Source organism: Streptomyces sp. NPDC014623, assembly GCF_043088245.1.
In the GTDB taxonomy this organism is placed as follows: Bacteria; Actinomycetota; Actinomycetes; order Streptomycetales; family Streptomycetaceae; genus Streptomyces.
In genome coordinates this window covers 113,584-228,926 of the sequence record NZ_JBIBZU010000008.1, presented here as the reverse complement: position 1 = coordinate 228,926, position 115,343 = coordinate 113,584, and the positions used below count along the sequence as shown (strand labels likewise).

The 115,343-nt window shown below is 71.5% G+C and carries 93 protein-coding genes, 6 pseudogenes and 1 riboswitch (2 of these 100 only partly in view); of the genes and pseudogenes, 58 read left to right on the top strand and 41 right to left on the bottom strand.

Annotated features, from left to right (window positions below; genetic code table 11):
• On the top strand, nt 1-3,309 hold the 3' portion of the coding sequence (locus ACF1FZ_RS15860) for a LamG-like jellyroll fold domain-containing protein (protein WP_391773962.1). 18 nt of this gene lie to the left of the window's left edge; the window shows 3,309 of its 3,327 coding nt (coding positions 19-3,327); its start codon lies beyond the left edge, outside the window; its stop codon occupies nt 3,307-3,309.
• A gap of 114 nt (nt 3,310-3,423) precedes the next feature.
• Here the strand turns inward: ACF1FZ_RS15860 and ACF1FZ_RS15855 are convergent, their stop codons facing one another.
• On the bottom strand, nt 3,424-4,443 hold the full coding sequence (locus tag ACF1FZ_RS15855; protein ID WP_391773961.1) for a LacI family DNA-binding transcriptional regulator: 1,020 nt from the start codon (nt 4,441-4,443) through the stop codon (nt 3,424-3,426).
• A gap of 213 nt (nt 4,444-4,656) precedes the next feature.
• Between ACF1FZ_RS15855 and ACF1FZ_RS15850 the strand changes: the two genes are divergently transcribed.
• The gene (locus ACF1FZ_RS15850; RefSeq protein WP_391773960.1) at nt 4,657-5,487 is read left to right on the top strand and encodes a phytanoyl-CoA dioxygenase family protein; all 831 of its coding nucleotides are present in this window, start codon (nt 4,657-4,659) and stop codon (nt 5,485-5,487) included.
• 144 nt (nt 5,488-5,631) lie between these two features.
• Here the strand turns inward: ACF1FZ_RS15850 and ACF1FZ_RS15845 are convergent.
• A pseudogene (locus tag ACF1FZ_RS15845) lies at nt 5,632-5,860 on the bottom strand (AbfB domain-containing protein); the annotation flags it as partial.
• 934 nt (nt 5,861-6,794) lie between these two features.
• Here ACF1FZ_RS15845 and ACF1FZ_RS15840 point away from each other — a divergent pair.
• The 17 genes and pseudogenes from ACF1FZ_RS15840 to ACF1FZ_RS15760 all read left to right on the top strand — a co-directional run bounded on the left by ACF1FZ_RS15840 (nt 6,795) and on the right by ACF1FZ_RS15760 (nt 25,023).
• Nucleotides 6,795-7,880 (top strand): ABC transporter substrate-binding protein, encoded by a 1,086-nt coding sequence (locus ACF1FZ_RS15840; RefSeq protein ID WP_391773959.1) that lies wholly within the window; start codon nt 6,795-6,797, stop codon nt 7,878-7,880.
• A gap of 99 nt (nt 7,881-7,979) precedes the next feature.
• On the top strand, nt 7,980-9,584 hold the full coding sequence (locus ACF1FZ_RS15835) for a sugar ABC transporter ATP-binding protein (protein WP_391773958.1): 1,605 nt from the start codon (nt 7,980-7,982) through the stop codon (nt 9,582-9,584).
• A complete protein-coding gene (locus ACF1FZ_RS15830; protein WP_391773957.1) occupies nt 9,581-10,579 on the top strand; it encodes an ABC transporter permease in 999 nt (332 codons plus the stop codon). The genes ACF1FZ_RS15835 and ACF1FZ_RS15830 overlap by 4 nt, the downstream gene beginning before the upstream one ends.
• Nucleotides 10,576-11,619 carry an ABC transporter permease gene (locus ACF1FZ_RS15825; protein ID WP_391773956.1) on the top strand — a complete coding sequence of 348 codons (1,044 nt, stop codon included), beginning with the start codon at nt 10,576-10,578 and terminating at the stop codon, nt 11,617-11,619. Before ACF1FZ_RS15830 ends, ACF1FZ_RS15825 begins: the two co-directional genes overlap by 4 nt.
• A 60-nt stretch (nt 11,620-11,679) precedes the next feature.
• On the top strand, nt 11,680-12,717 hold the full coding sequence (locus ACF1FZ_RS15820; RefSeq protein WP_391773955.1) for a LacI family DNA-binding transcriptional regulator: 1,038 nt from the start codon (nt 11,680-11,682) through the stop codon (nt 12,715-12,717).
• Nucleotides 12,717-13,781 (top strand): aldose epimerase family protein, encoded by a 1,065-nt coding sequence (locus tag ACF1FZ_RS15815; RefSeq protein WP_391773954.1) that lies wholly within the window; start codon nt 12,717-12,719, stop codon nt 13,779-13,781. The genes ACF1FZ_RS15820 and ACF1FZ_RS15815 overlap by 1 nt, the downstream gene beginning before the upstream one ends.
• Nucleotides 13,782-13,921: 140 nt before the next feature.
• Nucleotides 13,922-14,212, top strand: a pseudogene (locus ACF1FZ_RS15810) (GTP-binding protein); the annotation flags it as partial.
• Between the two features lie 377 nt (nt 14,213-14,589).
• Nucleotides 14,590-15,771, top strand: coding sequence for a S8 family serine peptidase (locus ACF1FZ_RS15805; RefSeq protein ID WP_391773953.1), 1,182 nt, complete (start codon nt 14,590-14,592; stop codon nt 15,769-15,771).
• A 365-nt stretch (nt 15,772-16,136) separates the two neighbouring features.
• The gene (locus ACF1FZ_RS15800; protein ID WP_391773952.1) at nt 16,137-16,454 is read left to right on the top strand and encodes a cupin; all 318 of its coding nucleotides are present in this window, start codon (nt 16,137-16,139) and stop codon (nt 16,452-16,454) included.
• 109 nt (nt 16,455-16,563) lie between these two features.
• Nucleotides 16,564-17,472: a YihY/virulence factor BrkB family protein gene (locus ACF1FZ_RS15795; RefSeq protein WP_391773951.1), complete on the top strand. Its 909-nt coding sequence runs from the start codon at nt 16,564-16,566 to the stop codon at nt 17,470-17,472.
• A 47-nt stretch (nt 17,473-17,519) separates the two neighbouring features.
• Nucleotides 17,520-18,221 (top strand): GNAT family N-acetyltransferase, encoded by a 702-nt coding sequence (locus ACF1FZ_RS15790; RefSeq protein ID WP_391773950.1) that lies wholly within the window; start codon nt 17,520-17,522, stop codon nt 18,219-18,221.
• Nucleotides 18,218-19,099 (top strand): ABC transporter substrate-binding protein, encoded by an 882-nt coding sequence (locus ACF1FZ_RS15785; protein ID WP_391773949.1) that lies wholly within the window; start codon nt 18,218-18,220, stop codon nt 19,097-19,099. Before ACF1FZ_RS15790 ends, ACF1FZ_RS15785 begins: the two co-directional genes overlap by 4 nt.
• A gap of 611 nt (nt 19,100-19,710) precedes the next feature.
• Nucleotides 19,711-21,561: an acyl-CoA dehydrogenase gene (locus ACF1FZ_RS15780; protein ID WP_391773948.1), complete on the top strand. Its 1,851-nt coding sequence runs from the start codon at nt 19,711-19,713 to the stop codon at nt 21,559-21,561.
• A complete protein-coding gene (locus ACF1FZ_RS15775; protein ID WP_391773947.1) occupies nt 21,558-21,728 on the top strand; it encodes a hypothetical protein in 171 nt (56 codons plus the stop codon). Before ACF1FZ_RS15780 ends, ACF1FZ_RS15775 begins: the two co-directional genes overlap by 4 nt.
• 79 nt (nt 21,729-21,807) lie before the next feature.
• A riboswitch (cobalamin riboswitch) is annotated at nt 21,808-21,995 on the top strand.
• Nucleotides 21,996-22,025: 30 nt separating this feature from the next.
• Complete coding sequence (locus ACF1FZ_RS15770) at nt 22,026-23,099, top strand: ABC transporter substrate-binding protein (RefSeq protein WP_391773946.1); 1,074 nt, start codon at nt 22,026-22,028, stop codon at nt 23,097-23,099.
• Nucleotides 23,096-24,181, top strand: coding sequence for a FecCD family ABC transporter permease (locus ACF1FZ_RS15765; RefSeq protein ID WP_391773945.1), 1,086 nt, complete (start codon nt 23,096-23,098; stop codon nt 24,179-24,181). Before ACF1FZ_RS15770 ends, ACF1FZ_RS15765 begins: the two co-directional genes overlap by 4 nt.
• Entirely contained in the window at nt 24,178-25,023 is an 846-nt protein-coding gene (locus tag ACF1FZ_RS15760) for an ABC transporter ATP-binding protein (RefSeq protein ID WP_391773944.1), read from the top strand. Before ACF1FZ_RS15765 ends, ACF1FZ_RS15760 begins: the two co-directional genes overlap by 4 nt.
• A gap of 57 nt (nt 25,024-25,080) precedes the next feature.
• Here the strand turns inward: ACF1FZ_RS15760 and ACF1FZ_RS15755 are convergent, their stop codons facing one another.
• Nucleotides 25,081-26,073 (bottom strand): PRC and DUF2382 domain-containing protein, encoded by a 993-nt coding sequence (locus tag ACF1FZ_RS15755; RefSeq protein ID WP_391773943.1) that lies wholly within the window; start codon nt 26,071-26,073, stop codon nt 25,081-25,083.
• Between the two features lie 242 nt (nt 26,074-26,315).
• Between ACF1FZ_RS15755 and ACF1FZ_RS15750 the strand changes: the two genes are divergently transcribed.
• Nucleotides 26,316-27,035 carry an adenosylcobinamide amidohydrolase gene (locus tag ACF1FZ_RS15750; RefSeq protein ID WP_391773942.1) on the top strand — a complete coding sequence of 240 codons (720 nt, stop codon included), beginning with the start codon at nt 26,316-26,318 and terminating at the stop codon, nt 27,033-27,035.
• Nucleotides 27,036-27,083: 48 nt separating this feature from the next.
• The gene (locus ACF1FZ_RS15745; RefSeq protein ID WP_391773941.1) at nt 27,084-27,980 is read left to right on the top strand and encodes an NAD(P)-dependent oxidoreductase; all 897 of its coding nucleotides are present in this window, start codon (nt 27,084-27,086) and stop codon (nt 27,978-27,980) included.
• A 4-nt stretch (nt 27,981-27,984) separates the two neighbouring features.
• On the opposite strand, the gene ACF1FZ_RS15740 is transcribed toward ACF1FZ_RS15745, so the two are convergent.
• The 4 genes from ACF1FZ_RS15740 to ACF1FZ_RS15725 form a co-directional block, all read right to left on the bottom strand.
• On the bottom strand, nt 27,985-29,244 hold the full coding sequence (locus ACF1FZ_RS15740) for a sulfite oxidase (RefSeq protein WP_391773940.1): 1,260 nt from the start codon (nt 29,242-29,244) through the stop codon (nt 27,985-27,987).
• A gap of 27 nt (nt 29,245-29,271) precedes the next feature.
• Nucleotides 29,272-30,447: a homoserine O-acetyltransferase gene (locus ACF1FZ_RS15735; RefSeq protein WP_391774028.1), complete on the bottom strand. Its 1,176-nt coding sequence runs from the start codon at nt 30,445-30,447 to the stop codon at nt 29,272-29,274.
• Nucleotides 30,444-31,805 carry a bifunctional o-acetylhomoserine/o-acetylserine sulfhydrylase gene (locus ACF1FZ_RS15730; protein ID WP_391773939.1) on the bottom strand — a complete coding sequence of 454 codons (1,362 nt, stop codon included), beginning with the start codon at nt 31,803-31,805 and terminating at the stop codon, nt 30,444-30,446. Before ACF1FZ_RS15730 ends, ACF1FZ_RS15735 begins: the two co-directional genes overlap by 4 nt.
• A 198-nt stretch (nt 31,806-32,003) precedes the next feature.
• Nucleotides 32,004-32,876, bottom strand: coding sequence for a SigB/SigF/SigG family RNA polymerase sigma factor (locus tag ACF1FZ_RS15725; RefSeq protein WP_391773938.1), 873 nt, complete (start codon nt 32,874-32,876; stop codon nt 32,004-32,006).
• A gap of 1,438 nt (nt 32,877-34,314) precedes the next feature.
• On the opposite strand from ACF1FZ_RS15725, the gene ACF1FZ_RS15720 reads away from it, so the two are divergent.
• Both ACF1FZ_RS15720 and ACF1FZ_RS15715 read left to right on the top strand, forming a co-directional pair.
• Nucleotides 34,315-35,529 (top strand): PP2C family protein-serine/threonine phosphatase, encoded by a 1,215-nt coding sequence (locus ACF1FZ_RS15720; RefSeq protein ID WP_391773937.1) that lies wholly within the window; start codon nt 34,315-34,317, stop codon nt 35,527-35,529.
• Nucleotides 35,530-35,673: 144 nt separating this feature from the next.
• Nucleotides 35,674-35,982, top strand: a pseudogene (locus tag ACF1FZ_RS15715) (ATP-binding cassette domain-containing protein); the annotation flags it as partial.
• Here ACF1FZ_RS15715 and ACF1FZ_RS15710 read toward each other — a convergent pair.
• Nucleotides 35,946-36,452 carry an NUDIX domain-containing protein gene (locus ACF1FZ_RS15710; RefSeq protein ID WP_391773936.1) on the bottom strand — a complete coding sequence of 169 codons (507 nt, stop codon included), beginning with the start codon at nt 36,450-36,452 and terminating at the stop codon, nt 35,946-35,948. The pseudogene ACF1FZ_RS15715 and the gene ACF1FZ_RS15710 sit on opposite strands and share 37 nt — an antisense overlap.
• A 289-nt stretch (nt 36,453-36,741) precedes the next feature.
• Between ACF1FZ_RS15710 and ACF1FZ_RS15705 the strand changes: the two genes are divergently transcribed.
• The 3 genes from ACF1FZ_RS15705 (at nt 36,742) to ACF1FZ_RS15695 (ending at nt 40,863) form a co-directional block, all read left to right on the top strand.
• Complete coding sequence (locus ACF1FZ_RS15705; protein ID WP_391774027.1) at nt 36,742-40,170, top strand: phosphodiester glycosidase family protein; 3,429 nt, start codon at nt 36,742-36,744, stop codon at nt 40,168-40,170.
• 217 nt (nt 40,171-40,387) lie between these two features.
• Entirely contained in the window at nt 40,388-40,561 is a 174-nt protein-coding gene (locus ACF1FZ_RS15700) for a hypothetical protein (protein ID WP_391773935.1), read from the top strand.
• Nucleotides 40,558-40,863, top strand: a complete 306-nt coding sequence (locus tag ACF1FZ_RS15695) for a cellulose binding domain-containing protein (protein WP_391773934.1) — start codon at nt 40,558-40,560, stop codon at nt 40,861-40,863. Before ACF1FZ_RS15700 ends, ACF1FZ_RS15695 begins: the two co-directional genes overlap by 4 nt.
• Before the next feature lie 48 nt (nt 40,864-40,911).
• Here the strand turns inward: ACF1FZ_RS15695 and ACF1FZ_RS15690 are convergent, their stop codons facing one another.
• The 5 genes from ACF1FZ_RS15690 to ACF1FZ_RS15670 form a co-directional block, all read right to left on the bottom strand.
• Nucleotides 40,912-41,322: a PTS-dependent dihydroxyacetone kinase phosphotransferase subunit DhaM gene (locus ACF1FZ_RS15690; RefSeq protein WP_391773933.1), complete on the bottom strand. Its 411-nt coding sequence runs from the start codon at nt 41,320-41,322 to the stop codon at nt 40,912-40,914.
• Entirely contained in the window at nt 41,319-41,936 is a 618-nt protein-coding gene (dhaL, locus tag ACF1FZ_RS15685; RefSeq protein WP_391773932.1) for a dihydroxyacetone kinase subunit DhaL, read from the bottom strand. The genes ACF1FZ_RS15690 and dhaL overlap by 4 nt, the downstream gene beginning before the upstream one ends.
• Nucleotides 41,937-41,972: 36 nt before the next feature.
• Entirely contained in the window at nt 41,973-42,965 is a 993-nt protein-coding gene (gene dhaK / locus ACF1FZ_RS15680; RefSeq protein ID WP_391773931.1) for a dihydroxyacetone kinase subunit DhaK, read from the bottom strand.
• Between the two features lie 185 nt (nt 42,966-43,150).
• On the bottom strand, nt 43,151-44,338 hold the full coding sequence (locus tag ACF1FZ_RS15675) for a glycoside hydrolase family 26 protein (RefSeq protein WP_391773930.1): 1,188 nt from the start codon (nt 44,336-44,338) through the stop codon (nt 43,151-43,153).
• A gap of 109 nt (nt 44,339-44,447) precedes the next feature.
• Nucleotides 44,448-45,737, bottom strand: a complete 1,290-nt coding sequence (locus ACF1FZ_RS15670) for a cytochrome P450 (RefSeq protein WP_391773929.1) — start codon at nt 45,735-45,737, stop codon at nt 44,448-44,450.
• A gap of 191 nt (nt 45,738-45,928) precedes the next feature.
• On the opposite strand from ACF1FZ_RS15670, the gene ACF1FZ_RS15665 reads away from it, so the two are divergent.
• A complete protein-coding gene (locus tag ACF1FZ_RS15665) occupies nt 45,929-46,402 on the top strand; it encodes a tyrosinase family oxidase copper chaperone (protein WP_391773928.1) in 474 nt (157 codons plus the stop codon).
• Nucleotides 46,403-46,422: 20 nt separating this feature from the next.
• Nucleotides 46,423-47,283, top strand: coding sequence for a tyrosinase family protein (locus ACF1FZ_RS15660; protein WP_391773927.1), 861 nt, complete (start codon nt 46,423-46,425; stop codon nt 47,281-47,283).
• A gap of 88 nt (nt 47,284-47,371) precedes the next feature.
• Here the strand turns inward: ACF1FZ_RS15660 and ACF1FZ_RS15655 are convergent, their stop codons facing one another.
• The 9 genes from ACF1FZ_RS15655 to ACF1FZ_RS15615 form a co-directional block, all read right to left on the bottom strand.
• Nucleotides 47,372-47,653 carry a chaplin gene (locus tag ACF1FZ_RS15655; RefSeq protein ID WP_391773926.1) on the bottom strand — a complete coding sequence of 94 codons (282 nt, stop codon included), beginning with the start codon at nt 47,651-47,653 and terminating at the stop codon, nt 47,372-47,374.
• Nucleotides 47,654-47,762: 109 nt separating this feature from the next.
• Nucleotides 47,763-48,929, bottom strand: coding sequence for a GNAT family N-acetyltransferase (locus tag ACF1FZ_RS15650; protein WP_391773925.1), 1,167 nt, complete (start codon nt 48,927-48,929; stop codon nt 47,763-47,765).
• Complete coding sequence (locus tag ACF1FZ_RS15645; RefSeq protein ID WP_391773924.1) at nt 48,926-49,594, bottom strand: lipopolysaccharide biosynthesis protein; 669 nt, start codon at nt 49,592-49,594, stop codon at nt 48,926-48,928. The genes ACF1FZ_RS15650 and ACF1FZ_RS15645 overlap by 4 nt, the downstream gene beginning before the upstream one ends.
• Nucleotides 49,591-50,742, bottom strand: coding sequence for a glycosyltransferase (locus tag ACF1FZ_RS15640; protein ID WP_391773923.1), 1,152 nt, complete (start codon nt 50,740-50,742; stop codon nt 49,591-49,593). The genes ACF1FZ_RS15645 and ACF1FZ_RS15640 overlap by 4 nt, the downstream gene beginning before the upstream one ends.
• Nucleotides 50,739-51,512, bottom strand: a complete 774-nt coding sequence (locus tag ACF1FZ_RS15635) for a polysaccharide deacetylase family protein (RefSeq protein ID WP_391773922.1) — start codon at nt 51,510-51,512, stop codon at nt 50,739-50,741. Before ACF1FZ_RS15635 ends, ACF1FZ_RS15640 begins: the two co-directional genes overlap by 4 nt.
• Complete coding sequence (locus ACF1FZ_RS15630; RefSeq protein ID WP_391773921.1) at nt 51,502-53,103, bottom strand: lipid II flippase MurJ; 1,602 nt, start codon at nt 53,101-53,103, stop codon at nt 51,502-51,504. The genes ACF1FZ_RS15635 and ACF1FZ_RS15630 overlap by 11 nt, the downstream gene beginning before the upstream one ends.
• Nucleotides 53,100-54,464: an O-antigen ligase family protein gene (locus tag ACF1FZ_RS15625; RefSeq protein ID WP_391773920.1), complete on the bottom strand. Its 1,365-nt coding sequence runs from the start codon at nt 54,462-54,464 to the stop codon at nt 53,100-53,102. Before ACF1FZ_RS15625 ends, ACF1FZ_RS15630 begins: the two co-directional genes overlap by 4 nt.
• Nucleotides 54,465-54,467: 3 nt before the next feature.
• Complete coding sequence (locus ACF1FZ_RS15620; RefSeq protein ID WP_391773919.1) at nt 54,468-55,946, bottom strand: exopolysaccharide biosynthesis polyprenyl glycosylphosphotransferase; 1,479 nt, start codon at nt 55,944-55,946, stop codon at nt 54,468-54,470.
• Nucleotides 55,943-57,118 (bottom strand): glycosyltransferase family 4 protein, encoded by a 1,176-nt coding sequence (locus ACF1FZ_RS15615; RefSeq protein ID WP_391773918.1) that lies wholly within the window; start codon nt 57,116-57,118, stop codon nt 55,943-55,945. Before ACF1FZ_RS15615 ends, ACF1FZ_RS15620 begins: the two co-directional genes overlap by 4 nt.
• A gap of 575 nt (nt 57,119-57,693) precedes the next feature.
• Between ACF1FZ_RS15615 and pgm the strand changes: the two genes are divergently transcribed.
• Nucleotides 57,694-59,340, top strand: a complete 1,647-nt coding sequence (gene pgm, locus ACF1FZ_RS15610; RefSeq protein WP_391773917.1) for a phosphoglucomutase (alpha-D-glucose-1,6-bisphosphate-dependent) — start codon at nt 57,694-57,696, stop codon at nt 59,338-59,340.
• Nucleotides 59,341-59,470: 130 nt separating this feature from the next.
• On the opposite strand, the gene meaB is transcribed toward pgm, so the two are convergent.
• From meaB to ACF1FZ_RS15585, 5 genes and pseudogenes are all read right to left on the bottom strand, one after another.
• Nucleotides 59,471-60,466: a methylmalonyl Co-A mutase-associated GTPase MeaB gene (gene meaB / locus ACF1FZ_RS15605; protein WP_391774026.1), complete on the bottom strand. Its 996-nt coding sequence runs from the start codon at nt 60,464-60,466 to the stop codon at nt 59,471-59,473.
• 10 nt (nt 60,467-60,476) lie between these two features.
• Nucleotides 60,477-62,729: a methylmalonyl-CoA mutase gene (gene scpA / locus ACF1FZ_RS15600; protein WP_391773916.1), complete on the bottom strand. Its 2,253-nt coding sequence runs from the start codon at nt 62,727-62,729 to the stop codon at nt 60,477-60,479.
• Entirely contained in the window at nt 62,729-64,585 is a 1,857-nt protein-coding gene (gene mutA / locus ACF1FZ_RS15595) for a methylmalonyl-CoA mutase small subunit (protein ID WP_391773915.1), read from the bottom strand. The genes scpA and mutA overlap by 1 nt, the downstream gene beginning before the upstream one ends.
• A gap of 164 nt (nt 64,586-64,749) precedes the next feature.
• Nucleotides 64,750-67,140 (bottom strand): ATP-binding cassette domain-containing protein, encoded by a 2,391-nt coding sequence (locus ACF1FZ_RS15590; protein ID WP_391773914.1) that lies wholly within the window; start codon nt 67,138-67,140, stop codon nt 64,750-64,752.
• A gap of 113 nt (nt 67,141-67,253) precedes the next feature.
• Nucleotides 67,254-67,662 (bottom strand): annotated as a pseudogene (locus tag ACF1FZ_RS15585) (VOC family protein).
• Between the two features lie 357 nt (nt 67,663-68,019).
• On the opposite strand from ACF1FZ_RS15585, the gene ACF1FZ_RS15580 reads away from it, so the two are divergent.
• Nucleotides 68,020-68,514: a DUF6325 family protein gene (locus tag ACF1FZ_RS15580; RefSeq protein ID WP_391773913.1), complete on the top strand. Its 495-nt coding sequence runs from the start codon at nt 68,020-68,022 to the stop codon at nt 68,512-68,514.
• A 107-nt stretch (nt 68,515-68,621) separates the two neighbouring features.
• Nucleotides 68,622-69,416 carry a tyrosine-protein phosphatase gene (locus tag ACF1FZ_RS15575; RefSeq protein ID WP_391773912.1) on the top strand — a complete coding sequence of 265 codons (795 nt, stop codon included), beginning with the start codon at nt 68,622-68,624 and terminating at the stop codon, nt 69,414-69,416.
• Nucleotides 69,417-69,492: 76 nt separating this feature from the next.
• Here the strand turns inward: ACF1FZ_RS15575 and ACF1FZ_RS15570 are convergent, their stop codons facing one another.
• Both ACF1FZ_RS15570 and ACF1FZ_RS15565 read right to left on the bottom strand, forming a co-directional pair.
• A complete protein-coding gene (locus ACF1FZ_RS15570) occupies nt 69,493-70,035 on the bottom strand; it encodes a hypothetical protein (protein WP_391773911.1) in 543 nt (180 codons plus the stop codon).
• Nucleotides 70,032-70,607 (bottom strand): hypothetical protein, encoded by a 576-nt coding sequence (locus ACF1FZ_RS15565; RefSeq protein WP_391773910.1) that lies wholly within the window; start codon nt 70,605-70,607, stop codon nt 70,032-70,034. The genes ACF1FZ_RS15570 and ACF1FZ_RS15565 overlap by 4 nt, the downstream gene beginning before the upstream one ends.
• Before the next feature lie 231 nt (nt 70,608-70,838).
• On the opposite strand from ACF1FZ_RS15565, the gene ACF1FZ_RS15560 reads away from it, so the two are divergent.
• Both ACF1FZ_RS15560 and ACF1FZ_RS15555 read left to right on the top strand, forming a co-directional pair.
• Nucleotides 70,839-71,288 (top strand): DUF1992 domain-containing protein, encoded by a 450-nt coding sequence (locus ACF1FZ_RS15560; protein ID WP_391773909.1) that lies wholly within the window; start codon nt 70,839-70,841, stop codon nt 71,286-71,288.
• Entirely contained in the window at nt 71,285-71,767 is a 483-nt protein-coding gene (locus ACF1FZ_RS15555) for a GNAT family N-acetyltransferase (protein ID WP_391773908.1), read from the top strand. The genes ACF1FZ_RS15560 and ACF1FZ_RS15555 overlap by 4 nt, the downstream gene beginning before the upstream one ends.
• Before the next feature lie 66 nt (nt 71,768-71,833).
• On the opposite strand, the gene ACF1FZ_RS15550 is transcribed toward ACF1FZ_RS15555, so the two are convergent.
• Complete coding sequence (locus ACF1FZ_RS15550) at nt 71,834-72,220, bottom strand: VOC family protein (protein WP_391773907.1); 387 nt, start codon at nt 72,218-72,220, stop codon at nt 71,834-71,836.
• A gap of 256 nt (nt 72,221-72,476) precedes the next feature.
• Between ACF1FZ_RS15550 and ACF1FZ_RS15545 the strand changes: the two genes are divergently transcribed.
• A complete protein-coding gene (locus tag ACF1FZ_RS15545; protein ID WP_391773906.1) occupies nt 72,477-73,058 on the top strand; it encodes a DUF6328 family protein in 582 nt (193 codons plus the stop codon).
• Between the two features lie 30 nt (nt 73,059-73,088).
• On the opposite strand, the gene ACF1FZ_RS15540 is transcribed toward ACF1FZ_RS15545, so the two are convergent.
• The 3 genes from ACF1FZ_RS15540 to ACF1FZ_RS15530 form a co-directional block, all read right to left on the bottom strand.
• Complete coding sequence (locus ACF1FZ_RS15540; RefSeq protein ID WP_391773905.1) at nt 73,089-73,916, bottom strand: VOC family protein; 828 nt, start codon at nt 73,914-73,916, stop codon at nt 73,089-73,091.
• 104 nt (nt 73,917-74,020) lie between these two features.
• Complete coding sequence (locus ACF1FZ_RS15535; RefSeq protein WP_391773904.1) at nt 74,021-74,935, bottom strand: cation diffusion facilitator family transporter; 915 nt, start codon at nt 74,933-74,935, stop codon at nt 74,021-74,023.
• A 133-nt stretch (nt 74,936-75,068) separates the two neighbouring features.
• Nucleotides 75,069-75,404 carry a DUF6479 family protein gene (locus ACF1FZ_RS15530; RefSeq protein WP_391773903.1) on the bottom strand — a complete coding sequence of 112 codons (336 nt, stop codon included), beginning with the start codon at nt 75,402-75,404 and terminating at the stop codon, nt 75,069-75,071.
• 88 nt (nt 75,405-75,492) lie between these two features.
• On the opposite strand from ACF1FZ_RS15530, the gene ACF1FZ_RS15525 reads away from it, so the two are divergent.
• From ACF1FZ_RS15525 to ACF1FZ_RS15475, 11 genes are all read left to right on the top strand, one after another.
• Nucleotides 75,493-76,458: an LLM class F420-dependent oxidoreductase gene (locus tag ACF1FZ_RS15525; RefSeq protein ID WP_391773902.1), complete on the top strand. Its 966-nt coding sequence runs from the start codon at nt 75,493-75,495 to the stop codon at nt 76,456-76,458.
• A 160-nt stretch (nt 76,459-76,618) separates the two neighbouring features.
• Nucleotides 76,619-79,891, top strand: a complete 3,273-nt coding sequence (gene fdh, locus ACF1FZ_RS15520) for a formate dehydrogenase (protein ID WP_391773901.1) — start codon at nt 76,619-76,621, stop codon at nt 79,889-79,891.
• Nucleotides 79,888-80,796, top strand: a complete 909-nt coding sequence (locus ACF1FZ_RS15515) for a 4Fe-4S dicluster domain-containing protein (protein ID WP_391773900.1) — start codon at nt 79,888-79,890, stop codon at nt 80,794-80,796. The genes fdh and ACF1FZ_RS15515 overlap by 4 nt, the downstream gene beginning before the upstream one ends.
• Complete coding sequence (nrfD, locus tag ACF1FZ_RS15510; RefSeq protein ID WP_391773899.1) at nt 80,793-81,725, top strand: NrfD/PsrC family molybdoenzyme membrane anchor subunit; 933 nt, start codon at nt 80,793-80,795, stop codon at nt 81,723-81,725. The genes ACF1FZ_RS15515 and nrfD overlap by 4 nt, the downstream gene beginning before the upstream one ends.
• Nucleotides 81,726-81,796: 71 nt before the next feature.
• Nucleotides 81,797-82,132, top strand: coding sequence for a hypothetical protein (locus ACF1FZ_RS15505; protein WP_391774025.1), 336 nt, complete (start codon nt 81,797-81,799; stop codon nt 82,130-82,132).
• Between the two features lie 41 nt (nt 82,133-82,173).
• Complete coding sequence (locus ACF1FZ_RS15500; RefSeq protein ID WP_391773898.1) at nt 82,174-82,749, top strand: 2Fe-2S iron-sulfur cluster-binding protein; 576 nt, start codon at nt 82,174-82,176, stop codon at nt 82,747-82,749.
• Nucleotides 82,746-83,741: an FAD binding domain-containing protein gene (locus ACF1FZ_RS15495; RefSeq protein ID WP_391773897.1), complete on the top strand. Its 996-nt coding sequence runs from the start codon at nt 82,746-82,748 to the stop codon at nt 83,739-83,741. The genes ACF1FZ_RS15500 and ACF1FZ_RS15495 overlap by 4 nt, the downstream gene beginning before the upstream one ends.
• 42 nt (nt 83,742-83,783) lie before the next feature.
• On the top strand, nt 83,784-85,880 hold the full coding sequence (locus ACF1FZ_RS15490; protein WP_391773896.1) for a xanthine dehydrogenase family protein molybdopterin-binding subunit: 2,097 nt from the start codon (nt 83,784-83,786) through the stop codon (nt 85,878-85,880).
• A 152-nt stretch (nt 85,881-86,032) separates the two neighbouring features.
• On the top strand, nt 86,033-86,494 hold the full coding sequence (locus ACF1FZ_RS15485; RefSeq protein ID WP_391773895.1) for an ATP-binding protein: 462 nt from the start codon (nt 86,033-86,035) through the stop codon (nt 86,492-86,494).
• Between the two features lie 151 nt (nt 86,495-86,645).
• Entirely contained in the window at nt 86,646-88,052 is a 1,407-nt protein-coding gene (locus ACF1FZ_RS15480) for an NADP-dependent succinic semialdehyde dehydrogenase (protein WP_391773894.1), read from the top strand.
• A 22-nt stretch (nt 88,053-88,074) separates the two neighbouring features.
• Entirely contained in the window at nt 88,075-90,462 is a 2,388-nt protein-coding gene (locus tag ACF1FZ_RS15475) for a phosphoketolase (protein WP_391773893.1), read from the top strand.
• Nucleotides 90,463-90,574: 112 nt separating this feature from the next.
• Here ACF1FZ_RS15475 and ACF1FZ_RS15470 read toward each other — a convergent pair whose 3' ends face one another.
• Complete coding sequence (locus tag ACF1FZ_RS15470) at nt 90,575-91,690, bottom strand: chemotaxis protein (RefSeq protein ID WP_391773892.1); 1,116 nt, start codon at nt 91,688-91,690, stop codon at nt 90,575-90,577.
• A gap of 522 nt (nt 91,691-92,212) precedes the next feature.
• A complete protein-coding gene (locus tag ACF1FZ_RS15465) occupies nt 92,213-93,022 on the bottom strand; it encodes an endonuclease I family protein (RefSeq protein ID WP_391773891.1) in 810 nt (269 codons plus the stop codon).
• A 213-nt stretch (nt 93,023-93,235) separates the two neighbouring features.
• Here ACF1FZ_RS15465 and ACF1FZ_RS15460 point away from each other — a divergent pair, with 213 nt between their 5' ends.
• The 3 genes from ACF1FZ_RS15460 to ACF1FZ_RS15450 all read left to right on the top strand — a co-directional run bounded on the left by ACF1FZ_RS15460 (nt 93,236) and on the right by ACF1FZ_RS15450 (nt 97,230).
• Nucleotides 93,236-93,448 carry a hypothetical protein gene (locus ACF1FZ_RS15460; protein ID WP_391773890.1) on the top strand — a complete coding sequence of 71 codons (213 nt, stop codon included), beginning with the start codon at nt 93,236-93,238 and terminating at the stop codon, nt 93,446-93,448.
• 71 nt (nt 93,449-93,519) lie between these two features.
• Nucleotides 93,520-94,677: a methyltransferase gene (locus tag ACF1FZ_RS15455; RefSeq protein WP_391773889.1), complete on the top strand. Its 1,158-nt coding sequence runs from the start codon at nt 93,520-93,522 to the stop codon at nt 94,675-94,677.
• Nucleotides 94,678-94,992: 315 nt separating this feature from the next.
• Nucleotides 94,993-97,230 carry a tetratricopeptide repeat protein gene (locus ACF1FZ_RS15450; RefSeq protein ID WP_391773888.1) on the top strand — a complete coding sequence of 746 codons (2,238 nt, stop codon included), beginning with the start codon at nt 94,993-94,995 and terminating at the stop codon, nt 97,228-97,230.
• 34 nt (nt 97,231-97,264) lie between these two features.
• Here the strand turns inward: ACF1FZ_RS15450 and ACF1FZ_RS15445 are convergent, their stop codons facing one another.
• A complete protein-coding gene (locus tag ACF1FZ_RS15445; RefSeq protein ID WP_391773887.1) occupies nt 97,265-97,891 on the bottom strand; it encodes a DinB family protein in 627 nt (208 codons plus the stop codon).
• Nucleotides 97,892-98,043: 152 nt separating this feature from the next.
• Here ACF1FZ_RS15445 and ACF1FZ_RS15440 point away from each other — a divergent pair, with 152 nt between their 5' ends.
• The gene (locus tag ACF1FZ_RS15440) at nt 98,044-99,618 is read left to right on the top strand and encodes a phytoene desaturase family protein (protein ID WP_391773886.1); all 1,575 of its coding nucleotides are present in this window, start codon (nt 98,044-98,046) and stop codon (nt 99,616-99,618) included.
• Between the two features lie 62 nt (nt 99,619-99,680).
• Here the strand turns inward: ACF1FZ_RS15440 and ACF1FZ_RS15435 are convergent.
• Nucleotides 99,681-100,324: pseudogene (locus ACF1FZ_RS15435) on the bottom strand (endo-1,4-beta-xylanase); the annotation flags it as partial.
• A 249-nt stretch (nt 100,325-100,573) separates the two neighbouring features.
• Complete coding sequence (locus ACF1FZ_RS15430; RefSeq protein ID WP_391773885.1) at nt 100,574-102,442, bottom strand: serine hydrolase; 1,869 nt, start codon at nt 102,440-102,442, stop codon at nt 100,574-100,576.
• 445 nt (nt 102,443-102,887) lie between these two features.
• Here ACF1FZ_RS15430 and ACF1FZ_RS15425 point away from each other — a divergent pair, with 445 nt between their 5' ends.
• Complete coding sequence (locus ACF1FZ_RS15425) at nt 102,888-104,399, top strand: acyl-CoA synthetase (protein WP_391773884.1); 1,512 nt, start codon at nt 102,888-102,890, stop codon at nt 104,397-104,399.
• 222 nt (nt 104,400-104,621) lie between these two features.
• Here the strand turns inward: ACF1FZ_RS15425 and paaK are convergent, their stop codons facing one another.
• Entirely contained in the window at nt 104,622-105,911 is a 1,290-nt protein-coding gene (paaK, locus tag ACF1FZ_RS15420) for a phenylacetate--CoA ligase PaaK (protein WP_391773883.1), read from the bottom strand.
• A 627-nt stretch (nt 105,912-106,538) separates the two neighbouring features.
• Here paaK and ACF1FZ_RS15415 point away from each other — a divergent pair.
• Nucleotides 106,539-108,003 (top strand): annotated as a pseudogene (locus tag ACF1FZ_RS15415) (alpha/beta fold hydrolase).
• Nucleotides 108,004-108,030: 27 nt separating this feature from the next.
• Here ACF1FZ_RS15415 and ACF1FZ_RS15410 read toward each other — a convergent pair.
• Nucleotides 108,031-109,665, bottom strand: coding sequence for an FAD-dependent oxidoreductase (locus tag ACF1FZ_RS15410; RefSeq protein ID WP_391773882.1), 1,635 nt, complete (start codon nt 109,663-109,665; stop codon nt 108,031-108,033).
• Between the two features lie 273 nt (nt 109,666-109,938).
• On the opposite strand from ACF1FZ_RS15410, the gene ACF1FZ_RS15405 reads away from it, so the two are divergent.
• The 7 genes from ACF1FZ_RS15405 (at nt 109,939) to ACF1FZ_RS15375 (ending at nt 115,193) form a co-directional block, all read left to right on the top strand.
• Nucleotides 109,939-111,057, top strand: a complete 1,119-nt coding sequence (locus tag ACF1FZ_RS15405) for a TcmI family type II polyketide cyclase (protein ID WP_391773881.1) — start codon at nt 109,939-109,941, stop codon at nt 111,055-111,057.
• A gap of 63 nt (nt 111,058-111,120) precedes the next feature.
• Complete coding sequence (locus ACF1FZ_RS15400) at nt 111,121-111,564, top strand: cupin domain-containing protein (RefSeq protein WP_391773880.1); 444 nt, start codon at nt 111,121-111,123, stop codon at nt 111,562-111,564.
• Nucleotides 111,561-112,832, top strand: a complete 1,272-nt coding sequence (locus ACF1FZ_RS15395) for a beta-ketoacyl-[acyl-carrier-protein] synthase family protein (RefSeq protein ID WP_391773879.1) — start codon at nt 111,561-111,563, stop codon at nt 112,830-112,832. Before ACF1FZ_RS15400 ends, ACF1FZ_RS15395 begins: the two co-directional genes overlap by 4 nt.
• A complete protein-coding gene (locus ACF1FZ_RS15390; protein ID WP_391773878.1) occupies nt 112,829-114,088 on the top strand; it encodes a ketosynthase chain-length factor in 1,260 nt (419 codons plus the stop codon). Before ACF1FZ_RS15395 ends, ACF1FZ_RS15390 begins: the two co-directional genes overlap by 4 nt.
• Before the next feature lie 14 nt (nt 114,089-114,102).
• Entirely contained in the window at nt 114,103-114,360 is a 258-nt protein-coding gene (locus tag ACF1FZ_RS15385; RefSeq protein WP_391773877.1) for an acyl carrier protein, read from the top strand.
• 1 nt (nt 114,361) lies between these two features.
• A complete protein-coding gene (locus ACF1FZ_RS15380) occupies nt 114,362-114,841 on the top strand; it encodes an SRPBCC family protein (RefSeq protein WP_391773876.1) in 480 nt (159 codons plus the stop codon).
• Between the two features lie 19 nt (nt 114,842-114,860).
• Nucleotides 114,861-115,193, top strand: coding sequence for a TcmI family type II polyketide cyclase (locus tag ACF1FZ_RS15375; RefSeq protein ID WP_391773875.1), 333 nt, complete (start codon nt 114,861-114,863; stop codon nt 115,191-115,193).
• Between the two features lie 74 nt (nt 115,194-115,267).
• Here the strand turns inward: ACF1FZ_RS15375 and ACF1FZ_RS15370 are convergent, their stop codons facing one another.
• Nucleotides 115,268-115,343 carry the 3' end of a methyltransferase gene (locus tag ACF1FZ_RS15370; RefSeq protein WP_391773874.1) on the bottom strand. 1,010 nt of this gene lie beyond the right edge of the window, so 76 of the gene's 1,086 nt are visible here — the last part of the coding sequence; the start codon falls outside the window, past its right edge — the gene reads right to left on this strand; it ends in the stop codon at nt 115,268-115,270.

The window sequence follows — 115,343 nt, the reverse complement described above, 5'->3', positions numbered from 1 at the left end:
CACTCCGGCTCCTTCGACGAGGACGACGCCTTGATACGAGAACTAGCCCGCCCCCGCACTCTTTTCAGAACACTCGCCTGTACGGCGGCACTGCTACTGCCCGTGGGGGCCACCCTGGTCCCGGCCGCCGCCGCAGCACCCGTCGAGGGTGCCGCCGTCTCCTCGGGGCTCACGGCGGAGAACCCCTCCACCGAGGTGCACGGCCTCAAGGGAGAGTACTTCGCCATGTCCGCCCCGGGCGCCCGCGACTTCGCGGAGCTCGGTGCCGTCGCACTCGACCCGGACATCAACTTCCCCGGGCTGACCGGTGCCTTCGAATCCGCCACGGGGAAGACCGAGCACACCACCGCTCGCTGGACGGGGCAGATCGAGGCACCGGAGGACGGCGACTACACCTTCGCCGCCATCGGCGACAACGGCTTCCGGCTCTTCATCGACGACAAGCCCGTCATCGACCACTGGGAGCCGGACTGGGACAAGGAGCAGACCAGCGCGCCGATCTCCCTGAAGGCCGGTGAAGCGCACACGTTCCGGCTGGAGATGTTCCAGGACACCGGTGGGGCGAACATGTTCCTGCGCTGGTCGAGCGCGAAGCTCGCCAAGCAGATCGTTCCCGAGTCCGCGTTCACCCCGCCCGCCGGCTTCGAGGTCTATCCGGTCGGCCTGAGCGTCGCCGAGAACGGCCGGAAGCTGCTGGCGGCCTTCGACCACGAGATCAGCGGTGTCGAGGACGTGAAGGGCCACCTCGACATCGAGGCGGACACCACGCCGATGCCCGTGAAGTCGGTCGCCAGGGCGCCCGGCAACCGCAAGGCGCTCCTCGTCACCCTGGGCGCGGCCGTCCAGAAGGGCCAGCAGGTCAAGTTCGTCTACGATGGTGAAGCCGGCCTGAAGAACGGCGACGAGACCGTCCCGGAGATCAGCCGCAGGGCGAAGAACCTCTCCACGCACCGCCTTCTCACCCCGTGGGGGGAGAAGGCCGACCCCAAGAACCCGATGCCCGAGTACCCCCGTCCGCAGCAGGTGCGCGACGACTGGAAGAATCTCAACGGACCGTGGGAGTTCGCCGGGGCCGAGGCGGGAGAGCAGCCCGTCTTCGGCAAGAAGCTCGACGAGCGCATCACCGTGCCGTACCCCGTCGAGTCCCAGCTCTCCGGACTCGAGCGGCACGAAGACCACATGTTCTACCGCAAGCTCGTCACGGTGCCCAAGAGTTGGTCGGTCGGCAAGCGGGCAGGCGACGACCGCCTGAAGCTCAACTTCGGTGCCGTCGACTACCAGGCGCGGGTCTGGGTCAACGGCAGGCAGGTCGCCGAACACACCGGCGGTTACACCGCCTTCGGCGCCGACATCACCGACGCCCTGAAGGGCAGCGGCCCCCAGGAGATCGTCGTCGCGGTCACCGACACCACCGGGGCCGACCAGCCCACGGGCAAGCAGTCCCCGAACCCCAGCGGCATCTTCTACACCGCCTCCTCCGGCATCTGGCAGACCGTCTGGATGGAGCCCGTCGCCACTGCCGCCGTGGACTCGTTGAAGACCACGCCGGACATCGACAAGGGCCGGCTCGCCCTGGAGGTCACCTCCGAGAACGCGTCGAAGTCCGCCCGTGTCACCGCCGTCGCCCGCGACAGGAAGGGCAAGGTCGTCGGCACCGCCACCGGCCGTGCCAACAGCGAGCTGAGCCTGCCGGTCGCCGAGCAGCACCTGTGGACCCCGGACGACCCCTACCTGTACGACCTGGAGGTCACCCTCAAGGACGGCCGCTCCAAGGACACCGTCGACAGCTACTTCGGCATGCGCTCCTTCGGCGTCGCCGAGGTCGGCGGCTACCGGAAGCTGGTGCTCAACGGGAAGCCCTTCTTCTCCCTGGCCCAGCTCGACCAGGGCTTCTACCCCGACGGCCTGAACACGGCGCCCAGCGACGACGCCCTGGTCTTCGACCTGAAGGCGCAGAAGGACCTCGGCTTCAACTCCGTCCGCAAGCACATCAAGGTCGAGCCGGCCCGCTGGTACTACCACGCCGACAAACTGGGTCTCCTGGTGTGGCAGGACTTCGTCTCCGGCGACATCACCGGCGAGAAGGGCCAGAAGGCCTTCCTCGACCAGGGCGCCGAGATGATGGAACAGCTGCACAACTACCCGTCCATCGGAGCCTGGATCGTCTTCAACGAGGGCTGGGGCGAGTGGGACCGCACCGAGACCGGCAAGATCACCGAGAAGGTCCAGGCCGCCGACCCCTCGCGCGTCGTCAGCGCCCACAGCGGTGTCAACTGCTGCAATTCCAAGGGTGACTCCGGCAAGGGCGACATCATCGACCACCACGACTACAACAACACCGACCCCGCCTTCCCCGACGACACGCGTGCCGCGATCGACGGCGAGCACGGTGGCTTCACCCTGCGTATCCCCGGCCGCATGTGGCCCGGTGCCCCCACCGCCATCTACAGCGGTGTCGCGGACAAGGACGCCCTGACCGCCAAGTACGTCGACAACACCCGCACCTACTACCTGGAGGCCGCCGGTGCCGAACTCTCCGGTTCCGTCTACACCCAGGTGACCGACCTCGAGAACGAGCTCAACGGCCTCTGGACGTACGACCGCCGGGAGATCAAGGTCGACGCCGCCGCGGTGCGGAAGGTCAACCAGGAGGTCATCGCCGCCGGCGCGGCCGCCGGCGAGCGGGACGAGGTCAAGGGCGGCGGCGCCTGGTCCCTCGACGAGAACCAGGGCACCAAGGCTGCCGACAGCGGTCCGAACCACAAGGACCTCACTCTCTCCGAGGGCACGTCCTGGACGGCCGGAGTACAGGGCTCGGCGTTGAAGTTCAACGGCGAGGGCCAGTACGCACAGACCGACGGCCCGGCCGTCGACACGACCGGCGACTACACCGTGTCGGCCTGGGCCTCGCTCGACGCGCTTCCGGGCAACTACGCCACCGTCGTCAGCCAGGACGGCCGGCGCCAGGAGAACCCGTTCTACCTCCAGTACGGGCAGGGCGCGTTCGCCTTCTCCACCCCGGGCGCACACCGGGCCCGACTGGAGCTGAAGCCCGAACTGGGCCGGTGGTACCACCTGGTCGGCGTACGCAGCGGTGACGAGATCAAGCTGTACGTCGACGGCGAGCTCGCCTCCACCGCGGCGGCCGGCACCGCCGATGTCAGCACCGGCTCACTGTCCGTCGGCCGCGCCAAGTGGTCGGGCGGCAACACCGACTTCTGGAACGGTTCCGTCGACCAGGTGAAGGTGTACGACAAGGCGCTCACCGACCAGGAGGTGACCGCGCTCCACGCCGGCGAACGGCCGTAGGGAGCACCCCGCAGGACCGATCCCGGCAGTGTGTGCGCCGCACTGCCGGGAGCCCGGCGCCGCCCGGCGGCCGCGCGTCCCGGGGACCCGCCCACGACGGCCGTACTCCGGCCGTCACGCCGGGGAGGCCGCGGCTCCGGTGCTCTCCCGGACCAGTACCCGGTGCGGGACCACGATCCGGCGGGCAGGCAGCGTCTCGAGCCGTCCGAAGACACGCTCGGTCAGGCACTGCACCGCGCGTTCGGCGATCTGCTCCCGGTCAGGGGCGATCGTGGTGAGGGACGGGACGGCGAACCTGCCGTCCTCGATGTCGTCGAACCCCATCAGCGCCAGATCCTCCGGAACCCGCACACCCTGCTCGGCCGCCACGCGCAGCGCACCGAGGGCGAGTTCGTCGCTGAAGCAGAAGACGGCGTCGGGCGGACCGGGCAGCCGGAGCAGTTCACGAAGAGCCCGTGCACCCTCCGTCCGGTGCAGGTCGGCCACCTCCACCTCGGCCACCGGACGCAGACCGGCCTCCCGCAGTCCCTGCCGGAACCCCTCCGCGCGCAGTTCGGCCGTGCCGTGACCGAGCACGGACTGCAGACCGATCGCCGCGATGCGCCGGCGGCCCCGCGAGACCAGATGGCGAGCGGCGTCCCGGGCTGCCGCCACGTTGTCCAGGGCGACATGGTCGATGGAACCGTCCGGCTCCAGCTCGCCCAGGACCACCATCGGCAGACCCCCGGCCAGGGAGGCCAGATCTGCCGGGGACGTCGACCACGGACTGATGATCATTCCGTCGACCTGGTGCCCCTCGGACCCGTCGAGAAGCCGCCGCTCCAGATCCGCCCGCCCTCCGGTCCGCTCCAGGAGCACCGTCCACCCGCGTTCCTGTGCCGCGTCGATGAGGAGGCCCGCCAACGCGCCGAAATAAGGCGAGTGGATCTCGGGCACGACCACCCCGATGAGTCCGGTGCGCCCCTGACGGAGGTTGCGGGCGGCGAGATTGGGGCGGTAGCCCAGCTCCTCCACCGCCGCCATGACCCGGGCGCGCGTCGCCGGGGCGACGGCCGCCGCGTTGCTCACGACGTTGGAGACGGTCCGGACGGACACACCGGCGAGCGCCGCGACGTCCTTGAGCCTCGCTGCCACGGTCGGTGCGCTCCTGTCCCTCGGCGCGGGGGCGGCCGTCGGCCGCCCACTCCGCGGTGAGCACCGTAACAGCCTTCGTCCACCTCGGTGCGCACTCCCTGTTGCTTCGTTTGTTGCAACGTTGCAATATGGATGGCGGCAGGTCAGGAAGATGAGGAACGTGCCCTTCCGGCCCGCGTGTTGTCCCGCTGCCCCCGATGAGAGGACACTGCCATGACCGACGCCGCGACCACCGCCCCGCACCTCGACGCGGCCGTCCAGGACCTGTACACGGCCGGCATCACCGCCTGCCGGGGCGCCTTCACGCCGCAATGGGCCGATGCGATGCGCGAGGACATCGAGACGGCCTTCGCCGAGGCACGCGGCCGGGAGGGCGGAGCGGTCGGCCGGGGGCCCCACCGCTTCTACGTGGAGATCCACCCCGAGCAACTGCGGGGCTTCGTGGACCTCGTCGACCATCCGTGGGTGCGCGCCGTGTCCGAGGCCGTTCTGGGGGCCGACTACCGCATAGTCGAGCTGGGATTCGACATCCCGCTGGCCGGGGCGGTGAACCAGCCCTGGCACCGGGACTTTCCCATGCCGGACGCCACCCGGCGCCGGCGCCGGCTGACGTCTCTCGCGTTCAACCTCACCGCCGTGGACACGCGCGAGGACATGGGCCCGTTCGAGATCGCGCCGGGAACCCAGTGGGACGACGACACCCGCTTCGAGCACGCGATGTTCCCGCCCCGTGACACCTACCCGCGCTATGCCGTACTCGCCGAGCGTAAGTACCCGAGGCGAGGAGACATTTCGGCCCGCTCCGCGCTGACGGTCCACCGGGGCACCGCCAACCACTCGTCCGACTCCCGGCCGGTCCTGGTGCTCGGCGTCGACGCACCGGGGGCGGGTAACGACGCTCAGCACGACATGGCGGTGACGAGGGAGTACTGGGCGTCGCTGCCGGGGCGGATACGTGCCCATCTCCACTGCCCGGTCGTGGAGAAGCTGACCCCCATCGTCCAGAAGCACACCATCGAGGGCCTGGTCATGGGCGATGCCTGAGACCCGGCCCGGCAGAGCGGCCCGGACGACCCGGAAGGTTTGTTCCCTCCGGGGAATCCACGGCCGTGAGCCGACCGGGTCCGGTGGCGACGCGGACCGCGTCGCCACCGGACCCGGTCGGCAGGCATGCCGCGCACGAAGGCGTCAGGCCACGGCCCGGGGGGTGTCCTCGGTGAAGGTGGCCGGGTCGTCCCATGCGTGACCGCCTCCGGGAGTGGCCGGCCACACCTCCGAGCCGATGTGGCGCAGGTGGCTGCCGGGCGGGTGGGCGCTGGACGGCCTCCCCCCGCCCCGCGCACCAGGTGGCGTCCGCCTTGAACAGCGTGGAGCCGTCGTCCGCGTCTCGGCGGCCCCGGAGCTCCCGGTGGTGCAGCGGGCAGCGCCAGTGGTCCGGTACCGGCGGTCAACGGTCTCCACCAGGTGCGGGGCGTGGTGCGGGTGCGGATCGCATATCGGGAACTCCTTCAGGAGGAGCCCCGTGCCGGCCGGTGCGGTGGCGGGACTGCCGGTCGGAGCAGCTGCCACAGGTGGTCGGCGGTGCCGGTGTCGTCGTACCGGACGACGCGGGTGCTGTGCGCGGTGGACACGAGGTCCACGGCGGGCGCTTCGCCGGAACCGCGGTTGCCTGTCCGGTGCCACCGGTCCACGAGCCGTTCCCCGGCGGTGGCCCCGGCCGGGGGCGGCTTCAGGAGCGCCGCCGGGGGAGTGGTGGGCCACCACGCGCGGCGGCCGTCACACCCTCGGCGGCGGTCGCGGTGGTGGCCCAGCGGCCGGCCGCGGTGGCCGCGCCGGCGGTGACCGGAGCGCCGGTCATGAGTTGCCTGCGGTTCGGAGGCATCGTGCGAGGAGTCCGCTTCTGCTCGGCCGGATACGGGAGGACGGCCGCGCCGGCCCGGGGCGAAGACAGCCGCCAGGCCCGTGCCCGGCGTGGCGGCGACTTGCCTGCAACGTCGAAGAAGTGATGTCGGCGGTATGGCAGCACGCGGCCAAGCCGGTGGCCGGAGGTGGCGCGGCACTTGGCACGGTACCCCCTCGGCGGCCGGTGCGCGGGAGGTGCGTGCGGGGGTGGCACATTTTTGGAAACGCGGCGACCGCACCCTTGCCGCCTGCGGCACCTCGCCTATATAACGTTGTAAACCGAGCCGCCGAGAGGCCGAAACAGACCCTCACGACCACAGTTTCCGCAGTTCGCAGCGGGGTCGTGAGGGGAGAGTGTCATCTGCCGCCGAGCGTCAGATGCACCGTCCCGCCATGCCCGACCGCACGCCGAACGGTGTGCCGTCACCTCGCCAAGGAGCGTCCCGCGCATGATGACCCAGCGTCGATCCCGTACCCTCGCCGCGGCCTGCCTGCTCGCCGCCACCGCCACGCTGGCCGTTTCCGGCTGCTCCAAGTCGGAGACCGCGAACAACGCGGGCGGTGACAGCGGTCAGGGAGCGCAGGCGGCCAAGTCCCCCGAGGCCGCATCCGGTCCCGGCTGTTCGCTGCAGAGTTACGGCGCACCCGAGATCGATCTCGAGGACGCGGTGGTCGGCTTCTCCCAGTCGGAGAAGGAGGCCAACCCGTTCCGCATCGCCGAGACCCAGTCGATCAAGGACGAGGCCGCCAGGATCGGCGTCAGGAAGCTGCTCACCACCAACGCCCAGTCGCAGCTCTCCAAGCAGATCAGCGACATCCAGGACATGCTCTCCCAGGGCGCGCAGTTCCTCATCATCGCGCCGCTGAACTCCGACGGCCTCGAGCCGGCGCTGAAGGCCGCGGCGGCGAAGAAGGTGCCCGTCCTGACCATCGACCGCAAGGTCAACTCCACGGCCTGCAAGGACTACGTGGCCTTCCTCGGCTCCGACTTCGTCGAGCAGGGCAAGCGGGCCGCAGACGCCATGATCAAGGCGACCGGCGGCAAGGGCAAGGTGGCGATCCTCCTCGGCGCCTCCGGCAACAACGTGACCACCGACCGGACCAAGGGTTTCGTCGACCAGATCGAGGCCGAGGCCCCCGGCATCGAGATCGTCGCCCAGCAGACCGGTGAGTTCGCCCGCGACAAGGGCCAGCAGGTCATGGAGCAGCTCATCCAGTCCAAGCCCGGCATCACCGCCGTCTACGCCGAGAACGACGAGATGGGACTCGGCGCCGTCACCGCCCTGAAGGCCGCCGGCAAGAAGCCCGGCAAGGACGTCAAGATCGTCTCGGTCGACGGCACCCGCAACGCAGTGCAGGCCCTGGTCAACGGCGAGTACAACGCCGTCATCGAGTCCAACCCGCGTTTCGGTCCGCTGGCCTTCGCGACCGCCCAGAAGTTCTACGACGGCGAGGAGATCCCCGAGAACGTCATCATCACCGACCGAGCCTACGACGAGAGCAACGCCGAGGAATCACTCGGCGGAGCGTACTGATCCGCTCCTGAACCCACAGCCCGGCCGCCGTGGCGCCCCCCATGGGCCGCGGCGGCTCCCAGGCCCCCACCCTTGGACAGCGGAAGGCCAAGCACCCCCATGGCACCACCCGAAGCAGTACCTCAGGCACCGGAGGCGACCGGTCAGGTCTCCGCCGTGCTCGAAGCCCGCTCGGTGAGCAAACGGTTTCCCGGCGTCGTCGCCCTCGACGATGTCACCTTCTCCCTGCGCGCGGGGGAGATCCACGCGCTGGTCGGTGAGAACGGCGCGGGCAAATCCACCCTCATCAAGGTGCTGACCGGCGTGTACCGGCCGGACGGCGGCGAACTGCGGATGACCGGCGAACCGGTACGGTTCGCCCGGCCGTTCGAGGCACAGCAGGCGGGGATCTCCACGATCTACCAGGAGGTCAACCTCGTCCCGCTGATGAGCGTGGCGCGGAACATCTTCCTGGGGCGCGAGCCCAAGAACAGGTTCGGCCTCATCGACTTCGCCCGTATGCACCAGGAGACGGGCGAGCTGCTCGACGGGTTCGGCGTACGCGTCGACCCCCGGCGCCCCCTGCACACCCTCGGGGTCGGCACCCAGCAGATGGTCGCGCTCGCCCGCGCGGTGTCCGTCGACGCCCAGGTCGTCATCATGGACGAACCCACCTCCTCACTCGAACCACGCGAGGTGGAAACCCTCTTCCGCGTCATCGAACGTCTGCGGAGCCAGGACATCGCCGTCCTGTACGTCAGCCACCGCATGGACGAGCTCTACCGGATCTGCGACCGCGTCACCGTCCTGCGCGACGGACGTCACATCCACACCGGCGAGCTCGCCGGCCTCGACCGGATGCGGCTCGTGTCCATGATGCTCGGCCGCGATCTCTCCGAGGTACGCCGTTCCGGCGTCACCAGCTTCGCCGCGGAGGGACACGAGGCCGCCCGCACACCCGTACTCACCGCGACCGGCCTCTCCAGCCGCCTCCAGCTCCACGACATATCCGTCTCCCTGTACGCGGGAGAGGTGCTCGGTCTCGGAGGCCTCCTCGGATCCGGCCGCAGCGAGACGGCCAAGGCGCTGTCCGGCGCCCTGCCCCTGGACGCGGGCGAACTCACCGTCGACGGCACCACCCTGAAGCGGCTCACCCCGGCCGCCGCCATCCGTGCCGGCATCAGCCTGCTGCCCGAGGACCGCAAGGCGGAAGGCATCGTGCCCGGCCTCTCCGTCCGCGAGAACATCGTGCTGGCGGCGATGCCCCGCCTCTCCCGGGCCGGTGTCGTCTCGCGCGCCAAGCAGGACCGGATCGTCGACATCTTCATGAAACGCCTGTGGATCAAGGCGTCGAGCCCCGAGCAGAAGGTCGGTGAGCTCTCCGGCGGCAACCAGCAGAAGGTCCTGCTGGCCCGCTGGCTCTGCCTGGAGCCCAAGGTCCTGCTCCTCGACGAACCCACCCGTGGCATCGACGTCGGAGCCAAGGCCGAGGTCCAGAGCCTCATCGACGACCTCGCCCGCGAGGGACTCGCCGTCCTGCTCATCTCCTCGGACATCGAGGAACTCATCGAAGGCGCCGACCGCATCGTCGTGCTGCGCGGCGGAGCGGTCGCGGGTGAGCTGTCGGGCGACGAGGTCGCCGAAGGCCGGCTGCTCGAAGTGCTCGCCGATCACGCACCGGAGCCGGCGGACAGGGCCCCGGCCGCCCAGGAGGACCCCCGATGACCCAGACCGCCGTCGCACCGCCCACGAAGGGCGGCACCCCCCGGAAGTCCGTGGATCCCCTGGCCCGGCTGCGTGATCCCGCCTGGTACCAGAAATACGGTGTCTACGTGGCCGTGGCGGTGGTGCTGCTCTTCAACGCCCTGTTCACCGACCACTTCATGACCGCCGACAACTTCCGCACCCAGCTCGTCCAGGTCGCCCCCATCGTCATCGTCGCCCTGGGCATGGCCCTGGTCATCGGTACCGAGGGCGTCGACCTGTCCGTCGGTTCGACCATGGCGCTCGCCGCCGCATTCCTCCCGCTCTACCTCGGATACGGGCTCGTGCCCGCGCTCGTCGTGGCCCTCCTGGCAGGCGCGGTCGTCGGAGCGGTCAACGGCGCCCTCGTCTCCCTCGTCGGGCTGCAGCCCATCGTCGCCACACTGGCCCTCTTCGTCGGAGGCCGCGGACTCGCCCTCGTCATGGCCGACGGCCAGCTCAAGCAGATCGTCAACCCCGACCTGCTGTCGCTGGGAACCGGCTCCGTCCTCGGCATCCCGCTGGTCGTCCTGATCGCCGGGGTGCTGGCCCTCGCCGTCGCCTTCCTGGTGCAGCGCACCACCTTCGGCCGGCAGGTCGTCGCCGTCGGCGGAAACCGGTCCGCCGCCGCACTCGCCGGGCTGCCCGTCAAGCGGATCCTCATCGGCGTGTACGTGATCTGCGGGGTGCTCGCGGCCCTCGCCGGAATCCTCGCCACGGCCAGGCTCACCGCGAGCGACCCGTCCTCGCTCGGCACCCTCATGGAACTCTCCGCGATCACGGCGGTCGTGGTCGGCGGCACCCCCCTGAACGGCGGCTCCGTCCGGGTGCTCGGCACCGTGGCGGGCGCCCTGCTCATGCAGCTCCTGCGCGCCACCCTCGTCAAGCACGACCTGCCCGACTCCACCGCACAGATCGCCCAGGCGGCCATCATCATCGCCGCCGTCTACGTCGCCCGGGAGCGTCGGTCCCGATGAACGAAACCAAGTCCGCCACCACCGCCCCGGCCCCGATGCCGCCGAAAGAGCCCGCGGCCCGCCCCGGCACCGGCCCCGAGCAGACCGGCCGACAGCGCGCCGCCGAACTCCTGCAACGCCAGGGTGTCCTCGCGGTCCTGCTGGCCGTCGTGGTCGCCGCCTCGTTCGTCTACCCGACGTTCGCGTCCCTGGACAACGCCCGTGGGGTGACCATCCAGGCGTCCTTCCTCGCCGTGGTCGCGCTCGGCATGACGATGGTCATCATCACGGGCGGCATCGACCTGTCCGTCGGGTCGGTCTTCGCCCTCGGGGGAGTCCTCGCCGCCTGGGCATCGCAGTACGGCTTCCTCGCCGCACTGCTGGTCCCCCTCCTGGTGTGCGGCGGAACCGGCCTGCTCAACGGGCTCCTGATCGCCCGTGGGAACATGGCACCCTTCATCGTCACCCTCGCCACCCTGCTGGGCGCCCGCGGCCTGCTGCTCGCCCTCACCGACGAGGGCGCCACCACCTATCTGGTGCCCAAGGACTCCGCCTTCGGCGAGCTCGGCCAGGGCAGCCTCTGGGGCTTCGGTCACCCGGTCCTCATCGCCCTCGTGCTCTTCGGAGCCGGCGGACTCGTCCTGCAGCGCACCTCGTTCGGCCAGACCCTCTTCGCCGTGGGCGGCAGCAGCGACGCGGCCACCCTGATGGGCCTCCCCGTCGCCCGTACGAAAATCCTCGTCTACACGCTCAGCGGCCTGCTCGCCGGACTCGCCGGCGCCCTCAACGCGGCCAGGCTGTCCTCCGGAGTCACCATCGTCGGCGTGGGCATGGAACTCGACGCGATCTCCGCGGTCGTCATCGGCGGCACCCTCCTCGCCGGAGGCGCCGGGTCCATCAGCGGAACCCTGTGGGGCGTCCTGCTGCTGGCCGTCATCCAGAACCTGATCAACCAGATCGGCTCGCTCAACTCCTCCTACCAGTCCGTGGTCAGCGGCGGCTTCCTTATCGTTGTCGTGGTGGCCCAGCGCTATCTCGCGCGCAGTCGCAGAAGCACCTGACGACGAGCCGGCCGGACAGGGCCGGACACCGAGCCGAACCGAGCCGAACCAAGGAGTGCCGTGGGCGTCAGCCTCAAGGACGTTGCACAACGGGCGGGCGTGTCCATCAAGACCGTGTCGAACGTGGTGAACAACTATCAGCACGTCACACCCGCCATGCGCGCCAGGGTGCAGCAGGCGATCGACGAGCTCGGCTACCGGCCGAACCTCACCGCTCGCCATCTGCGCAAGGGCCGCACAGGCATCATCGCTCTCGCCGTCCCCGAATTCGGCAACCCGTACTTCGCGGAACTGGCCGGAGCGGTCATCGACGCGGCCGCCCGGCACGACTACACCGTCCTGGTCGACCACACCGCCGGTCTCAGGGAGAAGGAACTCCTGGTCAGTCAGGGTTTCCGGTCCCATGTGATCGACGGCCTCATCCTCAGCCCCATCCACCTGGAGACCGAGGACCTCATGGCGCGTACCGAAACGGCGCCGCTGGTCCTGCTGGGCGAGCGCGAGTACGAGGCGCCCTACGACCACATCGCCATCGACAACGTCGCGGCGGCCCGCGCGGCCGTGCGCCACCTCGTCGGCCAGGGAAACCGGCGGATCGCCTTCCTCGGATCGCGCACCGGCCGGGAACGCCAGCCCGCGCACCTGCGGCTGAGGGGCTGGCGCGAGGAACTCACGGCCGCCGGCATCACACCGGACGAATCCCTCGTCGTGGTCACCGACGGCTACGGCCGTGAGGACGGCGCCTGCGGCATGGCGCAGCTCCTGGACCGGGAGGATCCGCCCGACGCCGTATTCGCGTACAACGACCTCATCGCCATCGGAGCGATGCGGACCGTCACCGAACGAGGCCTGCGCATCCCGGACGACATCGCCGTCGTCGGTTTCGACGACATCGAGGAGAGCCGCTACACCACCACCACGCTCACCACCATCGCCCCCGACAAGGAGGCGATCGCCCGCCTCGCCGTCGACAGCCTCGTCGCACAGCTCTCGGGCGAACCCGTCGCCGAACCGCGCAGGCCACGCCCCGGCTACCGGCTCGTCGTCCGCGAATCCACCACACCCGCCTCCGACTCCGGCCCCACCGAGGACCTCTGATGCCGCGCCCCACCGTGCACCGCACCCCGTTCGGCTCCGTCCAGGGGGCCCCGGCCGACCTGTGGACCCTCGACAGCGGGACGGGGGTCCACGCCGGGATACTGACCTACGGCGCGTCCCTGCACCACCTCACCGTGCCGGACACCACGGGCGCCACCTCCTCCGTCGTCCGGTCCCTCGCGACCCTCGACGACTACACCGCCAAGCACCCCTACTTCGGTGCCGTCGTCGGCCGTTACGCCAATCGCATCGCCCACGGCCGCTTCGTCCTGGACGGATCCGAGCACCACATCCCCGCCAACGACCGGGGCCACGCCCTGCACGGAGGCCCGGACGGATTCCACACCAAGGTGTGGGAAGCCACCGCCGGCCGGACCGGCGACAGCGTCTCCGTACAACTCACCCTGCACAGCCCTGACGGAGACATGGGCTTCCCCGGGGCCCTGGACACCACCGTCACGTACACCCTCGACACGGCGGGCACGCTGGCCGTCGACTACGCCTCGGTCACCGACCGCCCCACGGTCGTCAACCTCACCAACCACGCCTATTTCGACCTGGCCGGCCACGAGGACGTCCTCGGGCACCACTTGGAGGTCGACGCAGGCACCTATCTTCCGGTGGACGACGACGGCATCCCCCTGGGAGCGCCTGCCGAGGTCCGCGGAACACCCTTCGACCTCACCACTCCCCGGGTCATCGGGAAATGCCTCGGCACCGAGAACGGACAACTGCGTGCCGCGGGCGGCTTCGACCACTGCTGGGTACTGCGGGACGCCGACGGCTGCCTGCGCCGTGCCGCACGTCTCACCGCCCCGGACGCGACACGTGTCCTGGAGGTGTGGACGACGGAGCCCGGCATCCAGGTCTACACCGCCAACCAGCTCGACGGCTCCTTCACCGACGGCGCCGGCCGCCGCCACGAACGCCACGGCTCGATCTGCCTGGAGACCCAGCACCTGCCCGACTCACCCAACCGGCCCGACCTCCCCAGCACAGTGCTGCGCCCCGGCGAGACCGCCCGCAGCCGTACCGAACTGCGTTTCCCGCACCTGAGGAACTGATCGATTGCCCTCCGGCGCGGTGGCCTGCTGGAATTCCGGCACCAGCTGATCAATCCGGGAGATGTCCGTGCGCCGAGCTTCTGTGTCCACCCGAAAGGGAATTCACACCTGTCTCGAGGACCTGAAGCCCAGCGCACACATTGAACCTGGGAATTCTGGCGCATGTCGACGCGGGTGAGAGCAGCCTGACCGAGCGGCTGCTCCACGATGCCGGAGTCGTCGGCGCGATCGGCAGCGCCGACGACGGCAGCACACAGACCGGCTCCCTGGCCCCGGAGCGGCAGCGCGGCATCACCATCAGGTCCGCCGTGGTGTCCTTCACCGTCGACGGCGTCACGGTCGACCTGATCGACACCACCGGCCACCCCGACTTCATCGCCGAGGCGGAACGGGTCCTCGGCGTGCTCGACGGCGCGGTGCTGGTCGTGTCCCGGGGCCAGAGACCGTGAAGTGCCGGGTGTCCGGCCCGACGAGGAGGACCGCTCGCCCCTCGTCCGGCCGCGGGAAGGGCGCAACGCCGCGGCCGTTCCTCCGGCCGTCGCCGTCCGGAACCGATGTCCCGGTCGCCCGATGGCCTCATGACGACCGCACACGGCATCGACGTCCCCGTCGGGACGGGTCCGTCTTCGCCCGCAGGAGAAAGCGGAACCTTCATGCGGTCGGCCGGATGGGCTTGCCCCGGTACCGATCGTTGCGCTGTCCGGCTGACGCGGCTCAGGCCCGCCGGAGATATGGACGAAAGATCAGGTGTTCGTACTTTGCGGACCTGACGGGTCCGTGATCCGCTCCTCCGTCTCAAGGAGAACGCATGCGCCTGCGCGCCCGCTGGGCACCGGCCGCTCTACTGCTGATCGTCCCCCTGATCGGCACCACCACGGCCACGGCCGACACCGGCGAAACCCGGGTGCCGGTGCAGAAGTCGGCCCGAGCCGTGCCCGGTCAGTACATCGTCACTCTCTCGCCCGAGCAGAAGCCGGGCACCATGGCCGAGCAGCTCGGTCTCCGTACTCTCTTCACCTACAGCAAGGTCCTGCACGGTTTCGCGGCCTCGCTCACCGCCGCCCAGCTCGAGCAGGTGCGCGGCGCGGCAGGTGTCCAGGCGGTCGAGGAGAACAGCGAGGCCTCCGTCTCGCCCCCCGCCGCCGTGGCGGCGGAGAAGCGGGCCGTGGCCGGGAGCTGGGGGCAGGACCGCATCGACCAGCGGGAGCTGCCGCTGGACGGCACCTACGACGTGGACGGCACGGGGCAGGGGGTGACCGCGTACATCCTCGACACCGGCATCGAATCCGCCCACAGCGAGTTCGGAGGCCGGGTGGGCGCCGGGTACGACGCGATCGGTGACGGCCGTAACGGCGAGGACTGCAACGGTCACGGCACGCACGTGGCCGGAACCGTGGCCGGTGCGACCCACGGTGTCGCCCCCGCCGCCTCCCTGGTGCCGGTGCGGGTGCTCAACTGCGAGGGCTCGGGCACGTGGGCCGGGGTCATCGCCGGTCTCGACTGGATCGCCCGGAACGCCGAGCAGCCGGCCGTGGTCAACGCCTCGCTCGGTGGGCCCGCGTCGTCGGCCGTCGACGACGCGTTCGACGCGCTCGCGGCGCAGGGCACCCTGCCCGTGGTCGCGGCGGGCAACGAGGACCAGGACGCCTGTGACGTGTCCCCGGCCCGCGCCGACGGCGTACTCGCCGTGGGGGCGAGCGACGCCCGGGACCGGCAGGCGACGTTCAGCAACTGGGGCAGCTGCGTGTGGCTGTACGCCCCGGGCGTGGACATCGTCTCCGCGGGCCTCGGCGGCGGTTCCACGACGTTGAGCGGAACGTCCATGTCCAGCCCGCACGTCGCCGGTGTCGCGGCGCTCCACATGGAGCGGAAGCCCGACGCGACGCCGCAGGAAGTCGCGGACCGGCTCGCCGCCGAGGCGACCCCGGACGTCCTGACCGGTCTGGGCTCCGGCTCGCCCGACCGGCTCCTGTACGCCGGTGGTCTCTGACCTCCGGCCGGTGCCACGGGAGCGGGGCCCGCTCCCTGCGGCCCCCGCTCCTCGCCGTCTCGTGGACCAGGCCCTTCTCGGGCGGCTTGCGGCTGAGCGCGGAACAGCCGCCCGACCGCGCGCAGGTCCGCACGGCGCCCACGGCGACGTCTTCCGCCACCTCCCCATCGCCGGCGTCCTGGTGTGTTCCGGGACCACGGCCGGCCCCCCGGACGCCGGCTGCCCCGCTCCCAGGGCCGGGCGGCCGCCCGGCTCCTCCCCGGCACCACCCACCCGCACCGGGGAGAGGGGCCGGGGCCGGCTACGGCGGTCCGGCCGCGCCGGACGCGTTAGCGGGCGGGCGAGGGCTGCGGCACAGTGGTCGTATGGACGATCTCAACGCTCTTGCCGACGAGCACCTGGCCGCAGCCCGCGCCCACGTACATGGACGCAGCGCGCATCTCCTGCTGCGGCAGGCGCCTCTGCGGCAGACGGTGATCGCGCTCACCGAGGGCTCCGTCCTCGACGAGCACAACGCGCCTCCCGCCGCCTCACTCCAGGTGCTGCGCGGTGCGGTCAGGATCACCGCGAGCTCCGGGGACGTGGACCTCACGGCGGGCGGGCTGCACCCCATTCCCCAGGAGCGGCACGGCCTGCTGGCCCTGGAGGACGCGGTGGTGCTGCTCACGGCGGTGAACGACTGAGCCGGCCTGGAGTACGGCCGGAGGACCGAGGCATGAGAGAAAGGGAGCAGCCGGCACGTCGTGAGGCGTCCCGGCCGTCCGCCCTTCCCCCGTCCCCCGGAGAATCCGCGTGCCCAGCAGGACCGAAGACCCCGTCGCGGAACGCGCGGTGCCCCCGGCAGGGCGTACCGCCAGGAGGCACTGGCGCACCGCTCTGCGCCGGACCCCCGTCTCCTTGTGGAACGACGACCTCTCCGACTGGGCGGCCGCCCTCACCTACTACGCCATCCTGGCGCTGCTCCCCGCTCTCCTCGTCACCGTCTCCGTCATCGGCCTGGCCAACCCCGGAGCCACCAACGCCCTGATCACCGACATCACGGCCTTCGCACCGGCCGAGTCCGGAGCGGCGCTGCGGCGGCCCCTGGAGGCGGCCACCCAGGAGCGCACCGCCGTCTGGCTGTTCGTGGCCACCGGCAGCGTGAGCGCCGTGTGGTCCGCCTCCAGCTATCTGGCGGTCTTCCGCAGGGCGATGCACGCCATGCACCAGGTGGAGGACACCAGGCCCGCCCTGCGCCAGGTACACGTGATCGTGGTCTCGGCCATGGGGCTGCTCGTCCTGTTGATGGCCAGCGCCTTCGCTCTCGTGCTCACCGGGCCTCTGGCTCGCTGGCTCGGACGCCGTGCGGGCCTGGCACAGGCGAGCGAGACCCTCTGGGAAGGGCTCAAATGGCCCGTGATGCTCTGCCTGGTCGCCTGCCTCATCCTGGTTCTCTTCAGCACCGGTCCGCGCTCCGCCCGCAGTGTCCGGCAGGCGCTGCCCGGCGGGGTGCTCGCCGCGTTCCTGTGGCTGATCGCCTCGGCCGGTTTCGCGCTGTACGCGACACACATCGGCAGCTACAGCAGGCTGTACGGTTCGCTGGCCGGGCTGGTCGTCTTCCTGATCTGGATCTGGTTCACCAATCTCGCCCTGCTGGCCGGCGCCCAGTTCAACGTGGAACTGGCCCGCACAAGGACCTTTCAGGGGGGTGAGGCGTCCTGAAGGCCCCAGGGCCTTGTGGGAGCGCCCCATGCGGCGAGGACGGGGTGATGACCCGGACCGCTTACGTACGTCCCTACCGGCCCGCCGATCGGAAGGACCTCGCGGACGTCTGCGTCCGCACGGCCGACAACGGCGGTGACAGCACGCACCTTTGTCCCGACCCCGGGCTGATGCCCGCGCTGTTCGCCGAGCCCTACGCCCACCTCGAGCCCGAACTCGTCTTGGTCCTGGACGACGGCTCCGGACGCGCGGTCGGCCACGTCCTGGGAACCGCGGACACCCGGCGGTTCGTGGACGCCTTCCGGACGGTGTGGCTCCCCCTGGTCACGGACCGCTTCCCCGAAGCCGAAGGGGAAGCCGAAACGCCCACCGAGACGATGACTGCTCTCCTGCACCGCCCCGGACGCATGATCCTTCCGGAGCCGGACGACCACCCCGCGCACCTGCACATCGACCTGTTGCCGCCGTGGCGGCGCAAGGGGTACGGCCGGGAGCTGATGAACGCGTTCCTCGACGCCCTGCACCGGAAGGGGGTCCGGGCGGTCCATCTGTCCATGCTGACGGCGAACACCCCGGCCAGGGCCTTCTGCGACCGGCTCGGGTTCCGGGTGGTCGACGTACCCGTCCCCGGCGCACTCACCTGTCTGGGGCGCTCGACGGAGGGTGCGGAGCCGGCGCGCTGGGCAGGTAGTGGGGTGGCGAGCCCGGGGGAGGACCCAGGGCGCCGGTCCGGAGGGGTGAGGGCATGACGGAGCGGAGCGCGTGGAATTTCGCGGACGACCGGGGCCGGCTGGTGGCGGCGGACCGCCGGCCGTCCCGGGTGCTCGCGTACGTCCAGGCGGGAGCGACGCTGTGGGACTACGGGATACGCCCGGAGGGCATATTCGGCTCCGGGCACGACGGGGCGGAGCCCGACCGTGCGAAGACCGGCGCGCTCCCGCTGGGCGCCGTGGACTACCGCGGTTCGGGTGCCGACCTGGATGTGGACACACTGTTACGCGGCGCACCCGACCTGGTCGTCGCCGTCAGCTACGGCCACGGCCAGCTCTACGGACTGGACCCGGACACCGCCAAGCACCTGGAGGAGAGTGTTCCGGTCGTCGTCATCGACGTGGGCCAGGCCCGCACCCTGGACCGGGTCGCCGAGCGGTTCGCCGAACTCGCCCGCTCGCTCGGTGGCGCACCGGCCCCGGCCGCAGCGGCTGACCTGCACGCCGCCCGCGCACGTCTCCGCGCGGCCGCCCGCTCCGCTTCCGGAGGCCCCGGGGTGCTGGCCCTCTCGCCCGCGAACCAGGAACAGGTCCATGCCGCCCGCCCCCGGATGTGGCCCGAACTGCGCGTCCTGGACGAACTGGGGATCGGTCTCGTGTCCCCGCCGGAGGGGGCCGGAGCCAACTGGGCCACCGTCGGCTGGGCGGACGCGGCAGCCCTGGAGCCCGGCATCGTCCTGACGGACATCCGGTCCAACGCGATCCCGCTCGACGAGATCACCGCCCCCGCCTGGGAGGCTGCCGGGAGCCGCGCGCGGATCGTGCCGTGGAACCCGGAACCCCTGTGCAGCCCGCAGGCCCATGCGCGTTTCCTCGCGCTCGTGGCGGACGCGGTGGAGGGGGCGTCGGACGACTGAGCAGATCTCCCGGAAGAATTCTGCAAGAACTGTTCGGCGAAGTGCCGGGCGCCCCAGGCTGCCGCCGTGGAAAGCGACGCGCGCTCCGCGTGACCGGCCGTGGCGTCGTCGGACACGAACCGGTCCACCTACCTGGGCCTGGGCGCCGCAGGACCCAGCGAGAACGACCTCCCGCACCGTCGCGTCGGCGTGTCCGGGAGGGCTACCGCCCTCTCCGTGCAGTCGCTCGCCCTGCACCTCGTCGGGGCAACCGGCGGCCTGGTGGTCGGCGTGCCGCCGGCCGGAACGCTGCTGTGGGCCGGGCGCGCCGCCCCCGCTCCGCCGGCCGCTCCCGTCGTCGCACCCGAGCGGGGCGGGGGCCGGTCCGCTGCTCCGTACGGACGGCCCGGACCGAGCCCGGCCCCGCCGTCCGGGGGCTGCCCGAAGCAGAAAGCGAGCTCCCTCGGCCGGGGTGCGGGCCCTTACGGACGGCGGCAGAGCCCCCACCTGGGCCGCCACGGCCGGCCTCGACGTCGAGGAGGAGCCGGAAGAGGCGTTGACCAGCGCACCGGTCCCGGAGAGCCGAGCACCTCCAGGGTGTCCTAGTCCGTACCCCGGTCGTTCATTTCGTTATGACCGTGACCCTTACCGACATCGACCCACCGTCCACCACCGAACTGCTGACCGAGGCCCTCCTCGGTCCGGACCACCGCCGCGAGCACGGATTCTGGCAGCGGCTGATCAGCACAGAACCGTTCCGCCGCCCTGCCGGCGGAACGCCCGAAGAGCGACTGGACCTCGCCTACGACCGGTTGCGGATCCTCAACCAATCACTCGACAGCGGGGCACGCCTCGCCGCCGACCCACGCGCGCTGGCCGCCCTGCACGCCTGGCTGGGCCCGGTGGACCCCGCACTCACCACCGTGGCGGGCATCCACTACAACCTCTTCCTCGGCAGTCTCCTCGACCACGGCTGCGTCGTCCGTCGCGATCTGTCCGACTACCTGACGATGCGGCGCATCGGCACCTTCCTGTGTACCGAGGTGGCGCACGGCAACAACGCGTCCGCCATGGAGACCACCGCGACGTACGACCGTGAACGGGACGGATTCGTCCTGCACACCCCGAACGCGGGCGCGCAGAAGTTCATGCCCAACACCAGTCCGGCGGGCGGAGCGAAGTCCGGGCTGGTCGCCGCACGCCTGGTGGCGGACGGGTCCGACCACGGGGTACGCCTCTTCCTGGTACCGCTCACCGACGAGGCACAGGCGCTGCCGGGTATCCGGGTACGGCGGCTCCCCGCACGGATGGGCAGCCCGGTGGACCACTGCCTGACCTCGTTCGACCGGGTCTTCGTCGCCCGGGACGCCCTGCTGGAATCCGGCGAGGAGGGCGACAGCCCGGGGGAGTTCAGAACAGGTCCCGGAGACAGGCGGCGACGCTTCCTGACCTCGATCGGGCGGGTCACCCCCGGCCGGATCTCCATGAGTGCCTGCGCGGCGGGATCGGCCCGCGCGACCCTGGCAGTCGCCGTGCGCTACGGCGGACACCGGCTGATCTCGGGGGGCCGGGGCAAGCCGCTCGTGCCCGTCAACGCCCACCGGTCACACCACGGACCGCTCGCTTCGGCCATGGCCACGGTCTTCGCCATGAGCCTGCTGTACCGCAGGGCGCAGGAGCGCTGGGAAGCCTGTACGGACGCGGGCGGCCGGACGGAGGCGGGGAGGCTCGTCGACGTCGCCAAGGCATGGATCACCTGGCGGGCCCGTGAGGTGATCGTCGAGAGCCGCGAACGCTGCGGCGCGCAGGCGCTGCTGGAGAACAACGGCATGACCGAACTCGTCACGGGCGTGGAAGGAGCCATCACCGCCGAGGGCGACAACATCGCCCTCTGCGTCAAGGTGGCGGCCGACATGCTCCTCGCCGCCGAACCGGGCAGCGAGAGCGCCCCGGACCGGGACCCGGGCACCGGTGACCTGACCGACCCGCGTTTCCTCGGCCGGCTCCTCGCCTCGGTCCAGGACATCTGGTTCGCACGGGCCAGGACCCGCGCCCTGAGGGCGCCCGACAGTGACTCCCTCGGGCGGTGGAACGCGGCCTCGGGCCCCGCCCTGCGCGGCGTCGAGGCCTTCGCGTACCGGCAGGCCGCAGAGGCGTACGCCGAGGCCCGCGCCGCGCTGCCCGAAGGGGCGGCCCGGGACCGGATGGGCGAGCTGGAGCGGCTGTTCGCCGTCGAGTGGGTGGCTCGTAACAGCGGCGATCTGCTGGCCGCCGGACTCCTGAGCGGTGACCAGGTCGACGCCCTGCCGGAGTTTGCCGAGGAACTGATCGCGGCTGTCGCCGCCCACGCCCCGGAACTGGCCGACTCCTTCGCCCTGCCCGAGGAACTGCTCGCCGACTGGCCGATCGCCGGAGCCGGGTACGCGGATGCGTACGACGACTCCCGGGGCCCCTGGAAGACCGGCCCGGAGGCCACCCGATGAGCACGGCGAACAGGGAACGGACGGTGTGCGGGCGCCTGGGCGAGCGCCTGGAGATCCTGGGTCTGCGCACCGTGCTGCTGGCCTACTGGGGCACCGCGTCCGTGTGCGCCCGCCGGTGCGGGAAGCCGCAGACGGGCGGCGGCGAATCGGTTCACCACAAGCGCTGACCCGTCCGACGGCCTGCCGGTACGGAGGAGCGGCCCTCCTCGGTACCGGCAGGCCCCCCAAGGGCGCCGACAGGCCGCGTGATAGCTTGCAGGCGCCAGTCACACTCCACGTGGAGTCAGGGAATCCGGTGAGAATCCGGAGCTGACGCGCAGCGGTGAGGGGGACGGGCGGGGCCACGGCCACTGGGACACCCTCGGGTGCACCGGGAAGGCGCCCCGTCCGGACGAACCCGAGTCCGAAGACCTGCTGGCAACCGTTTCCGTACCGGGAGCGGAACACCGTAGCGGGCTTCGCGCATGAGCCCTGGGACGCCGAGGGAATCCGTGCCGCGCATAACCAGCACCGTACGCCGAACCGCTTTGCTCATCACGGGACTTGTCGTCCTCACGGCCTGCGGCGGTGGCGTGAGCCCCCCCGACGGCGAGACACGGGAGGCCGCAGCCGCCGGGTTCCCCGTGACACTGGAGAACTGCGGCCGCACGGTGACCGTCGACGCGCCACCGCGTCACGCCGTCTCCCTCAACCAGGGATCGACGGAGATCCTGCTCTCCCTGGGCCTCGCCGGCCGGCTCGCCGGAAGCGCGACCTGGACCGACCCCGTGATGAAGGGACTGGAGAAGGACGAAGCGACCGTGCCCCGGATCGCCGAGAACCAGCCCTCCTCGGAGAAGGTCCTCGCCGAGGAACCTGACTTCGTCAGCGCCTCGTTCGAATCCACCCTGGGAAAGGGAGGTGTGGCATCCCGTGACCGGTTCGCGGAACTGGGCGTACCGACGTACCTCTCGCCCGCCGACTGCGTGGGCAAGGACAACCACGGCAGCAGCGACGGCTCCCGCACCGAACCGCTGACCATGGATCCCGTCTACGGCGAGGTACGCGACCTGGCCGAGGTGTTCGGCGTCCCGGAGCGGGGCGAGAAGCTGATCACGAGCCTCGAAGGCCGCATCGACAAGGCGGCGGCGGACATCGACGCGTCCGACGCCACCCTGCTCTACTGGTTCGCCAACGCCGAGGCTCCCTACCTCGCGGGCTGCTGCGGCGCCCCCGGCATCATCACCGAAGCACTCGGCGCGAAGAACGTCTTCGACGACACGCACGAGGAATGGCCGCAGATCAACTGGGAGACGGTCGCCGACCGCGACCCCGACGTGCTGGTCATCGGTGACCTGACCCGCACGTCGCAGACGGCCGAGAGCGCCGAGAAGAAGATCGAGTTCCTGGAGTCCAACCCCGCCACGAAAAATCTGGACGCCGTCCGGCACAAGCGTTATGTCCTGCTCAGCGGCCAGGCCATGAATCCGACCATCCGGACCGTGGAGGGCGTCGAACGCGTCGCGGCAGGGCTGCGCTCGTTCGGACTCGCAAGGTGACGAAGACCGACCATGCGCCGGACGTACGCGGGGCCCGGCAGCCCGCGCCCCGGGCGGACGCCGGAGCCCGGCTCCTGCGCGACGGCCTCCTGTGGGGCGTCGGCGTCGCTCTGCTGCTCCTGTCCGTCGCGGTGGCCGTCACGATCGGACCCGCCCGCATCTCCGTCCCGGACGTGTGGTCGGCGGTGGCCTCGCACCTCGGCCTCGGTGACGGGCGGCTGACCCCGGTCCGGGACGGCATCATCTGGGACCTGCGCATGCCCCGCACCCTGCTCGCCGCGGTGTGCGGGGCCGGACTCGCGGTGTGCGGCGCCGTGATGCAGTCACTGCTGCGCAACCCGCTCGCCGACCCGTTCGTCCTCGGCGTCTCCTCGGGTGCGTCCACCGGTGCGGTCGTGGTCGTGGTCCTGGGCGTCGGCGGGGGAGCGGTGTCCGTCTCCGGCGGTGCCTTCGCCGGGGCGCTGTGCTCGTTCGCGCTCGTCCTGCTGCTCAGTCACACACTCGGCGGATCCACCGACCGGGTCGTCCTCTCCGGCGTCGCGGCCATGCAGCTCTTCTCCGCGCTCACCTCCTTCGTCGTGATGACCGCGGCCGACGCGGAGCAGACCCGGGGTGTGCTCTTCTGGCTGCTCGGTTCGCTGAGCGGGGCAGGCTGGACCGACGTGTGGATGTGCTCCGCCGTACTGGCGGCGACCCTGACGATCTGTCTCGGCCATGCCCGTACCCTCGACGCCTTCGCCTTCGGCCAGGACGCCGCGGCAGCCCTCGGGGTGCACGTGGCCCGCACCCGGGTGGTGCTGCTCTGCACGACCGCGCTGCTGACCGCCGCCCTCGTCAGCTCGGCGGGCGCCATCGGGTTCGTCGGACTCGTTCTGCCGCATGCCGCCCGGGCGCTGACGGGGGCCGGGCACCGGAGGTTGCTCCCGGTGACCGTGCTCGCCGGAGCGGTCTTCCTGGTCTGGGCCGACACCCTGGCCAGGACCGTCCTCGACCCGCAGGAGGTCCCGGTCGGTGTGGTCACCTCCCTCATCGGGGTGCCCGCCTTCGTCCTCGTCCTCCACCGCACGCGGAGGAACGCATGAGCCGGGAGGAGCACGGGAAAGGCATCCCCGCCGACGGCCTGCGGGCCGCGCGGGTCAGCAGGGAGGCCGGCGGGAGAATCGTCCTCGACGGAGTGAGCATCGCGCCGCCGCCCGGCACCACGGTCGGCCTCCTCGGGCCGAACGGCTGCGGCAAGACCACACTGCTGCGGGTGATGGCGGGTGTACTCGCCCCCGGCGCGGGTGTCGTCACCCTCGACGGACGCACGCTCGCCGAAACCGGCCGGCGAGCCGTGGCCCGTCGCGTCGCCGTCGTCGACCAGCACGCGGTCACCCAGGTCGACCTGAGCGTGCTGGACGTCGTCCGCCTCGGCCGCATCCCGCACCGGCGCGCCTGGTCGGCGTCCGGTTCCGAGGACGAGGACGCCGTACGCGAGGCCCTGGCGCACACCGGACTCACCGGCCGGGCCGGGCAGTCCTGGCACACCCTGTCCGGTGGTGAGCGCCAGCGCGTCCAGATCGCCCGTGCCCTGGCCCAGCAGCCGCGTGAACTCCTGCTGGACGAACCCACGAACCACTTGGACATCCAGCACCAGCTGGAACTGCTGTCCCTGGTCGCCGCACTGCCCGTCACCACCGTGGTCGCGCTGCACGACCTCAATCTGGCCGCGATGTTCTGCGACCGGGTCACGGTGATGAGAGAAGGCCGCGTGGTGGCCGGCGGAACGCCCTCGGAGGTGATCACCGAGGAACTCATCGCCGATGTCTACCGCGTACGCGCGGTGGTGACACCCGAAGGGCCGGAGGGGCGCCCCTCGGTGCGGTTCCTGCCGGGAAGAGCCCCCCGAGGGGGCCCGCAACGCGGCGAGGGGGCAGGCCCGTGAACCACCCGGGTCCGCCCCTCGCTGCTGTCGTGCGGCTTCTCGCCGCTGTGTGAGGGGTCAGCGACGACGTCCCTGGCCGAACTCGCCGCCCGTGTCCTTGCCGCTGCCCGTGTCCTTGCCGCTGCCCGTGTCCTTGCCGTCCGCGTAGTCGATCTTCTCCTTGCGGATCTCGGCGGAGACTTCCTTCTGTTCGGTCACCTTGCTGGTCTCGAGGTGGACCCGTTCCACCGGGACCGCCTCCTTGCGGACGGTGGCGCGTTCGGCGTGCAGGGTGACTTCGACGTCCTGTTCGCCGAGGTCGTTCGTTCCCTTCGTGCCCGTCACCTTCTCGCCCGGCCGCATGGGCTCGCGCACCACGCGTACCTCTTCGTGGGACACCGGGACCGTCCGCGTGACGTTCTCGGTCACGACGTACTTGTGCAGGCGTGCCTTTCCGCTCTCGTACTCCTCCGTGCCCACCTGGAGCTGTTCCTCGGACCGGATCATGTCCTCCCGGCCTCCGGCACCCGCGGCGGACCGTTCGGCTCCGGCTCCGGCGAGCGGACGCGACGTGGAGGAGTCCGCCGTGTCGCGGTGCCTGCCCGCGCCTGCTGCGGTGCCGGCCGTCTTCGCCTGGCCGGTCCCGGCCGTGCGGGCGGTACCGGCTGCGCCGGCCGCACCCATGGCTCCCGTCCCGGTTCCGGACGTCGTACGGGCGTTGCCGCCCGCCCCGGCGTGGCCGGCGCCCTTCCTGGTCATTCCGTAGTGCCGGTAGAGCTCCTCCTCCTCCGATACGGAGAGGTGCGCGTCCGCGTCGACCCGGGGGGCGTCCTTGACCCGCTCCTTCGGATGCGAGACGTGCAGGTCGGAGCCCACGCGGCGGGCTCCTGCAAGCGGTACGAAGCTCTCCTTCATGCCGAACATGCCGGTCTTGACCGTGATCCAGTCGGGCCTGCCGGTGTCGTCGTCGACGTACACCCGTCCCACTGTGCCGACCTTCTCTCCGTCACTGTCGTAGACGGTCAGACCGTCGAGTTCTCCGGAATCCGTGAAACCGTCAGCGGCTCCCATGGCCGATCCCTCCTCGCCCGGGCGCGTCCTGCGGTTGGGTCCAGCAGAGGAGGCGCGTCCGGATTCCATCGCGCCTCACCCGCTTGGCCGCTGCAACTTCCCGGCCTGGGCGGCGGGCTGCCCAGACCACCGGGGGAGGGCGATGGCCCAGCTCCACGCGGATATCGGCCCGTCACGTGGATTACGCCATTCGGGTGAATGCTTTCCCGGGTGCGCCTGATGCGGGGCCCCGGTCCGCCCGTATGATCGACGCGCCGTTGCCGACCGCCGGCAGGCCTTCACGGGGGTGCGCCATCGGATCTGCGGACATCTTCCTGCCCCGTCAGCGCGGCGAGTTGCTGACGCGGCAGGAGGACGGCCTGGGGCTGCACCATCTGGTCTGGCGGCTGGGACCTGGCTGGCGGGTGTGCAGCAGCGCCGTGCTGGGCGGCGGGATCGGCCCACGCGCCTGGATCCTGAACGCGCAGGTGCCCGGCGGCTATCCCCGGCTCGACCCCGACCGGCACCTCGCGGAGATCGCGGTGGCCGAAGCTCTCGACGGCCCGGGTGCCGGGCTGATGACCGCCGCCGATGTCACCGCGTACACCGTCGCCGACGACGGAGGCGTGAGCGCCACCGTCACCAGCGGCCTCGGCGTACGGGGATGGGCCGCGACCCCCGCCCCGGGCGCCGACGGCGCGCTCCCACCGGGCACCGTCAACATCGTCGTCACCCTCCCCGTGGCGCTCTCCGACGCCGCCCTGGTCAACGCGGTGGCCACCGCCACCGAGGCGAAGGTCCAGGCGCTCGTGGACGCCGGACTCGACTGCTCCGGGACGCCGACGGACGCGGTGTGCGTGGCCGCACCCGATCCGGGAGAGCAGGCCGGGGAGCCGTTCGCCGGTCCGCGTTCGCGCTGGGGCGCGCGACTCGCCAGGGCCGTGCACCGCGCCACTCTGGAGAGCGCGCTGCGGCAGTCTTGAGACCCACTGGTCCCGAGACCGCCCCGCACCGACGAAGGGAACACCTCCATGGCCACCGCATCCCCCGCCGACGCCGCCCCCGGCACGCCGTCCGTCGCGGTCCTCGGCACCGGGATCATGGGATCCGGGATGGCCCGCAGCCTCCTCAGGGCGCAGCTGTCCGTCCGCGTCTGGAACCGCACACGGTCCAAGGCGGAGCCGCTGGCCGTCCAGGGCGCCACCGTGACGGAGACGGCGGAGGAAGCGGTACGCGGAGCGGACGTCGTCCTCACCGCCCTGAACGACGGCCGGTCGGTGGCGGACACCCTCACCGCCGCGACGCCCGGTCTGCACCCGGGGCAGGTCTGGCTGCAGAGCTCCACCGTCGGTCTCGATGCCACGATCGACCTCGTCCACCGGGCCGCCGGACTGGGACTGGTCTATCTCGACGCCCCGGTATCCGGAACCAAGCAGCCCGCGGAGCAGGGCACACTCACCGTTTTCGTCTCCGGTCCGTCCAGTGCCCGCGCGACGGCGCTGCCCGTCCTGGAGGCGATCGGGCAGCGCACCGTATGGGTCGGTGAGGAACCGGGAGCCGCCACCCGGCTCAAGCTCGTCGCCAACACCTGGGTGATCAACATGGTCAACAGCGTGGCGGAATGCCTCAATCTCGCCGAGGGACTCGGGCTCGATCCGCAGCTCTTCCTGGACGCGGTGAAGGGCGGACCGCTGGACACGCCGTATCTCCAGGGCAAGTCCGCGGCGGTGCTCTCCGGCGACCTCTCCCCGAGCTTCGCGCTCTCCACCGCGCTCAAGGACTCCCGGCTGATCCTCGACGCCGCCGGGGCGTCCGGAGTGAAGCTCGACCTGGTCGCCGCCTCCGCCGAGCGGTTCGCCCGGGCGGAGGCGGCCGGACACGGCGGCCAGGACATGATCGCCACGTACTACGCGGGCCGTTCCGCGTAGCCGGTCAGACCACGGTCACCGGATGCCTCACCACCGCGTCGAAGAGGTATCCCTGCGTGTTGTGCGCGGTCGTCGCCGGCTGGGTGCGGCCCGAGCGGTCCGTCGCCCGCGCGAGCAGGACGCCCGGGCCCGTCTCCTCCGGGACCCAGTCGGCGGCCCAACGGACCCAGCTCCCGGACCTGGGCTCGTCGCGCAGCCGCGCGGGACGCCACCGGGTCCCCCCGTCGGTACTGACCTCGACCGAACGCACCGGTGCGCCGCCCGACCAGGAGCGACCGGTGAGCACATGCCTGCGACGGGCGGCGAAGGAGGCACCGGGTGCGAGCTCGAACGCGCTCTTGAGCGTCTGGCGGGTCAGTGGCGCGCTGCCCCCGGGCGGGTACCCGGGGCCGAAGAGCCGGTACAGCCCTGTGTTCCACGGGGTCAGCAGCGGCTCCGCGCTCACCTCGATGTCACCCACCCACTTGATGTTCGCTACGCCCACCCACGACGGCACGATCAGCCGGACCGGAGCGCCGTGGTCGGGCGGCAGAGGCTCGCCGTTCATCTCGTAGGCGAGGAGCACGTCGTCCAGGGCCTTCGCCACCGGCAGTGGCCTGCGCACCCGGCCCAGGTCGGTTCCGTCGCTGATGACCTCCGCGTCCAGGCCACGCGGCAGCACGTCGAGCGCGTGCCGGCCGATCCCGGCCCGGCGCAGCACCTCGGCGAGCCGTACGCCGCGCCAGCGCGCCGTCCCGATCGCGCCCAGGGTCCAGGCGGTGCCGCTGACCTGCTGGCCCTGCTGCGAGGCGAAGAAGCTCCGGCCGTTGCCGGCGCACTCGACGAACGCGGTGCGGGCGATGGAGGGCAGTGCCCGCAGCGCCTCGTACGAGAAGTCCACGGGACCACCGGTGAGTCCGCTGCCCCAGACGGTCAGCTTCCACCGCGCCGTGTCGATGATCGGGGTCAAGGTGTGATTGCGGACGAAGAAGCGGTCGACGGGAGTGAGCAGCCCCGTGCCCCGCAGCGCCGCGAAGTTCGTCTCGGCGTTGGTGCCGCGCACCGTGAACAGCTCCGGCGGCAAGGGCTTCACCACCCCGGCGAACGACTGCGCCACGTGGGCGGGGGACGCGGCGGCCGGGATCAGCGGGGCCGCGACCGAGGCCGCGGCGATCAGTCTCAGCAGATCACGACGGTCGATCCCTGCCATTCTCGCACGCCCGCGGGTCCACAGGCGTAGCCGCGTCCGGTCGTATGCCGCTTCGGACAGGGGCACGGAATTCATGGGCGCTCCAGAGGAAGAAGTCTGCGGTCAGGACCGGTGGGCCGGAGGGCCGGAGTGCAGCAGCTCCCTTACGAGGGCACCCACCTGGCCGGCCTCGATGAGGAACCCGTCGTGCCCGTACGGGGATTCGATGATCCGGAGACGGTCCGCGCCGGGCAGGCACGCCGCCGTCCCGGCCTGCTGCGCCGGTGGGTACAACCGGTCCGAGTCGATGCCGGCGATCAGGGCGGGCATGTCCGCCCGGCGCAGCGCCCGCGCGACACCACCGCGGCCCCGGCCCACGTCGTGTGCGTTCATCGCCTCGGTGAGCACCGTGTAACTGCCGGCGTCGAAACGGCGCACCAGCTTGCCCGCGTGATGGTCGAGGTACGACTCCACCTGGTAGCGCCCGCCCTGTGAGGGCAGCTCGCCGGGCTGCGCCCGTCGGCCGAACCGCGTCCCCAGCTCCGCCTCGCTGCGATACGTGACGTGGGCGATCCGCCGGGCCAGGCCGAGTCCCCGGTGCGGCCCCGAGCCGGGCGGGGCGTCGTGGTAGCGGCCCTGCTGCCAGCCCGGGTCGTTCCTGATCGCCGCGATCTGCGTGCTTCCCCAAGCGATCTGTTCGGCCGAGGCCGCGGCAGGTGCGGCGAGCACCAGCAGCGACCCCGTACGGCCGGGGCGGCTCACCGCCCACTCGAGCGCCCGCATCCCGCCCATGGAGCCGCCGATCACAGCGGCCCATCGGCCGATTCCCAGGGCATCGGCGAGCAGGGCCTCCGCCGCCACCTGGTCACGGATCGTCAGGTACGGGAAGGCGGGGCCCCAGGGGACGCCGTCGGGCCGCCGGGAGGACGGGCCGGTGCTGCCCTGGCAGCCGCCCAGCACGTTCGGTGCCACGACGAACCAGCGATCGGTGTCCAGTGCCCTGCCCGGGCCGATCAGCGCGTCCCACCAGCCTGCCGTCGGGTGCCCGGGCCCGGCGGGGCCTGCCGCGTGGCTGTCACCTGTCAGAGCGTGCAGGACCAGCACCGCGTTGGCACCGTCCGGCGCGAGCCGGCCCCACGTCTCGTACGCCAGCCGTACATCCGGCAGCGCGTCACCGGATTCGAGCCCCAGCGGACCGTCGAGCGCCACCCACGCACGGCGGCCGGGCGGGTCCCCCTCCCGCCAGCCCCCGGACGCCGGTGGAAGGGGGAGTGCCGGCGGTGCGGCGACCCGGTTCAGGACGCCGCCTTCGCGGCGCGGAACCCTGCCTCCAGATCCGCCTTGAGGTCGTCCACGTTCTCCAGGCCCACGGAGAGCCGCACCAGGCCGGCGGTGGCGCCCGTGGCGGCGAGCTGCTCCTCGGTCAGCTGGCTGTGTGTCGTGGACGCCGGGTGGATGATCAGGCTCCGCACGTCACCGATGTTGGCGAGATGACTGAACAGTTCGACCGCGTCCACGAACCGCTTGCCCGCTTCCACCCCGTCCCGGAGTTCGAAGGCGAGCACGGCACCGGCGCCGCGGGGCAGGTAGCGTTGTCCGGCCGCGTACCAGGGGCTCGTCTCGAGCCCGGCGTAGTGCACCGCCGCTACCTCGTCCCGGTCCTCCAGCCAGCGGGCCAGGGCCAGCGCGTTGGACGTGTGCCGCTCCAGGCGCAGGCTCAGCGTCTCCACGCCCTGCAGGAGCAGGAAGGCCGAGTGCGGGGCGAGCGCGGGTCCGAGGTCGCGCAGCAGCTGCACCCGCAGCTTCACGGCGAAGGCGCCGTGTCCGAGGTCCGGCCAGTAGCGCAGGCCGTGGTAGCTGGGATCGGGGGCGTGGAAGTCCGCGAAGCGCTCGGCGTGCGCGCCGAAGTCGAAGGTACCGCCGTCCACGACGACGCCGCCGATCGTCGTACCGTGCCCCCCGAGGAACTTCGTCGCCGAGTGGACCACGATGTCCGCACCGTGCTCCAGCGGCCGCAGGAGGTAAGGGGTGGGCACCGTGTTGTCGACGATCAGTGGAACTCCGGCGGCGTGCGCCACGTCCGCCACGTTCCGGATGTCGAGGACGTCGCCGCGCGGATTGCCGAGCGTCTCCGCGAACAGGGCCTTGGTGCCGGGCCTGATCGCCGCTCGCCACGCCTCGATGTCGTCGGGATCCTCCACGAACGACACCTCGATGCCGAACCGGGGGAGGGTATGGCGGAACAGGTTGTACGTACCGCCGTAGAGGGAGGCGGAGGAGACGATGTGGTCCCCGGAGCCCGCCAGGGTCAGGAGCGCGAGTGTCTCGGCGGCCTGGCCCGAGGCGAGCGCGACGGCGGCGGCTCCGCCCTCGAGCGCGGCGATCCGCTGTTCCAGGACGTCCTGCGTGGGGTTGTGGATCCGTGTGTAGATGTTGCCGGGCTCGGCCAGCGAGAAGAGGTCGGCCGCGTGCTTGGTGTCCTTGAAGACGAATGACGCCGACTGGTAGATCGGCACCGCCCGGGCGCCTGTCGTCGGATCGGGGACCGCGCCCGAATGGATCTGCTTGGTCTCGAAGGACCACGCGGTCCCGGCGCCCTGCCGGTCGTGGTCCTCGGGGGTGTGTCCTGCGGTGAGGGAGTCGACGGGCTGGCTCATGTCATACCTCGCACGGTCGTTCGGGGATGTCCGCGCGAGCACGGTGGCGACGCGGCGGCGTACTGGTTACGGACCGTAGAGGCCGCCCGCGCCGGGACGGAAGCGGAACGCGCACGTGGCCACGAAGCTGCAATGCCGCCGCAACAGGACCGGGCCGGCCCCGCGGAAGGCGGGGCCGGCCCGGTGCCTGTCGCGGCGTCAGTCCTGGGTGAGCATCCCGTCACGCAGCCGGCGGAGAATGCGGCTGAGCAGCCGGGAGACATGCATCTGCGAGATGCCGAGCTCCTCGCCGATCTGGGCCTGCGTCATCTCCTGACCGAACCGCATGTCGATGATGCGGCGCTCACGGGCGTCGAGACCACCCAGCAGCGGGGCGAGCGTGTGCAGGTTCTCCACCGTCTCCATCGCCGGGTCCGGCTCACCCAGTACGTCCGCGTAGGTGCGCGCGCCCGTCGCGCGGCCCGTCGGGGCGGTGGAGTCGGCGGGGATGTCGAGGGAACCCGCCGTGTAGCCGTTGGCGGCGACGAGGCCCTCGGTGACCTCTTCCTCCCCGATACCGAGATGCTCGGCGAGCTCCTTCACCGTGGGGTCGCGGTCGAGGCCCGCCGCCAGCGTCTCCTTCGCCTTCGCGAGGTCCACACGCAACTCCTGGAGCCTGCGCGGCACATGCACGGACCAGGTGGTGTCCCGGAAGAAACGCTTGATCTCGCCGACGATGTACGGCACGGCGAACGAGGTGAACTCGACCTCACGGGAGAGGTCGAAGCGGTCGATGGCCTTGATCAGACCGATCGTGCCGACCTGGACGATGTCCTCCATGTCGCCGCTGCCCCGGTTGCGGAAGCGTCCGGCGGCGAACCGCACGAGGGACAGGTTCATCTCGATGAGGGTGTTCCGGGCGTACTGGTACTCGGGGGTGCCCTCCTCGAGCACCCGCAGGCTGTCGAAGAAGTGTTTCGACAGCTCCCGGGCGTCCTGCGGGGCGATCCGCGCGGCGTCCTCGATCCAGGGAAGCCCGTCCGGGGCACCTGCTCGTTCCGCGCCAACGGTCTGTGCAGTGCGCAAGGCCATCCCGTCACGCTCCTCAGGTTGTGTGCCATGAGGTGTGGGCGTCTGCCCGATGGCCCGCAACTCATGTGCTGAGCGACCGTTTTGAGCTACATGTGCGCCGGTATCGGCCGAAAATACTCGCTGTGGTCCTCGTCGGCCGCCGTGGGGGAGCCGATGCGTGCGCGAGCACACAGGACCGCCCCACCGGTACGGGGGAGCCCGGTGGGGCGGCCTTATCCAGAGTGCCACAGGCAGATGCCCGTTGGGGACGTATCCCGCGCAGAGGTCCGCGATTCGCGGGACCGGCCGGGGAAACCGTTCCGCGTACCGCACGGTCCGGTCCACCCGGTCGCACGGTGATGCCGCGGGGACGAGCGGGAAGGCGCTCGTACGGGCTGGGGGTGCCACGGACGAGCCGCGCTCCGCGAGCGTTTTGACCGCACGCCCGTGAACGGGCCGGCGGCCCGGGAACAGGCGCGGGGCGATCAGCCTTACACCCCCTGTCCCACCCGCCGGCAGTGACCGGAGTGAGTCCGTGGGCGAGGCCGCGCCCCCAGCCCGTACGAGCGCCTCGCGGACCACCGGCCCGACCGTGTCACGGGGCGCGGACCCGTCCACGTCGCCGAGCGGGAACCCGTCGCGGAGCGCGGACCGGTCGACGTTGCCCGGTGCCCCGTCCCGGGGATCGCCGTGCCCCCTCCGCTGGACAACCCCGCGCGTCGCCGAGCGGCCCCCACCCGCTTCGCCGAGCGGCGCGGCCGCATCCCGCGCCACCGCCCCGACGCCGGTCCCTGGCCGGCCCTGCCGGACGCCCAGGACGCCCGGGACCGGGCCGGTGCCGGGGCGCGCTCGCGGGCCCCGGCACATCCGTCGCCCTCACTGCCTTGCGTGGGCCTTTGCCACTCCACCGGAAGACGGCCTTCCAGGCCGAGGGGGCCCAGCTGGTGGACGACGGCGCGGACGCCGCCCCCGCCCCGGAAGCGGTGCTGCTCGGCCCGGCCGGCGTGCCGGAGACGCTGGATCCGGCCGGGCGCACCCGCCCCGGCCCGCTCCTGCCGCGCACCGTGGGGACGGTCACCTGTCTCGGCATCCGCCGCGCCGGGAACCTGGCCGTGAGGGCGGGGAGCGACCGCATTCCCGGGCCGTACCGGGATCAGTGGGTCCGCGCCGACGGGGCGGCGCGGGGCCGGGGGCTCGCGCCGTCCCGTCCGGACGGTCGCCCACGGCATCCGGGAGGGGCGAGACACCCTTCCCGCACGCCGCCGCATCGGACACCTCCGCCGTCCGGCTCCACTAATCGCTCGGCTTCCCCCCTTCGCCGCAGGACCTTCTTCCCGCCGGCGCTCGTACCGGCGGGCCCTCCCGGGGACGCGGACCCGCGCACCGACGTCAGGACCCGGGACCAAGGGGCGGGTAGCTTGGAACACGTGGGACGTCAGGGACGAACTGGAGGCGTACCGTGGTCATAGGGCTCCGGCGCCCGTCGGCGGCGCGCAGGCCGACGCTGCCCGACCCGGATCCGGAAGAGACGGCGGGCGCCACCCGGATCGGGAACCGGGCCCTCTCCCTCTGGCTCCTCCTCCTGACCGCCGCGGTCGTCCTCCTCGACGCCCTCACCGGGAACGACCTGCCCCTCATCCCGCTCCTGGTCGTGCTGCCCGCGCTGGCCTCCGTCTTCTGCACGGTCCGCCAGACCACCGCAGTGGCGGTGTGGGTCACCCTGGTCGTCGTCGGATCCCGGATCGCCGCCACCGGTGCCTTCTGGGACGTGGTCTTCCTCATCGGCTTCACGGCCCTCGCCAGCACTCTGGGCGTCGTGGCCTGCGCCGCGCGCATCCGGCACGCCACCGAGGTGGCGAGACTCCGCTCGGCTGTCGTCGCGCTCCAGCGTCAGATCCTGCGCCCGCTCCCCGTCACCACACGACAGGTCTGTGTCCACGGCCTCTACGAACCGATGGAGGAGGACCGCTTCGTCGGCGGTGACATCTACGAGGTCGTGCAGGCGCCCCATGGAACCCGAGTGATCATCGGCGATGTGCAGGGCAAGGGACTGCCCGCGATCGGGGCCGGATTCGCCGCGCTCGGCGCGTTCAGGGAGGCGGCCGTGCGAGAGTCCGAGCTCACGGCGGTGGCCGACTCCGTCGAGGACGCGGTCGTACGGCACAACGCCTTCTCCGCCGAGACAGGTGAGACCGAGCGCTTCGTCACCGCCCTGCTGCTGTGCTTCGACGGCAGTGACCGGGTACGGGCCGTGAACTGCGGCCATCTGCCGCCGCGCCTGCTGTACGACGGGGCGGCGGCCGTGGCCGCCCTGCATCGGACATCCGTACCGCTGGGCATGGCCGATCTGAGCGATGAGGCGCGCGCAGCGGAGTGGCTGAGCTTTCCTCCGGACGCCGCCCTGCTGGTCCTCACCGACGGGGTGACCGAGGCGCGCGACGCGACGGGTGCCTTCTACCCGTTCGACGAGCGGCTCGGTGGATGGGCGGGGCGCGAACCGGATCAGGTCCTGGACGCGCTCCAGAGCGACCTGCAGAGGTTCTCCGGCGGAGTGCGCCGCGACGACGTCGCCGTGCTCGTCCTGAGCAGACCGCCGGACGGCGGGGCCGCGGCCGTGTCTCTCGGCCATGACGTGGTCAAGCGCGGCACGGACCGACGCCCGCCCCGTCCTTGACGCACCTCGCCCTCACGCCCCCATGGAGCGCCGTCACGCGGGAGGCGTCGACGGCGCCCCGCCGAGGACACGCCACTTCAGGGAAAGCGCCCATGTCTCTTCGGCGCACCCGCGCCCAGCTGACGTCGAGCCACGTCCCCGAGGCGTCCGGCGGACCTGACCGTGCCCGTGGCCGCCCTCTCCCTCGGGCAGCAGCGCAGACCCGCCCTGGCCCGGCTGGTGACCCGCCCGGCGGACCTGCTGATCCTGGACGAGCCGACGGACCACACCGCGCTCGGCCTGGTCGGGGAAATGGAAGCCGCACCCGGTCGGTACGCGGGAGCGGTCGTCGTCTCGCACGACCGGAGCTTCCGGAGCCGCTTCACCGGCGAACGGACCGAACTCCGGGCGGGCAGCCCGGTGACGGGCCCCGGCCCCTACGCCTCCGAGGGAGCGCGCCCCTCCCGGACGTAGGCGCGCAGCCGCTCGACGAAGACCCGCTGGCCCGCCACCAGCAGTTCGAGTGCGTCCTCCGGTGTGCACCAGGCGAACCGGTCCATCTCCGGGAACTCCCGCCGCACACCGGACCCCCTCGGCCACTCCATGGTGAAGGTCCCCGGCACGGCCCCGGCAAGGTCCAGGCCGGCTTCCACGGCCCATACGGTGACGGTCTTGCCGCCGGACTGACGTGTCTCTCCCAGCGGCATCCACGCTCCGTCCGGAAGAGGCAGCCCGAGTTCTTCCTCGAATTCCCGGCGCGCGGCGGCGGCGGGCTCCTCCGGAGGCACGTACTCCCCCTTGGGGACGGACCAGGCCGCTGCCTCACGGCGGGCCCAGAACGGTCCGCCCATATGGCCGATCAGCACCTCGGCGTCCGGCCGGCCGTCCTCACCGGTGACGACCCGGAAGAGCAGAAGCCCCGCACTGCGCTTGACCGTCGGCATGCCGTCAAGTGTGCGGGCCGGGAAGACGGAAGGCCACCGGTCCACGGATACCGGGGCGGGCGGCCCGCAGACCGCAGGGCACGGCCCGGGCCGCCAGGGGGCCACTCGTCCGCCGCACGCTGTTCCTCCTGACGTCCCCGATGCCCTCTGGTGCCTCCTGGTGAGCCCGGTCATGCTGTCCGCCGACAGTGCATTCCGCGCGATCTGCTCTGCACCAGGAGGATTTGTGGGCCTTGGCACATTTCGCGGCGTCGTGCGGCCACTCGTGCTGCTGGCGACCGCAGGGGCGATGGCGGCCGGGGCCGTCACACCCGCGGCCGCCGACCAGACTCCGGACCCCCGCCCGTACACCGCTGCCGAGGTCCTCAGGCCCGTCGCCCCGCCCGCCGCGAGCGGTCCGTCCGGCGAAGCGAGATCCGTCGTGGACGGTGACGGCATCGAGACCGCCCGCGCCTCCCGTCCCCTCGCCCCCGGCGTCCGTCTGAGCTCGTACGACCGCCTAGAGTCCGACAAGTGGCTGCGGGTCGACGCTCTCTCCGTCGACCTGGACCGCAGCGGCGTGCGCGCCGACTACCTCTCCTCGGGCAAGGTCGCGGACCGGCACACGATCTCCGAACTCGCCGCCGGGCACGACCCGGGGCCGGGCCGCCGTACCGTCGCCGCGGTCAATGCCGACTTCTTCGACATCAACCAGACCGGAGCTCCCCAGGGGCCCGGGGTGAAGGACGGCCGGACGGTCCACTCCCCGGCCCCGGGTGTCAACCGGGCGGTGGGCATCGGGCCGGGGAACGCAGGCCGTGTCCTGGAGCTCTACTTCGAGGGCACGTTGTCCCTCCCTTCCGGAGCGCACCCGCTGGACGCGTACAACGCGGCGAACGTACCGGCCCAGGGCGTCGGCGCCTACACCTCGGCCTGGGGCAGCGCCGACAGGGCGCTGACCGTCGACGGCGCACAGCCCGTGGCGGAAGTCGCGGTGCGGGACGGTGAGGTCGTCTCCGTGTCGGACACCCCCGCATCAGGGCCCGTACCCGAGGACACCGTGGTCCTGGTGGGCCGGGAGGCCGGGGCCGGACCGCTGAACGCCCTGAGGCCGGGCGATCCGGTCGGCATCGAATACCGGGCACGCACCGACAGCGGAGACGTACCGCGCACCGCCGTAGGTGGCCGGGAGCTGCTCGTCGTCGACGGAGTGGCGCAGGACCACGACGGCGAGGGCAACAACACCGCGGCGCCCCGCACCGCTGTCGGGTTCTCGAAGGACGGCCGGACCATGCAGGTCGTCACCGTCGACGGCCGCCAGACCGACAGCGGCGGTGTCACCCTCACCGAGCTCGGCGAGATGATGCGCAGGGCCGGCTCGTACAGCGCCCTGAATCTCGACGGCGGGGGCTCCTCGACGCTCGTCGCCCGTGAGCCGGGCAGCGACGTGCTCCAGGTCGAGAACAGCCCGTCCGACGGCAGCGAGCGCACGGTCCCCAACGGCCTCGCCCTGACCGCCCCCGACGGCAGCGGGCGCCTCGAAGGGTTCTGGGTCGAGACCCGTACGCCCTCCGGCGCGGCCCCCGGTGACGACCCGGTCGGCGGCGGTCACCCCGAGCGGGTCTTCCCCGGCCTGACCCGGCAGCTCACGGCGGCCGGATACGACGAGACCTACGGCCCCGCCGCGGGCGCCCCGCGCTGGCGCGCCGTCAGCCCGGCGGTCGGCAGCGTCGACGCCCGGGGCACCTTCACCGCACGTCGCAGCGGCACGACCGACGTGCGGGCCGAACGTGCCGGCGCCCACGGCGGCACCCGGCTCACCGTCCTCGGCAGGCTGGACCGGATCCGGTCCACCACCACACGCGTCGGGCTGGCGGACAAGGACGCGGCCGGCAGCTTCGGCGTCGTCGGACTCGACGCCCACGGTGCGAGTGCTCCCGTCGAACCGGGTGACCTCACCCTCGACTACGACCACACGCTGTTCGCCGTCGACGACGACGGCCGGGGATCCTTCACCGTGAGGTCCCTCACCGGATCCGGATCAGGCCGGATCAAGGCCACCGTGGCAGGTGTCAGCACCACCCTCGCGGTGAGCGTCGGTCTCACCGAGCAGGCCGTGGCGGACTTCGAGGACGCCGGGTCCTGGAAGTTCAGCCAGGCCCGCGCGGACGGTTCGCTCGGCGCCACACCGGACGGGCACACCGGCACCGGTCTCCGGCTCACCTACGACTTCACCCGCTCCACGGCGACGCGCGCCGTCTACGCCGCCCCGCCGCGGCCCGTCGCCGTACCGGGCCAGCCGCAGGCGTACACCCTCTGGATCAAGGGAGACGGCCACGGCGCCTGGCCGACCCTGCACCTCAAGGACGCCGCCGGGTCCGACCAGCTGCTGCGGGGACCGTACCTCACCTGGACCGGCTGGCGGCAGGTCACCTTCGCCGTGCCGCCGGGCACGGCGACGCCGCTGTCCGTGCACCGCTTCTACCTCGCGGAGACAGCGGCAACCCGGCAGTACACCGGTGAGATCGTCATCGACGGCCTCACCGCCCAGGTGCCGCCCACGGTCGCTCTGCCCGAACAGGCGGAGCCCGCCGACCCGCTGATCGACACCGCCGCGGTCACCGAGCGCAGGGACTGGCGGTTCGCCGTGATGTCGGACGCCCAGTTCGTCGCACGGGAACCGGACAGTGCCGTCGTCCGGCAGGCCCGGCGCACCCTGCGCGAGATCAAGGCGGCGCGGCCGGACTTCCTGGTCGTCAACGGCGACCTCGTCGACGAGGGATCGCCCGCCGACCTCGCCTTCGCCCGCCGGCTCCTCGAGGAGGAACTGGGCGACTCGCTGCCCTGGTACTACGTACCGGGCAACCACGAGGTGATGGGCGGGAAGATCGACAACTTCATCGCAGAGTTCGGGCCGGCCCGGCGGACGTTCGACCACAAGGGAACCCGGGTCATCACGCTCGACACGTCGGGTCTCAGCCTTCGCGGGGGTGGCTTCGCCCAGATCAAGGAGTTGCGCGCACAGCTCGACGCGGCGGCGGAGGACCGGTCCGTCAGCTCCGTGATGCTGATCGAGCACGTGCCCCCGCGCGATCCGACGGTGCAGAAGGGGAGTCAGCTGAGCGACCGCAAGGAGGCGGCCCTCGTGGAACAGTGGCTCGCCGCCTTCCGCCGTACGACGGGCAAGGGCGCGGCGCTCATCGGCAGCCACGCCGGGGTCTTCCACGCCTCGCACGTCGACGGAGTCCCGTACCTGATCAACGGGAACTCCGGCAAGGCGCCGGCAGGACCCGCGGACGAAGGGGGGTTCACCGGCTGGTCCCTGATCGGCGCCGACCGCGTCCCGGCCGGTGAACAGGCGAGGGCGCGCCGTCAGCCTTGGCAAGGCGGACCCGACTGGATCTCCGCACAGACCCGCGCCCATGTCGACGGCCTGACTCCGGAGGCCCCCTCCGCGCTCGTCGCCGGAGAGCGCACGAGGGTCGGCGCGTACGTCACCCAGGGCACGCGGACCGTGCCGGCGGCCTTCCCGCTCAGCACGGACTGGACCGGCTCTCCGAACGTCCACGTGGGCGAGGCGGAGGACGCCCGTAACCACCACGTCGTGACGCTGGACCCCGCCACGGGTACGCTCACCGCGCTCCGCCCGGGCACCGCCGGACTGGCCGTGACCGTCAACGGCGTCACCCGGCAGGTACGGATCGAGGTGGCGGCCGGGTCGGTGGCACCCGCCGCCTGACGCCCCGTCGCGAGCCGCGACGCCGTACGGCTCCCGGACCCCGCCCGGGAGCCGTACGGTGTCCCGCTGTGTGCTCCGGTGCATGCGGGAATGCCGGAGACCGGTGGCGGCCGGGCCGTGCGCGGACGAGCACCAGCCCCGTGGGTTCCGCCCCGGGACGGAGGGGAGCGCCCCCGGTGCCGCCCCGTCCGCGGTCACGAGCCGGAGCCTCGACGCCATGGACTTCGTCGACGGGGCCGTGACCCGGAGCATGGCGCAGGCCTCCTGGTACCTGACCGGCGTCCAGACCGGGTCCGAGCCGTGGCAGGAAGGAGCGGTCCTCGCCGCCAGCTCCTTCGCCCGGGCGTCCCCGGCCCGAGCGAGCCGGGTACGCCCGGGCCCTGCCGGGTGAGCTGCACGGCGGACTCGTGGCCGGGCGGGTCCACCGCCGGCGTCACACTCACCCCCACCGGGACCACGCCGCTCGACGGCTGGGAGCCGGGCTTCACGCTGCTACCCGGCCAGACGGTCACCCAGGCGTGGAACGCGACGCCCACTCCGGCCCCCGGACCGGTAAGGGCCGTCAACGCCGCTTTCGACGGGCGGCTCGCGGCGGGCGCCAGCCAGTCCTCCGGCTTCCAGGATTCCTGCTCCGGAACCTACGCCCCGGCCACGGGGTCCACACTCAACGGAGCGGCCTGCGCGGTGACCTGAGCCGGCACGCGGCCCCCTGACGCCGACCGCCCCTCCCTGCCGGGGTGCTCACGCCTTCCGGTAACCGTACGCGTCCGTGGCCGCCGCCTCCACGGCGTCCAGATCGCCACCCACCGACGCCGTCACCAGCGCGGCGACAGCACCCTCCACGAACGGGGCATCCACCAGCCGCGCCCCCTCGGGCAGTCCACCGCCCCCGGTCAGCATCGACTTCACGGTGAGCACCGCACTCCCGAGGTCCACGAGCAGCGCGATCCCGGCACCCCTGTCGACCGCTCTGGCCGCCTCGACGATCAGCTCCGCGCTCGTCCCCAGCCCGCCGGCCGAGGTCCCTCCGGCCGCCGCCACAGGCGCCGTCGCGCCCCCGGCCGCCAGCCCTCTGGCGAGTTCGGCCACGGCTTCCGCCACCGGCCCGCTGTGCGAGACCAGCACGATCCCGACCTGCTTCTCCTCGCTCACGCGTCACCCCCGCCACTCGTCCCCGAGGCCTCGACGAGCGCCCCGACCAGCAGTACGGCCGAGGCGGCCCCCGGGTCCTGGTGCCCGATGCTGCGCTCGCCCAGATAGCTGGCCCTGCCCTTGCGCGCCCGCAACGGCACGGTCGCCAAGGCGCCGGCCAGCGCGGCGTCCCGGGCTTCCCCGAACGAGGCGCCCAGCACCTCGACGGCCGGCAGCAGTGCGTCGAGCATCGTCTTGTCGCCCGCGTGCGCCCCGCCGAGCTGCGCCACCGCGGCGACGCCCGCCCCGAGGGCGTCGGCAAGCTGATCCGTGCTCACCTCCTGAGCGTCACCGAGCGCCTTGCCGGTGCGGCGCAGCAGAGTCCCGTACAGAGGCCCGGACGCTCCGCCGACCGTCGAGATCAGCTGCCGGCCGGCCAGAGTCAGCACTGCCCCCGGCGTCGTGGGGGCCTCCTTCTCGAGGACGTCGCTCACCGCGGTGAAGCCGCGCCGCATGTTGCTCCCGTGATCGGCGTCGCCGATCGCGGCGTCGAGCGCGGTCAGCCGGTCCGCCTCACGGCCGACGGCAACCGCGGTCGCGTCCATCCAGCGCCGGAAGAAATCGGTGTCGAGCACAAGATCTCCTGTTCCTCGCACGGTGGAAAGCCCCGTTCACCGGCCCCAGCGGAGCGCGGGCGTCTGTACCGGTGCGTCCCAGAGCCGCACCATCTCCTCGTCCACCTGGCAGAGCGTCACCGAACAGCCTGCCATGTCCAGCGACGTCACGTAGTTGCCCACCAGCGTACGGGCCACCGGCACGCCCCGTTCCGTCAGCACCCGCTGCACCTCGGCATTGAACCCGTACAACTCCAGCAGCGGTGTCGCGCCCATCCCGTTGACCAGGACCAGCACGGGACTGCTGGGCCGCAGATCATCCAGCACCGCGTGCACCGCGAAGTCGGCGATCTCGCCGGACGTCATCATCGGCCGGCGTTCCCGGCCCGGCTCGCCGTGGATGCCGATCCCCAGTTCCAGTTCACCGGGGGGCAGATCGAACGTCGGCGTGCCCTTCGCCGGAGTCGTCACGGATCCGAGCGCCACCCCGAAGCTGCGCGAGGACTCGTTCACACGCCGGGCCAGGGCCTCCACCCGCTCCAGCGGCGCACCCTCGTCGGCGAGCGCACCGGCGATCTTCTCGACGAACAGCGTCGCCCCGGTGCCGCGCCGGCCCGCCGTGAACGTGCTGTCGGCCACTGCCACGTCGTCGTCGACCAGGACGCGGGCGACCTGGACGCCCTCGTCCTCGGCGAGTTCGGCCGCCATGTCGAAGTTCAGCACGTCCCCCGTGTAGTTCTTGACGACGAACAGCACCCCCGCACCGCTGTCGACGGCGACGGCCGCCCGCACCACCTGATCGGGCACCGGCGAGGTGAAGACCTCCCCGGGGCACGCCGCCGACAGCATCCCCGGTCCGACGAACCCCGCGTGCAACGGTTCGTGCCCGGATCCGCCGCCGGACACGAGCCCCACCTGCCCCGCCACCGGGGCGTCGCGCCGGACGACGAGCCGGTTCTCGGCGTCCACGACGAGCTCCGGGTGGGCGGCGGCCATTCCGCGGAGGCCGTCCGCGACGACGGTCTCCGGCACGTTGATGAGCATGCGCAACGGTTCCTCCTGGAGAGAGCGCCGACGGCCGGCCGGCGTCGGTGTGAATCCGACCTATCGGTCAGGTACGTGCGCCACCAGTATCGAAGAGACCCGGGAGATCGGGAAGCGATACGTACCGGGCAGCTTCACGGCCACCACCGGTCTGTGCCCTTGGCGGGCATCGGACAGCCGGAGGGCGGCTTTCAGCCACGCGCACAGAAGCCACGGTCGTTCAGCCACTGGCTGAACCAGTCGTCCAGCGGAACGGTGACGCACCATTCCGGCTCGTCCGTGTCCGGAGCAGGCACCGTCGGAGCGGACTCGGGCGCCGCCGGTGTCCCGCTCGCGTCGGGCTCGGGCGCCGAGGGGCCGGTGGCGTCCGGCAGTCCGCTCAGCATGTCGCGGAAGACCCGGGAGGACTCGGGGTTGTCGGCACACTGCCACACCCCGTGCGGGCAGTAGTCAGTGATCGTCTGGTAGACCGGCTCGTGCCGCTCGATCCACTCCAGCATGCGGCGCATGTACTCGGGGTTGTCGCCGTTGCGGAACAGTCCCCACTCCGGGAACGAGATCGGCTTGCCGCGCTCGGCCGCGAAGTCGACCTGCTTCTGCAGGCCGTACGGCTCGTTCACCTGCTCGTCGAAGGTGCGCGCCGGCGGCTGGTCGTAGGAGTCCATGCCGATGATGTCCACGACGTCGTCACCCGGATAGCACTCCGTCCAGGGCACGGCGTCCCGTCCCCTGCTCGGTGCGAAGTCGAAGCGGAACTCCTGGCCGGACACGGACCGCATCGTGGTGACGATGCGGTGCCAGTACGCCTTCCACGCGGCGGGATCGGGGCCGCACCGGTGTGTGTACGTCGTCCCGTTCATCTCCCAACCGAGGACGATCACCGTGTCCGGCACGCCCAGCAGGACCAGACGCTCGGCCAGCCGGCGGAAGTGCCTGTCGAACTGCCCCTCGGCGCCGGCCCGCAGCAGACCGCGCACCTCGTCGTCGGGGACATGCGCCTCGTTCCGCTCCAGCATGGGCGTGTTGAGCACGAACATCCTGTCCTCGTCGGCCTTCCGCCAGGCCGCCCACGCTGCGAGGAAGCCAGGACGGCCCTCGATGTTCACCCACAGGTCGCCCGGCAGATAACTGTGCCCGACACGAAGGTCCGTACCGCCGAGCCAGCGTGACAGTTCTCCCATCCGCTGGATGCCTTTCGGCCCGTAGTCCAGGTAGGCGCCGATCGCGGTCGTCCCGTCCGGATCCGGCGCACTGTGAGTGGAGCCCTTGCCGGCCTGGGCGTCCGTGGCGTCCTGGCCGGCGAGGGCCGCGCCGCCGACGAGGAGGCAGAGCATGGTGGCGCCGATGCCGAAATTGATGAGACGGCGCTGTGCGGGCACGGCTCCTCCTTGGATTGCGGCCTGTCCGACGCTGTCGACCCTAAGGAGAAAGATTCGGCGACGGGCTGTGGGACAGCCCGTGAGTAGACCATTCGCGACACGCACGAATTCAGAGCGGGCCGTTCGGGTGAGACATTTCGAACGTGAAAGGGAGGGAGCCCACCCGGTTGTCGAAATTCGAGTCGATCAGACCCGGGGCACCCGAAGCCCGGACACCTCCGAGCCGCGTGAGCATCTCACGGAAGAGGGCCTTCATCTCCAGTTTCGCCAGATGCGCCCCCAGGCAATGGTGAGGGCCCCCGCCGCCGTATCCGAGGTGCGGATTCGGCGACCGGGTGATGTCGAAGACATCGGGGCCGGCGAAGACGGAGGCGTCCCGGTTCGCGGACGCGTAGAGGAGCACGACCTTCTCCCCCGGCAGGAAGGTGTGGCCGCCGAGCACGCACTCGGCCGCCACCGTCCTGCGGAACTGGATGATCGGCGTCGAGTGGCGGACGATCTCGTCGACCGCGCCATCGGCGTAGCGGTCGAAGTCGGATTCCAGGAGGGCCCGTTGTTCCGGATGCGCGGTCAGCAGCACCATTCCGTGGGCGATCGCGTTCCGGGTGGTCTCCACGCCCGCCACGAGCAGTAGCGAGAAGAACGCGCCGAGTTGGCGCGCGGACAAGGCCTGGCCGCCGACGTCCGCGCGGACGAGTGCCGAGATCACGTCGTCCGCCGGAACGCGACGCCGCTCACGGGCGATGCCCGCCACCTCCATCTGCATGCGGGCCAGGGCACGCAGCCCACGCCCCGGGACCCTTAGCCGGGCGCGGCCACGTCTCCGCACTCCGACGTACTGTGAAGCGTGGTCGATCCGGGCGGCGATGCCGGCCCGGTGGCGAGCGGGAATGCCCATCAGGTCGCAGATGACCTCGAACGGCATCCGGGAGGGCGCCGAGCGCATGAAGTCACCCGGGCCCTCGGTGATCACCTCGTCCACCAGCCGCCGGGCGACGGCACCGATGTTCTCCTCCGCGGCGGCCAGCAGTCTCGGCGTGAAGGCGCGGGAGACGGTCCTGCGCAACCCCGCGTGCTCGGCGCCGTCCATGTTGACCATGGAGTTGCCGAACACCGCCTTGGCCCAGGGAGCCGGTTCCGGAACGGTGACGCCGGGTGAGCTGGTGAAGACCTGTGGCTGCCGGCTGGCCGCCCTCACGTCCGCGTGCTTCACCAGCGCGTAGAAAGGCGTCCGGGACCCCGTCCGAGGAGTGAAGAGGACCGGTGCGTCGAGCTCTCTCAGCCGGGCGAACGCGGACAGGCGCTCGGGCCGTGGCAGGCACCAGAACGTCGGATCGGCCAGATCGGCGGAGACCGTGCCCCGCACGCGGTCCTCGGGCACGTTCGTCGGCGCTTGCATGCACAACCTCCGGGAGTTCGGAGGACCATGCTTGCCCGGCAGGCGGCACTCGGCGCTCGACACGACCGGATGAGCCGGACAATTCCCACGGTCGCGTGATGTCCTGCGCAGGAGAACCGTCCGCCCTCCGTCTCGTTGCCCATGCGAGCGAGGCACCTCGCAGGAGCGGACGAGAGGGAGGTACATCCACCATGAACCCGGCCACCGGCACGCGCGGGGACCCGCCCAGCGCCCCGCGACCGGCCCGCCGCGCGGTGCTGCGCTCCGTCTTCACCGCATCCGTGATCGCCGGCACCGGCGGCGCGCTCGCCCCGGTCCTCCTCAGGGGCCCGGAGCCCGAAGGCCGTCCGCGGGAGCGCGACGCCGTGGGGCCCGAACGGTTCTACGAGCTCTACAAGGGCCGCGAGATCCGGGGGACGGTCACCGCCGTCGTGCCGGCCGGCGCCCCGGCGCACGCCGGCGAGCCCGGAACTCCCGCCGCGGCACCCGGTATCCACGTCAGCGTCGACGGGAGGGCGCTGCATGTGATGAGGCGCGCCGACGGGAGTTATCTCAGCACCGTCAACCACTACGAGTCGTTCCCGACGCTCGTCGAGACGGCCCGCGCGGCGGTCGACGAACTCGGTGCCTCCCAGTTGCCGGCCGTCTCCCCGCACACCATCTGAGCCCTGAGGACTGAGCACGGTTGTACCACCGCAAGAATCAGCGCGATCTGACGCGCACCGAGAAGAAACGCCTGGTCGACGCGATCCTCGAGCTCAAACGCTCGGGACGCTACGACGACTTCGTCGCCCTGCACCAGCAGTACTACGTCACCGACGCCGAAAGCGGGCCCCGGCCCGCCCATATGACCCCGTCCTTCTTCCCGTGGCACCGCAGATACCTGCTGGAATTCGAGGAGGCGCTGCAGGCCGTCGATTCCGGTGTGTCGATCCCGTACTGGGACTGGACACAGGACAACACGGCGGGCGCCTCCCTCTGGGCGGAGGACTTCCTCGGAGGCAACGGCCGGCCGGGCGACCGGCAGGTGATGACCGGGCCGTTCGCCCACCGGCAGGGGAACTGGCGTATCCGTACCGGAGTCACGGGTGACCCCTTCCTGCGGCGGAACTTCGGCCGGCCCTCCGCGCCCGTGGCCCTGCCCGGGACGGCGGACGTGGACCGCGCGCTGAGCGACCCGGTGTACGACGCCGCCCCCTGGAACAGCGTCAGTACCACCGGCTTCCGGAACAGGATCGAGGGCTGGGGCATCGAAGGCGGCCGCGGGGTGGCCAACCACAACCAGGTGCACCTTTGGATCGGCGGATCGATGGCGGGTGCGGCATCGCCCGACGACCCGGTCTTCTGGCTGCACCATGCCTTCATCGACCTGCTCTGGAGCCGCTGGCAGAAGGCGCACCCGCGCTCCGGCTACCTGCCGGCCGGCGAGCTTCCCGCCGACGACCCGCAGCGGGGCCGGATCTTCGCGCTCGACCAGCCGATGCCGCCGTGGGACGTGGCGCCCTCGCAGGTCATGGACCACACCCGGTTCTACCGGTACGTCTGAGGGGCGTCGGCCCTGCCGGTAATGGGGCCGGGCCTCCCCTCACCGCCCGGAGGCGGTGAGGGGAGGCCCGGCGGCGCCTCGGGGGAGATCAGTGGCCGTAGCCGTCCTTGCCCGTGTCCTCGTGGCTGTCCGAGACGTTCACGCAGGTGTTGCCGAACGCCGGGTTCAGCAAGGCGATCACGTTCACCGTGTTACCGCACACGTTGACCGGGATGTGGACGGGCACCTGGACGGCGTTGCCCGAAAGGACGCCGGGGGAGTGCGCGGCGACGGCCTCCGCACCGGCGTCGGCGGTGGCCATGCCGGCACCGCCGGCGATCAGGGCACCGGTACCTGCCATGACGGCGGCCACCTTCGAGATACGCGACATCAGTTCTCCTTGAGAGGGCGAAGTCGGCCGCCGATCGTGCGGCCGGTATGCCCTGACAACGCGAAAACCGGCAGACGGTAACGGACCATCTCGAACTCGCCGTCCCGGCTCAACTCCGGCTGACGGCCGCGAGCCCGGCGGCCGGAAGCCCGCTCAGCAGGTCGCGCCAGTTACGCGCGCCGGGGAACCGGGCCCCCACCGTCTCCGCAGCCCGGTCCCGTGCGGCCAGCTGTGCCCCGCGCGACCGCAGCAGCGGCTCCAGCGCGGAACGAGCCAGCAGCAGACGCCGGTTGACGACCGGATCGGGCCCCCAGTGATTCTTGTACTGTTCCGAGCCGCGCAGCAGACTCAGCACCCCGCGGTCCGGACCTCCGGCCTCCCGCGCGATCTCGCGCAACAGCATCGAGGAGACGTCCACCTTCCTCTCCCTGAGCCGGGGATCGGCGCCGTAGAGATAACCCCCCGTCAGCCGCGCGGACCGGAGCGACAGGTCGGCGGCCACCACTTCCCCGTCGAGCAGGAACTCCCTGACCGACGCCTCGCCGTCGCGCACCATCCGGCGGGCGGAACGCACCAGATGTGCGCAGAAGCGGGGCCGCAGATGCTCCGGGTTGACTCCTCTGCCGAGCCACTGGAGTTCGTGCAGCCGCAGCAGGGTGCCGATCGCGCCCGCGACCCGGTGCACGGGCACGGGGCGGCACTCGATGCCCAGGGCGTCGATCCTGCGCAGCTTGGCCCGGGTCCGCTGGGCGCGCGAGCCGGTCATCCGCCCGATGAGAGCGTCGATGGGCTCGGCGGGCAGCTCCAGGCAGGTCGAGTCCGTGCGGCTGCTCCGGACGCCGGGCCATGCCTCGAACAGCAGGTGCGCCGAGGCGCCGGGCCGTACCTCCCGCAGATCGACGACCGCGTGTGCGGCTGTCCGGTGGAGGCCGCGCTCCAGTGCGCCGATCGCTGTCTCGGTGTCCTCGCCGTCCACCAGGATGTCGAAGAAGTCGGAGATCGCGCCGCCCATGGGCACCAGCAGAGGCATCGGGCGGTGCACGAGCATCAGCGGCGCCGCGCCGATCAGCCGTCCACCCCGCCGTGCCAGTACGACCCGGAGCCGGCCGGGGACCCCGTAGGAGAGCCACCACGAGTGGAGCCACGCATGGCTCTGGAACGGCGTGGCGGTCGGGCAGCGGCGGTGCAGCGCGTCCCACTCGGCGGCGAGGTCCGCGAAGTCCGGAAGATCGCGGCAGAGGGTGACGGCGAGCCGCCCACGACGGTCGGTGGTCATCGTGTGAGCTCCCGTTCGCCGGTGGCGTCACCCTGGGCCGGGCCCGGAACCTGGACCATGACCTCCTGGCGCCCGGGCCGGGGGCGGACGAGCAGGGCCAGCCCGCCGATCAGTCCGCCCGCGCCGGCGCCCACGGCCGTGCCGAGCGGCGCGGACGGAGACACCGGATCGGCAGGTGGCACGGCGTGCGAGAACTTGATCAGCTTCATGCCGGTCTCCTTCGCGACATGCCCGCTGCTGACGATCACGGCCTCGGTCACCGCGTTGGCGATGTCCGCGGCGCGGTTCCGGTCGGCCGACGTGCCGGTGACCGCGATCATGGGTGAGTCGGGGGAGGTCTCGGACCTCACATGTGTGCGTAGTTCGCGCACGGGCTCGCCGGCGGCCCCCTTGGCGTAGGCGAGGGTGGCGTCACTGGTGGCCAGGCGGCCGTACGACTGCGCGTACCCCAGCGCCGCCGCCGGATCGATGTCCTTGCCGGCCGTGACCATCGCGTAGCTGGTGGCCGCGTATTCGGGCCGGGCGAGCATTCCGTAGGAGAGCCCGCAGGCGGCCCCGAGCAGGACGCAGACGGGCAGAGGCCACCAACTGGGCCGTACGAATGCGGGGTGGAGCCTGCGGAACCGTCCAGGGACGGCGGGCTGCTGCTCGGACGAGTCGGTCATGGGTGATCTCTCTCGGTCGGGATGGCTGGGGCGATGCCGGTGGCCTGCGCGTAGACGTCCATGAGGCGCCGGCTGCTGAGCCGGATGTCGTAACGGTCCACGGCGGGGGGTGGCGGCAGTCTGCGGGCACCGCTCCCCATGCGGTGCCGCAGCGCGGCCGTCAGCTCCTTCGTGGGATCGGACGTGCCGGGGAGGGACCCGATACGGGTGGTGCCCGGGACCCGGCCCGCCGGAAGGTCCTCGACGGCGGGACAGGCCGCGTGCACCACGGGCAGTCCGGCGGCCAGGGCTTCGACGACGGCAAGACCGAAGGACTCCTCCCGGGACGCCGAGACGAAGATGTCGACGGCACTGAGGACCGCGGGAACGGCCGGAGCGGGGCCCGCGGCGCCGCACTCACCGAGGAACCTGACGCGGTCCGCCGCACCGAGCCGGGCGGCGAGCGTGCGCAGCGGCACGGCTTCCGGCCCGTCCCCGGCCAGCACGAGCCAGGCACCGGGGAGGGCGGCGACGGCGCGGACCAGCAGGTCGAAGCGTTTGCCGGTGACCAGCCTGCCCACGCCTCCCACCACGAAGGCTGTTCCCGGAAGACCCAACAGGGCCCGCGTCGCGCGCCGCTGCGTGCTGTCGAAGCGGAAGGCGGCGACATCGATGCCGTTGGGCACCGTATGGATCCGGGACGCCGGCACACCCCAGTCGCGCAGCCTGCCCGCGACGGTGTCGGAGACGGCGACCGTCGCCGCACCGAGCCGCTCGGTGCGCAGATAGAGCTCCCGGGTGCCACGGGTGAGCGGCCGTCCCTCGATCTCCGCGCGGCCCAGCGAGTGCTCCGTCGCCACCACGGTTGTCCCGGCGAGACGCGCCGCGATCCGGCCGTAGACACAGGCCCGGTAGAGGTGCGTGTGCACGAGGTCGTACGAGCCGCGGCGGATGAGCCGGGCCAGCCGGGGCACGGCGCCCAGGTCCCGGTTGCTCTTCATCCCCAGATCCCGCACCCGGACGCCGTCCGCCCGCAGCCCTTCCGCGACCGCCCCCGGATTGGTGAGCGTCACCACGTCGCAGCGCACCGGCAGATGGCGCAGCAGCAGCCGTAGCTGCTGCTCGGCCCCGCCGATGCCGAGTCCGGTGATGATGTGCAGCGCCTTCACCCGGCGTCCCCCGGCCATCCTCCGGTGCCGGGGGAGCGGTGGCGCAACCGGTGACGCACCTCCTTGGCCCACAGACGGGCGCCCCGGTCGGAGTGGCTGACATGCGTGCGGGGAAGGGCGAGCGGGCCCGAGAGGGCACCGGGAGCGAGGGCGCACCCGTAGGCGTATCCCGCTTCCCGTACGGCCTCGACCACCCTGTGGTCGACCGTGCCGTACGGATAACAGAAACCGGACGGCGCCTGCCGGACGACGCGGTTGAGCGTCTCCCGGCTGCCCTGTGTCTCCCGGCGCAGTTCGTCGTCGGACAGTGCGGTCAGGTCCCGGTGGAGCATCCCGTGCGAACCGACCTCCATGCCCGCCGCCGCGACGGTGCGGATGTCCTCCTCGGTCAGCAGCGGTCTGCGCGGGCCGAGTGGATCCCAGGCGTTGGAGCCGCCGGGGCGTCCGGACAGGACGAACACGGTCGCCGTGCAGCCGTGGGCGAGCAGCACCGGAAAGGCCTCGTCGAGGAAATCGGCGTACCCGTCGTCGAACGTGAGCCCCACCAGCCCCCGTTGCCCGCGGGCCCGCGCGTTCAGCAGCTCCGCGACGCCCACGCCGGTGAGTCCACGGCTCCGCAGCCAGGTCAGCTGCTCGTCGAGACGGTCGGCGGACACAGTGATGTTGTACGGGTCGTCCGTGGGATCGCTCACCGAGTGATAGGTCAGGATCCACGGCTGGGACCGGCGGGGGAGAGCACGGGCAGGGCGTGACGAGGTGTCAGCGGTCATGGGAGAACCCCTGTCGGATGAGTGCCAGCAGATGAACGGCTTCGGGGGCCCGCAGCGCAAGCCCTGTGAGGAGGAACGCCGCGGGTACGAGGAGACAGCAGGCGGCCAGCCCCGGTACCGGACCGGCCACCAGATCCGTGACGAGCCGGCCGGTGGCCGCGGCGACCGCCGCCGCGGCCACCGGCCGGGCGAGGGAGACGGCGACGGCCCCGGCCCGCACGGCGACCGCCCGTGAACCCAGCCCCAGAAGCATCAGCAGGGCGGCCACGCTGACACCGGCGGCGTTGGCGGCCGCGATGCCGTTGACGCCGAACGGGCCGGTCAGGAGCAACCCGGCAGCGGTCGTGACCAGGAGCCCGGCGCCCATGGCGCAGAGGGGGTACCAGGTGGGACGGCCGGCCGAGAAGAACGGCCGGCACAGGGCGCCGACCAGTGTGTGGCCGAGCAGCCCGAGTGCGTAGACCCGCATGACACCGGCCGTGGCGGCGGTGTCCGCCGCATCGAAGGCACCTCGCTGGAAGAGGACTTCGACGATCAGGGGGGCGCATCCGAGCACCATCGCGGTACCCAGCAGCACCACGGTGCCGGCCAGGGCGAGATCGCGCTCGACCCGCTTCCTGGCAGCCTCACGGTCCCCGGCCGCCACGGCCCGCGCGACGACGGGGAAGGTGACCGTGCAGATCATCATGGACAGCACCATCGGCAACTGCGCGACCTTCTGAGCGTAATTGAGGTGGGAGATGGCCCCGTCCGGCAGGGACGAGGCGAGGAACCGCTCGACGAGGACCTGCGACTGACGGCTCACCACGAACAGGACGACCGGTGCCAGGACCGCCGCGCCGAGCAGGGCGGAACCGTGCTCCCGCGCCACCGGCTTCCCGCCTCGCCCCGGCAGCAGCCGCACGAACGTGGGAAGCAGGGTGAGGATCATCAGCAGACTGCCGAGGGCGACCCCCGCGGCCGCGGCGCGCACGCCCCAGACGGAGTGCAGCGCCAGGGTCGTGCCGATGATGCCGAGGTTGTAGGAGACGTAGACGCCGGCCGGAGCCAGGAAACGGCCGTGCGCCCGCAGCGCCGCGCTGAAGTACCCCGTGATACCGAAGGTGAGCACCGTGACGGCCGTCAGCCGCGTGCAGTCCACCGCGAGCCGGGGGTCGTCCAGCCCCGGCGCCAGGATGCCGACGGCCCAAGGAGCGCCCCAGACGAGCAGCCCGCCCGCACAGGCCAGTGACGCGAACAGCCGGGGAAGGGTGTCGGCCACCAGGGCACGGACCGGGTCCTGCGTGTCACCGCCGCGGTCACGTCGGGTCAGCGCCAGGCTGAACGCCGGTACGAGGAGCAGGGCCATGCCGTCCTCGATCAGCAGCGTGGCCGCCATCTCCGGCACCGTCCAGGCGATCAGGAAGGCGTCGCTGGCATGGCTGGCACCGAAGAGCCGGGCGACGGCCTGGTCCCGGACCAGCCCCAGCAGGGCAGCGACCACGGTCAGCCCGGCGGCGCCGCCCGCCGCCCGCGCGAGAAAGCGCCCGGGCCGTACCAGAGCGCCGGGCGTGGGCGGCCCCGCGGCCGGATCCGTGGCGGTCCCGCTCACCGGGCGGTCGCCTCCTCCGGCTCGGCCAGTGCCCACCACGCGGCGAGGCCGAGCACGATTCCGGTCAGCACGGTGGAGGGACCGCCGATGTCCGCGTACAGGAAGTCGACCGTCTGCCAGGTCATCAGCCCGACGGCGGCGAGACCGCAGTCGACGGCTGCGGCCCTCCGTGCCCGTGCGAGCACCAGCCGGCGCACACCGCCCACCAGGAGCGCCGCCCAGGAGCCCGCCAGCGCCGTGAAGCCGATGAGTCCTTGCTCGCTGAGCACGAGCAGATACATGTTGTGAGGGGAGAGCAGCGGCTGCTTGCGGAACTCCTGCCCGGCCCCCGCCGTGTCACTGCCGGCGGACAGTCCGATCGAGGCGTGCCCGTCCCTGTGCGCCGGGAAACCCTTGAGACCTACGCCGGTCGCGGGCCGCTCGCGCCACATGCCCGCCGCGGCCGCCCACATGGTGTAGCGGTCGTTGACCGACCGGTCGGGTGCACCGGTCACCTCGGTGATGCTGGTCAGGCGCTGCGAGATCATCTCGGATCCGACGCCGAGACCACCGACCAGGACGATTCCGGCCGCGCCCAGCACCGCCAGCACGCGGACGGCCTGCCGGAGCCCGGTCAGCGCGATCACGGCAAGGGTCCCGGCCGCCGTCGCGATCCAAGCCCCCCGGCTGAAGGACAGCGTGAGCGGGACGACCAGCAGCACGGCGGTGACGGGGGCCCACACCCTGAGCCGGCGAGGTGCGCCGGCGGGAGGGCGAAGGGCGTAGGCGGCTGCCGCCACCAGGCCGTAACCGACGACCGTGGCCATTGCCATCACATCGCCGGGGCCGAACGTGCCGACCGCGCGGATGTCCTCCCCCCTGTAGGAGGCGCCGGAGCCGGTGACGTACTGATGGACACCCGTCGCGCCCTGGACGACCGCCAGCAGGACGAGTGCACCCGCCACGGCCCGGAACCCCCGCGCGTCCCTCACCAGCAGGAGGACCGCGGCCGGCACCAGGACGAAGATCTGCAGGTACCGCACGCATCCCGGCAGCGCGGCCACCGGGTCCGCGGCAGTGACCGCGGCCACGGCGAGGCCCACGACCGGCAGGCCCAGCACGACCGCCGCCGCCGGTGTGAGCGGACGCCGCCGCAGGAACAGCAGACGGCCCGCACAGACGAGAACGGCCGCACCCGAGAGCAGATCGGCCGAAGGCACACCGAACACACTCCCGGCCTCCGCGCCTTCGGCCGGCACGGCCACGAGGAGGACCGCCGCGATCAGCGGCAGCAACGGCCACCGGTGGCCCCACCGGCGAGGGAGCGCCCTCTCCGGGGCGGCCGCCGGGGCGGTGGACGCTGCGGTTGCGGTGAGTGCCACGGTTCAGCTGCCTCCGAGCCGGAACACCGAACCGGCTGTGCGCGCCAGCACGCACATGTCCTGCCACAGCGACCAGGTGTCGATGTACCGGTTGTCGAAACGGGCCCGGTCCTCGATCGAGGTGTCACCGCGCAGACCGTGCACCTGGGCCAGTCCCGTGATGCCGGCCGGCATCCGGTGCCGGTTCCGGTAAGCGGGATGCTTCCGGCTGAACTGCTGTACAAAGTAAGGGCGTTCGGGGCGTGGTCCGACCAGGCTCATGTCGCCGCGTACGACGTTCCACAGCTGCGGCAGCTCATCGAGCGACGTCCTGCGCAGCATCCTGCCGACGCGGCTCATACGCCGGTCCGCCGAAACGTTCCATCGGGTGGCTGACTCGTGGGCGTCGGCCGGGCGCAGCGTGCGGAACTTCAACAGGACGAACGGCCGTCCGTACCCGCCGATCCGTTCCTGACGGAAGATGACCCCCGGGCCGTCGCACACGCGCACGGCGAGGGCGCAGGAAGCCATCACCGGGGACACCACGACCAGGGCCACCGCGGCCAGGACGGCGTCCATGGCCCGCTTCACCCGGTGAGCCGCCGGACGGCGCGGTCCGGCGTGCAGGGGGTGGACCGCGAAGCCCCACACATGGTCCGGCCGGGGCGGGGTCCGGCACTGTGCGGCCGTTCCCTGATCGCTGATCAGCCATACCCGGCAGCCGTGCCGCGCGAACAGTGCGAAGAGCTCGGCCCCGTCCGGCGAGGCTTCGGGCAGGGCCGTGAAGACGGCGTGCCGTACGGAGTTCTGCACGACCGCCCGGCCGGCGTCCTGCACCGACGTGAGGACGGGCAGCGGTGTTCCGCCGGCCGGCTTGCCCGCATCCGCGCCGGAACCCAGCACCCGGCCGACCGGCCGCATCCCGTACCGCGTGTGTTCCTGCAGCACGGCGATGACCCGGTCGGCGGCCGGACCGTCACCGACCACCAGGGTGGACTGCGGATCGCGTCCGGCCGACCAGAGCCGGGTCCGGTGGACGACGGCACGCCCCCCGCAGCTCACCAGGACCTGGAGTCCGGCCGCGCAGCCGAGCTCGGCCCAGCCTGCGGCGAGGCGCGGGTCGTATGCGGACACCGCCTCGGCGGCGACGTACCACTGCACCACGGCCAGCCCGGCCAGAGCGGGCAGCTCCGCCAGGACCGACGGGGAGAACCCGGGCCTGTAGAGGCCCCGGTGGGCGTGCAGGAGCACCTGGGCGGCAGCCTGCAGGAGGACGGCGGCCGGTGGCCACGGGCCGGGGGCGGCCAGCACCACGACCAGCCCGAGCGAGAGCACGTCGGAGGCCACGAGTGCCGCCGGGGCCCGCCGCCGCGTGACGCCTCCGGTGGCCCGTGGGGCCGGAGGGCCCTCCCTGCCGCCGCGCGGTGGGCGGATCGCGGAGACCGCCCGCCGTACGGCAGTCGCCTGGACGGCTCTGGGGGGAGGCGCGCTGTCCGTCGTCATCGCTCGGTGGGCTTCCTCGTCGTGGGGCGGGACTGGCCGGCAAGTTCCTCGTAGAGGCGCAGGACCGCTCCGGCGGTCTTCTTCACGTCGAAGAGCGACCGGGCGCGGCTCAGTGCCGTACGGCCCAGCTCCGCCCGCAGCGCCGGGTCGTTCAGCAGTGTGGTCAGTGCCGCCGCGAGCGCCGCGGGGTCCTCCGGCGGTACGAGGCAGTGGAGGAGGTGCCGGGGCGGCAGGCTCTCCCTGGCCCCGTCGACGTCGGTCAGCAGGACGGGGGTGCCGCAGGCCATGGCCTCGAGGGGAGCCAGCGCCATCCCCTCCCACCGTGAAGGGAGAACGAGGAGGTCCGCCGCCTGGATCCAGGGCCGTACGTCCGGACAGGCCCCCGTGAAGAGCACGCCGGGTGGCGCGGTGCGCCGCAGTTCGTCCCTGTACGGCCCGTCCCCGACCAGGACCAGGCGCGCGCCGCCCACCGCTGCCGTCCGCCAGGCCCGCAGCAGCACGTCCTGGCCCTTCTGCCGGCTCAGGCGGCCGACGCACACGACGAGCGGCACGTCGGCGGGGATCCCGCCGGGCAGCGGGAGCGAGGCACGTGCGGAAGCGGCGGCGTCACCGCGGACAGGCCGGAAGCGGTCCAGGTCGATGCCGTTGTGGATCACCGACCAGCGTGCCGTGATTCCCACGTGCTGCCCGGCCAGACGCTCGGATTCGCTGACGCAGACGATGCGGTCGCTCCACCGCGCCCCGAATCGTTCCCACGCCGTGGCGAGTCCGGCCGACCTGCCCTCCAGAGCCTCGAACGACCAGGCGTGCGGCTGGAAGACCGTAGGAATCCGGCCGCGCACGGCCAGGCGCCCGGCCAGCCCGGCCTTGGCGCTGTGGGCGTGGACCACGTCGGGGGCGCACGTACGGATCAGACGGCCGGCCGTGAGGACCTCCCGGCCCAGCCCGGGGCCTGGGGCACGCTCCGCGGGCCAGGCGCACACCCGGGCCCCGGCGGTCGACGCACCGGCCGTCAGCGGCCCGTCGGGCGGGCAGGCCACGACGGTCCGCAGTCCTGCCCGGACCTGCGCCGCGACGAGGTCGGTCACGACCCGTGCGACTCCCCCCTCCACCGGCTGGACCAGGTGAAGGACTGTCAGTCGTTGTTCGTCGGTGCAACTCTTGTGCAGCACACACGGCTCTCTTTCACATGCCCCCGAAGAGCCGGTCCGGGTGAACACCGGCGGCAATAAATGTGGCGGCGGAAATCAAGTGGGTGAAACCGAAATGCACTGTGGCAGACCGCGTCAGGGAAAACACGCATGACTCGCGCATTCGTCCACTTGCATTGACTCCGGAAGGCTGGACGTCGCCGGTCCCCCGAATTCTGCGGCGTGTCAGACGGATATGACTGTTCCGGCTCGGGCAATGTCGTCATGAGGGCCGTGTCGTACAGCTTCGCGCGTGTCCTGTCGGCTCCGGACACGTCTGCCGGAAATGCTCGGCAATGCGTGCCGGGTCGAGCCCGCGAATCACATCTGCGGACCGCCCCGGGTGGCGTTCCCGGCCCCGCTGCCGGCCGTCACGCTTTCCACGCGGACCGGCCGGCCGCCGCGGAACGACCCCGTGACCCACCGTTCGCCCGGTGTACCGGCTGCCGTGCCGTGTACCGAGGAGGGCAGCCGAAGAGGCAGTATCGGATGCGGCTCGTGGTGATCGTCCGCTCCGTGGCGGTCCACGAGCGGCCGATGAGGACGAAGGAGAAGCGATGGTTCACGAACGGGCCGGTCAGCCGGCGCAGCCCGGAGATCTGGTGGACGTGGCACGGCTGGTGACGGCCTATTACACGGTGCGTCCCGACCCGGCCGAGGCCGGCCAGCGTGTGGCCTTCGGGACGTCCGGTCACCGCGGATCGGCGCTCGCGGCGGCGTTCAACGAGGATCACATCGCCGCCACCACCCAGGCCATCTGCGATTACCGGGAGCGACAGGGCACCGACGGGCCGCTTTTCCTCGGCGCCGACACCCATGCCCTGTCCGAACCGGCCCGGATCACGGCCGTGGAGGTGCTGGCCGCCAACGGCGCCACCGTCCTGATCGACAGCGACGACGGCTACACCCCCACCCCGGCGGTCTCGCACGCGATCCTGACGTACAACCGGGACCGTACGGGCGGTCTCGCCGACGGCATCGTCGTCACGCCCTCGCACAACCCGCCCGCCGACGGGGGGTTCAAGTACAACCCTCCGCACGGCGGACCGGCCGGCTCGGAGGCCACCTCCTGGATCCAGGACCGGGCCAACGCCCTGATCGAGGGAGGCATGAAGGAGGTCCGGCGGATCCCTTACCCCCGGGCACTCGCCGCCGGCACCACCGGACGGCACGACTTCCTGACCGGATACGTCGACGACCTCCCGGCCGTCCTCGACCTGGACGCCGTACGCGATGCAGGCGTCCGGATCGGTGCCGACCCCCTCGGCGGCGCCTCGGTCGCGTACTGGGGGCGGATCGCGGAACGCCACCGGCTCGACCTCACGGTGGTCAACCCGCTCGCCGACCCCACCTGGCGTTTCATGACGCTGGACTGGGACGGGAAGATCCGGATGGACTGCTCCTCGCCGTACGCCATGGCATCCCTGATCGAGCGGCGCGACGCGTACACCATCGCCACCGGCAACGACGCCGACGCCGACCGGCACGGCATCGTCACGCCCGACGGGGGCCTGATGAACCCCAACCACTACCTGGCCGTGGCGATCCGCTACCTCTGCTCCCACCGTGAGGGCTGGCCGGCCGGAGCCGGCATCGGCAAGACCCTGGTCTCCTCCTCCATGATCGACCGGGTCTCCGCGGATCTCGGACGGCAACTGGTGGAGGTGCCGGTCGGTTTCAAGTGGTTCGTCGACGGCCTGTTCGGCGGCACCCTGGGCTTCGGCGGCGAGGAGTCCGCCGGAGCCTCCTTCCTGCGCCGCGACGGCCGGGTGTGGACCACCGACAAGGACGGCATCCTGCTCGCCCTGCTCGCCTCGGAGATCACGGCCGTCACCGGATCCACCCCCTCCCAGCACTACGGCGAACTCACCGCCCGGTTCGGTGATCCGGCCTATGCGCGGGTCGACGCCCCGGCGACCCGCGAGCAGAAGGCGGTACTGGCCAGGCTGTCCCCGGAGCAGGTCACCGCGGACACACTGGCCGGTGAGCGGATCACCGCCGTGCTCACCGAGGCGCCCGGCAACGGCGCCGCGATCGGCGGGCTCAAGGTCTGCACCGACAGCGCGTGGTTCGCGGCCCGCCCGTCCGGCACGGAGGACGTCTACAAGGTGTACGCGGAAAGCTTCCAGGGAGCCGGACACCTGGCCGAAGTCCAGGACGAGGCCCGCGCCCTGGTCTCCGAAGTGCTGGGTGCCCAGGACTGAGCACCGGGGCGGGCGTGCCCGGACCCCGGGCACGCCCGCCCCGCCCTTCCGGGGCCCTCGGGCCGAGGACCCGGCCGGCGTCGGTGCCGCCCTCGCGTGGCGCGGACCGGTCCCGCAGGGCGCGATGGCCTCAGCCTTCGCCGCGGAACACCCGCAGGATCCGTTCGGCGGCCAGGGTGGCCGTCAACTCGCCCGCGCGGACACGCTGCTCGAGCTCCGGAGCGAGCGCACGCACCGCCGGGTGGCCGCGCAGGCTGTCCAGCAGCTCGTCCCGGACCATCGCCCAGGTCCAGTCCACCTGCTGCTCGCGGCGCTTGGCCGACAGCCGCCCGGTGGACTCCAGGAGCGTACGGTGCTGCTCCAGCCGCTCCCACAGCGCGTCCAGACCGGTCGACTCCCGGGCGCTGCACGTCAGCACCGGGGGAGTCCACGCCGCGTCCACCGGGTGCATCAGCCGCAGGGCGCCGGCCAGTTCACGTGCCGCGGAGCGGGCGTCGTGCTCGTGCGGGCCGTCGGCCTTGTTGACCGCGATGGCGTCGGCCAGCTCCAGGACACCCTTCTTGATGCCCTGCAGCTGGTCACCGGTACGGGCCAGGGTGAGCAGCAGGAAGGTGTCGACCATGCCGGCGACCGCCGTCTCCGACTGCCCGACCCCGACTGTCTCCACCAGCACCACGTCGTAGCCCGCCGCCTCCATCACCACGATGGACTCACGGGTCGCCCTGGCCACTCCGCCGAGGGTCCCCGCGGTGGGGGAGGGGCGTACGAACGCGTTCGCGTCCACCGCCAGCCGTTCCATCCGGGTCTTGTCACCCAGGATCGAACCGCCGGTGCGGCTGGAGGACGGGTCCACGGCCAGCACGGCCACCCGGTGCCCGAGCCGCGTCAGCAGGGTGCCGAGCGCGTCGATGAACGTGGACTTCCCCACGCCGGGCACCCCGCTGACACCGATGCGCCTGGACCGCCCGGCATGGGGCAGGAGCGCGCTCAGCAACTGCTGGGCCGAAGCCCGGTGATCAGGCCGGGCCGACTCCACGAGGGTGATCGCGCGGGCGACGAACGCCCGCTTCCCGTCGAGCACACCCTTGACGTAGGCGTCGATGTCGATACTCCTGTGCGCCGCCACGGTCAGCGGCTCACAGCTCGTGGCCGAGCGCGGAGGCGAGCCGCGTGACCAGGTCATGGGCGGCCTCGGGGATCACCGTGCCGGGCGGGAACACCGCTGTGGCGCCCGCCTCGTGGAGGGCTTCGACGTCCTGCGGCGGAATCACCCCGCCCACCACGATCATGATGTCCTCCCGCCCCTCGGCTGCGAGTTCCTCGCGCAGCGCGGGCACGAGCGTGAGATGGCCGGCGGCGAGCGACGAGACGCCGACGACGTGCACGTCCGCCTCCACGGCCTGACGGGCGACCTCGGCCGGGGTCTGGAACAGCGGGCCGACGTCGACGTCGAAGCCCAGGTCGGCGAAGGCCGTCGCGATCACCTTCTGACCGCGGTCGTGCCCGTCCTGACCCATCTTGGCGACGAGAATGCGCGGACGCCGGCCCTCCGCCTCCTCGAAGTCGTCCACCAGGGTGCGGGTGCGGTCCACGGACGGGGACTCTCCTGCCTCTTTGCGGTACACCCCGGAGATCGTACGGATCTGTCCCGCGTGCCTGCCGTACACCTTCTCCAGCGCGTCCGAGATCTCCCCGACCGTGGCCATCGCCCGCGCGGCGTCGACGGCCAGCGCCAGCAGGTTGCCCTCCAGCCCCGGCCCGGGGTCCCGCTCCGCCGCGGCCGTCAGGGCGCGCAGCGCGCCCTGACAGGCCGTCTCGTCGCGCTCCTCGCGCAGCCGGCGCAGCTTCTCGATCTGCTGGGCGCGCACCGAGGAGTTGTCGACCTTGAGCACGTCGATCTTCTCGTCGGTCTCCACGCGGTACTTGTTCACGCCGATGACCGGCTGGCGTCCGGCGTCGATCCGCGCCTGCGTACGGGCGGCCGCCTCCTCGATCCGGAGTTTCGGGATGCCCGCGTCGATGGCCCGGGCCATGCCGCCGGCCGCCTCGACCTCCTCGATGTGCTGCCACGCGCGCCGCGCCAGGTCGTGCGTCAGCTTCTCCACGTACGCGCTGCCGCCCCACGGATCGATCACGCGCGTGGTGCCCGACTCCTGCTGGAGGAGCAGCTGGGTGTTGCGTGCGATGCGCGCCGAGAAGTCCGTCGGAAGGGCGAGCGCCTCGTCGAGCGCATTGGTGTGCAGCGACTGGGTGTGGCCCTGGGTGGCGGCCATCGCCTCGACGCAGGTGCGCGTCACGTTGTTGAACACGTCCTGCGCGGTCAGCGACCAGCCGGACGTCTGTGAATGGGTGCGCAGCGAAAGCGACTTGGAGTTCTCCGGGCCGAACTCCTTGACCAGCTTCGCCCACAGCAGCCGGGCGGCACGCAACTTCGCGATCTCCATGAAGAAGTTCATGCCGATCGCCCAGAAGAAGGAGAGGCGCGGGGCGAACGCGTCCACGTCCAGGCCCGCCGCCTGCCCGGCCCGCAGGTACTCCACCCCGTCGGCCAGGGTGTACGCCAGCTCCAGATCGGCCGTCGCACCGGCCTCCTGGATGTGGTAGCCGGAGATCGAGATGGAGTTGTAGCGAGGCATCTTCTGCGAGGTGAACGCGAAGATGTCGGAGATGATCCGCATCGAGGGGCCGGGCGGATAGATGTAGGTGTTGCGGACCATGAACTCCTTGAGGATGTCGTTCTGGATGGTCCCGGCCAGCTTCTCGGGCGGCACCCCCTGCTCCTCGGCGGCCACGATGTACAGGGCGAGTACGGGGAGCACCGCTCCGTTCATCGTCATCGACACCGACATCCGGTCCAGCGGGATGCCCTCGAAGAGCTGGCGCATGTCGTAGATCGAGTCGATCGCCACACCCGCCATGCCCACGTCGCCCGTCACCCGGGGGTGATCGCTGTCGTAACCGCGGTGGGTCGGCAGGTCGAACGCGACCGAGAGACCCTTCTGCCCGGCCGCCAGATTGCGCCGGTAGAAGGCGTTGGACTCCTCGGCCGTGGAGAATCCCGCGTACTGGCGGATCGTCCAGGGCTGGTTGACGTACATCGTCGGGTACGGACCGCGCAGATACGGAGCGATGCCGGGGTAGGTCCCGAGGAAATCGAGCCCCTCGAGATCCCGTCCGGTGTACAGCGGCTTGACCTCGATACCCTCCGGCGTCTCCCAGAGCAGCTCCTCCTCGGAGCGGCCGGCCGACTCCTTCACAGCGGCCTGCCACCGGTCCTCGGAGACCCTGTCCGAGGACCCGCCGCTCAGTGCGACGTCGGAGAAGTCCGGCACGGAGGACCCGGGGGTCTCGGAGGCCCCGGAAGCCCCGGAGGTCTCGGGTGTCTGCATCACGCCACTCCCATGCGGTCGAGTTCGGAGGAGAGGACGGCGACCACGTCGCAGCCGGCGAACACATGGACATCGGCCCCGGCGTACTCGCCCGGCCGGCCGGCGAGGAAGACCCGCTCGGCGCCCGCGGCCCTGAGGGCCGACGCGACGGCGTCGGCCTGTTCGGCGTAGAGCGTCTGTGCCGAGCACAGGCAGGCGATCGTCGCCCCGCTCGCCGTGAAGGCCGCGCCGGCGGTCGACGCGTCCACGGAAGCCGGTTCCTGGACGGGCTCGATGCCGCCCGACAGGAAGAGGTTCGCTGCGAAGGAGGCTCGTGCCGTGTGCACCGAAGCGGGCCCCAGTGCGGCGATGAACACCTTCGGGCGGCTGCCCGTGGTCGCGAGGTGCGCGTCCGACCTGGCCCGCAGTACCTCGAACGCCTCGTCGCGCCGGACCTCGGGCAGCCCGCCGCCCGAGGGGGCGGCGGGCATGGGCTCGCGTTCCACCGGCCGTTCGTCGAGGACCGGGAATTCGCTGACCCCGGTCACCGGCTCCTTGCGCCGGGCCAGGTCCTTGCTCCGGGCCGCCCAGGTGGCCGCCAGCCGCTCCTGGACCATGCCGGAGCGAAGGGCGGCGGCCTGACCGCCGGCCCGCTCGACCTCCTGGAAGAACGCCCAGGCGGCGCTCGCGAGTTCATCGGTCAGCCGCTCGACGTACCAGGAACCACCCGCCGGGTCCGTCACCCGGGCCAGATGTGACTCCTCCATCAGGATCGTCGAGGTGTTGCGGGCGATCCGCCGCGCGAACGCGTCCGGCAGCCCCAGGGCGTGATCGAAGGGGAGCACGGTCACCGACTCGGCTCCGCCGACGCCCGCGCCCAGACAGGCCAGCGTCGTCCGCAGCATGTTCACCCATGGATCACGGCGTGTCATCATCACCGACGAGGTCACGGCGTGCTGCCGCTGCCCCCCGGCGTCCGGGGCTCCGCAGACCTCGGCGACACGGGCCCACAGCCGCCGGGCCGCGCGCAGCTTCGCGATCGTCAGGAACTGGTCGGCCGTCGCCGCGTAGCGGAAATCCAGCTGTGCGCACGCCTCTTCGACGGAGAGCCCCGAGGCTGTCAGCGCCCGGAGGTACGCGACGCCGGTGGCCAGCGAGAGCCCCAGCTCCTCGACGGTGGAACCGCCCGCCTCGTGGTACGGCAAGGCATCCACGGTCAGAGCGCGCAGTCCGGGGTATTCGCGGGAGCACAGCCGGGCCCAGTGGGCGGCGGCGCTCAGCTCCGGCTCGGCGCCCGTACGCGCGGCCTGCCCGAGCGGGTCCACCCCGAGGCTCCCGCGTACGGCCCCCTTCGCGATCCCCCGGGCCTCGTAGAGACCGAGCAACTCCCGGACGGCGGGCCCGGGATCGGTGCCCGCGTCGAGCGCGAGGGGCGCCAGGTCGAGATGGACGCCCTCCAGCGCACGGGCGAGGCCGGAGACCGGGACCCCGCCGGGCTCGCCCACGGCCAGCCAGAGCGACGTGACGCCGTTCTCCAGGTCGTTGAGGACCGCCTCGTTCAGGCGCACGGGATCGGCCAGTGCGTGGCGCTGGCGCACGTCCCAGCCGTCCGTGGTGTTCCCCGCGGCCCTGCTGCCCCGGGTGAAGGGCGCGAAACCGGGCAGACCGGGGTCCGTCGACGTGTCGACGGAGGTGTACAGAGGGCGGACTGTGAGCCCGTCCCCGAGCGTGGTGGACAGCGCTTCCTCGGCGGCCGGGCCCGCGACTTCCTTGCCTGACCTGCGCAGGACACCTTCGACAAGGCTCTGCCACTGGTCGTGGGAAGGGTCGGGGAACTCGGCGGCCAGAGGAAGCCCGTCAGCAGGCAGGACCGTCATGCTCAGATGCTAGGTCAGCGCTCGGGTGAGCAGCAGGGCCGCAGGCTGTGACCTTGCACTCTCCGAAATGTGCCGGATGCTCTGGGTGGAGCGGCCTTGTCCCGGGAGCAGGACCGGGGGTGCAGCCCGGCGCCGGGACGGAGGCCGGCGCCGGGCTGCACCGGTCAGGCCCCGGTGTAGGCCGCGAGATGCTCGCCCGTGAGGGTGGAGCGGCCGGCGACGAGGTCGGCCGGTGTGCCCTCGAAGACGATCCGGCCCCCGTCGTGGCCGGCGCCCGGTCCGAGGTCGATGATCCAGTCGGCGTGCGCCATGACCGCCTGGTGGTGCTCGACGACGACGACCGACTTGCCGGAGTCGACGAGCCGGTCGAGCAGGCCGAGCAACTGCTGGACATCGGCGAGGTGGAGGCCGGCGGTCGGCTCGTCGAGGACGTAGACGCCGCCCTTCTCGGCCATGTGGGTGGCCAGCTTGAGCCGCTGCCGCTCACCACCGGACAGCGTGGTGAGCGGCTGCCCGAGGCTGAGGTATCCGAGCCCCACGTCGACGAGCCGGCCCAGGATGCGGTGCGCCGCCGGCGTGCTTGCCTCACCCGGGCCGAAGAACTCCTCGGCCCGGGTCACCGACATACCGAGCACCTCGCTGATGTCACGGCCGCCCAGGCGGTATCCGAGGACCGATGAGTCGAACCGCTTCCCCTCGCAGTCCTCGCAGGTCGTCGTGACGCCGGCCATCATCCCCAGGTCGGTGTAGATGACGCCCGCACCGTTGCACGTGGGACAGGCACCCTCGGAATTCGCGCTGAACAACGCGGGCTTCACGCCGTTGGCCTTGGCGAACGCCTTGCGGATCGGGTCGAGCAGCCCGGTGTACGTGGCCGGGTTGCTGCGGCGCGAGCCCTTGATCGGACTCTGGTCGACCGAGATCACGTTCTCACCGGCGGGAATCGATCCGTGCACGAGCGAACTCTTACCGGAACCGGCGACGCCGGTGACGACGGTCAGCACCCCGAGCGGGATGTCGACGTCGACATCCCGCAGGTTGTGCGCCGACGCCCCACGGATCTCCAGTGCGCCGGTGGGTTCGCGGACCGAGTCCTTGAGGGTGGCCCGATCGTCGAAATGGCGGCCGGTGACGGTGCCGCTTGCCCGCAGCCCTTCGACGCTTCCCTCGAAGCAGACGGTGCCGCCCGCGTTACCCGCGCCGGGGCCGAGGTCGACGACGTGGTCGGCGATCGCGATCGTCTCCGGCTTGTGCTCCACGACGAGCACCGTGTTGCCCTTGTCCCGGAGCCGCAGCAGCAGGCCGTTCATCCGCTGGATGTCGTGGGGGTGCAGGCCGATGGTGGGCTCGTCGAAGACGTAGGTGACGTCGGTGAGCGAGGAACCGAGGTGGCGGATCATCTTCACGCGTTGCGCCTCGCCACCCGAGAGCGTGCCGGCCGGCCGGTCGAGCGAGAGGTAGCCGAGGCCGATCTCCGTGAACGAATCGAGGGTCTGCCGCAGCGCGGCGAGCAGCGGAGCCACCGACGGCTCCTCCAGGCCACGCACCCATTCGGCCAGGCTGCGTATCTCCATCGCGCAGGCGTCGGCGATGCTGATCCGCTTGATCTTCGAGGACCGGGCGCCCTCGCTGAGCCGGGAGCCGTCGCACCCGGGGCAGGTGGTGAAGGTGACCGCACGCTCCACGAACGCCCGGATGTGCGGCTGCATCGCCTCCTTGTCCTTGGAGAGGAACGACTTCTGGATCTTGGGGATCAGCCCCTCGTAGGTGAGGTTGACGCCGTTGACCCTGACCTTGACCGGTTCCCCGTAAAGGAAGGCATGCAGCTCCTTCTTGGTGTACTCGCGGATCGGCTTGTCCGGGTCGACGAAGCCCGACTGGGCGTAGACCTGCACGGTCCACTGGCTGTCCGACTTCCAGCCGGGGATGGTGAACGCCCCCTCGGCGAGTGACTTGGAGTCGTCGTAGAGCTGGGTGAGGTCGATGTCGGAGACCGATCCACGGCCCTCGCAGCGCGTACACATTCCGCCGGTGCGGCTGAAGGTCGCCTTCACGGTCCGGGTCTTGGCGGCACCGCGTTCGACGGTGATCCCGCCGCTGGCCTGGACCGAGGCGGTGTTGAAGGAGTACGCGCCGGGCGGGCCGATGTGCGGCTCGCCGAGTCTGCTGAAGAGGATGCGCAGCATCGCGTTGGCGTCGGTGACGGTGCCGACCGTGGAGCGGGGGTCGGCGCCCATCCGCTGCTGATCGACGGTGATCGCCGTCGTGAGACCTTCGAGTACGTCGACCTCGGGCCGTGCGAGCGTCGGCATGAAGCCCTGGACGAAGGCGCTGTAGGTCTCGTTGATCATCCGTTGCGATTCGGCGGCGATCGTGCTGAACACCAGTGAGCTCTTGCCCGAGCCGGAGACGCCGGTGAAGACTGTCAGCCGGCGCTTCGGGATCTCGACGCCGACGTCCTTGAGATTGTTCACGCGCGCACCGTGCACGCGGATCACATCGTGGCTGTCGGAAACATGCGGCGCGGATGACCGCGTGTCCGTCCTCGTGGCCATGCTCGTCTTTTCTCCATCTGTTGCACGGGCCGCCTGGGCGACCCGCGGCCGGCGTCGCCGGGTTCCACGGCAACGGTCGTTGTCTATCAGGCCGCAGGTGCCGCCATGGGGAATCACCTTCGGGGCCGGCCGGGACGAAGCACGTGGCCGGAGGGGGCGCGGAAGGTGGGGTCGCGGACGCCGTACGGTTCCTGGACCGCCCCGCCCCCGTCGCGCAGACGCGTTCGAAGGCCGTGCCGTAGCCATCGGTGGTGCAGTCGTCAGTGGTGAAGGCGGTACCGCGCAGCAGGCCCTCCGTCGGCAGTTCCGCCATGATCACCCTGCCGGAGACCGCGCGAGCGGCGGCTCGAGGACTGGCTCCGCACCAGGCTGCGACGGTGCCCTGACGGCCACTCAGCGCACGCCCTCCGGCCTGGCACGGTTGCGTACCTCCAGGCCGAGAGCGTCACGGTGGAGAGTGAGCGCCTTGTCGTGACCGTGGCCGTCGACGGCGATGAAGCACTGGGAGAGCTCGATGTCCATGCGGATCACGCTACGGGCGGCGGGAACCCTTCGCTTCTCGATTCCTGACCGGCCGTGTGCGGATCGTGGCGACGCGGGCAGGGACGGTGGTGCCCGCCTCGTGGGAGCGGGCCCGGTACGAGCCCGGACCCTCGCCGGCCGATCCGTCGGAACGCGAGCTGGAGGGCCCCGGTGATGTGCCTTCATGGGAAGGCGGGCGTCGGCCTCGGCACGTCGAGCGGCTGCGCGCAGTTCCGGACCGTCCGACGGTCAAAGATATGCGGCATATTTTCCTTCTGTCATATATTTTTGCAGGGCGTGACGGATTGCCCGGAGTTACGCTGCTGTCGACCCAGAACCCCAGGGGAAGGAGGCGCCGTGACCGTGGGACCCGTGGAGTACCTCGTCGTCACCTTTCCCGGCGGCCGGTTCGCCGACGCGATCGCTCCGGTACTGGCCGAGGCCGTCGCGTCCGAGGCGGTACGCATCCTCGATCTGGCCTTCGCCCGCAGAGCCGCGGGCGGCGCCCTCGAGCGTGTCGAGCTGCGGGAGGCGGACCCCCAGGGGCTGGTGCCGTTCGAGCCACCGGACGTCCCGCCCGCCGGGCTGCCGCAGATCACGGGTCTTGAGGCGCTCGGACGCCTGCCGGAGGAGAGCTGTGCCGCGCTGATCGTGTGGGAAGACCTCTGGTCGGTACCTCTCACCCGGGCGGCCCAGGAGGCGGGAGGCCGGCTCCTGGCGCACGAGCGGGTCCCGGCGGACGGCGGGGACGATGTCATCACGCTGCTCGAGAGACTCGCGGACCTGCGGCAGCGGGGCGTTCTCACCGATGCGGAATTCGTGGAGCAGAAGACAAGGATCCTCGCCGGCTGATTCCCCGCCGCCCCGCGCTCCCGTACCCCACGTTCCCTTTGTCGATATGCGCACGCCGTGCGACGTTGATTCCGACCTGCAGTCTGTCGGGAAAGAGGCAGTTCATCGTGCAGACCGCCCGGGCCGTCCCCGCCTCAACCGTTGTCAACCTGCGCGATCTGGGCGGTGTCGCCCTGGGGCGCCACCGCCGCCTGCGGCAGGGCATCCTCCTGCGTTCGGGCCAGCTGAGCGCGTTCCAGGAACGTGACGTGGCGGTGGCCGCACTCGGTATCCGTACCGTGGTCGATCTGCGTACCGCCGACGAGCGCCGATGGGCGCCCGACCGGCTTCCGGCAGGCGCAAGACTCTTCGTCGCCGATGTGCTCGGCGACAGCCCCGGCTTGGCGCCGGGCCGGCTCAAGGCGTTGCTGGGTGACCCGGACGGAGCAGCCGTTCTGCTCGGAGGCGGGAGGGCCGAGGAGTTCTTCGCGCAGACCTACCGGAGGATGGTCCTCTCGCCGGGCGCTGCGGCCGCCTACCGCGCCTTCCTGGACACCGTCGCGGACCCGCGGACGAGACCGCTGCTCTTCCACTGCGCGACCGGCAAGGGCCGGACGGGCTGGGCCACCGCTCTTCTGCTGATGATGGCGGGGGCGTCCCGGGATGTCGTACGCGCGGAGTTCCTCGCGGTGAACCGAGCGGTGCGTGCCGCGTCCGGGCCCGCGGTACGGCGCTTTCTCGACGAGGGCGGGGACCCGGACATCGCGTCGGCGGTCATCGAGGTCCGGCCCCGCTACCTCGAGGCGGCCCTGGACGCGATGGACGAGCGCTGGGGCGGACTCGACGGTTATCTGAGCAAGGCGCTGCGCCTGCCCCCGGCAGCGGCCGAGCGGCTGCGTGACGATCTGGCCGTCCCTGCCTGACGTACGGCAGACGTGCGCCGGCCCGGTGCCGCGTCGGAGGACGTGGCACCGGGCCGGCGTACGGCGGCTGCGCCGCTCAGATCTTCAACAGCTGTTCGCTGATGTCACGGTAGCGCTGGAGCGCTATGCGCAGTTCCTCGGTCTGGGCTTCGGTGTCCTGCTCCTGCCAGCTCGCGCGCAGGAGGCGCCCGTGTTCCGCGAGGGCCTCGGTCAGACCCGAGACCACCTGTTCGAACGTGCTGTCCGCCTCCTCGACCGCCCGGCGGGGGCTCTCGACGAAGTCGGTGACCGCCTGCTGCATGCGAAGCGACAGCTTCTCCCGGTGCGCCGGGGAGATCAGGGTGCGGTCGGCGCCGGAGACCTCGTGACGGCCGGTCCGCTCGGCCGGCGGCGTGGCAGGAGCCGTTCGGGGGGCGGTCGGAACGCTGAGGTCACCGGGGCCTTTGCTCTTCGGCCCGAGCCCCTTGCCGTCTTCGGAGACCGGCCCGGCTGCGGCACCCGGGGTGCTGCCCGGTGCGGCTCCGGGAGTTGCTCCAGCCGGGCTGCCCGGCGGGGTTCCGGTGGGGCGGTGCTCCGTCCCGAAGGCGGCTTCCGTCATGCGCTCGGTGTGGTCGGTCATGCTGCTGCACTGCCCTTCGTCTCGTGCCGGTCCGTCCTGGCCGGCTCATGCGGTGCGTCCGAGAGGAGTACGTCGAAGAGCGCCCGGGACTCGACCAGGGCCTTCCGCATCTCTTCGGTACCGCCCTGACCCCTCACGGCTGTGTGCACCCTGCGGTAGCCGTCCACCTGCTCGGCGTGGTGGACGGAGAGAGCGTCCGTCTGCTCCTGGAAGCTGCTGCCGTCCGGGAAGCCCCGGTCATGCGCGAGCCGTGCCAGGAGCGCGTCGGCCGCGACGACCGCTTCCCTGGGGGAGTCGATGAACTGTTCCTGCACCTCGGCCCAGCGGCGTGCGTACGCCTCGCGGGCCTCCGGCCGCAGGGGTCGTTCCGACAGGGAACCGTGCAGCCTCACACGCTCGGAGAGCTCTTGCTCGGCCGCTCGGGTGTCGCCGTCGTGACGGGCGACCGTCCGGTCGTACTCGGGTCCGAAGCGACGTTGCAGCCCCCGCCCCCCGGTGTTACGGCCACGGACGAGGAAGAAGGCGAGCGCTGCCACGAGGACGATGGCAACGATGATCACCACGGTCGTCATGTCCGACGCTCCCGTCGGTCGGCGGTCGGTGCGTCGTGCTGTTCCACTCTCGTCATCCCCTTCCGGTTCGGGCCCGGCCCGGATGTACGGGCCGGGCGGTGCGCATCAGCCGTGTACCCGCTGCGCTCCGTTCAAGCCCGGGAATGTCCCTCGGTATCGTGTGAGGCGTCGACCCGGACGTGCCCGGCCGAACACGGTGCCGTCCGGCGCGAGTGGTGAGAGGGACACGCGATGGCCGAGCGCAGACCCGCGGGGGTCAGCTTCGAGACATGGGTGGACCGGCAGATCCGTGAGGCCGAGGAGCGGGGCGCCTTCACAGGCCTGCCGGGTGCCGGAAAGCCTGTTCCCGGTCTCGACAGGCCCTACGACGCGACGTGGTGGGTCAAGGCGAAGACGGAGCGTGAGCGGCTGTCGGCCCTCCCGCCTGCGCCGGCACTGCGGAAGGCGGCCGAGGACATCCGGCGGGAGGCGTCCCGGGCGCGGTCGGAGGCGGAGGTCCGGCGCATGCCGGCCGAGGCCGACGAGAGCATCCGCGAGGCACTGGCCGGGCCGCCGGAGGGGCCTTTGCTGAACCTCCGGCCGTTCGACATCGACGCGATCGTGGAGGAGGGGTGTGCCGAGCGGCGCGGGTGCTGGGAAACGTGCGCCCTGCGCGCCGAGTGCGTAATACTCACCTCATGAGAGCGCGCATTACGGGTCGGCACGGCGGGGTCCGCATCAGGAGAGCCCTCGCGCGGGACGCCAAACGGCTCACCCGCCTGGTCACCTCGTCACGTGCGTACGAGGGGCCCTACGCCCCCATGGTCGCGGGATACAAGGTGGGACCGGATTACGTCGAAGCGCACGTCGTCCACGTGGCGGTGGACGACGACGGGCGGATTCTCGGTTTCTACGCGTTGGTCCTGTCCCCACCGGAGCTCGACCTGATGTTCGTCGCCGACGACGTCCAGGGGCGGGGGGTCGGGCGGTTCCTCATCGGCCACCTGCGTGAGGAGGCGTACCGTGCCGGTCTGGCCGCCGTACGTGTGGTCGCACACCCTCCCGCCGAGGGCTTCTACCGCAGTGTGGGTGCCGAACGCACCGGCACCGTGGCGGCCCGCCCGCCCGCGGTGATGTGGGACCGGCCCGATCTGGTGCTCACGACCGGCGGCGGCCCCTGAGCCGGCCGGCCCGGCCCGGTCACCGATCGCGGCCGGGCCGGCCTTGTGCCCCTCGGGCGGGTGCTGCTACGCCCAGCCGCCGTACGGGCGGGTGATGAGTTCCATCCCGTGGCCGCTGGGGTCGGGGAAGTACACCCCGCGTCCGCCGTCGTTGTGGTTGATCTCGCCGGGGTGCTTCCGGTGAGGGTCGGCGTAGTACGTGATCCCCTGCGCCTCGATGCGCCCGAAGGCGGCGTCGAACTCGGCCTCCGAGATGAGGAACGCGTAGTGCTGGACGGTGATCGATGCGGCGGGAACGGTCGCGAAGTCCAGCGTGACGCCGTTCGCGAGGACCACCGGGATGAAGGGGCCCCATTCGGTTCCGACGGTGAGATCCAGGGTGTGCGCCAGGAACTCTGCCGACTCGCGGTTGTCCCGGCTGTGAACGATGGTGTGATTCAACTCGACTGACACGGTGGAATGCCTCCAGCGGGCATCTCACGGGCTACCTCCACGCCTCACCCGGCCGGTGACCGGCGCGCGATGCCGTACGACGATCTTAAGGGCGCTGCCACGGTCCGTCGAGGTCCCCCTCATCCGGTGCCGATCCGCGGCCCGCCGTTCTCCGCCGGGTGGTGGGCCTCCCGGCCGCTGCCACCATGGAGGATCTGGGATTCACCACGGCTTCGCGGGGCACCAGTACCACCTCTACGACGTGGGGGAGGCATCCATGGGACAGATACCGGCGGACAGCGACGGGGACGGCAGAGAGGAAGCGGGGAGGAACCCGCACAGCGGACGGCGGGAGACCGAGGCGGAACGGGCGGACCGGCAGTGGGGTGAGCTGCTCCAGGAACTGCGGGTGGCGCAGACCGGCGTCCAGATCCTGTTCGGTTTCCTGCTCGCAGTGGTCTTCCAGCCCCGCTTCAGCGATCTCTCCACCGTCGACCGGAACATCTACGTCACCACCGTCATGCTGGGGTCGGCGACGGCTGCCGCGCTGATAGGACCCGTGTCGTACCACCGGCTGCTCACCGGCCGCCGGATGAAGCCGCAGACGGTCATCTGGGCCTCACGTCTGATGAAGCTGGGGCTCGGCCTGCTCTTCGGCACGATGTGCTGCACGCTGCTGCTCATCCTGCGGGTGGCGCTGCACAACGTGGTGGCTCTCTGGCTGGTGGGCGGCATGGCCCTGTGGTTCCTGGCCTGCTGGCTCGTGTTCCCGCTCTGGGCCATCGCACGGGACAACGGCCGGCAGCCGGACGAAGAGGAGGAGACCCCGGAGCCCGAGGAGTCCGGCCCGCGTCCCTGACCCGTCGGCCCTCGTCCCCGCGCTGGCTCCTCAGTCCTCGTCCTCGCACGCCGGACCGCGTACGTCCGTCACGGTGAAGAACCCGCCGTCCGGGTCCCGCAGCGTGGCTTCGCTGCCGTGCTGCACCGCGCGGTGCTCCATGAGGGTTCCTCCGTTCCGCTCGGCGGCGAGGACCGTCGTCTCCACGTCGGCCACGGGGAACTGCACCTGCCAGTGAGGGCGCACCTGAGGATCCGGAGCGGCCTCCACGGCACCGGAGCTGATCCGCGCCAGCGGGCGTCCGCCGCAGCGTACGAGCACCTCTTCCTTCACGTACGCCACCTCGCAGCCGCCGGGTTCCCCGCTCGCCCAGCCGAGGACCTCGCCGTAGAAGATCGCGGCGTCGAAGGCGTCCCTGGTGCGGAGCCGGAGCCAGGCGTGCGCGCGGTTCCCGGCCGGGGCGAGGCCGGCCGCACGGCCCGTCCACTCCCACACGCCGAAGGACGCGCCGTCCCGGTCGGCCGCCAGGACGGCGCGTCCCTGCCCGACCGTCAGCGGACCCACGGCGACGGTTCCACTGCGTTCGCGGATGCGGGCCGAGACGACGTCGGCGTTCCGGACGGAGAAGTAGGGCATCCACGCCACGCTCACCTGGTAGGCCGCCGCGACCGCGCCGATGCCGGCCACCGGCACACCGCCGGAGCGCGCCATCAGGAAGTCCCTGCCCAACGGTCCGGGGCGGAAGGTCCATCCGAGAACGGCGCTGTAGAAGCGCTGGGCGTCCTTCAGGTCATGGGTCACCAGGTGGACCCAGCACGGAGCGCTCGCGCCGCTCAGCACCGCCGGTTCCGGCACGGTCCGCGGATCGCCAGGAGTCATGGTCCCACTGCCTTATCGGTTCTGCGGCATGACTTCTTCGGTGCCGCGCGGCCAGGACCAGCCTCATCCGCCCCGGCGACTCCCGCAACACGCGGCCGCCGTGATCACACCCCGCTCCGGGGCGGCGCGTTGGTGATGTCGAGGAACACGTGCTCGGCTTCCGGCCAGGTCCGGGCGATCGACCGCTTGATCCGGACGGCGACCCGTTCGACCTCCTCGCTGTCGATGCCGGGTGCCAGATCTATCCTGGCCGCCACCAGCACCGAGTCGAGACCGAGGCCCATGGTGAACAGGGCCGCGACGTTGTCGATCTCGGACTGGGACGTGAGGAAATCCTCCACGCCCCGGCGCAGGCCGGGGTCGGCGGCCTCTCCGATCAGCCGGTCACGGGCGTCCTTCCCGAGCCGGAAGGCGACGTAGACCAGCAGCAGGCCGATTCCCACAGAGGCCGACGCCTCCCACACGACGTCCCCTGTGACCAGGTGCAGCACCATGCCCGCCATGGCCAGCAGCACGCCCAGTACGGCCGTGCTGTCCTCCGCGATCACCGTCCTCAACGCAGGGTCCCGGGCGGCGCCCCTCTCCCCGCGGAGCTGGACCAGTGCGCGGACGAGTGAGCTGCCCTCCGCGGCCAGGGCGACGGCGAGGACGATCAGGCCCACCGTGTAGCCGTCAGGTGACTCCTGCTCGTCGCGGCCCAGGGCCTCGAATCCCTGGAAGAACGAGAAGCAACCCCCTACGACGAAGATTCCGACGGCCGCGAGGAGCGACCAGAAGTAACGCTCCTTGCCGTACCCGAAAGGGTGGCGTGCGTCGGGAGGCCGGCGGCTGCGTTTGAGCGCGGCCAGCAGGAAGACCTCGTTCACGCTGTCCGCCACGGAGTGCGCGGCTTCGGACAGGAGGGCGGGGGAGCCCGAGAGGAGACCCCCCACTCCCTTGGCCACAGCGATGACGAGGTTGGCTGCGAGCGCCACCAGAACGGTGACGCGGGTCTTGCGGTCCGACTCCGGCTGATTCATCTGCCCCCCGGTTCCATGTTCCTGTTCCTCCGATCGATGATGCGGACCGGCGGGCCAGGCACAGACGTCCGGACCCCTTCACAGGGGTCCGGACGTCTGTGCAGCGCCTGCCGATGGCCGGCGCACGCGTGCGTCAGTCACGCCGGCGCTCGTCCTCCGGCGGGATCACCTCGTTACCGCGGTCACTCAGCTCGTAGGGCGAGAGGGCACGGCCGTTCTCCGGGAAGTGGTCCGGGCCGTGATGCCCGCTCTCCTGGATCTCCGTCCGGTGATCCGGACGCGACGGCTGCTCATCGGGGCGCGGTGGCCGTGACTCCTTGTCGCGGCGCCTCATGCCGAACCAGAAGCCCCCGATCAGCAGAAGCACCACGAACAGGCCGACGATGCCGATGACCACGCCCACTGCTCCCGGCCCGTCGGCGCCGCCGGTGCTGGCGAGCGATTCCCATGCTCCATTTGTTACGTCCATGCATGGCGCATACCCCGGAGAGTCGATCACAGACAGCCATTGACATGAATTCATGTTTTATGACGATGTCACGGTAAATGAGTTTCACATGGTTCAAATCGGCTACACGATGATGACTGAGCAGGCAGGTCCCCGCGCCCTCGTCGAGGACGTGGTCGCGGCGGAGGACGCAGGCTTCGACTTCTCCGTCACCTCTGATCACTACTTCCCCTGGTTGGCTTCCCAGGGACACGCGCCCTACGCGTGGTCGGTTCTGGGAGCCGCCGCGCAGGCCACGTCCAGGATCCCCCTGATGACGTACGTGACCTGCCCGACCACCCGCTACCACCCGGCGGTGGTCGCGCAGAAGGCGGCGACGCTCCAGCTGCTCGCCGAGGGCCGTTTCCGGCTCGGACTCGGCTCCGGTGAGAACCTCAACGAGCACGTGGTCGGTGCGGGCTGGCCCGCCGCCCATGTCCGGCTGGAGATGCTCGAAGAGGCCGTACACATCATCCGCGCCCTCTTCGAGGGCAACCACGTGAACCACCACGGCGCCCACTTCGACGTGGAGAACGCCAGGCTGTGGGATCTGCCCGACCAGCCTGTTCCCATCGGCATCGCCGTCTCGGGGGAGAGGTCCTGCGAACTCGCGGGAACGCTGGGCGACCTGGTCATCGCCACCGAACCCAAGAGCGAGCTGCTGAACGCGTTCGACCGGCACGGCGGGGCCGGGAAGCCCCGCGTGGGGCAGGTGCCCGTCTGCTACGACACCGACCGGGACGCCGCGATCGCCCGCGCCCACGACCAGTTCCGCTGGTCGCTCGGGGGCTGGAAGGTCAACTCCGAGCTGCCGGGGCCCTCCGCGTTCGACCAGGGGACCCAGTTCGTCCGCACGGAGGACATCGTCGAGTCCATTCCGTGCGGTTCGGACGTCGGCGCGTTCGTCGAGGCCGTACGTCCCTACGCCGACGCGGGCTTCACCGAGGTCGCCCTGGTCCAGATCGGCGGTGCCCAGCAGCGGCCCTTCATCGACTGGGCGCGGAGCACGCTGCTGCCGGCACTGCGCGAACTGTAGGGGGAGCCGGGACGCGGAGCGGGAAGTCCACGTTTCCCCGCCGCACACCGGGTACGAGGTCTTTCGCGGCCCCGCGCCCCTCCGAGCCGTCGCTCGTGTCGCCGACACGCCGTCGTGGGGTGAGCCTGGAGTCAGTCCCCGGAGCGCTGGAGGAAACACGATGGGAGCAGGCAATCCGCTCGGCCGCTGGCCCGTTTACCAGCAGTTGACCGGCAGTGATCCTCTGGGCAGAGGGCGGGCCGTGGTGTCGCGGAAGACGGAGCAGGGCCGGCCCCGGACGGCCACGGCCGACCGCGTGGTCAAGTCCGTCTGCCCGTACTGCGCCGTCGGCTGCGGCCAGCAGGTGTACGTCGAGGACGACCGGGTCGTCCAGATCGAGGGCGACCCGGACTCCCCGGTCAGCCGGGGCAGGCTGTGCCCCAAGGGCGCCGCGACGCTCCAGCTCACCACCGGCCCGGCCCGCCGCCACCAGGTGCTGTACAGGCGCCCGTACGCCACCGACTGGGAGCCGCTCGACCTGGAGACGGCGATGGACATGGTCGCGGACCGTGTCGTCGAGACCCGGCGCAGCACCTGGCAGTGGGAACACGAAGGGCTCCGTACGGCCCGCACCATGGGCATCGCCAGTCTTGGCGGCGCCACCCTGGACAACGAAGAGAACTACCTGATCAAGAAGCTCTTCACCGGCCTCGGCATCGTGCAGGTGGAGAACCAGGCGCGGATCTGCCACAGCTCCACCGTGGCCGGTCTCGGCACCTCTTTCGGCCGGGGCGGAGCGACCACCTTCATGCAGGACCTCCAGCACTCGGACTGCATCGTCATCCAGGGATCGAACTTCGCCGAGGCCCACCCGGTCGGCTTCCAGTGGGTGATGGAGGCGAAGGAGCGCGGCGCACGGATCATCCATGTGGACCCGCGCTTCACCCGCACGAGCGCGATGTCCGACCTTTTCGTGCCCATCCGGGCGGGGAGCGACATCGCCTTCCTCGGCGGCATCATCAACCACGTCCTCACCCAGGAGAAGGATTTCCGGGAGTACGTCCTCAACTACACCAACGCGGCCACGCTGGTCGGCGACGACTTCCGGGACACCGAGGACCTCGACGGTGTCTTCTCCGGTCTGGACGAGGAACGCCGTCACTACGACGCCGGCACCTGGCAGTACCGCGGCGCCGACGTCCAGGCCCCCTCGGGGGACGTCGACGAGCAGTACGAGCGCCGGACCGAGGACGCCGAGGACCACCGGCGCATCCACGAGGCGGGCGAGTCCGAGACCCACGGGTCCGGCGGCCCCCAGGCGAAGCCGAGGCCCCCGCGCGACGAGACACTGCGGGACCCCCGGTGCGTCTACCAGATCCTCAAGCGCCACTACGCCCGCTACACCCCCGAGATGGTCGAGAAGATCTGCGGGGTCGGGCGCGAGACGTTCCTGGAGGTCTGCGACGCCCTCACCTCCAACTCCGGACCCGACCGCACCAGCGCCTTCGCCTACGCGGTGGGCTGGACCCAGCACTCCACCGGTTCCCAGTGCATCCGCGCCGCGAGCATCCTCCAACTGCTCCTGGGCAACATCGGCCGGCCCGGCGGCGGCATCCAGGCACTGCGCGGCCACGCCTCCATCCAGGGGTCCAGCGACATCCCGACCCTCTTCAACCTGCTGCCGGGCTACCTCCCGATGCCGCACGCCCACGCCCACGAGGACCTGGACTCCTTCATCAGGGCGAGCCGCACGGAAAAGGGCTTCTGGGGCGACATGCGGTCCTATTTCGTCAGCCTGCTCAAGGCCTACTACGGCGACGCGGCGACGGCCGGGAACGACTTCTGCTTCGACCACCTGCCCCGCCTCACCGGTTCGCACGGCACCTACGAGACGGTCATGGCCCAGCTCGACGGCGAGTGCAAGGGCTACTTCCTGATGGGCGAGAACCCGGCCGTGGGCTCGGCCAACGCGCGGCTGCAGCGGCTCGGCATGGCCCGGCTCGAATGGCTGGTGGTCCGCGACTTCTCGCTCATCGAGTCCGCGACCTGGTGGAAGGACGGCCCGGAGACCGAGACCGGCGAGATGAGGACCGAGGACATCGGCACCGAGGTCTTCTTCTTCCCGGCGGCGTCGCACACCGAGAAGTCCGGATCCTTCACCAACACCAACCGCTGGCTGCAGTGGCACCACGCGGCGGTCGAACCCGACGGGGACGCGCGCAGTGACCTCTGGTTCGCCTACCACCTGGGCCGCCGCATCAAGGAGCGGCTCGCGGCGTCCGGCGACCCGATGGACCGGGCTCCGCAGGATCTCACCTGGGACTACCCCGTGGAGGGGCCGTTGAAGGAACCCGTCGCGGCCTCGGTCCTGGCGGAGATCAACGGTCACGGCCCCGACGGCGCGCCGCTGACCGCCTACACCGAGCTGAAGGACGACGGCACCACCCGGTGCGGGTGCTGGATCTACTGTGGTGTGTACGCGGACGGCGTCAACCAGGCCGCCCGCCGCAAGCCGCACACCGAGCAGGACTGGGTCGCCGCCGAATGGGGCTGGGCCTGGCCCGCCAACCGCCGCATCCTCTACAACCGCGCCTCCGCCGCGCCGGACGGAACGCCCTGGAGCCCTCGTAAGGCGTACATCTGGTGGGACGCGGCGGAACGGAAGTGGACGGGCCACGACGTCCCGGACTTCGTGCCTGACCGGGCACCCGATCACGTGCCGCCGCCGGAGGCCACCGGGCCCGACGCGCTGCGCGGGGACGACCCGTTCATCATGCAGGCAGACGGCAAGGGCTGGCTGTACGCCCCGGCAGGCCTGGAGGACGGCCCGCTGCCCACGCACTACGAGCCGCAGGACTCGCCGTTCGGGAACGCGCTGTACCCCGCACGCTCCCGCTCACCGGTCCGGCTGCTCCACCGGCGCGAGGGCAACCGCTACCACCCGAGCGGCGACGAGCCGGGTGCGGACGTCTACCCCTACATCGTCACCACCCACCGTCTCACCGAGCACTTCACGGCGGGCGGGATGAGCCGCTGGTCGCCGTACCTGTCCGAACTGCAGCCCGAGTTCTTCTGCGAGGTGTCGCCGCAGCTCGCGGCCGAACGAGGACTGGAACACGGTGGCTGGGCCACGATCGTCACGGCCCGCAACGCCGTGGAGGCCCGTGTGATGGTGACCGGCCGGATCACCCCGCTCACCGTGCACGGCCGGACCGTGCACCAGATCGGACTGCCCTTCCACTGGGGACCCAACGGCATCGCCACCGGTGACGCCGCCAACGAACTCGTCGCGATCGCGCTCGATCCCAACGGCCTGATCCAGGAGGACAAGGCGCTCACCGCCGACATCCGTCCCGGACGCCGGCCCAGGGGCCCCGCCCTGCCGGAGATGGTCGCGGAGTACCGCAGCCGGGCGGGGATCACGGAGACGACCGGGACGCAGGAGACGACGTGAACGACAACCTGTTCAGCGGGCCCGAGCACGACCCGGCGCGGGACGCGGGCCATGCGGACGCCCCACCGCGCGTCGGATTCTTCACCGACACCTCCGTCTGCATCGGCTGCAAGGCCTGCGAGGTCGCCTGCAAGGAGTGGAACGCCATTCCCGAGGACGGTCTGACGTTCACCGGCATGTCGTACGACAACACCGGCGGACTCGGCGCCTCCACCTGGCGGCACGTCGCGTTCATCGAACAGCCGGTGCCGCCCGGGCGCACCATGCTTCCCCTCGCCGAGCCGGACGCCGGGGCGCAGGACCGGACGGAATCAGCGGGTACGCGCTGGCTGATGTCGTCCGACGTGTGCAAGCACTGCACCCACGCCGCCTGCCTCGACGTCTGTCCCACCGGATCGCTCTTCCGCACCGAGTTCGGCACGGTCGTCGTCCAGGAGGACGTCTGCAACGGCTGCGGCGTCTGCGTGCCCGCCTGCCCGTACGGGGTGATCGAGCAACGCCCCACGGACGGACGCGCGTTCAAGTGCACCATGTGCTACGACCGCCTCGGCGCCGGACAGGAACCCGCCTGCGCCAAGGCATGTCCCACCCGGTCCATCCAGTTCGGCCCGCTCGACGCGCTGCGGGAGCGCGCCGCGCTGCGGGTGGACCAGCTGCACGAGGCCGGAGTCACCGAGGCACGGCTCTACGGCCACGACCCGGACGACGGGGTGGGCGGGGACGGCGCGTTCTTCCTGCTCCTCGACGAACCCGAGGTGTACGGGCTGCCCCCGGACCCGGTCGTCACCACCCGCGACCTGCCCGCCATGTGGCGCCACGCGGGGGCGGCCGCGCTGTCACTGGCCGGAACGGCCGCACTGTCCTTCGTGCTTCCCGTCCTCACCCGAAGGAGGGTGCACCGATGACCTCGGACACGTCCAGCACACCGGCGAGCGTCACCCGGCCCGGCTCCTACTACGGCCGCCCGGTCGTCAAGGCGCCCTCCTGGGCGGCCCGGGACATCGCCGGCTACTTCTTCCTCGGAGGGCTGGCCGGCGCCGGGTCCGTCCTCGCGGCCGGCTCCCACCTCACGGGACGCGTCACCACCGCGACGGCGCTGAAGGTGTCCTCACTGTCAGCCGTCACCCTGTCCGCGGCAGCCCTCGTCCACGACCTCGGCAGACCGTCGCGCTTCCCCTACATGCTGCGCGTCTTCAAACCGACCTCCCCGATGAGCATGGGCTCCTGGCTGCTCTCCGCCTACGGCCCCGCCGCCGGCGCAGCGGCGCTCACCGCCGTCACCGGCCGCCTGCCGAGGACCGGCGTGGCGGCGACGGCCGCCGCTGCCCTGCTCGGCCCCGTGCTGGCGACCTACACAGCCGTCCTCGCGGCCGACACCGCGGTGCCCGCCTGGCACGGCGCGCACCGCGAACTCCCCTACCTGTTCGCGGCGTCGGCCACCGCGGCGGCCTCGGGCATGGCGCTGGCCGCGGGGCCGCTCCACGAGAACGCCCCGGCCCGGTGCGCGGCCGTGCTCGCGGCACTCGCGGACGGCGCCGCCCTCCGGGCGGTCGAACGGCGCCTGGGCACCGTCGCGGTCACCTATCAGGAGGGCAGGGCCGGAACGCTGATGCGTGCCGCCCGCGTGCTCACCGCCGCCGGGGCCGTGGGCGCCGGCCTGTCCGGGCACCGCAGCCGCACCGCCGCGGCCGGCGCGGGGCTCGCTCTGCTGGCCGGCTCCGCCTGCACCCGCTTCGGGGTCTTCGCCGCGGGCATCGCCTCCGCCGAGGACCCCGCCCACACCGTCGGCCCCCAGCGCGAGGCCGTGGAACGACGCACCACCCCCAGCCAGTGAAAGGAACCACGGTGAACAACCCGGACGTACAGACGCAGGACCACCAGGAGAGCGGCGACGTCGTCGTCGAGATGACCGGGTGCCCGGCACAGGACGCACGGACCGTATTCGACGTACTGCGCCGCTCCTTCGCCTCCGACCGGACGGCGGACGACACCCCCGAGGACGCCTCGACGACCCGCCCGACCGTATGGACGGCGACCGTCGATGTCTCCGAGATGCGCGAGGGCACACAGCCGGCCCAGCTCTCGGGGCCGGTCACCGTGGAGGCGCAGGGCGGTTACTGGGCCGTCGACCGGCTCCGCCGGCGCCTGGCGGACACCTTCACGGTCAAGGTCGTGGGAACTGCCTCGGGGGACCAGGAACAGGAGGTCCGGCTCCGGCTGGAAAGCCGCGCCGCCGCCTGAGCGACTCCGCGCGAACCGAGCTCCGGAAGGCACACACGTACATGGACACCACCCCCGCGAACGACGACACCGAAGGCGCACGGCTGCGGCCCGCAGACGAGCGCTCGACCTTCACCCTGCACGTCAACGGCACCGCGCGCACGCTGACGCTCGACCACCGCACCACCGTGCTGGACACCCTGCGGGAGCACCTCGGGCTCACCGGCGCCAAGAAGGGCTGCGATCACGGCCAGTGCGGAGCCTGCACCGTGCTCGTCGACGGGCGGCGCGCCAACAGCTGCCTGCTGCTGGCCGTCGCCCAGGAGGGCGCCCACATCACGACCGTCGAAGGACTGGCCGAGGGCGGACGGCTGCATCCGCTGCAGTCGGCCTTCCTGGAGCGGGACGCCCTGCAGTGCGGCTACTGCACCCCGGGACAGATCTGCTCGGCGGCCGGGATGCTCCAGGAGGCCGCCGGCGGATTCCCCTCCCACGCCACCCCACGGGCGGTGCTCGCCGGGCCCGGAGGGCCGGCCACGCTCGACGCGGCCGAGATCCGCGAGCGGATGAGCGGCAACCTCTGCCGGTGCGGCGCCTACCCGCACATCGTCGAAGCGATCGAGGACGTGGCACCGTGAAGCCCTTCGCCTATCTGCGTCCCCCCTCCGTGGCCGAAGCCGTCCGTGCCGGTGCCGGGCAACCCGGCGCGCGGTTCCTCGGAGGCGGCACCAACCTCGTCGACCTGATGAAACTCGGAGTGGAGTCACCGGACCTCCTCATCGACGTCAGCCGGCTTCCGCTGGACCGGGTGACACGGACGGACGACGGCGGTCTCCGGATCGGCGCGACCGTACGCAACAGCGACCTCGCCGCCCACCCCGACGTCCGGAGCGGCTTCCCCGCCCTGTCGCAGGCACTGCTGGCCGGTGCGTCCGGACAGCTCCGCAACACCGCCACCACCGGCGGGAACCTGCTCCAGCGCACCCGTTGTCCGTACTTCCAGGACATCTCCAAGCCCTGTAACAAACGGACTCCCGGCTCGGGCTGCCCGGCCAGGGAAGGAGTGCACCGCGACCTCGCGGTGCTGGGTCACTCGCAGGACTGCGTGGCCACCCACCCCTCCGACATGGCGGTCGCCCTCGCGGCTCTCGACGCCACCGTCCACCTGCACGGACCCGAGGGGGAGCGGACCGTGCCCGTGACCGGCTTCCACCGGCTGCCCGGCGACAACCCCGACCAGGACACGGTCATCCGGCCGGGCGAGCTGATCACCGAAGTCGTGCTGCCGCCGCCTCCTCCAGGCGCCGCCTCCCTCTACCGCAAGGCCCGGGACCGCGCCTCGTACGCCTTCGCCCTGGCCTCCGTCGCCGCCGTGCTGAGCGTGCGCGACGGCCGTGTGGACCGGGTGTCGCTCACCTTCGGCGGCCTCGCTCACCGGCCGTGGCGTGCACGGGCGGCCGAGGACGTGCTGTGCGGGGCTCCCGCGACCGAGGACGCCTTCGCCCGCGCCGTGGACACCGAACTCGAAGCGGCCAGACCCCTGCGGGACAACGGTTTCAAGGTGGTCCTGGCCCGCAGGCTCGCTGTCGGCGCCCTCCTCGAACTCACCGCCCAGGCCGCACCCGCCTGAGCCGGCGGTCCCGCAGACACCGACGAACCGAGGTCTACCGTCATGAGCGACTCCCCCCGGGCGCTGGGCGCGCCCCTCGTCCGCCGGGAGGGCCGGGACAAGGTCACCGGCACCGCCCGCTACGCCGCGGAACAGGCCCTGCCGGGCTGCCTCCACGGCTGGATCGTCCCCGCCACCGTCGCGAGCGGACGCGTCACCGCGATCCGTACCGCCGACGCGCTCGCGATGCCCGGAGTGCACACCGTCCTGACCCACGACAACGCGCCGCGGCTGGAGGAGCCCGACGACCCCATCCTCGCCGTGCTCCAGAACGACCGGGTCCCCCACCGGGGCTGGCCCGTCGCCCTCGTCCTCGCCGAGAGCCCGGAAGCCGCCCGGGCCGGCGCGGAGGCCGTGTACGTGGAGTACGCCACCATCGAGCACGATGTCGTGCTCACCGGGGACCACCCGGGCCTCTACACCCCCGAGGAGGCGAACGGGGGCTTCCCGGCCCTGCGTGAACGCGGCGACGCCCTGCGCGCGTTCGACGCCGCCCCCGTGCGGATCGACGCGACCTACACCCTGCGGGGGCTCCACAACCACCCCATGGAGCCGCACGCCTCCACCGCCCGGTGGGCCGACGGACATCTGACCGTCCACGACTCCAGCCAGGGGTCGAGCGCCGTGCGCAACAGCCTCGCCACAGCCCTCGGGCTCGACCGGGACCGCGTCACCGTCGTCGCCGAACACGTCGGTGGCGGCTTCGGCTCCAAGGGCACCCCACGCCCCCAGTCCGTCCTCGCCGCGATGGCCGCACGGCACACCGGGCTCCCCGTCCAGCTCGCCCTGCCCCGGCGGTACATGGCGGCGATCATCGGGCACCGCGCACCCACCCTGCAGCGGGTGCGCCTGGGCGCGGACCTGGACGGCGTACTCTCGTCCGTCTCCCACGAGGTCGTCACCCACACCTCGCGGATCAAGGAGTTCGTCGAGCAGGCCGCCGTCCCCGCCCGCACCATGTACGCCTCGCCCCACAGCCGCACAGAGCACCGCGTGGCAGCACTCGACGTGCCCAGCCCCTCCTGGATGCGCGCGCCGGGGGAGGCATCGGGCATGTACGCGCTGGAGTCGGCCATGGACGAACTGGCCTGCGCCCTGGGAATCGATCCGGTCGAGCTGAGGCTGCGCAACGAACCGCAGACCGAACCCGACAGCGGGCTCCCCTTCAGCAGCCGCAACCTCACGGCCTGTCTGAACGAGGGAGCCCGGCGCTTCGGCTGGCACGACCGGGACCCGCGGCCCGCCACCCGTGAGGAGGGGCCGTGGCTGCTCGGTACCGGGGTCGCCTCGGCGATGTATCCCGTACTCGTCTCGAAGTCGGCGGCCCGTGCGCAGGCGTTTCCCGACGGCTCCTACCGCATCGGGATCAACGCCACGGACATCGGGACCGGGGCGCGCACCGTCCTGGCGCAGGTCGCGGCCTCGGCCCTGGACACGCCCCCGGAGAACGTGACGATCGACATCGGCAGCAGCGATCTTCCCACCGCGCCCGTCGCGGGCGGCTCCTCGGGCACGGCCTCCTGGGGCTCCGCGGTGCACAAAGCGGCCACCGCTCTGACGCGCCGGCTCACCGAGCACACCGGAGCGCTCCCGCCGGAGGGCATCACCGTCACCGCGGACACCGGCGAGGAGACGGCGCAGGAGCCCCCTTACGCACGACACGCCTTCGGCGCGCACTTCGCCGAAGTGGCGGTCGACTCCCTGACCGGCGAGGTACGGGTACGCAGGCTGCTCGGCGTGTACGCGGCCGGACGCATCCTCAACCCCCGTACGGCACGGTCCCAGTTCATCGGCGCCATGGTCATGGGGCTCGGCATGGCCCTCACCGAGGGCAGCACCATGGACCCGGCCTTCGGCGACTTCACCGAGCGGGACCTCGCCTCCTACCACGTGCCGTCCTGCGCGGACGTCCCGGACATCCAGGCGCACTGGATCGACGAGGTGGACCCGCACCTCAACCCCATGGGCAGCAAGGGCATCGGTGAGATCGGCATCGTGGGGACCGCGGCCGCGATCGGGAACGCCGTGCGGCACGCCACCGGTGTCCGGCTGCGTGAACTCCCTCTCACCCCCGACAAGCTGCTGCCCTACCTGCCGTGACCCCGGCTGTCCCGTCCTTCGGTTGCGCAACCGGCCCCCTCGGGCCACCCTGATGAGTGACCCAGGAGTGACTAATGCTCACGCTTCGTGTTCGGGGGTCGTTGGGTCGAACGGGGTGAAGCACGTGAGCCTCGCGGTGAGGAGCCTCGACGATGACCGTTCCACCCGACCGGCACTATCTGGTCGAACTGCAGGTGTCGGCAGAGCGCATTTCCCAGCTGCGGCGCATAGTCGCCGCACACCTTCGTCACTGGAGACTCGACCTGCACGTCCGGCCGGTGTGCCGGGCCGCGGAGGAACTGCTGGCGAACGTCCAGCGGCACGTCGGCGGCGACGCCCGGTGTGTCGTCGAGCTCCGCTGGACGGGCCGGCACCTGACGGTGTCCGTGGCCGACGGCGACTCCCGGATGCCCCGGCTGCTCGACGGGGGTGGCGGTGGCCTCAGCCGCGTCATGGCCCTGAGCGACAGCTGGGGCACCTGCCGGACCGGTGACGGCAAGGTCGTGTGGTTCACGCGTTACGCCGAGACGCCGAGCACCGCCGGACTGCATCCGCGTACGCCCCGCCCCGGCGGCAGTACGTTCCTCGGCAGCCCGGCGGCCGAACTCGTGTGACGCGAACAGACCGGCGCCGGCCCGGCCGGCGCGGACGGTGTGCCCCGGGTACGCATGATCCGCGCCGGCCGGGTACGTGTGCGTCAGGAACCGCGTTGCGCGCTGCGGCGTGGCGCGGCACGGTCGAAGAACAACGCAAGGAGGCACTGCCATGCCCATCGCGACGGTCAATCCCGCGAACGGCGAGACGCTCAGGACATTCGACGCACTGGACGAGCAGGAGACCGAGCGCAGGCTCGCCGCCGCACATCGCACGTTCCGCAGCTACCGCACCACTGATTTCACCGAACGCGCCCGCCTGCTGAACCGGGCCGCCGATCTCCTCGACGAGGACCAGCAGGACATCGCCCGCCTCATGACCACCGAGATGGGCAAGCCGGTCAAGGCCGCCCGTGCCGAAGCAGCCAAGTGCGCCAAGGCGATGCGCTGGTACGCGGCCAACGCCGAACGCCTGCTCGCCGACGAACACCCCGATGACACCGACGTCAAGGACTCCGGTGCCTCCCGTGCCCGGGTGCACTACCGGCCGCTGGGCGTCGTGCTCGCCGTCATGCCGTGGAACTTCCCGCTCTGGCAGGTCATGCGCTTCGCCGCGCCCGCGCTCATGGCGGGCAACACCGGTCTGCTCAAGCACGCCTCCAACGTGCCGCAGACGGCTCTGTACATCGAGGACCTGTTCAGCAGGGCCGGGTTCCCCGCCGGCTGCTTCCAGACACTCCTCATCGGCTCGGGCGCCGTCGAGGCGATCCTGCGTGACCCGAGGGTCGCCGCGGCGACGCTCACCGGCAGCGAACCGGCCGGCCGCGCGGTCGCCTCCGTGGCCGGTGACGAGGTGAAGAAGACGGTGCTGGAACTCGGCGGCAGCGACCCCTACGTCGTCCTGCCCTCGGCGGACGTCGAGAGGGCAGCGGAAACGGCGGTGACCGCCCGTGTCCAGAACAACGGCCAGTCCTGCATCGCCGCCAAGCGCTTCATCGTCCACGCGGACGTGTACGACGCGTTCGCCGAGCGATTCACCGCGGGGATGCGCGCCCTGACCGTCGGCGACCCGCTGGAGGAGTCCACCGACGTGGGGCCGCTCTCCAGCGAACAGGGCCGCACCGACCTGGAGGAGCTCGTCGGGGACGCTCTCGGCAAGGGCGCCACGGCACTCTGCGGGGGAGGACGGCCCGAAGGGCTGGACCGGGGCTGGTTCCACGAGCCCACCGTGCTCACCGGAATCACCCCGGACATGCGTATCCACCGCGAGGAGACCTTCGGCCCCGTGGCGACGCTCTACCGCGTGGCGGACCTGGCCGAGGCGGTGGATCTGGCCAACGACACACCGTTCGGGCTCAGCTCCAACGTCTGGACGCGTGATCAGGAGGAGATGGACCGCTGTGTGCGCGACCTGGAGGCCGGCGGGGTCTTCTTCAACGGCATGACGGCCTCCCACCCCGCGCTGCCGTTCGGCGGGGTGAAGCGCTCCGGCTACGGACGGGAGCTGGCGGGACACGGCATCCGCGAGTTCTGCAACGCCACCACGGTCTGGTACGGCCCCGGCCCGGACGCCCGCTAGTCATGCTCCTGGGAGACGCCTCATGACCACCGTCCGAACCCCGTCCGGGACATCCGCCCTGTCCGGCACCGAGCTCGCCGCACTCGACGCGCACTGGCGTGCCGCCAACTACCTTGCGGTCGGCCAGATCTACCTGATGGCCAACCCCCTGCTGGAGGAGCCGCTGGCCCCCGAGCACATCAAACCGCGGCTGCTCGGCCACTGGGGCACCTCACCCGGGCTGAACCTGGTCCACACCCACCTCAACAGGATCGTCAAGGCGCGCGACCGGCCGGTGCTCTGCGTCTGGGGTCCGGGACACGGCGGTCCCGCGATCCTCGCCAACTCCTGGCTGGAGGGCAGCTACTCGGAGACCTACCCCGATGTCAGCCGCGACCGCGCCGGCATGGGGGCCCTGTTCAAGCAGTTCTCCTTCCCCGGCGGGGTGCCCAGCCATGTCGCCCCGGAGACCCCGGGCTCCATCCACGAGGGCGGCGAGCTGGGGTACGCGCTCAGCCACGCCTACGGTGCGGCGTTCGACCATCCGGAGCTTCTGGTCGCCTGCGTCGTCGGGGACGGAGAAGCGGAGACGGGGCCGCTGGCCGCGTCCTGGCACTCCGGAAAATTCCTCGACCCGGTGCACGACGGGGCCGTCCTGCCGATCCTCCACCTCAACGGATACAAGATCGCGAACCCGACGGTGCTCGCCCGGCTGCCGGAGGACGAACTCGACGCGCTCCTGCGCGGATACGGCCACGATCCCCTCTACGTCGAAGGGGACGAGCCCGCCGCGGTCCACCGCGCACTGGCCGCCGCCATGGACGTGGCCGTGGACCGTATCGACGAGTACCAGCGCGCGGCCCGCGCCGAGGGCGTATCCACACGTCCTCGCTGGCCGATGATCGTACTGCGTACGCCCAAAGGCTGGACCGGCCCCGAGGACGTGGACGGGCTCCCCGTCGAGAACACGTGGCGCGCCCACCAGGTCCCGCTGCCCGGGGTCCGGGACGACCCCGGGCATCTGCGTCTGCTCGAGGAGTGGATGCGCTCCTACCGTCCTCAGGAACTCTTCGACTCCGAGGGCCGGCCCACCGCCCAGGTACTGGACTGCGTCCCCGAGGGCACCGCCCGGCTCGGCTCGACGCCCTATGCCAACGGGGGGCTGCTCCTGCGGGATCTGCCGCTCCCTCCTCTGGAGGACCACGCGGTGCGGGTCGACAGGCCGGGGGCCGCCATGCACGAGCCCACCCGGGTCCTGGGCGGGATGCTCCAGGACGTCATGGCGGCCACAGCCGGCCGCAGGAACTTCCGGGTGGTGGGTCCCGACGAGACCGAGTCCAACCGCCTGGGCGCGCTCTACGGGGCCACCGGCAAGGCCTGGCAGGCGGAGATCCTCCCGACCGACGAACATCTGGCCCGCGACGGCCGGGTGATGGAAGTCCTCTCGGAACACCTGTGCCAGGGCTGGCTGGAGGGGTACCTCCTCACCGGACGGCACGGCTTGTTCTCCTCCTACGAGGCGTTCGCCCACATCGTCGACTCGATGGTCAACCAGCACATCAAGTGGCTGCGCACCTCGCGCCGACTGCACTGGCGCGCACCCGTCGCCTCGCTGAACTACCTGCTCACCTCGCACGTCTGGCGTCAGGACCACAACGGCTTCTCCCACCAGGACCCCGGCTTCGTCGACCACGTCCTCAACAAGAGCCCCGAGGTCGTCCGGGTCTATCTGCCGCCGGACGCCAACACCCTGCTGTCCACCGCCGACCACGTGCTGCGCAGCCGCGACTACGTCAATGTGATCGTCGCCGGCAAGCAGCCCGGCTTCGACTGGCTCACCCTCGACGAGGCCCGCGCGCACTGCGCCCGAGGCGCCGGGGTGTGGGAATGGGCCGGCACCGAGGACGGCAGCCGCGAACCCGACGTCGTGCTGGCCTGCGCCGGAGACGTACCCACGCTGGAGACGATGGCCGCCGCCGGGCTCCTGCGGCGTCACCTCCCGGAGCTCGCCGTGCGCGTGGTGAACGTGGTGGACATGACCCGGCTGCTGCCGCACGAGGAGCACCCGCACGGGATGCCGGACGCGGAGTACGACTCCCTCTTCACCCGGGACAAGCCGGTGATCTTCGCCTACCACGGCTATCCCTGGCTGGTGCACCGTCTCGCGTACCGGCGCGCGGGTCACGCTCATCTGCATGTCCGCGGCTACAAGGAGGAGGGGACCACCACCACGCCGTTCGACATGGTGGTCCGCAACGACCTGGACCGCTACCGGCTGGTCATGGACGTGGTCGACCGGGTCCCCGGTCTGGGCGTCCGCGCCGTCGCCGTCCGGCAGGCGATGGCGGACGCGCGCACCCGTCACCACGACTGGATCCGGGAACACGGCACGGACCTGCCCGAGGTGGCCGACTGGACCTGGGAGGGCTGAACGCCGGGCGGTGCCCCGCCCACGGCCTCCGGCCCGGCCCGCGACGAAGCGGGCCGGGCCGGAGGCCGTGGGCGGACGCCCGGCTCACGATGCCCAGCGCAGGGACACGCGTTCAGAAGCGCAGAACGCCTGCGATCCGGCCGTGGCCGGCGAGGGAGTCGTCGGCCACGAACACCACTTCGCCGCCGTTGTCCAGGACCGTCTCGATGAGCTCGTCCACGATGTCGTCACGGATCCCGGCGTCCTCCGGCGCCACGTCCGTCGGGTCCACGGCCTCCAGATGGTTTCCGGTGACCCGGACCGTCTGCTGGAAGTGTTCCTCCACCGCGACGAGGGCCACACGGCTCTCCCGGGCGGCCGTCCAGACCTCGTCGAGACCACTCGTGAAGGATTTGGCGCCACGAGCGGCGTCGAGCCTGTCCTGGACGGCGGCGTCACTCTGCTCGCGCCAGTCGTCCAGCGCCGCCTTCAGTTCCCCGGCCAGCTCGGGCGCGGTCGTTTCCGCCGTCGTTCCCTTCGGGACCTTGCAGGCGGCCGACCTGGCGCACTCCCCGACGTCCTCGAGCAAGGAGAGAGCCTGCGGCAGCCCGACCAGGAACAGCGGCCGGGGATCGGTGTTCAGTACGCCTCGCAGCCGGCCGTCGACCGTGCGGAAGAAGCTGCGGGTGTCCTCGCTGAAGTAGATGCCCGGAGCGCCGCCGCTCCGGGCCTGGCGCTCCGGGTCGAAGTTCTCGTGCGGAGGGTGCAGGGGGAAGCCGTGCCCGTCTTCCGGGCGGAGCGCCTCGTTCGTCCCTGACCAGAGCGCCGCGTGTTCGGCGGAAACGCTGAGTACCCAGAACAGGTGTGCTCCAGCCTTGGCCGCGACGAGGTTGCGCGTGAGGTAGGAGTCGCTCAGCACGACGCGCTCGGGGGCCGTGCGGGGCAGCTGCCAGATCTGGTACCCGTCCGTGTCGGCCAGGATGACCAGTGAGTCCAGGGCGCGCCGCTGGTCGAGGTCGGCGAGGGCGCGGTCCAACTGCGCCTTCACGGCCTTCTGCGCCTCACGGGTCACCCGGGGGTCGGCGTCCAGTCGGTTGCCGGCTTCGGTCACCAGGTTCCGCAGCCGTACGGCGTCCTGGGCGTTGTCGGGCGCCCCGCGGTGGGTCGGCATCGTCAGGGACAGGGCCGGATAGGGCCTCGTCGCACGAAGTTCCTGCAGCAGGCCGGGCGTCAGGGCGTCCGTATCCATCGTTCCCTCCCGGAGGGTTCGGGGTCCGCGGTGCTGGAGCCGCCCCTTGCGCGGAGCGGGTCGTTCAACGAGTCAATTCATACCTTTTCCTCCTAATGTGGGCGAATTATTACCCTGTGCTCCCGGAGGGGTGTTCCGCTCCTGGACCTCGTCCCCCCATGCCGCCGCCGGGCGCGGCCATCGGCGTCGTGGCAGGGGTGCCGGGAGGAGAGCCCGCCGGTGCCGGTATCGGCACGGCCGCCCCGGTGCGGAGCATGAGGCCGGACTCCACGAGATCTTCGGCGAGGGTGCGGGATACCGGGGGAGGGCCGCCCTTCGCCGGACCCGCGGCGAGTGCCTCCGGGGCGGTCAGGCCTGGCCGCCCGCGGCCCCGGGAGGGGCGGCGGGCGGCTCTCGTGGGGCCGGGTGGCCGGCTGGGCCCGCCGGACGTGGTCCGGGAGTGCGCCGGCCGGGCCTGCCGCGTTCCGGTTCCCGCGAGGGTCCGGCCGCGCGCTGTGCGCAGGCCATGGGTGCGCCGGTCCCCTACCAGATGGCCTCGACCCACTCGGGGTGGTCGATGAACGGGTTCCGGTTGTGCTGGTAACGGTCGAATATGACCTCGTTGCGGTTCTGCTCGAAGCTGTCCGGCGGGTCTTCCTGGCTCCACTGCTTCAGCACGGAGAGCCGCCCGATGTTCGGGGCGGACCCGTTGCTCACGCTGTCGTTCGGCTCCAGGTCGGCGAAGGCGTCGTCGCCCTCGTACCGCACCGCCATGTAGAGGATCATCCGGGCGACGTCGCCCTTGACCGCGTCGCGCGGCTCGAAGGAGTCGCCGTCGGTGTAGTTGCCGGGCGCACCCGGAACCGCGCTGCCGCCGTTGTCGAAGTCCTTGTTGCCCCGCGTGGAGTTGACCTGGACGTCCTCGGGACGCAGGTGGTGGATGTCGGTCCCGGGCCCTGTCGCGGTGCCGAAGTCGCCGTGGGACTTGGCCCAGACGTGCTCCCGGTTCCAGTCGCCGGCATCGCCCCCGTTCTCGCTCTTGGACTGGGAGCGTCCGGTGTAGAGGAGGATCACGTGGGAGGAGTTGGCCGGGTCCTCGTCCGTCGCCTTGAGCGCGTCCCAGACCTGGCTGTAGGAGAGGGTGGTCTGGTCGCTGATGATCGTGTGCAGTGAGCTCTTGAGTGCGGCGCCCGACTTGCCCAGGGCGTCCTGGTAGTAGGTGTCGTCGAGCGAGACGGCCTGTGCGGTGGTGGGGGTGGCGGCGGGTGCGGCGGACACGACGCCACTGAGAACGGCGATCGAGGCGGCTGCCGTGAACAGTGGACGCGCGTAGAAACGACGGCGACCGGACATGTGGGGTGTCCTCTCCGGGATGGTGGAAGAGTGCCGTGACGGCTGGACGTTGTCTGCTCGCCCGAGAGGCTTCCACACGCACGGTGCCGGTCGTGTGAACGTTGCGTATTTATCATGCGCAGGTCAAGTGACGGTCTGGTCCGGGACCTCCGGGGCATCGGATGCGCGGGCGCCGTCCCGGCGCGAGAATTGCCGCAAGGACGAGGAGGCGGTATGAGCGAAGAGCCCGAATCCGTAACCGTATCCGTGCCGGAAGTGCGGGAGGTGACTCCCGACCGTCTGCTGCACACCGGTGGCAACGACCAGCCCACCGCGGAGGATCTGGTGCTCGCCTCCGGGCGGGACCTGACCCCCGGGAATCTGAAGTGGGCGGAGCGCAGGCTGTCCGAGGAAGGCCGTTCGGCCATGGACAAGCGGCTTCCGTAGGACCTGCGGGACGCCCCTGGGGCGGGGAGCGTGCGGGGCGCTCCCCGCCCCTCGGCTAGCCTGAACGGAATATGAACCGTTTGACGACGTCACAGGGCGAATTCGACCTCGCCCGCTTTCCCGGGAACCCACGCGATCCGTTCCGTGCGTGGGATGCCGCCGACGAGTACCTGCTGCGGCGGCTGGAGGGAGGAGAAGGGAGCGAGCCGGTCCGTCCGGCCGGCACCGTGGTGGTGGTCGGTGACCGCTGGGGCGCCCTTGCCACCGTGCTGGCCGCGCACAGCCCCGTCCAGATCACCGATTCGTATCTCACCCGGCGGGCCACCCGGGCCAACCTGGCGCGCAACGGCGCCGCACCGGATTCGGTGCGCATGCTGTCGGTGCGCGACACCCCGCCCGAGCGTGTGGACCTGCTGCTCGTGCGGGTGCCCAAGAGTCTCGCGCTCCTGGAGGACCAGCTCCACAGGCTCGCGCCCGCCGTGCATGCCGGGACCGTCGTCATCGGCACCGGCATGGTGAAGGAGATCCACACCTCCACGCTCAAGCTCTTCGAGCGGATCATCGGACCCACCCGGACGTCCCTCGCGGTGAGGAAGGCGCGGCTCGTCTTCTGCACCCCGGACCCGGCCCTGCCCAGGACCCCCAGCCCCTGGCCGTACCGCTACGAGCTGCCCGACGACGTCGGCGTGGTATCGGGCCGCACCGTCACCAACCACGCCGGGATCTTCTGTGCCGAGCGTCTGGACATCGGAACCCGGTTCTTCCTGAAGCACCTCCCGAAGCGGACCGGGCCCGACCGTGTCGTCGACCTCGGCTGCGGGAACGGGGTCCTGGGCATGTCGGCGGCACTCGCCAACCCCGACGCCACCGTCACCTTCATCGACGAGTCGTACCAGGCGGTCGCCTCCGCGCAAGAGACCTTCCGCGACAACACCGGGCCGGACGCCGAGGCCGCCTTCCTGGTCGCCGACGGGATGGCGGACACGGCCCCCGCAAGTGTGGACCTGGTCCTCAGCAACCCGCCGTTCCACTCGCACCAGGCGGTCACCGACGCCACCGCCCGGAACATGTTCCACGGAGCACGTGCCGCCCTGCGCCAGGGCGGGGAGTTGTGGGTCGTCGGCAACCGGCACCTGGGTTATCACACCCAGCTGCGGCGGATCTTCGGCAACTGCGTCACCGTCGCCGGTGACCCGAAGTTCGTCGTCCTGCGGGCCGTCAAGCGCTGAACTGTGCCGACGGGGACCGTCCCGGCCCAGCGACGAAGGAACCCCGGGCACCCGCACGGCCGCTCCGGGAACCGGAGCGCCGGGAGCGCCTCGCCGGGCCCCGGGCGTTCCCTCCCCACGTGGTTCATCCCGCCGAGCGACGAGCAGAGGGAGAACGCCCGCCGCCCGGCCGCATCGTGAAGGCGGTGGCGCGGTTCGGCCCCGGCAGCCGACCCGCCCCGTACAAACTCCGCAGTCAGGCAGCCATACTGGACGGGCCGGGGAGGGCGCGGCAGCAGTGACGAGCAGCCGAGCAAACGGGGGCGACAACAGGAGATGGCGGACACCAGGCTGATCCAGAGCCGGTACCGGCTGCTCGATCTGATCGGGCGTGGCGGCATGGGCGAGGTGTGGCGTGCACGCGACGAATCACTGGGCCGGCAGGTCGCCGTCAAGTGCCTGAAACCGATGGGGCCGCAGCACGATCAGGCCTTCACCCGCATACTGCGCGAGCGCTTCCGGCGCGAGGCGCGGGTGGCCGCCGCACTCCAGCACCGCGGCGTCACCGTTGTCCACGACTTCGGGGAGTCGGACGGTGTCCTCTACCTCGTCATGGAGCTCCTGGAAGGACGCAACCTCAGCCAGCTCCTGGAGGACAACAGACAGCACCCGCTGCCGGTGGCCGACGTCGTCGACATCGCCGAACAGGTCGCCGACGCCCTCGGCTACACCCACCAGCAGGGCATCGTGCACCGTGACCTCAAACCCGCGAACATCATGCGTCTCGACGACGGTGCGGTGAAGATCTGCGACTTCGGCATCGCCAGGCTCGGCCACGACATCGGCTTCACCTCCCGCCTCACCGGCACCGGCATCGCCATGGGCACCCCGCACTACATGTCGCCCGAGCAGATCAGCGGCGGGGAGGTCGACCACCGCAGCGATCTCTACTCACTGGGGTGCGTGCTGTACGAGATCGCCACCGGCGTGCCCCCCTTCGACATGGACGACGCCTGGGCCGTGCTCGTCGGACACCGCGACACCCTTCCCGAGCCACCGCGCGCCCACCGCGCCGAACTCCCGAGGTTCTTCGACGAGGTCGTCCTGGAACTCCTGGCCAAGACCCCTGGTGAGCGGCCGTCCGACGCCGGCGACCTGCGGCAGCGCATCGCACTGGGGCGCACCGGTGAACAGCCGGAGGCCGGACGGGGCCGGCCCGCGCCTGCCCAGCCCTTCGTCGGCAGGGCGCCGCACCTCCCCGCCTGGACCCGCGACATGACTTCCGGTCACAGGGCTACCGGTGTGGCGCATACCGGGACCGCCGCCCTCGACCACGCGGCCGAGCTGACCGGCGCGTGGACCACCGCGACCGGTCAGGCCCTCACCGGCGGCTTCCCGCCCGCGGGGACGGGCAGCCCCGCCCCGTCGCCCGAGCTGCTCGCCACCCTGGCCGGCCGGCACAGCGCCGCGCTCAACCTCGGGCGCCTGGGCCACTGGGAGGAAGCGGGCGACGTACACCGCGCGGTCGCCGCCGAACGCGCACACGCGCTCGGCCCGGACCACCCCGACACCCTCGCCAGCAGGTACGAGGTCGGATTCGCCCTCAGCCGCACCGGACGCGTTGCGGACGCCCTGCGGGAGTTCGGCCGGGTCGCCGACGGCCGCGAACGCACCCTGGGCCCCGACCACCCCGAAACCCTCGCGGCCCGGCAGGAGACGGCGTACGTCCTCGGCCGGCTCGGCCGCCACTTCGAGGCCCACCAGGCCTACGCCGCGGTGCTCGCCTCGCGGGAGCGCTCCATGGGACCGGACCACCCCGACACGCTGCGCTGCCGCCACAACCTCGCCTTCAACCTCAGCAGACTGGGCCGCCTGGAGGACTCGTACCGCATGGCCCGCGAGGTGGCGGACGCCCGCGGGCGCCTGCTCGGTGCGACGCACCCCGACACCCTGGTCACCCTGTACGAGGTGGCGTACACACTCGGCCGGCTGGACCGCTGGGCCGAAGCCCTGCAGACCTACCGCGAAGTGGCGCAGGCCCGCGCAGCCGTGCTCGGAGCGGATCACCCCGACACGCTCTGCGCGCGCTACGAGGTGGGCATCTGCCTCGGCAGACTGGGCCGCAGCGCCGAGGCCCTGGAGCTCTACCGCGCCCTGGCCGAAGACCGCGCCCGGGTGAGCGGCCCCGCAGACCCCGAGACACTGCGCGCCCGGCACGGGCTCGGCGTCAACCTGGGGCGGATGGCTCGCTGGCAGGAGGCGCTCACCGAGTCCCGCGAGGTCTGCGCGATCCGGGAGCGCACCCTGGGGCCCGACCACCCCGACACGCTCGTCAGCCGCCGTGAGGTGGCCGTCGGGCTGGGCTGGCTCGGCCGCTGGGCCGACGCGCTCACCCACTACCGCACGGTCGCCGAAATCCGCGAACGGGTCCTCGGGCCCGGTCACCCCGATACCCTCGCGAGCCGTAACGACGAGGCCCACTGTCTGGAACAACTCGGCCGCAGCACGGAGGCGGTGGACCTCTACCGGCGGGCCGCCGACCTGCGCCGGCAGCGCGGTGTGCCACCGTACTGACCGGCGCACCGAAGCCGCGGAAGCCCACGGGCCGTCAGGCCAGGCCGCCCCGTACGCGGTAGAGGTCGCGCAGCAGCGCGATCTCCGCCCCGTGGTGCAGCAGTTCCTGGTTGACCCACCACACGGTGTCCAGGAACGGATCCTCCGGATCACTGCCGTACGGGTACGTGCAGTATCCGACCGTGTCGAGCGCCGCGTCGTCGGCGCCCAGCAGCGCCGCACGCCACGCGGACGCCGCGGAACCGAAGTCCGCGAGCGCCTCCGCCGCGTCCCCCGCCACGCGGTAGTCGTCCCGGGTCAGGCTGTGGCCCCCCGCCGTGTGATCGGCACGCAGGGTCAGCAGCTCGCTCAGATGGCTCAGACGCCACGCGAGGGTGGTGAAGGGCGGCGGCGAAGGGTGCGGGAACGGCGCGGTGTCCCGTCCCCACTCACCCGCACCCGTCAGGAGGGCCGCGCCCGGCCCGGGACCCGCGCTGTGGAGTCGGACCGACCAGCATCCCGGTACCGGTTCCCACAGATACTCCTCGTCGGTCAGCACCGGCACCTCCACGTCCGTGCCGTTACCGCTGTCCACGAACGGACCCGTGAGCCGGCCGGTGAGCCGCTCGCATGCCCAGTCGAACTGCTCGAGCAAGGGAATGAGACGAGCAGGGGTGTTCATGGATTCTCCTCGGGCGGGCGTGAAGCAAGCGGTCCGGCCGAGCACCCTGCCACAGCCGTGACCGGTCCGCCCACGGGTTTTGGCGGCCACCGCCCTTCCCCACGGCCCCGCGCCTCTGTCCAGGGGCGATCATCACGTGTTACGAAGGGGCCATGCCAGCAGACGCCACGTCCTCACCCGGCACACCCGCGCACGCCGCCTACGACGCGGTGATCGTCGGAGGCGGTCACAACGGACTGGTCGCCGCCGCCTGTCTCGCCCGGGCCGGGCAGTCCGTACTCGTCCTGGAACGGCTCGGCAGCACCGGGGGAGCGGCCGTGTCGGCCCGCCCCTTCCACGGGGTCGACGCGCGCCTCTCACGCTACTCCTACCTCGTCTCGCTCCTCCCGCAGAAGATCGTCCGCGAGCTCGGTCTCGACTTCGCCGTACGCAAGCGCACCGTCTCCTCGTACACACCCGCCGTACGCGGCGGCCGGCCCACCGGCTTGCTCGTCGGTGGTGACGGCACCCGGGAGTCCTTCACCGCGCTCACCGGCGACGACCGGGAGTACGGTGCCTGGCAGCGCTTCTACGGGATGACGGGGCGGGTGGCCGAGCGTGTCTTCCCGACCCTCACCGAACCCCTGCCGACGCGTGACGAACTGCGGGCGCGTATCGACGACGCGGACGCCTGGCGCATGCTGTTCGAGGAGCCCATCGGCGTGGCCGTCGAGGAGAACTTCGCCGACGACCTCGTACGCGGAGTCGTGCTCACCGATGCGCTGATCGGCACCTTCGCCGACGCCCACGACCCGTCCCTGCTCCAGAACCGCTGCTTCCTGTACCACGTGATCGGCAATTCCACCGGGGACTGGGACGTCCCGGTCGGGGGGATGGGCGCGCTCACCGATGCCCTGACCGGTGCGGCACGCGCGGCGGGCGCCGAGATCCGTGTGCTGCACGAGGTGACCCGTATCGAGACCGACGGCACCCACGCCGAGGTCACGGTCCGCTCACCGGACGGAGAACGTGCCGTCGGCGCGCGCCGGGTCCTGGTCAACGCGTCACCGCAGGCGCTGGCCGAGCTCCTCGGCGAGGAGCCGCCGGCCCCTGCCGAGGGCGCCCAGCTGAAGGTGAACATGCTGCTCACCCGGTTGCCGAGGCTGCGTGACCACTCCGTCGACCCGCGCCAGGCGTTCGCCGGAACCTTTCACATCGCCGAAGGCTACGAGCAACTCGCCACCGCCTACCGGGAAGCGGCGGCGGGACGTCTGCCCGGCACCCCGCCCTCCGAGATCTACTGCCACTCCCTGACCGATCCGACGATCCTCGGCCCGGGCCTCGCGGCCCGCGGCTACCAGACGCTGACCCTGTTCGGTCTGCACACCCCCGCCCGGCTCTTCACGGCGGACAACGAGGCGGCGTGCTCCACCCTGCTCGGAGCCACCCTGGCCGAACTCGACGCCCATCTCGAGGAGCCGATCGCCGACTGCCTGGCCCTCGACGCCGACGGCCGGCCGTGCATCGAGGCGAAGACCCCCATCGACCTGGAACGGGACCTGAGGCTTCCCGGCGGTCACATCTTCCACCGGGACCTCGCCTTCCCCCACGCCACCGAGGAGACGGGCCGCTGGGGCGTGGAAACCGCCCACGCCAACGTCCTGCTGTGCGGGGCGGGTGCGGTGCGCGGCGGCGGCGTCAGCGGGGTGCCCGGCCACAACGCAGCCATGGCGGCGCTGGGCCGTTGACCCTCACCCCTTCACCGGCCGGTACCCCCGCGACGGCTCCGCCCCGCCAGGCCCACCGAGCCCGCTCCCGATCCCTCGGTGTCCGGCCCGGTGATCTGCACGTCGGCACCGAGATCGGCGAAGCGCGGCATACCGGCCTGGAAGCCGGAGGGGGCGGGCGAGTCGCTGGTGAAGCGCGACTGGGAGCACACACAGCCGATCGGGGCACCGCGCTGCTCGAAGTCCTTCACCCTGGCGTAGACCGCGTTGCTCTTCGCGTTCCGGCCATCCGTGCCGTAGCCGTTGTAACGGAGCTCGGCGTCGGCGTCGACCGTACGAGCCGTACGGAACGCCTCCTCGACGAAGCCGTTGCCGAGCTCGTCCTGGAACGGTGAACGGCGGCACGTACCGCTGTTGCCGTCCTGGTATGCCTCGTTCCCCTGCTCTGCGCGTGGCTGACGACCCGGTCGGCGGCCGTGAAGTCGAAGGAGTCGCGGGAGCTCTCGACGGCGTCCCACTTCATCTGGTTCTCGGGCGTGACCGAGCCGAACCGGGTGTTCAGCGTGGAGACGTACGCCGCTTCACCGAGGCGGTCGGCGACCACCGCCGTACCGAAGAAACGGCCCTTCGCGGCCGCCGCGTCACCGAGGGCGCCGGCGGCCTGAGCATCGCCGGCGAGCGCAACGGCGCCGGCTGCGGCGAGAACACCCACCGTGAGGAGGGGCAACGTCCGTCTGGTGCGGGCAGGTGGGCAGGCATGCGGGAGCGTGAGGGGACCCGCCCACCCCCACGGACCACACCCCTGGAGGCCTGTCGCCGAACCGGATGTGAAAGCGGAGACCCGGCGCATCCGGAACCGTTCGGGAGGCGCCCGGAACGCATGAACGGGTCCAGCACTCACTTATGCACGCCGCCGGAGAGGAAGAGCGTGTGCGGACCGGGCCCCTTCATGCCGTATCCAGCCGGCCGGGCCCGCTCAGTCCGGGGAAACGGTCCATCCCGTCGCCTCGAAGCGTCCAGCGCCACCAGGCGCGTTCCCGTCGAAGAGAGTACGGCCGCCGTCCATGACCCTGACATCATCCACGTAGGCACCACGGCCGACGTACAGCTGGTCGGTGGTGTATCGCCAGCGGATCCGCAACTCCGTGCCCCGCCAGGCCTTCAGATCCGCCTCCAGCCGGTGCCAGACCCGCCCCGACCAGCCGGAGACCGTGCCGTCCGGGTGCGGCCGGGACGCCCGGGGCCGATCACCCTGCACCGGTACGGTGCTGAAGGGAACGGGCTGCCATGTCGCCCCGGAGTCCGACGAGGCCTCGAGGCGGAGACCGTCCGAAGCGGGCTCCGTGTCCCACCAGAGGGCGCAGCTCAGCGACGGGCGCGAGGAAACCGGGCGCAGCGCGGGCAGCGCGAGCGTCGCGGTGGACGCACTCGCCATGCCGGAGAACCACGCGGTCCGGCCCCTGGCCGGACGGACGGGCACCGCCCGCGCCATGCGGTTGGCCGCCGCCACCCGCGGAGCACTGCCCGACCGCCACGTGCGCACCGGGTGGACGGAATTGCCCAGAACGATCAGGAACGAGTCCGTCGTCGGGTCGAGGACCAGGCTCGTACCGGTGAAACCCGTGTGCCCCGCCGTGCGCGGAGTGGCCATCGCTCCCATGTACCAGTGCTGGTAGAGCTCGAAGCCCAGACCGTGCTCATCGCCGGGGAACGCGGTGTTGAAGTCGGTGAACAGCAGTTCCACCGACTCCTCGGACAGGATCCGGGACCTGCCGTAGGTCCCTCCGTTGAGCAGCGTACGGGCCAGCACAGCCAGGTCCCATGCGCAGGAGAAGACGCCCGCATGGCCCGCGACTCCGCCGAGGCTGTACGCGTTCTCGTCGTGGACCTCGCCCCAGACCAGCCCACGGTCCAGCCCCGACCACGGCAGCCGGGCGTCCTCGGTGGCCGCGACCTTCGGCTTCCACGAGGCGGGCGGGTTGTACCGGGTGCGGTGCATCCCGAGCGGAGCGGTGATCTCCTCACGGAGCAGGACGTCCTGAGTGCGACCGGTGATCTTTTCCAGGATCAGCTGCAGCGAGATCAGATTGAGGTCCGAGTAGAGGTACTTCGTGCCGGGAGCCGAGGCGGGGACCTCGTCCCACAGCAGGCGCAGCTTTCCCTCGCGGGTCGGCTCCTTGTACAGCGGGATCCAGGACCGGAAGCCCGAGGTGTGCGTGAGCAACTGGCGGATCGTGATGTCCTGCTTGCCCCCGCCGGCGAAGTCGGGGAGATAGGAGGCGGCCGGCGCCTCGAGTTCCAACGCGCCTCGCTCGATCTGCTGCACGGCGAGGACCGAGGTGAAGAGCTTGGACACCGAGGCCAGGTCGAAGACCGTGTCCTCGGCCATCGCGATCTGCTGTTCCCGGGGAAACTCCACCCCGGTGTCGGTCGTCTCGTCGTACGCGGCATAGCGCACCGCGTGGCCGATCGGCCGGTGCAGGGCCACGGTGCCGCCCCGGCCGGCGAGCAGGACCGCACCGGCGTACCAGGGATGCGTGGTGGGGGAACCGATGAGGTAGCTCTCCGCATCCGCGACGAGTTGGTCGAGCTGGTCCGGCAGCAGTCCGGCGCGCGTGGCCGATCCACGGCGCAGTGTCGGTCCGCCCCGCCCTGATCCCATACCCGTCCCGGTTCCCGGCACCGCCCCCGGAGCTGCGCCACCCGCAGGCCCCGGGCTCCGCTCGACGCCTGCCGCCGTTCCCGCGAACGGAATCGGAGCGAGGGCGAAGGCTCCGCCCAGGGCCAGTATCCCGCCGCTCAGCCTCCGGCGGCTCATTCCCTGCCCCGACACGTGTCCGGCCATTCGGTATCCCTTCCCTTCACGTCGAAAACACGCGGGCGAAAGTAACTTTCGAAGTTCCGCACCGCGATGAAACTTCCTGCCGGAGCAGAGGTTACTGTCACTGTCGGTGTGTGTGAGGTCCTGCGCAGAGCAAAGAAATTGACGTACCGTCAGGTGTGGGGGTGTGGGGTGCGGGGCGCTTGCCGGGCGAAGCCCCGTGGCCGCCGCCTTGCGGCCCGGGTCCCCTCGGGCCGGTGCGGGCTGCGCGACGCCCGTCCGGCGGTCGCGTGATGCCGGCCGGCTTCACGGGGCGCCTCGCACCGGCCCCGGGCCGGGCGTATCGATGGTTCTCGTGGCCCGGTACGGTGTCCGCCCGCCCCCGCGCGTCCAGCCGTGGTCACGAGGCCGCCCGACACGGACGTCCACGGCTCTTGACCCCCGGCGACCCGCCGCCCAGGATCACGCCATGACAGGTGTACGCAGCAGCACAGTGGACGGCGTCGTGGCGCGCAGCGCACGGCGCACCCCCGGACGCACCGCCGTACGGTACGCCGAACGGTCCTGGACCTACGCCGCCCTGGACGAGGCGGTCAGCACAGCGGCCGCTGTGCTGACCGCCTCGCACGGCCTGCGCCCCGGGGACCGGGTGGCTTCCTACGCCCACAACTCCGATGTCTACCTGATCGCCTATCTGGCCTGCGCCCGGGCCGGACTGATCCACGTGCCGGTCAACCAGAACCTCACCGGCGAGGACCTGGCCTACATCCTTCGTCAGTCCGGCAGCGCACTCGTCCTCACCGACCCCGGCCTCGCCCGGCGCGTCCCGGCCGGTCATGCCGTACGGCCGCTGCGCGACGCGCCGGACTCCCTCCTCGGTGAGCTGGACACCCCGCGCCCCTTCACACCCGGACGTGAACCCGGAGCCGACGACCTGGTCCAGCTGCTCTACACCTCCGGCACGACCGCCCAGCCCAAGGGTGCGATGATGACGCACGGCGCTCTGGTCCACGAATACGTCAGTGCTGTCACCGCTCTGGACCTGCGCGCCACCGACCGGCCGGTGCACTCGCTGCCTCTCTACCACTCCGCCCAGATGCATGTGTTCCTGCTGCCCTACCTCGCGGTGGGCGCCGAGAACACCATCCTCGACGCCCCGGATGCCGGCCGGATCTTCGATCTGGTCGAAACGGGCCGGGCGGACAGTCTCTTCGCGCCCCCGACGGTCTGGATCGCACTCGCCAACCATCCGGAATTCGCCACCCGTGAGCTCGGATCCCTGCGCAAGGCGTATTACGGCGCATCGATCATGCCCGTGCCCGTTCTGGAACGTCTGCGCGAGCGTTTGCCCGAGCTTGCGTTCTACAACTGCTTCGGCCAGAGCGAGATCGGTCCCCTCGCCACCGTCCTCGGCCCCGACGAGCATGAAGGGCGGATGGACTCCTGCGGGCGGCCCGTGCTCTTCGTCGAGGCCAAGGTGGTCGACGAGCACGGCAAGGAAGTGCCCGACGGCACCGCAGGCGAAGTGGTCTACCGGTCCCCTCAGCTGTGCCTGGGCTACTGGGACAAACCGGAAGAGAGCGCGGAGGTCTTCCGCGACGGCTGGTTCCACTCCGGCGATCTCGCCGTACGCGACCCCGAGGGCTACTTCACGGTCGTCGACCGCGTGAAGGACGTCATCAACTCGGGAGGCGTCCTCGTCGCCTCCCGACAGGTGGAGGACGCCCTCTACACCCATCCCGCGGTGGCCGAAGCGGCTGTGGTCGGCTTGCCCGACGCGCGCTGGATCGAAGCCGTCACCGCGTTCGTGGTGCTCCGGGGCGAAGTGTCCGAGTCCGAACTCATCGAGCACGCCCGCGGGAGAATCGCCCCTTTCAAAGCCCCGAAGAGGGTCCTGATCGTCGGTGAACTTCCCCGCAACGCCAGCGGCAAGATCCTCAAGAGAGAGCTACGGAACCGGTTCGCGGACCCGGTGCCGTAAGGTCCCGTCCACCGGCACGCCGGGCGGACGGGGTCCTGAGCGCCCTCCACCATGGAGCGGGCTTCCGAGGGTGGCAGGCGCGCCGTTGGCACCGGTGTCTGCGCCGGGACGGAGATGCGGGGACGGCCGCGACGGGAAGGGGGCGAGCCAAGGCCATGTCATGCGCACACGTCCATGAACCTCACGCCGGTCCAGGGACGACCGTGCCGCCGGTGGTCTCCCTCAGCCGGTCTCCCTCAGGTCGACGATCCGCTTCATCTTGCCCACCGACCGCTCCAGGGTCTCCGGATCGACGATCTCGACCCCGACGCTCACACCCACCCCGTCCTTCACGGCCCCCGCGATGGACGCCGCCGCCGCCTCGCGCTCGTCCGCCGTCGCATCGGCCCGCGCCTCCGCCCGTACGGTCAGCGCGTCCATCCGCCCCTGCCGGGTCAGCCGAAGCTGGAAGTGCGGCGCCACCCCGGGGGTCCGCAGCACGATCTCCTCGATCTGTGTGGGAAAGAGGTTCACCCCGCGCAGGATCACCATGTCGTCACTGCGCCCGGTGACCTTCTCCATACGCCGGAAGACACGCGCCGTACCCGGCAGCAACCGCGTCAGATCCCGGGTCCGGTAGCGGATCACCGGCATGGCCTCCTTGGTGAGCGAGGTGAGGACCAGCTCGCCCTCCTCCCCGTCCGGGAGGACCTCCCCGGTGAACGGGTCGACGACCTCCGGGTAGAAGTGGTCCTCCCAGATGTGCAGTCCGTCCTTGGTCTCGACGCACTCCTGTGCCACCCCCGGTCCCATCACCTCCGACAGCCCGTATATGTCGACGGCGTCGATGGCGAACCGCTGCTCGATCTCGTCGCGCATCTGCTCGGTCCACGGCTCCGCCCCGAAGATACCGATCTTCAGTGACGTCGAACGGGGGTCGATGTCCTGACGCTCGAACTCGTCCAGCAGAGTCAGCATGTACGAGGGAGTGATCATGATGATCTCGGGCCGGAAGTCCTGAATCAGCTGGACCTGGCGCGCCGTCATGCCACCGGACGCCGGAACGACGGTGCAGCCGAGACGCTCCGCCCCGTAATGGGCGCCGAGCCCTCCGGTGAACAGTCCGTATCCGTAGGCCACATGGACTTTGTGGCCCGGGCGCCCGCCCGCCGCCCTGATGGACCGGGCGACGACGTCTGCCCACGTGTCCAGGTCACGGTCGGTGTACCCGGCCACTGTGGGCCGACCGGTCGTGCCACTGGACGCGTGGATCCGCCGCACCCGGTCCCCGGGAACGGCGAACATCCCGAACGGGTAGTTGTCCCGCAGATCGGCTTTGGCCGTGAAGGGGAAACGGGAGAGGTCGGCGAGCGTACGGCAGTCCTCGGGGCGCAGCCCCGCCTCGTCGAAGGCCGCGCGGTAGAAACCGACGTTCTCGCAGGCATGCCGCAGCGTGGCCCGGAGCCGCTCCAGCTGCAGAGCCTCGAGCTCGTCGCGGCCGAGCCGCTCCCCGGAGTCCAGCAGCGCGGTCATACGGATCATCCCCTCGCTGAGTGGCGACCGACCATTCGGTCGCCTCCTGGGAGCAGTAATTCAGGAGGCGGCGGGTTCTGGCAAGGGGGAGGCGCCACCCGTGGACAACTCCTGCTCACGAGCCCGGCCCGGTGAGGCCGGGGCGCCGTCCGAGCGGCCGGTGGAACCGGGGGCCGGACTCCTCGACCGGTGTTCCGTGCCGCGTCCGGTGTCTCGCTCAAGCGCCTCCACGCACTTTTCCCCTCCAGGTCCGCATGGCCCGTGCCTGCCCGAAGCCCAGGACATCCGGTGGCGCCCACAGCTCGCGGCATACGTGGACAGTCGTCAGGGGACTCCGTGGGACTGCGGCCCCACGGTCTTCGGCCGGCTGCACGCATGGTTCTCCGGACCCGCTTTCCGCGCCTACGCCACCGGCCTGGTGGTCGCCGCGGACAGCCGGACGAATCCGCCGGCGCGTACGTACTGCTCGCCGAGGCGTGATCGTCACCGCGGCCGTCTCCGGGACGCCGGGCCCGCGTACCAGGCGGAGTGAGCGGCCGCCCAGCTCCCGGTGAACGCCGTTCCCACCTGATGCGCCGACGGCGTACGCACCCGCGACGGGCCCCTCACCCTGCTTGGATGGGAGCCATGCCGATCTTCAGTGCGTACGACGGAACCGGACTCGCCTACCGTCTGGTGGGCCAGGGTGAACCGCTGATCTGTCTGCCCGGCGGTCCCATGCGGGCCGCCCGCTATCTCGGTGACCTCGGCGGCCTGTCCAGAGTGCGGCAGCTGGTGCTGCTCGACCTGCGGGGAACCGGGGACTCGGCTGTCCCGCAGGACCCGTCGACATACCGGATCGACCGGCTCGTCGACGACGTCGAGGCGCTCCGCGCGCACCTCGGCCTCGAACGGGCCGAGATGCTGGGCCACTCCGCCGCCGGAGAGCTCGCAGCGCTCTACGCGGCGAAGCATCCGCAACGACTGCGCTCCCTCACTCTGGTCACACCCGCGACGGGCACCCTGGGCCTGCCCGCCACCGACCAGGACCGGCGCGACGCCGCCGGGCTGCGCGCCCACGAACCCTGGTACGCCGAAGCCAGGGCCGCCCTGGAGGAGATCCAGGCCGGACGCGCAACGCCCGAGGCGTGGGCCGGGATCCGGCCGTTCATGTACGGGCGCTGGGATGCGGCGGCCCAGGCGCATGCCGCCGCGTCCCCCGCCCAGCGAAACGCCCTGGCCGGGTCGCTCTACTATCCGGAGAGCGGCTTCGACACCGGCGCCACGGTCGCCGCACTGCGAGGGCTGCCCGCGCCCGTGCTCGTTCTCGCGGGGGAGTACGACGGCGGCCCCACCCCCGACCGCGCGGCGGAACTCGCCGCGCTCTTCCCTCATGCGGAGTTCGCCGTCCAGCGGGGCGCGAGCCACTTCCCCTGGCTGGACGACCCCGGTGCCTTCGTCCGTACCGTCGCCGCCTTCCTCGACCCCGGCCTCACAGGGCAACACACCTAGGACCCGCCCGTCGCCCTTGCCACGGACGGGGCGGGAGCAGTCCGGACCGGACGGGCGCCGCCGGACAGCTCGCGGCCCGCCACCGGGGGTACGCACTCGACTTCCGGGGGCACGGCCTCAGCGACTGGCCGGGCCGCTGCTCCTCGGAATTCCTCCGCGACGACCTGCACGTCTTTTTGGAGGCCCGCAACCTGTCCGGTGCCACGGTGATCGGCCATTCCACGGGAGGCGTGGCGGCCCTGCTGCTCGCCGAGCGGTACCCGGCGCTGGTCGCCGAGGACGCTCCGGCACTGCTCCCGCTCGACCCGCCCCGCCGGCCGGACGGCCGGCGGGGCGGGCTCGGCTACGACCGGCAGGTCGTACCGTCCATCGACACCCAACTGCCCCCCCGGACCCGGCCGCACGGGAGCACCTGGGCGGGATCACGGCCCCGGTACTCGTGGTCGGGGGCTCCCGCGGTCACCTCGGCCAGGAGCAACTGGCCCGGACGGCACGGCAGATCTCCCGGGGAACGTTCACCTCGGCCGACGCGGGCCACTTCGTGCACGTGGACAACCCGCGGGCGTTCCTCTCCGCCCTCCGTTCGTCCGGCGTCGGCTGACGGGCCCCGCGGGCCGCACCTCCCGTGTCAGCCGCGGTGGAGCAGGGTCACCATGACCTCGTACAGCGTCGCCTCAGGGTCCGCCACCGCACCCTCGGAACGCCAGGCCACGAACCCGTCGGGGCGTACCAGGACAGCACCTTCGGCAGACGTGCCGTGGACGACGGACCAGTCGGTCGCGCTCCCGGGATCCAGGTCGGAGCCCGGGGCGGAACCGATCCCGAAGGCCTCCAGAGGGACGGACAGGCGCTTCGCCACCTGCTCCGCCGCCGCACGCCACTCCGGGCACCGGGCGTCGCACAGCAGCACGAACGACTTCTCGTACAGATCCAGGGTCGACACGCGCCCGCCGTTCCGGCCGAGCCACATGTGCGGTGCCCGGGTGCCGGGCTCACCCGTCAGACTCATGTCCGCCGGTACCACCGGGAGACCGGGATCGACGTCCAGGACGGCGCCCCGCACATAGCGGTAACCGAGGGCGACGGTGAGCATGCCGCCCTTGCGGCGGCCGCCCGGACCGGGTGAGCCCGCGTACCCCGGATGGCTGTGTTCTCCCGAACGGGCCGACGCGCGCGCACTCGTGGCCTTCGCCACCGGAAGCCGTTCCGCCTCGTACGTCCCGAGAAGCCCCGGCCCCGCCGTCTCGCCGATCACGGCGGCCAGTTTCCAGGCCAGGTTGTGCGCGTCCTGGATGCCTGTGTTGGAACCGAACGCCCCGGTGGGTGACATCTCGTGCGCCGAGTCACCGGCCAGGAAGACCCGGCCGGAGCCGTACCGTTCGGCGACCCGCTCGGCGGCGTGCCACGGCGCCTTGCCCGTGATCTCGACATCCAGGTCCGGCGCTCCGACCGCCCTGCGGATGTGCTCCGCACACCGCTCGTCGGTGAAGTCCTCCAGTGTCTCGCCCAGACCGGGCTGCCACGGCGCGTGGAACACCCACCGCTCCTCGTTGTCCACGGGCAGCAACGCACCGTCCGCCTCCGGAGCGGTCAGGTAGCAGACGATGAAGCGACGGTCACCCACCACGGAGGCGAGCCGACGCGAGCGGAACGTGATGCTCACGTTGTGGAAGAGGTCACCCGGTCCCGTCCGGCCGATGCCCAGCTGCTGCCGGACCGGGCTGCGCGGCCCGTCGGCCGCGACGAGGTAGTCCGCCCGCACCGTGGTGTCCTCCCCGGTCTCCCGGTTCCTCACCACCGCGGTGACCCCGTCCGCGTCCTGCTCGAAAGTGAGCAGCTCGGTGGAGAACCGCAGCTCGCTTCCCTGCGCCCGGGCATGGGCGACCAGTACGGGCTCCAGGTCGTTCTGACTGCACAGGCACCAGCCGCACGGGCTGAACCTGGCGAGCCCGCCGCCCGGATCGATCTCCTTGAACAACCACTCCTGATCGTCACCGGTGAGTGATCCGGCCTGAAGGATTCCGTGATTGTCCGCCAGCACGGACGCGGCGTCGCGGATCAGCTGCTCAGCGCCCGCGGCACGGAAGACCTCCATCGTGCGGACGTTGTTCCCGCGCCCCCGCGGGTGGGTCGAGGTGCTGCTGTGTTTCTCCACCAGCAGGTGGCGGACGCCGAGCCGGCTCAGGAAGAGGGAGGCGGAAAGGCCCACCAGGGAACCGCCCACGATGAGGACCGGTACGCGGAGGTCGACGTTCTCGTTCATCAGGTGCTCCAGCTCGGACGCGTGACGGATGCAGTGTCCATGCCCTTGCGGCCGGCCTTCGGCCGGGCTCGGGACGGCGCCTCACCTGAACGGTTCATAAATCTCGCGCCATACGTAACGGCGTTCCACGATCAGTCGCGGGAGCGATGCTCGCGATGCGGGGGCGGATGCCACGTGCCGGCGGGCAGGGACCTGCGCCGCTTCCACCGAAACCGACGGATGACGAGAGGCCACGGGACGTGGCCGCCGCACCGTCTCGAAGGAGAGCGAAAGATGACAACCCTCTCGGAACGGATATCTCAGTCCGCCTTCGACGGTTCGAGGCTCCGGGTCATACTGCTGCTGGACCTGCACGACGGCGCCCAGAACCAGTTCCTCGAGGCGTACGAGCACATGCGCAACCAGGTGGCTTCGATTCCCGGACACATCAGCGACCAGCTGTGCCAGTCCATCGAGAACCCCTCGCAGTGGCTCATCACCAGTGAGTGGGAGAGCGCGCCGCCCTTCCTCGCCTGGGTGAACAGCGAGGAGCACGTCGCGACGGTGCAACCGCTGCACAGCTGCGTGCGCGACACACGCTCCCTTCGCTTCAGCGTTCTGCGGGAGACGGGGGCCGCGTTCGACAACACCCCCGAGCCTGCCAGGGGCCGCCTCCAGTCCGCCCCGCGCCTGGGCGACGGCGTCGTACGCCACGCACTCACCTTCACGGTGAAGCCCGGCACGGAGGAGATGGTCGCGAAGATCCTCGCCGATTACGACTCCCCTCAGGCGCGTGTGGACGAGAACACCCGGCTGCGCCGCACCTCGCTCTTCATGCACGGCAACCGTGTCGTGCGAGCGGTCGAGGTCGAGGGCGATCTCATGGCAGCTCTGCGCCACGTCTCGCGTCAGCCTGAGGTCAGGGCCGTCGAGGAGGCCATCAACCCGTACCTGGAGCAGGACCGGGACCTCAGCGATCCCGACTCCGCCCGGATGTTCTTCACCCGGGCAGCGCTCCCGACCGTCCACCACGTGACGGCCGGACGCCACACCTCCGAGGACGTCCAGCGGCATGCGCTCTTCTACCAGGCCAAGGAAGGCTGCGGCATGGCGTTGGCCAGGTTGCTCGCCGGACAGGACGAGGAAGCGGCGAACGACGGATCGAGCCCCGTGGAAAGCAGCACGATCTTCCAGCGCGACGACATCGTGGTACGGCTCCTCGAGGTGAGCGGCCCGCTCGACGCGCAGCCCGCGCAGGCACTCGGTATCGGCGGCCACCGCAAGGCGGCCGTGCTCGGCCGGCTGCTCGACGGCGGTGCGAACGGGATGCCGACGACCGACCAGGAGGCCGCGCGCTTCCTCGCGCAGGCCGAGATGGACCTGATCACCGACCGTCGGGCCACCGAGTCCTGATGCGTCAGCGGTGGCCACCCGTGCTGCCGTCACACCGCACAACGTGCCTGGAGGAGAACAGCCATGACCACCCACCGGCCTCGCATCGTGGACCTCAGCGAGACTCAGCCCAACCGCAGGCGCGGAGGCGACCTGCGCGCCATGCTCACACCCACGGCGGTGGGTGCCACCAGCGGCTTCATGGGGCTGGCCATCGTCGCCCCGGGTGACCGCATCGGCGAGCACTACCACCCGTACTCCGAGGAATTCGTATATGTCGTGGACGGACTGCTCGAAGTGGACCTGGACGGCGAACCACACCGGATGCGACCCGACCAGGGGCTGCTGATCCCGCCGCACGTCCGTCACCGCTTCCGCAACGTGGGTGACGTGGAAGCCCGCATGGTCTTCCACCTCGGTCCGCTCGCCCCGCGCCCCGAACTCGGGCATGTGGACACCGAGGTCACGGAGACCGCGGCCCCCGGTGACGGCTACGCGCCGCCAGAACGAACGGGGGCGGCCTCATGACCCGGCGGCGCGTGGCCGTCACCGGGGTCGGCGTCGTCGCACCCGGTGGCATCGGGGTACCGGCATTCTGGGATCTGCTCGCCGACGGCCGTACCGCGACGCGCGGCATCACGCTGTTCGACCCGGCGGAGTTCCGGTCACGGATCGCCGCGGAGTGCGACTTCGACCCCGTCGCGCACGGCCTGGACGCGGGTCTGATCGCCCGCTCGGACCGGTACATCCAGTTCGCCCTGGTGGCCGCCAGGGAGGCACTGGGCGATGCCGGCCTCGACCTCGAGAAGGAGGACCCCTGGCGCATCGGGGTCTCCCTCGGAACCGCGGTCGGCGGCACCACCCGTCTGGAGCACGACTACGTCGCCGTCAGCGGCAGCGGTGCACGCTGGGACGTGGACCACCGGCCGGCGGGCCCCCATCTCGAACGGGCTTTCGCACCCAGCACCCTCGCCTCCGCGGTCGCGGAAGAGGTAGGGGCTCACGGTCCCGTGCAGACGGTCTCGACCGGCTGCACCTCCGGCCTCGACGCGATCGGGTACGCCTTCCACTCCGTCGAGGAAGGACGGGTCGACATCTGTGTCGCCGGAGCATCGGACACGCCGATCACTCCCATCACGGTGGCGTGCTTCGACGCGATCAAGGCGACCTCGGCGAACAACGACGACCCGGAACACGCCTCCAGGCCGTTCGACGCCCGCAGGGACGGATTCGTCCTGGGCGAGGGCGGCGCCGTCCTCATCCTCGAAGAACTGGAGCACGCCCGCGCCCGGGGCGCGACCGTCTACTGCGAGATATCGGGCTACGCCACATTCGGCAACGCCTACCACATGACCGGGCTGACCACCGAGGGGCTGGAGATGGCCGAGGCCATCAACACCGCCCTCGCGCACGCCCGGATCGACGGCTCGCAGGTCGACTACGTCAACGCCCACGGATCGGGCACCAAGCAGAACGACCGGCACGAGACGGCGGCGGTGAAACAGGCCCTGGGCGCGCACGCGTACAAGGTGCCGATGAGCTCGATCAAGTCGATGGTCGGCCACTCCCTGGGTGCCATCGGAGCGATCGAGATCGCCGCGTGCGTCCTGGCCGTCAAGCACCAGACGGTACCGCCGACGGCCAACTACGAGACAGCGGACCCCGAGTGCGATCTCGATTACGTACCCCGCACCGCGCGACCCCTCAAGCTGCGCAGCGTGCTCTCGGTCGGCAGCGGCTTCGGCGGATTCCAGTCCGCCGTCGCCATGACCCGACCAGGCGGGAGGACCCCATGAACGCCCCGGCAACTCCGGCACACCGCCGCTCCGTCATCACGGGGATCGGTGTCGTCGCCCCCAACGGGACCGGCGCCGGTGCTTTCTGGAAGCAGACCCAGGAAGGTGTCAGCGTTCTCGGCCCGGTGTCCCGCGAGGGCTGTGAGAACCTCCCGCTGCGGATCGCGGGCGAGGTCAGGGACTTCGACCCGGTCGCCTTCGTCGAGGAGCGCTTCCTCGTCCAGACCGACCGCTTCACGCACTACGCGATGGCCGCCGCCGATCTCGCCCTGGACGACGCACGGCTCGGACGCGCGGACTACGAGGACGCGCCCTTCAAGGTGGGCGTGGTCACCGCCGCCGGATCCGGTGGCGGTGAGTTCGGCCAGCGTGAACTCCAGCGGCTCTGGGGCGAGGGTTCCCGCTTCGTCGGCCCCTACCAGTCCATCGCCTGGTTCTACGCGGCCAGCACCGGCCAGATCTCGATCCGCGGCGGCTTCAAGGGACCGTGCGCCGTCGTCGCCAGCGACGAGGCCGGCGGCCTGGACGCGCTCATGCACGCCGCCCGGTCCATCCGGCGGGGAACGGACGCCGTCGTGGTCGGCGCGGCCGAAGCGCCCCTCGCACCGTACTCGGTGGTCTGCCAGCTCGGTTACGAAGACCTCAGCCTCTGTGAGGATTCCACCCGCGCCTACCGGCCGTTCACCGCGGACGCCTGTGGATTCGTGCCCGCCGAAGGCGGCGCCATGCTGGTCGTCGAGGAGGAGACGAGGGCCCGCGAACGCGGTGCGAACGTCCGGGCCGAACTGGCCGGCCACACGGCGACCTTCACCGGCGCGGCCCGCTGGGAGGAATCCCGAGCGGGACTGGCCCGGGCGATCGAAGGCGCGCTCCGCGAAGCTGAGTGCGCGCCGGAGGAGATCGACGTCGTGTTCGCCGACGCGCTCGGCGTGCCCTCGGCGGACCGGGCCGAGGCCCTCGCCATCGTCGATGCCCTGGGCACGCACGGACGCCGGGTCCCGGTGACCGCGCCCAAGACCGGCACCGGCCGCGCCTACTGCGGCGCACCCGTGCTCGACACCGCCGCCGCCGTGCTCGCCATGGAACACGCTCTGATCCCGCCCACGCCCAACGTCTTCGAGGTGTGCCACGACCTGGACGTGGTCACCGGGCGCGCACGCCCCGCGGAGCTGCGGACGGCACTCGTGCTGAGCCGAGGACTCATGGGTTCCAACGCGGCCCTGGTGCTGCGGCACCCCACCGACCCCCCTGTGTGAGAAGGAGCAGCCCCATGAACGCGCAACTGACGTACGAAGAACTGGCCACGCTCATGAAGAGCGGCGCCGGGCTCACGGTCGACCCGTCGGAGATGGCCGGCCGCCCCGGCTCGTCCTTCGACGAGTACGGCCTCGACTCGCTCGGCCTGCTCGGGATCGTCGCCGCGCTCGAGAACCGGTACGGGCACCCGCTGCCCGTCGACGCCGACCGGTGCAAGACGCCCGGCGAGTTCCTCGCCCTCGTGAACAACACCCTCGTGACAGGAGCCTGACGTGTCCGGACGCACCGAGAACGAGATCACCATCGCCGCTCCTCTGGACCTCGTCTGGGACATGACGAACGATCTCGAGAACTGGCCACAGCTGTTCAGCGAGTACGCAGCCGTCGAGGTGATGAAGCGCGAGGGCCAGAAGACGACCTTCCGTCTCACCATGCACCCCGACGACAACGGCAAGGTCTGGAGCTGGGTCTCCGAGCGCACCACGGACCGCCAGGGACGCAACGTACGCGCGCGGCGGGTCGAGCCCGGGCCGTTCCAGTACATGGACATCCGGTGGGAGTACTCGGAGGTCCCGGGCGGCACGCGCATGCACTGGCGCCAGGACTTCGCGATGCGCCCCGACGCACCGGTCGACGACGCCTGGATGACCGACAACATCAACCGCAACTCGCGCGTCCAGCTGGAGCTCATCCGCGACAAGATCGAGCAGCGCGACCGGGAGCGCCGTTCCGCCTCGGTCCCAGCCAACTGATGTCCCGAAAGGCAGCCGGATGCACCACGCACTGATCGTCGCCCGGATGGCGCCGGAATCCGCGCCGGACATCGCGAAGCTGTTCGCGGAATCCGACAACACCGACCTGCCCCACCTCGTCGGAGTCAACAGGCGCACCCTGTTCCAGTTCGGCGATGTGTATCTCCACCTGATCGAATCCGACCGGCCTCCGGGTCCGGAGATCGCCAAGGTGACGGAGCACCCCGAGTTCAAGGCCATCAGCGACCGGCTCACGGCCTTCGTGAGCCCTTACGACCCGCAGACCTGGCGCGGTCCGAAGGACGCGATGGCGCAGCAGTTCTACCGGTGGCAGCGCGACGGATCCGCCTGACACGCCGACGATCGCCCCGGGCCCGGCACCTGAGTGCCGGGCCCGGGGCGATTTCCGTCGCCGCGGTACGCGGGTTACGGCACGACGCACTCGAACGCGTGCAGGTACGCGTTGACGGGGCGGATCTCACCGATCCGCAGCCCCGCGTCG

Excerpts from the sequence above, each read along its gene's own strand:
- ACF1FZ_RS15445 (WP_391773887.1), bottom strand. The coding sequence starts at position 97,891 with ATGAACACCCCTGCTCGTCTCATTCCCTTGCTCGAGCAGTTCGACTGG.
- ACF1FZ_RS15750 (WP_391773942.1), top strand. The coding sequence starts at position 26,316 with ATGATCGACGCGCCGTTGCCGACCGCCGGCAGGCCTTCACGGGGGTGC.
- ACF1FZ_RS15555 (WP_391773908.1), top strand. The coding sequence starts at position 71,285 with ATGAGAGCGCGCATTACGGGTCGGCACGGCGGGGTCCGCATCAGGAGA.
- ACF1FZ_RS15835 (WP_391773958.1), top strand. The coding sequence starts at position 7,980 with ATGGCACCACCCGAAGCAGTACCTCAGGCACCGGAGGCGACCGGTCAG.
- ACF1FZ_RS15460 (WP_391773890.1), top strand. The coding sequence starts at position 93,236 with ATGAGCGAAGAGCCCGAATCCGTAACCGTATCCGTGCCGGAAGTGCGG.
- ACF1FZ_RS15730 (WP_391773939.1), bottom strand. The coding sequence starts at position 31,805 with ATGAGCCAGCCCGTCGACTCCCTCACCGCAGGACACACCCCCGAGGAC.
- ACF1FZ_RS15850 (WP_391773960.1), top strand. The coding sequence starts at position 4,657 with ATGACCGACGCCGCGACCACCGCCCCGCACCTCGACGCGGCCGTCCAG.
- ACF1FZ_RS15745 (WP_391773941.1), top strand. The coding sequence starts at position 27,084 with ATGGCCACCGCATCCCCCGCCGACGCCGCCCCCGGCACGCCGTCCGTC.
- ACF1FZ_RS15800 (WP_391773952.1), top strand. The coding sequence starts at position 16,137 with ATGGACGATCTCAACGCTCTTGCCGACGAGCACCTGGCCGCAGCCCGC.
- ACF1FZ_RS15805 (WP_391773953.1), top strand. The coding sequence starts at position 14,590 with ATGCGCCTGCGCGCCCGCTGGGCACCGGCCGCTCTACTGCTGATCGTC.
- ACF1FZ_RS15395 (WP_391773879.1), top strand. The coding sequence starts at position 111,561 with ATGACCCGGCGGCGCGTGGCCGTCACCGGGGTCGGCGTCGTCGCACCC.
- ACF1FZ_RS15650 (WP_391773925.1), bottom strand. The coding sequence starts at position 48,929 with ATGACCACCGACCGTCGTGGGCGGCTCGCCGTCACCCTCTGCCGCGAT.
- ACF1FZ_RS15480 (WP_391773894.1), top strand. The coding sequence starts at position 86,646 with ATGCCCATCGCGACGGTCAATCCCGCGAACGGCGAGACGCTCAGGACA.
- ACF1FZ_RS15475 (WP_391773893.1), top strand. The coding sequence starts at position 88,075 with ATGACCACCGTCCGAACCCCGTCCGGGACATCCGCCCTGTCCGGCACC.
- paaK (WP_391773883.1), bottom strand. The coding sequence starts at position 105,911 with ATGACCGCGCTGCTGGACTCCGGGGAGCGGCTCGGCCGCGACGAGCTC.
- ACF1FZ_RS15400 (WP_391773880.1), top strand. The coding sequence starts at position 111,121 with ATGACCACCCACCGGCCTCGCATCGTGGACCTCAGCGAGACTCAGCCC.
- ACF1FZ_RS15760 (WP_391773944.1), top strand. The coding sequence starts at position 24,178 with ATGAGCCGGGAGGAGCACGGGAAAGGCATCCCCGCCGACGGCCTGCGG.
- ACF1FZ_RS15840 (WP_391773959.1), top strand. The coding sequence starts at position 6,795 with ATGATGACCCAGCGTCGATCCCGTACCCTCGCCGCGGCCTGCCTGCTC.
- ACF1FZ_RS15425 (WP_391773884.1), top strand. The coding sequence starts at position 102,888 with ATGACAGGTGTACGCAGCAGCACAGTGGACGGCGTCGTGGCGCGCAGC.
- ACF1FZ_RS15490 (WP_391773896.1), top strand. The coding sequence starts at position 83,784 with ATGAGCGACTCCCCCCGGGCGCTGGGCGCGCCCCTCGTCCGCCGGGAG.
- ACF1FZ_RS15565 (WP_391773910.1), bottom strand. The coding sequence starts at position 70,607 with ATGACGACCGTGGTGATCATCGTTGCCATCGTCCTCGTGGCAGCGCTC.
- ACF1FZ_RS15570 (WP_391773911.1), bottom strand. The coding sequence starts at position 70,035 with ATGACCGACCACACCGAGCGCATGACGGAAGCCGCCTTCGGGACGGAG.
- ACF1FZ_RS15710 (WP_391773936.1), bottom strand. The coding sequence starts at position 36,452 with ATGCCGACGGTCAAGCGCAGTGCGGGGCTTCTGCTCTTCCGGGTCGTC.
- ACF1FZ_RS15725 (WP_391773938.1), bottom strand. The coding sequence starts at position 32,876 with ATGGCCTTGCGCACTGCACAGACCGTTGGCGCGGAACGAGCAGGTGCC.
- ACF1FZ_RS15775 (WP_391773947.1), top strand. The coding sequence starts at position 21,558 with ATGAGCACGGCGAACAGGGAACGGACGGTGTGCGGGCGCCTGGGCGAG.
- ACF1FZ_RS15755 (WP_391773943.1), bottom strand. The coding sequence starts at position 26,073 with ATGGGAGCCGCTGACGGTTTCACGGATTCCGGAGAACTCGACGGTCTG.
- ACF1FZ_RS15485 (WP_391773895.1), top strand. The coding sequence starts at position 86,033 with ATGACCGTTCCACCCGACCGGCACTATCTGGTCGAACTGCAGGTGTCG.
- ACF1FZ_RS15500 (WP_391773898.1), top strand. The coding sequence starts at position 82,174 with ATGGACACCACCCCCGCGAACGACGACACCGAAGGCGCACGGCTGCGG.
- ACF1FZ_RS15540 (WP_391773905.1), bottom strand. The coding sequence starts at position 73,916 with ATGACTCCTGGCGATCCGCGGACCGTGCCGGAACCGGCGGTGCTGAGC.
- ACF1FZ_RS15535 (WP_391773904.1), bottom strand. The coding sequence starts at position 74,935 with ATGAATCAGCCGGAGTCGGACCGCAAGACCCGCGTCACCGTTCTGGTG.
- ACF1FZ_RS15545 (WP_391773906.1), top strand. The coding sequence starts at position 72,477 with ATGGGACAGATACCGGCGGACAGCGACGGGGACGGCAGAGAGGAAGCG.
- ACF1FZ_RS15465 (WP_391773891.1), bottom strand. The coding sequence starts at position 93,022 with ATGTCCGGTCGCCGTCGTTTCTACGCGCGTCCACTGTTCACGGCAGCC.
- ACF1FZ_RS15740 (WP_391773940.1), bottom strand. The coding sequence starts at position 29,244 with ATGAATTCCGTGCCCCTGTCCGAAGCGGCATACGACCGGACGCGGCTA.
- ACF1FZ_RS15590 (WP_391773914.1), bottom strand. The coding sequence starts at position 67,140 with ATGGCCACGAGGACGGACACGCGGTCATCCGCGCCGCATGTTTCCGAC.
- ACF1FZ_RS15830 (WP_391773957.1), top strand. The coding sequence starts at position 9,581 with ATGACCCAGACCGCCGTCGCACCGCCCACGAAGGGCGGCACCCCCCGG.
- ACF1FZ_RS15790 (WP_391773950.1), top strand. The coding sequence starts at position 17,520 with ATGACCCGGACCGCTTACGTACGTCCCTACCGGCCCGCCGATCGGAAG.
- ACF1FZ_RS15770 (WP_391773946.1), top strand. The coding sequence starts at position 22,026 with ATGAGCCCTGGGACGCCGAGGGAATCCGTGCCGCGCATAACCAGCACC.
- ACF1FZ_RS15560 (WP_391773909.1), top strand. The coding sequence starts at position 70,839 with ATGGCCGAGCGCAGACCCGCGGGGGTCAGCTTCGAGACATGGGTGGAC.
- ACF1FZ_RS15430 (WP_391773885.1), bottom strand. The coding sequence starts at position 102,442 with ATGGCCGGACACGTGTCGGGGCAGGGAATGAGCCGCCGGAGGCTGAGC.
- ACF1FZ_RS15410 (WP_391773882.1), bottom strand. The coding sequence starts at position 109,665 with ATGAACGAGAACGTCGACCTCCGCGTACCGGTCCTCATCGTGGGCGGT.
- ACF1FZ_RS15705 (WP_391774027.1), top strand. The coding sequence starts at position 36,742 with ATGGCGGCCGGGGCCGTCACACCCGCGGCCGCCGACCAGACTCCGGAC.
- ACF1FZ_RS15405 (WP_391773881.1), top strand. The coding sequence starts at position 109,939 with ATGACAACCCTCTCGGAACGGATATCTCAGTCCGCCTTCGACGGTTCG.
- ACF1FZ_RS15645 (WP_391773924.1), bottom strand. The coding sequence starts at position 49,594 with ATGACCGACTCGTCCGAGCAGCAGCCCGCCGTCCCTGGACGGTTCCGC.
- ACF1FZ_RS15450 (WP_391773888.1), top strand. The coding sequence starts at position 94,993 with ATGGCGGACACCAGGCTGATCCAGAGCCGGTACCGGCTGCTCGATCTG.
- ACF1FZ_RS15455 (WP_391773889.1), top strand. The coding sequence starts at position 93,520 with ATGAACCGTTTGACGACGTCACAGGGCGAATTCGACCTCGCCCGCTTT.
- ACF1FZ_RS15825 (WP_391773956.1), top strand. The coding sequence starts at position 10,576 with ATGAACGAAACCAAGTCCGCCACCACCGCCCCGGCCCCGATGCCGCCG.
- ACF1FZ_RS15700 (WP_391773935.1), top strand. The coding sequence starts at position 40,388 with ATGGACTTCGTCGACGGGGCCGTGACCCGGAGCATGGCGCAGGCCTCC.
- ACF1FZ_RS15780 (WP_391773948.1), top strand. The coding sequence starts at position 19,711 with ATGACCGTGACCCTTACCGACATCGACCCACCGTCCACCACCGAACTG.
- ACF1FZ_RS15670 (WP_391773929.1), bottom strand. The coding sequence starts at position 45,737 with ATGCAAGCGCCGACGAACGTGCCCGAGGACCGCGTGCGGGGCACGGTC.
- ACF1FZ_RS15505 (WP_391774025.1), top strand. The coding sequence starts at position 81,797 with ATGACCGGGTGCCCGGCACAGGACGCACGGACCGTATTCGACGTACTG.
- ACF1FZ_RS15620 (WP_391773919.1), bottom strand. The coding sequence starts at position 55,946 with ATGACGACGGACAGCGCGCCTCCCCCCAGAGCCGTCCAGGCGACTGCC.
- ACF1FZ_RS15525 (WP_391773902.1), top strand. The coding sequence starts at position 75,493 with ATGGTTCAAATCGGCTACACGATGATGACTGAGCAGGCAGGTCCCCGC.
- ACF1FZ_RS15470 (WP_391773892.1), bottom strand. The coding sequence starts at position 91,690 with ATGGATACGGACGCCCTGACGCCCGGCCTGCTGCAGGAACTTCGTGCG.
- ACF1FZ_RS15385 (WP_391773877.1), top strand. The coding sequence starts at position 114,103 with ATGAACGCGCAACTGACGTACGAAGAACTGGCCACGCTCATGAAGAGC.
- ACF1FZ_RS15440 (WP_391773886.1), top strand. The coding sequence starts at position 98,044 with ATGCCAGCAGACGCCACGTCCTCACCCGGCACACCCGCGCACGCCGCC.
- scpA (WP_391773916.1), bottom strand. The coding sequence starts at position 62,729 with ATGCAGACACCCGAGACCTCCGGGGCTTCCGGGGCCTCCGAGACCCCC.
- ACF1FZ_RS15665 (WP_391773928.1), top strand. The coding sequence starts at position 45,929 with ATGAACCCGGCCACCGGCACGCGCGGGGACCCGCCCAGCGCCCCGCGA.
- ACF1FZ_RS15390 (WP_391773878.1), top strand. The coding sequence starts at position 112,829 with ATGAACGCCCCGGCAACTCCGGCACACCGCCGCTCCGTCATCACGGGG.
- nrfD (WP_391773899.1), top strand. The coding sequence starts at position 80,793 with ATGACCTCGGACACGTCCAGCACACCGGCGAGCGTCACCCGGCCCGGC.
- ACF1FZ_RS15635 (WP_391773922.1), bottom strand. The coding sequence starts at position 51,512 with ATGACCGCTGACACCTCGTCACGCCCTGCCCGTGCTCTCCCCCGCCGG.
- ACF1FZ_RS15655 (WP_391773926.1), bottom strand. The coding sequence starts at position 47,653 with ATGTCGCGTATCTCGAAGGTGGCCGCCGTCATGGCAGGTACCGGTGCC.
- pgm (WP_391773917.1), top strand. The coding sequence starts at position 57,694 with ATGGTTCACGAACGGGCCGGTCAGCCGGCGCAGCCCGGAGATCTGGTG.
- ACF1FZ_RS15785 (WP_391773949.1), top strand. The coding sequence starts at position 18,218 with ATGACGGAGCGGAGCGCGTGGAATTTCGCGGACGACCGGGGCCGGCTG.
- fdh (WP_391773901.1), top strand. The coding sequence starts at position 76,619 with ATGGGAGCAGGCAATCCGCTCGGCCGCTGGCCCGTTTACCAGCAGTTG.
- ACF1FZ_RS15530 (WP_391773903.1), bottom strand. The coding sequence starts at position 75,404 with ATGGACGTAACAAATGGAGCATGGGAATCGCTCGCCAGCACCGGCGGC.
- mutA (WP_391773915.1), bottom strand. The coding sequence starts at position 64,585 with ATGACGGTCCTGCCTGCTGACGGGCTTCCTCTGGCCGCCGAGTTCCCC.
- ACF1FZ_RS15375 (WP_391773875.1), top strand. The coding sequence starts at position 114,861 with ATGCACCACGCACTGATCGTCGCCCGGATGGCGCCGGAATCCGCGCCG.
- ACF1FZ_RS15815 (WP_391773954.1), top strand. The coding sequence starts at position 12,717 with ATGCCGCGCCCCACCGTGCACCGCACCCCGTTCGGCTCCGTCCAGGGG.